At 57.9% G+C, this 109,780-nt stretch carries 119 protein-coding genes and 8 pseudogenes (1 of these 127 cut by a window edge); 38 read left to right on the top strand and 89 right to left on the bottom strand.

Annotation, left to right across the window (positions count from 1 at the left end; translation table 11 throughout):
- Positions 1-587: pseudogene (locus tag M0R89_RS22245) on the bottom strand (MFS transporter); it reaches 722 nt to the left of the window's first position.
- A 256-nt stretch (positions 588-843) separates the two neighbouring features.
- Between M0R89_RS22245 and M0R89_RS22240 the strand changes: the two are divergent.
- On the top strand, positions 844-1,821 hold the full coding sequence (locus tag M0R89_RS22240; RefSeq protein WP_248652742.1) for an IS1595 family transposase: 978 nt from the start codon (positions 844-846) through the stop codon (positions 1,819-1,821).
- Positions 1,822-1,884: 63 nt separating this feature from the next.
- Here the strand turns inward: M0R89_RS22240 and M0R89_RS22235 are convergent, their stop codons facing one another.
- Positions 1,885-2,100: a DUF8129 domain-containing protein gene (locus M0R89_RS22235; RefSeq protein WP_248653008.1), complete on the bottom strand. Its 216-nt coding sequence runs from the start codon at positions 2,098-2,100 to the stop codon at positions 1,885-1,887.
- Between the two features lie 132 nt (positions 2,101-2,232).
- Here M0R89_RS22235 and M0R89_RS22230 point away from each other — a divergent pair, with 132 nt between their 5' ends.
- Positions 2,233-2,439, top strand: a complete 207-nt coding sequence (locus tag M0R89_RS22230) for a heavy-metal-associated domain-containing protein (protein WP_248653007.1) — start codon at positions 2,233-2,235, stop codon at positions 2,437-2,439.
- A 7-nt stretch (positions 2,440-2,446) separates the two neighbouring features.
- Here the strand turns inward: M0R89_RS22230 and M0R89_RS22225 are convergent, their stop codons facing one another.
- Positions 2,447-4,711 (bottom strand): heavy metal translocating P-type ATPase, encoded by a 2,265-nt coding sequence (locus M0R89_RS22225; RefSeq protein WP_248653006.1) that lies wholly within the window; start codon positions 4,709-4,711, stop codon positions 2,447-2,449.
- A gap of 131 nt (positions 4,712-4,842) precedes the next feature.
- Between M0R89_RS22225 and M0R89_RS22220 the strand changes: the two genes are divergently transcribed.
- Positions 4,843-5,397, top strand: a complete 555-nt coding sequence (locus M0R89_RS22220; RefSeq protein WP_248653005.1) for an ArsR/SmtB family transcription factor — start codon at positions 4,843-4,845, stop codon at positions 5,395-5,397.
- 58 nt (positions 5,398-5,455) lie between these two features.
- Here M0R89_RS22220 and lpdA read toward each other — a convergent pair whose 3' ends face one another.
- Positions 5,456-6,841: a dihydrolipoyl dehydrogenase gene (lpdA, locus tag M0R89_RS22215; RefSeq protein WP_248653004.1), complete on the bottom strand. Its 1,386-nt coding sequence runs from the start codon at positions 6,839-6,841 to the stop codon at positions 5,456-5,458.
- A 127-nt stretch (positions 6,842-6,968) separates the two neighbouring features.
- A complete protein-coding gene (gene merA, locus M0R89_RS22210; protein WP_248653003.1) occupies positions 6,969-8,426 on the bottom strand; it encodes a mercury(II) reductase in 1,458 nt (485 codons plus the stop codon).
- Positions 8,427-8,544: 118 nt separating this feature from the next.
- Here merA and M0R89_RS22205 point away from each other — a divergent pair, with 118 nt between their 5' ends.
- The 4 genes from M0R89_RS22205 (at position 8,545) to M0R89_RS22185 (ending at position 11,143) form a co-directional block, all read left to right on the top strand.
- Positions 8,545-8,910, top strand: a complete 366-nt coding sequence (locus tag M0R89_RS22205) for an ArsR/SmtB family transcription factor (protein ID WP_248653002.1) — start codon at positions 8,545-8,547, stop codon at positions 8,908-8,910.
- Positions 8,900-9,136, top strand: coding sequence for a hypothetical protein (locus tag M0R89_RS22200; RefSeq protein WP_248653001.1), 237 nt, complete (start codon positions 8,900-8,902; stop codon positions 9,134-9,136). Before M0R89_RS22205 ends, M0R89_RS22200 begins: the two co-directional genes overlap by 11 nt.
- Before the next feature lie 566 nt (positions 9,137-9,702).
- Positions 9,703-10,680 carry a hypothetical protein gene (locus M0R89_RS22190; RefSeq protein ID WP_248652999.1) on the top strand — a complete coding sequence of 326 codons (978 nt, stop codon included), beginning with the start codon at positions 9,703-9,705 and terminating at the stop codon, positions 10,678-10,680.
- Positions 10,658-11,143, top strand: coding sequence for a DUF8172 family protein (locus M0R89_RS22185; protein ID WP_248652998.1), 486 nt, complete (start codon positions 10,658-10,660; stop codon positions 11,141-11,143). Before M0R89_RS22190 ends, M0R89_RS22185 begins: the two co-directional genes overlap by 23 nt.
- Positions 11,144-11,533: 390 nt before the next feature.
- Here the strand turns inward: M0R89_RS22185 and M0R89_RS22180 are convergent, their stop codons facing one another.
- Entirely contained in the window at positions 11,534-11,923 is a 390-nt protein-coding gene (locus M0R89_RS22180; protein ID WP_248652997.1) for an arsenate-mycothiol transferase ArsC, read from the bottom strand.
- 569 nt (positions 11,924-12,492) lie between these two features.
- Here M0R89_RS22180 and M0R89_RS22175 point away from each other — a divergent pair.
- Complete coding sequence (locus M0R89_RS22175; RefSeq protein WP_248652996.1) at positions 12,493-12,708, top strand: hypothetical protein; 216 nt, start codon at positions 12,493-12,495, stop codon at positions 12,706-12,708.
- 68 nt (positions 12,709-12,776) lie between these two features.
- Positions 12,777-13,628 (top strand): IS5 family transposase, encoded by an 852-nt coding sequence (locus M0R89_RS22170; RefSeq protein WP_248652995.1) that lies wholly within the window; start codon positions 12,777-12,779, stop codon positions 13,626-13,628.
- Positions 13,629-13,872: 244 nt separating this feature from the next.
- On the opposite strand, the gene M0R89_RS22165 is transcribed toward M0R89_RS22170, so the two are convergent.
- Positions 13,873-14,208 (bottom strand): HalOD1 output domain-containing protein, encoded by a 336-nt coding sequence (locus M0R89_RS22165; protein ID WP_248652994.1) that lies wholly within the window; start codon positions 14,206-14,208, stop codon positions 13,873-13,875.
- 10 nt (positions 14,209-14,218) lie between these two features.
- Complete coding sequence (locus M0R89_RS22160) at positions 14,219-14,668, bottom strand: DUF7344 domain-containing protein (protein WP_248652993.1); 450 nt, start codon at positions 14,666-14,668, stop codon at positions 14,219-14,221.
- Between the two features lie 425 nt (positions 14,669-15,093).
- On the opposite strand from M0R89_RS22160, the gene M0R89_RS22155 reads away from it, so the two are divergent.
- Positions 15,094-15,471: a hypothetical protein gene (locus M0R89_RS22155; protein WP_248652992.1), complete on the top strand. Its 378-nt coding sequence runs from the start codon at positions 15,094-15,096 to the stop codon at positions 15,469-15,471.
- Between the two features lie 327 nt (positions 15,472-15,798).
- On the opposite strand, the pseudogene M0R89_RS22150 reads toward M0R89_RS22155, so the two are convergent.
- The 3 genes and pseudogenes from M0R89_RS22150 to M0R89_RS22140 form a co-directional block, all read right to left on the bottom strand.
- Positions 15,799-15,924 (bottom strand): annotated as a pseudogene (locus M0R89_RS22150) (RNA polymerase subunit sigma-70); the annotation flags it as partial.
- Positions 15,907-16,194 (bottom strand): annotated as a pseudogene (locus M0R89_RS22145) (BREX system ATP-binding domain-containing protein); the annotation flags it as partial. The pseudogenes M0R89_RS22145 and M0R89_RS22150, both read right to left, overlap by 18 nt.
- Positions 16,195-16,352: 158 nt before the next feature.
- Positions 16,353-17,768, bottom strand: coding sequence for an ATP-binding protein (locus M0R89_RS22140; protein WP_248652991.1), 1,416 nt, complete (start codon positions 17,766-17,768; stop codon positions 16,353-16,355).
- 233 nt (positions 17,769-18,001) lie between these two features.
- On the opposite strand from M0R89_RS22140, the pseudogene M0R89_RS22135 reads away from it, so the two are divergent.
- Positions 18,002-19,266 (top strand): annotated as a pseudogene (locus M0R89_RS22135) (RNA-guided endonuclease InsQ/TnpB family protein).
- Between the two features lie 71 nt (positions 19,267-19,337).
- Here the strand turns inward: M0R89_RS22135 and M0R89_RS22130 are convergent.
- The 5 genes and pseudogenes from M0R89_RS22130 to M0R89_RS22115 all read right to left on the bottom strand — a co-directional run bounded on the left by M0R89_RS22130 (position 19,338) and on the right by M0R89_RS22115 (position 22,515).
- Positions 19,338-19,559 carry a DUF8129 domain-containing protein gene (locus M0R89_RS22130; protein WP_248652990.1) on the bottom strand — a complete coding sequence of 74 codons (222 nt, stop codon included), beginning with the start codon at positions 19,557-19,559 and terminating at the stop codon, positions 19,338-19,340.
- A 71-nt stretch (positions 19,560-19,630) separates the two neighbouring features.
- Positions 19,631-20,302, bottom strand: coding sequence for a helix-turn-helix domain-containing protein (locus M0R89_RS22125; RefSeq protein ID WP_248652989.1), 672 nt, complete (start codon positions 20,300-20,302; stop codon positions 19,631-19,633).
- A gap of 40 nt (positions 20,303-20,342) precedes the next feature.
- Positions 20,343-20,516: pseudogene (locus tag M0R89_RS23595) on the bottom strand (DUF7389 domain-containing protein); the annotation flags it as partial.
- A gap of 15 nt (positions 20,517-20,531) precedes the next feature.
- Positions 20,532-21,848 (bottom strand): RNA-guided endonuclease InsQ/TnpB family protein, encoded by a 1,317-nt coding sequence (locus tag M0R89_RS22120; RefSeq protein ID WP_248652988.1) that lies wholly within the window; start codon positions 21,846-21,848, stop codon positions 20,532-20,534.
- 262 nt (positions 21,849-22,110) lie between these two features.
- Positions 22,111-22,515 (bottom strand): DUF6166 domain-containing protein, encoded by a 405-nt coding sequence (locus tag M0R89_RS22115; protein ID WP_248652987.1) that lies wholly within the window; start codon positions 22,513-22,515, stop codon positions 22,111-22,113.
- 122 nt (positions 22,516-22,637) lie between these two features.
- Here M0R89_RS22115 and M0R89_RS22110 point away from each other — a divergent pair, with 122 nt between their 5' ends.
- Complete coding sequence (locus tag M0R89_RS22110; RefSeq protein WP_248653139.1) at positions 22,638-24,002, top strand: restriction endonuclease; 1,365 nt, start codon at positions 22,638-22,640, stop codon at positions 24,000-24,002.
- Between the two features lie 13 nt (positions 24,003-24,015).
- Here the strand turns inward: M0R89_RS22110 and M0R89_RS22105 are convergent, their stop codons facing one another.
- Positions 24,016-24,588, bottom strand: coding sequence for a hypothetical protein (locus M0R89_RS22105; protein WP_248652986.1), 573 nt, complete (start codon positions 24,586-24,588; stop codon positions 24,016-24,018).
- A gap of 328 nt (positions 24,589-24,916) precedes the next feature.
- On the opposite strand from M0R89_RS22105, the gene M0R89_RS22100 reads away from it, so the two are divergent.
- Positions 24,917-25,657, top strand: a complete 741-nt coding sequence (locus M0R89_RS22100; RefSeq protein WP_248653136.1) for a hypothetical protein — start codon at positions 24,917-24,919, stop codon at positions 25,655-25,657.
- A gap of 22 nt (positions 25,658-25,679) precedes the next feature.
- On the opposite strand, the gene M0R89_RS22095 is transcribed toward M0R89_RS22100, so the two are convergent.
- The 5 genes and pseudogenes from M0R89_RS22095 to M0R89_RS22075 form a co-directional block, all read right to left on the bottom strand.
- A complete protein-coding gene (locus M0R89_RS22095; RefSeq protein WP_248653135.1) occupies positions 25,680-26,075 on the bottom strand; it encodes a DUF7567 family protein in 396 nt (131 codons plus the stop codon).
- 69 nt (positions 26,076-26,144) lie between these two features.
- Positions 26,145-26,510 (bottom strand): DUF7568 family protein, encoded by a 366-nt coding sequence (locus M0R89_RS22090; protein WP_248653134.1) that lies wholly within the window; start codon positions 26,508-26,510, stop codon positions 26,145-26,147.
- A gap of 3 nt (positions 26,511-26,513) precedes the next feature.
- On the bottom strand, positions 26,514-27,005 hold the full coding sequence (locus M0R89_RS22085; RefSeq protein WP_248653133.1) for a DUF7995 family protein: 492 nt from the start codon (positions 27,003-27,005) through the stop codon (positions 26,514-26,516).
- Positions 27,006-27,109: 104 nt separating this feature from the next.
- Positions 27,110-27,526, bottom strand: coding sequence for a DUF8025 family protein (locus tag M0R89_RS22080; protein ID WP_248653132.1), 417 nt, complete (start codon positions 27,524-27,526; stop codon positions 27,110-27,112).
- Positions 27,527-27,600: 74 nt separating this feature from the next.
- Positions 27,601-27,966 (bottom strand): annotated as a pseudogene (locus M0R89_RS22075) (DUF6735 family protein); the annotation flags it as partial.
- Here M0R89_RS22075 and M0R89_RS22070 point away from each other — a divergent pair.
- Positions 27,964-29,160 (top strand): RNA-guided endonuclease InsQ/TnpB family protein, encoded by a 1,197-nt coding sequence (locus M0R89_RS22070; RefSeq protein WP_248653131.1) that lies wholly within the window; start codon positions 27,964-27,966, stop codon positions 29,158-29,160. The pseudogene M0R89_RS22075 and the gene M0R89_RS22070 sit on opposite strands and share 3 nt — an antisense overlap.
- A 228-nt stretch (positions 29,161-29,388) precedes the next feature.
- On the opposite strand, the gene M0R89_RS22065 is transcribed toward M0R89_RS22070, so the two are convergent.
- The 11 genes from M0R89_RS22065 to M0R89_RS22025 all read right to left on the bottom strand — a co-directional run bounded on the left by M0R89_RS22065 (position 29,389) and on the right by M0R89_RS22025 (position 36,753).
- Entirely contained in the window at positions 29,389-29,589 is a 201-nt protein-coding gene (locus tag M0R89_RS22065) for a hypothetical protein (protein ID WP_248653130.1), read from the bottom strand.
- Positions 29,582-29,911: a HalOD1 output domain-containing protein gene (locus M0R89_RS23510; protein WP_368408909.1), complete on the bottom strand. Its 330-nt coding sequence runs from the start codon at positions 29,909-29,911 to the stop codon at positions 29,582-29,584. The genes M0R89_RS22065 and M0R89_RS23510 overlap by 8 nt, the downstream gene beginning before the upstream one ends.
- Positions 29,912-30,151: 240 nt before the next feature.
- Entirely contained in the window at positions 30,152-30,796 is a 645-nt protein-coding gene (locus M0R89_RS22060) for a helix-turn-helix domain-containing protein (protein WP_248653129.1), read from the bottom strand.
- Between the two features lie 67 nt (positions 30,797-30,863).
- On the bottom strand, positions 30,864-31,730 hold the full coding sequence (locus M0R89_RS22055) for a HalOD1 output domain-containing protein (protein ID WP_248653128.1): 867 nt from the start codon (positions 31,728-31,730) through the stop codon (positions 30,864-30,866).
- Between the two features lie 165 nt (positions 31,731-31,895).
- Positions 31,896-32,405 carry an Lrp/AsnC family transcriptional regulator gene (locus M0R89_RS22050; RefSeq protein WP_248653127.1) on the bottom strand — a complete coding sequence of 170 codons (510 nt, stop codon included), beginning with the start codon at positions 32,403-32,405 and terminating at the stop codon, positions 31,896-31,898.
- Between the two features lie 57 nt (positions 32,406-32,462).
- A complete protein-coding gene (locus tag M0R89_RS23590; protein WP_438267702.1) occupies positions 32,463-32,708 on the bottom strand; it encodes a DUF7344 domain-containing protein in 246 nt (81 codons plus the stop codon).
- Positions 32,709-32,764: 56 nt separating this feature from the next.
- Complete coding sequence (locus M0R89_RS22045; protein ID WP_248653126.1) at positions 32,765-33,127, bottom strand: DUF7344 domain-containing protein; 363 nt, start codon at positions 33,125-33,127, stop codon at positions 32,765-32,767.
- A 480-nt stretch (positions 33,128-33,607) separates the two neighbouring features.
- Positions 33,608-33,775: an Lrp/AsnC family transcriptional regulator gene (locus tag M0R89_RS22040; RefSeq protein ID WP_248653125.1), complete on the bottom strand. Its 168-nt coding sequence runs from the start codon at positions 33,773-33,775 to the stop codon at positions 33,608-33,610.
- Between the two features lie 370 nt (positions 33,776-34,145).
- Complete coding sequence (locus tag M0R89_RS22035; protein WP_368408908.1) at positions 34,146-35,417, bottom strand: RNA-guided endonuclease InsQ/TnpB family protein; 1,272 nt, start codon at positions 35,415-35,417, stop codon at positions 34,146-34,148.
- 154 nt (positions 35,418-35,571) lie between these two features.
- On the bottom strand, positions 35,572-35,760 hold the full coding sequence (locus tag M0R89_RS22030; protein ID WP_248653123.1) for a DUF8012 family protein: 189 nt from the start codon (positions 35,758-35,760) through the stop codon (positions 35,572-35,574).
- A 111-nt stretch (positions 35,761-35,871) separates the two neighbouring features.
- On the bottom strand, positions 35,872-36,753 hold the full coding sequence (locus M0R89_RS22025) for a biosurfactant protein 1 (protein ID WP_248653122.1): 882 nt from the start codon (positions 36,751-36,753) through the stop codon (positions 35,872-35,874).
- Positions 36,754-36,888: 135 nt separating this feature from the next.
- On the opposite strand from M0R89_RS22025, the gene M0R89_RS22020 reads away from it, so the two are divergent.
- Positions 36,889-37,440: a DUF7342 family protein gene (locus M0R89_RS22020; protein WP_248653121.1), complete on the top strand. Its 552-nt coding sequence runs from the start codon at positions 36,889-36,891 to the stop codon at positions 37,438-37,440.
- A gap of 7 nt (positions 37,441-37,447) precedes the next feature.
- Here M0R89_RS22020 and M0R89_RS22015 read toward each other — a convergent pair whose 3' ends face one another.
- From M0R89_RS22015 to M0R89_RS22005, 3 genes are read right to left on the bottom strand one after another with little or no spacing between them, the layout of a single operon-like run.
- On the bottom strand, positions 37,448-37,903 hold the full coding sequence (locus M0R89_RS22015; RefSeq protein WP_248653120.1) for a toxin-antitoxin system TumE family protein: 456 nt from the start codon (positions 37,901-37,903) through the stop codon (positions 37,448-37,450).
- Positions 37,900-38,412, bottom strand: a complete 513-nt coding sequence (locus M0R89_RS22010) for a winged helix-turn-helix domain-containing protein (protein WP_248653119.1) — start codon at positions 38,410-38,412, stop codon at positions 37,900-37,902. The genes M0R89_RS22015 and M0R89_RS22010 overlap by 4 nt, the downstream gene beginning before the upstream one ends.
- Positions 38,413-38,456: 44 nt before the next feature.
- Positions 38,457-39,416 (bottom strand): transcription initiation factor IIB, encoded by a 960-nt coding sequence (locus tag M0R89_RS22005; protein WP_248653118.1) that lies wholly within the window; start codon positions 39,414-39,416, stop codon positions 38,457-38,459.
- 221 nt (positions 39,417-39,637) lie between these two features.
- Between M0R89_RS22005 and M0R89_RS22000 the strand changes: the two genes are divergently transcribed.
- Positions 39,638-40,069 carry a group I intron-associated PD-(D/E)XK endonuclease gene (locus tag M0R89_RS22000; protein WP_248653117.1) on the top strand — a complete coding sequence of 144 codons (432 nt, stop codon included), beginning with the start codon at positions 39,638-39,640 and terminating at the stop codon, positions 40,067-40,069.
- Positions 40,070-40,204: 135 nt separating this feature from the next.
- Here M0R89_RS22000 and M0R89_RS21995 read toward each other — a convergent pair whose 3' ends face one another.
- The 3 genes from M0R89_RS21995 to M0R89_RS21985 all read right to left on the bottom strand — a co-directional run bounded on the left by M0R89_RS21995 (position 40,205) and on the right by M0R89_RS21985 (position 44,078).
- Positions 40,205-41,101, bottom strand: coding sequence for a DNA-binding protein (locus tag M0R89_RS21995; RefSeq protein ID WP_248653116.1), 897 nt, complete (start codon positions 41,099-41,101; stop codon positions 40,205-40,207).
- 683 nt (positions 41,102-41,784) lie between these two features.
- The gene (locus M0R89_RS21990; protein WP_248653115.1) at positions 41,785-43,692 is read right to left on the bottom strand and encodes a PAS domain S-box protein; all 1,908 of its coding nucleotides are present in this window, start codon (positions 43,690-43,692) and stop codon (positions 41,785-41,787) included.
- 125 nt (positions 43,693-43,817) lie between these two features.
- Positions 43,818-44,078 (bottom strand): HalOD1 output domain-containing protein, encoded by a 261-nt coding sequence (locus tag M0R89_RS21985; RefSeq protein WP_248653114.1) that lies wholly within the window; start codon positions 44,076-44,078, stop codon positions 43,818-43,820.
- A 121-nt stretch (positions 44,079-44,199) separates the two neighbouring features.
- Here M0R89_RS21985 and M0R89_RS21980 point away from each other — a divergent pair, with 121 nt between their 5' ends.
- On the top strand, positions 44,200-44,460 hold the full coding sequence (locus tag M0R89_RS21980) for a winged helix-turn-helix domain-containing protein (protein WP_248653113.1): 261 nt from the start codon (positions 44,200-44,202) through the stop codon (positions 44,458-44,460).
- A gap of 87 nt (positions 44,461-44,547) precedes the next feature.
- Here M0R89_RS21980 and M0R89_RS21975 read toward each other — a convergent pair whose 3' ends face one another.
- The 22 genes from M0R89_RS21975 to M0R89_RS21875 all read right to left on the bottom strand — a co-directional run bounded on the left by M0R89_RS21975 (position 44,548) and on the right by M0R89_RS21875 (position 65,314).
- Positions 44,548-44,718 (bottom strand): hypothetical protein, encoded by a 171-nt coding sequence (locus M0R89_RS21975; protein ID WP_248653112.1) that lies wholly within the window; start codon positions 44,716-44,718, stop codon positions 44,548-44,550.
- 40 nt (positions 44,719-44,758) lie between these two features.
- Positions 44,759-44,929, bottom strand: coding sequence for a DUF8150 family protein (locus tag M0R89_RS23655; RefSeq protein WP_497007472.1), 171 nt, complete (start codon positions 44,927-44,929; stop codon positions 44,759-44,761).
- 37 nt (positions 44,930-44,966) lie between these two features.
- Positions 44,967-45,578 carry a hypothetical protein gene (locus M0R89_RS21970; RefSeq protein ID WP_248653111.1) on the bottom strand — a complete coding sequence of 204 codons (612 nt, stop codon included), beginning with the start codon at positions 45,576-45,578 and terminating at the stop codon, positions 44,967-44,969.
- Between the two features lie 69 nt (positions 45,579-45,647).
- Positions 45,648-46,226 (bottom strand): DUF7437 domain-containing protein, encoded by a 579-nt coding sequence (locus tag M0R89_RS21965; RefSeq protein WP_248653110.1) that lies wholly within the window; start codon positions 46,224-46,226, stop codon positions 45,648-45,650.
- Positions 46,227-46,275: 49 nt separating this feature from the next.
- Positions 46,276-46,611, bottom strand: coding sequence for a DUF7558 family protein (locus M0R89_RS21960; RefSeq protein WP_248653109.1), 336 nt, complete (start codon positions 46,609-46,611; stop codon positions 46,276-46,278).
- Complete coding sequence (locus M0R89_RS21955) at positions 46,611-46,901, bottom strand: DUF8069 family protein (protein ID WP_248653108.1); 291 nt, start codon at positions 46,899-46,901, stop codon at positions 46,611-46,613. The genes M0R89_RS21960 and M0R89_RS21955 overlap by 1 nt, the downstream gene beginning before the upstream one ends.
- Before the next feature lie 78 nt (positions 46,902-46,979).
- Positions 46,980-47,414 (bottom strand): toxin-antitoxin system TumE family protein, encoded by a 435-nt coding sequence (locus M0R89_RS21950; RefSeq protein WP_248653107.1) that lies wholly within the window; start codon positions 47,412-47,414, stop codon positions 46,980-46,982.
- 8 nt (positions 47,415-47,422) lie between these two features.
- On the bottom strand, positions 47,423-47,956 hold the full coding sequence (locus M0R89_RS21945) for a DUF7342 family protein (RefSeq protein ID WP_248653106.1): 534 nt from the start codon (positions 47,954-47,956) through the stop codon (positions 47,423-47,425).
- Between the two features lie 212 nt (positions 47,957-48,168).
- Complete coding sequence (locus M0R89_RS21940) at positions 48,169-49,437, bottom strand: phage NrS-1 polymerase family protein (RefSeq protein WP_248653138.1); 1,269 nt, start codon at positions 49,435-49,437, stop codon at positions 48,169-48,171.
- A 388-nt stretch (positions 49,438-49,825) separates the two neighbouring features.
- Complete coding sequence (locus M0R89_RS21935) at positions 49,826-54,121, bottom strand: type IV secretory system conjugative DNA transfer family protein (RefSeq protein WP_248653105.1); 4,296 nt, start codon at positions 54,119-54,121, stop codon at positions 49,826-49,828.
- Positions 54,114-56,321, bottom strand: coding sequence for a VirB4 family type IV secretion system protein (locus M0R89_RS21930; RefSeq protein WP_248653104.1), 2,208 nt, complete (start codon positions 56,319-56,321; stop codon positions 54,114-54,116). Before M0R89_RS21930 ends, M0R89_RS21935 begins: the two co-directional genes overlap by 8 nt.
- Complete coding sequence (locus M0R89_RS21925) at positions 56,314-57,435, bottom strand: TraC-like domain-containing protein (protein WP_248653103.1); 1,122 nt, start codon at positions 57,433-57,435, stop codon at positions 56,314-56,316. The genes M0R89_RS21930 and M0R89_RS21925 overlap by 8 nt, the downstream gene beginning before the upstream one ends.
- A 2-nt stretch (positions 57,436-57,437) precedes the next feature.
- On the bottom strand, positions 57,438-58,553 hold the full coding sequence (locus M0R89_RS21920) for a TrbL/VirB6 family protein (protein ID WP_248653102.1): 1,116 nt from the start codon (positions 58,551-58,553) through the stop codon (positions 57,438-57,440).
- 2 nt (positions 58,554-58,555) lie between these two features.
- Complete coding sequence (locus tag M0R89_RS21915) at positions 58,556-59,392, bottom strand: hypothetical protein (RefSeq protein ID WP_248653101.1); 837 nt, start codon at positions 59,390-59,392, stop codon at positions 58,556-58,558.
- 3 nt (positions 59,393-59,395) lie between these two features.
- Complete coding sequence (locus M0R89_RS21910; RefSeq protein ID WP_248653100.1) at positions 59,396-61,132, bottom strand: DUF8186 domain-containing protein; 1,737 nt, start codon at positions 61,130-61,132, stop codon at positions 59,396-59,398.
- A 28-nt stretch (positions 61,133-61,160) separates the two neighbouring features.
- The gene (locus M0R89_RS21905) at positions 61,161-61,583 is read right to left on the bottom strand and encodes a DUF7985 family protein (RefSeq protein ID WP_248653099.1); all 423 of its coding nucleotides are present in this window, start codon (positions 61,581-61,583) and stop codon (positions 61,161-61,163) included.
- Positions 61,584-61,589: 6 nt separating this feature from the next.
- Positions 61,590-61,838 (bottom strand): hypothetical protein, encoded by a 249-nt coding sequence (locus tag M0R89_RS21900; RefSeq protein ID WP_049987855.1) that lies wholly within the window; start codon positions 61,836-61,838, stop codon positions 61,590-61,592.
- Between the two features lie 203 nt (positions 61,839-62,041).
- Positions 62,042-62,224: an exodeoxyribonuclease VII small subunit gene (gene xseB / locus M0R89_RS21895; RefSeq protein ID WP_248653098.1), complete on the bottom strand. Its 183-nt coding sequence runs from the start codon at positions 62,222-62,224 to the stop codon at positions 62,042-62,044.
- Between the two features lie 2 nt (positions 62,225-62,226).
- A complete protein-coding gene (gene xseA, locus M0R89_RS21890) occupies positions 62,227-63,279 on the bottom strand; it encodes an exodeoxyribonuclease VII large subunit (protein WP_248653097.1) in 1,053 nt (350 codons plus the stop codon).
- A gap of 73 nt (positions 63,280-63,352) precedes the next feature.
- Positions 63,353-63,520: a DUF1931 domain-containing protein gene (locus M0R89_RS21885; protein WP_248653096.1), complete on the bottom strand. Its 168-nt coding sequence runs from the start codon at positions 63,518-63,520 to the stop codon at positions 63,353-63,355.
- Positions 63,521-63,571: 51 nt separating this feature from the next.
- A complete protein-coding gene (locus M0R89_RS21880; protein WP_248653095.1) occupies positions 63,572-64,774 on the bottom strand; it encodes a cation:proton antiporter in 1,203 nt (400 codons plus the stop codon).
- Between the two features lie 63 nt (positions 64,775-64,837).
- Positions 64,838-65,314: a cation:proton antiporter regulatory subunit gene (locus M0R89_RS21875; protein WP_248653094.1), complete on the bottom strand. Its 477-nt coding sequence runs from the start codon at positions 65,312-65,314 to the stop codon at positions 64,838-64,840.
- Between the two features lie 300 nt (positions 65,315-65,614).
- Between M0R89_RS21875 and M0R89_RS21870 the strand changes: the two genes are divergently transcribed.
- The 7 genes from M0R89_RS21870 to M0R89_RS21840 all read left to right on the top strand — a co-directional run bounded on the left by M0R89_RS21870 (position 65,615) and on the right by M0R89_RS21840 (position 74,193).
- Positions 65,615-66,013, top strand: coding sequence for a universal stress protein (locus tag M0R89_RS21870; protein ID WP_248653093.1), 399 nt, complete (start codon positions 65,615-65,617; stop codon positions 66,011-66,013).
- Positions 66,014-66,069: 56 nt separating this feature from the next.
- Entirely contained in the window at positions 66,070-67,242 is a 1,173-nt protein-coding gene (locus M0R89_RS21865; RefSeq protein ID WP_248653092.1) for an NAD-binding protein, read from the top strand.
- Positions 67,243-67,357: 115 nt separating this feature from the next.
- Complete coding sequence (locus M0R89_RS21860) at positions 67,358-67,759, top strand: hypothetical protein (RefSeq protein ID WP_248653091.1); 402 nt, start codon at positions 67,358-67,360, stop codon at positions 67,757-67,759.
- 470 nt (positions 67,760-68,229) lie between these two features.
- Positions 68,230-70,683, top strand: a complete 2,454-nt coding sequence (locus M0R89_RS21855) for an amino acid permease (RefSeq protein ID WP_248653090.1) — start codon at positions 68,230-68,232, stop codon at positions 70,681-70,683.
- Positions 70,684-71,247: a diadenylate cyclase gene (locus M0R89_RS21850; protein ID WP_248653089.1), complete on the top strand. Its 564-nt coding sequence runs from the start codon at positions 70,684-70,686 to the stop codon at positions 71,245-71,247.
- 115 nt (positions 71,248-71,362) lie between these two features.
- The gene (trkA, locus tag M0R89_RS21845; RefSeq protein ID WP_248653088.1) at positions 71,363-72,700 is read left to right on the top strand and encodes a Trk system potassium transporter TrkA; all 1,338 of its coding nucleotides are present in this window, start codon (positions 71,363-71,365) and stop codon (positions 72,698-72,700) included.
- The gene (locus M0R89_RS21840) at positions 72,697-74,193 is read left to right on the top strand and encodes a TrkH family potassium uptake protein (RefSeq protein ID WP_248653087.1); all 1,497 of its coding nucleotides are present in this window, start codon (positions 72,697-72,699) and stop codon (positions 74,191-74,193) included. The genes trkA and M0R89_RS21840 overlap by 4 nt, the downstream gene beginning before the upstream one ends.
- Before the next feature lie 19 nt (positions 74,194-74,212).
- On the opposite strand, the gene M0R89_RS21835 is transcribed toward M0R89_RS21840, so the two are convergent.
- The 3 genes from M0R89_RS21835 to M0R89_RS21825 all read right to left on the bottom strand — a co-directional run bounded on the left by M0R89_RS21835 (position 74,213) and on the right by M0R89_RS21825 (position 76,348).
- Positions 74,213-74,548, bottom strand: coding sequence for a hypothetical protein (locus tag M0R89_RS21835; protein WP_248653086.1), 336 nt, complete (start codon positions 74,546-74,548; stop codon positions 74,213-74,215).
- A gap of 85 nt (positions 74,549-74,633) precedes the next feature.
- The gene (locus tag M0R89_RS21830; protein ID WP_248653085.1) at positions 74,634-75,842 is read right to left on the bottom strand and encodes a cation:proton antiporter; all 1,209 of its coding nucleotides are present in this window, start codon (positions 75,840-75,842) and stop codon (positions 74,634-74,636) included.
- A gap of 2 nt (positions 75,843-75,844) precedes the next feature.
- Positions 75,845-76,348 (bottom strand): cation:proton antiporter regulatory subunit, encoded by a 504-nt coding sequence (locus tag M0R89_RS21825; RefSeq protein ID WP_248653084.1) that lies wholly within the window; start codon positions 76,346-76,348, stop codon positions 75,845-75,847.
- A gap of 696 nt (positions 76,349-77,044) precedes the next feature.
- Here M0R89_RS21825 and M0R89_RS21820 point away from each other — a divergent pair.
- From M0R89_RS21820 to M0R89_RS21805, 4 genes are all read left to right on the top strand, one after another.
- A complete protein-coding gene (locus tag M0R89_RS21820; RefSeq protein WP_248653083.1) occupies positions 77,045-78,070 on the top strand; it encodes a lysylphosphatidylglycerol synthase transmembrane domain-containing protein in 1,026 nt (341 codons plus the stop codon).
- A gap of 182 nt (positions 78,071-78,252) precedes the next feature.
- Positions 78,253-79,077: a CPBP family intramembrane glutamic endopeptidase gene (locus M0R89_RS21815; RefSeq protein WP_248653082.1), complete on the top strand. Its 825-nt coding sequence runs from the start codon at positions 78,253-78,255 to the stop codon at positions 79,075-79,077.
- 100 nt (positions 79,078-79,177) lie between these two features.
- On the top strand, positions 79,178-79,897 hold the full coding sequence (locus tag M0R89_RS21810; RefSeq protein WP_248653081.1) for a universal stress protein: 720 nt from the start codon (positions 79,178-79,180) through the stop codon (positions 79,895-79,897).
- 33 nt (positions 79,898-79,930) lie between these two features.
- Positions 79,931-82,162 carry an amino acid permease gene (locus M0R89_RS21805; protein ID WP_248653080.1) on the top strand — a complete coding sequence of 744 codons (2,232 nt, stop codon included), beginning with the start codon at positions 79,931-79,933 and terminating at the stop codon, positions 82,160-82,162.
- Positions 82,163-82,217: 55 nt separating this feature from the next.
- Here M0R89_RS21805 and M0R89_RS21800 read toward each other — a convergent pair whose 3' ends face one another.
- The 7 genes from M0R89_RS21800 to M0R89_RS21770 all read right to left on the bottom strand — a co-directional run bounded on the left by M0R89_RS21800 (position 82,218) and on the right by M0R89_RS21770 (position 88,388).
- Entirely contained in the window at positions 82,218-83,486 is a 1,269-nt protein-coding gene (locus M0R89_RS21800) for a site-specific integrase (RefSeq protein WP_248653079.1), read from the bottom strand.
- A gap of 9 nt (positions 83,487-83,495) precedes the next feature.
- Entirely contained in the window at positions 83,496-84,101 is a 606-nt protein-coding gene (locus M0R89_RS21795) for a hypothetical protein (protein WP_248653078.1), read from the bottom strand.
- Positions 84,102-84,413 carry a DUF8065 family protein gene (locus M0R89_RS21790; RefSeq protein ID WP_248653077.1) on the bottom strand — a complete coding sequence of 104 codons (312 nt, stop codon included), beginning with the start codon at positions 84,411-84,413 and terminating at the stop codon, positions 84,102-84,104.
- A gap of 128 nt (positions 84,414-84,541) precedes the next feature.
- Positions 84,542-85,069, bottom strand: coding sequence for a DUF7342 family protein (locus M0R89_RS21785; protein WP_248653076.1), 528 nt, complete (start codon positions 85,067-85,069; stop codon positions 84,542-84,544).
- A 70-nt stretch (positions 85,070-85,139) separates the two neighbouring features.
- Entirely contained in the window at positions 85,140-85,667 is a 528-nt protein-coding gene (locus M0R89_RS21780; RefSeq protein ID WP_248653075.1) for a PIN domain-containing protein, read from the bottom strand.
- Positions 85,664-86,200: a DUF7437 domain-containing protein gene (locus tag M0R89_RS21775; RefSeq protein ID WP_248653074.1), complete on the bottom strand. Its 537-nt coding sequence runs from the start codon at positions 86,198-86,200 to the stop codon at positions 85,664-85,666. The genes M0R89_RS21780 and M0R89_RS21775 overlap by 4 nt, the downstream gene beginning before the upstream one ends.
- 511 nt (positions 86,201-86,711) lie before the next feature.
- A complete protein-coding gene (locus M0R89_RS21770; RefSeq protein ID WP_248653073.1) occupies positions 86,712-88,388 on the bottom strand; it encodes a transposase in 1,677 nt (558 codons plus the stop codon).
- Between the two features lie 306 nt (positions 88,389-88,694).
- Here M0R89_RS21770 and M0R89_RS21765 point away from each other — a divergent pair, with 306 nt between their 5' ends.
- Positions 88,695-89,021 carry a Fic/DOC family N-terminal domain-containing protein gene (locus tag M0R89_RS21765; RefSeq protein WP_328518205.1) on the top strand — a complete coding sequence of 109 codons (327 nt, stop codon included), beginning with the start codon at positions 88,695-88,697 and terminating at the stop codon, positions 89,019-89,021.
- A gap of 674 nt (positions 89,022-89,695) precedes the next feature.
- Here M0R89_RS21765 and M0R89_RS21760 read toward each other — a convergent pair.
- The 3 genes and pseudogenes from M0R89_RS21760 to M0R89_RS21750 form a co-directional block, all read right to left on the bottom strand.
- Positions 89,696-90,376: a hypothetical protein gene (locus M0R89_RS21760; protein WP_248653072.1), complete on the bottom strand. Its 681-nt coding sequence runs from the start codon at positions 90,374-90,376 to the stop codon at positions 89,696-89,698.
- A 1-nt stretch (position 90,377) separates the two neighbouring features.
- Positions 90,378-91,061, bottom strand: a complete 684-nt coding sequence (locus M0R89_RS21755; RefSeq protein ID WP_248653071.1) for a hypothetical protein — start codon at positions 91,059-91,061, stop codon at positions 90,378-90,380.
- Positions 91,062-91,210: 149 nt separating this feature from the next.
- Positions 91,211-91,526 (bottom strand): annotated as a pseudogene (locus tag M0R89_RS21750) (transposase); the annotation flags it as partial.
- Between the two features lie 48 nt (positions 91,527-91,574).
- On the opposite strand from M0R89_RS21750, the gene M0R89_RS21745 reads away from it, so the two are divergent.
- Entirely contained in the window at positions 91,575-91,784 is a 210-nt protein-coding gene (locus M0R89_RS21745; RefSeq protein ID WP_248653070.1) for a hypothetical protein, read from the top strand.
- 343 nt (positions 91,785-92,127) lie between these two features.
- Here M0R89_RS21745 and M0R89_RS21740 read toward each other — a convergent pair whose 3' ends face one another.
- The 7 genes and pseudogenes from M0R89_RS21740 to M0R89_RS21710 all read right to left on the bottom strand — a co-directional run bounded on the left by M0R89_RS21740 (position 92,128) and on the right by M0R89_RS21710 (position 98,816).
- Positions 92,128-93,807 (bottom strand): transposase, encoded by a 1,680-nt coding sequence (locus M0R89_RS21740; protein ID WP_248653069.1) that lies wholly within the window; start codon positions 93,805-93,807, stop codon positions 92,128-92,130.
- 141 nt (positions 93,808-93,948) lie between these two features.
- Positions 93,949-94,944, bottom strand: a complete 996-nt coding sequence (locus M0R89_RS21735) for a phosphate uptake regulator PhoU (RefSeq protein WP_248653068.1) — start codon at positions 94,942-94,944, stop codon at positions 93,949-93,951.
- 2 nt (positions 94,945-94,946) lie between these two features.
- A pseudogene (locus M0R89_RS21730) lies at positions 94,947-95,066 on the bottom strand (PhoU domain-containing protein); the annotation flags it as partial.
- A gap of 24 nt (positions 95,067-95,090) precedes the next feature.
- A complete protein-coding gene (locus M0R89_RS21725) occupies positions 95,091-95,537 on the bottom strand; it encodes a hypothetical protein (RefSeq protein WP_248653067.1) in 447 nt (148 codons plus the stop codon).
- 2 nt (positions 95,538-95,539) lie between these two features.
- A complete protein-coding gene (locus M0R89_RS21720) occupies positions 95,540-96,331 on the bottom strand; it encodes an energy-coupling factor transporter transmembrane component T family protein (protein WP_248653066.1) in 792 nt (263 codons plus the stop codon).
- The gene (locus M0R89_RS21715; protein ID WP_248653065.1) at positions 96,328-98,148 is read right to left on the bottom strand and encodes an ABC transporter ATP-binding protein; all 1,821 of its coding nucleotides are present in this window, start codon (positions 98,146-98,148) and stop codon (positions 96,328-96,330) included. Before M0R89_RS21715 ends, M0R89_RS21720 begins: the two co-directional genes overlap by 4 nt.
- Before the next feature lie 74 nt (positions 98,149-98,222).
- Positions 98,223-98,816, bottom strand: a complete 594-nt coding sequence (locus M0R89_RS21710) for a hypothetical protein (protein WP_248653064.1) — start codon at positions 98,814-98,816, stop codon at positions 98,223-98,225.
- A gap of 254 nt (positions 98,817-99,070) precedes the next feature.
- On the opposite strand from M0R89_RS21710, the gene M0R89_RS21705 reads away from it, so the two are divergent.
- Together M0R89_RS21705 and M0R89_RS21700 are read left to right on the top strand one after the other, a co-directional pair.
- Positions 99,071-99,208: a hypothetical protein gene (locus M0R89_RS21705; protein WP_248653063.1), complete on the top strand. Its 138-nt coding sequence runs from the start codon at positions 99,071-99,073 to the stop codon at positions 99,206-99,208.
- 170 nt (positions 99,209-99,378) lie between these two features.
- On the top strand, positions 99,379-100,035 hold the full coding sequence (locus M0R89_RS21700; protein WP_248653062.1) for a helix-turn-helix domain-containing protein: 657 nt from the start codon (positions 99,379-99,381) through the stop codon (positions 100,033-100,035).
- Between the two features lie 16 nt (positions 100,036-100,051).
- On the opposite strand, the gene M0R89_RS21695 is transcribed toward M0R89_RS21700, so the two are convergent.
- The 4 genes from M0R89_RS21695 to M0R89_RS21680 are packed head-to-tail and all read right to left on the bottom strand — an operon-like array spanning position 100,052 to position 102,544.
- Entirely contained in the window at positions 100,052-100,507 is a 456-nt protein-coding gene (locus tag M0R89_RS21695; protein WP_248653061.1) for a low molecular weight phosphatase family protein, read from the bottom strand.
- Positions 100,504-100,974: an arsenate-mycothiol transferase ArsC gene (locus M0R89_RS21690; RefSeq protein ID WP_248653060.1), complete on the bottom strand. Its 471-nt coding sequence runs from the start codon at positions 100,972-100,974 to the stop codon at positions 100,504-100,506. The genes M0R89_RS21695 and M0R89_RS21690 overlap by 4 nt, the downstream gene beginning before the upstream one ends.
- A gap of 15 nt (positions 100,975-100,989) precedes the next feature.
- Positions 100,990-102,153, bottom strand: coding sequence for an ACR3 family arsenite efflux transporter (gene arsB, locus M0R89_RS21685; protein WP_248653059.1), 1,164 nt, complete (start codon positions 102,151-102,153; stop codon positions 100,990-100,992).
- Positions 102,146-102,544 carry an ArsR/SmtB family transcription factor gene (locus M0R89_RS21680; RefSeq protein ID WP_248653058.1) on the bottom strand — a complete coding sequence of 133 codons (399 nt, stop codon included), beginning with the start codon at positions 102,542-102,544 and terminating at the stop codon, positions 102,146-102,148. The genes arsB and M0R89_RS21680 overlap by 8 nt, the downstream gene beginning before the upstream one ends.
- A 244-nt stretch (positions 102,545-102,788) precedes the next feature.
- Here M0R89_RS21680 and arsD point away from each other — a divergent pair, with 244 nt between their 5' ends.
- From arsD to M0R89_RS21650, 6 genes are all read left to right on the top strand, one after another.
- A complete protein-coding gene (gene arsD / locus M0R89_RS21675) occupies positions 102,789-103,118 on the top strand; it encodes an arsenite efflux transporter metallochaperone ArsD (RefSeq protein WP_248653057.1) in 330 nt (109 codons plus the stop codon).
- A gap of 3 nt (positions 103,119-103,121) precedes the next feature.
- Complete coding sequence (gene arsA, locus M0R89_RS21670) at positions 103,122-105,047, top strand: arsenical pump-driving ATPase (RefSeq protein WP_248653056.1); 1,926 nt, start codon at positions 103,122-103,124, stop codon at positions 105,045-105,047.
- Positions 105,044-105,412, top strand: coding sequence for a halo-CC-star protein HcsL (gene hcsL, locus M0R89_RS21665; RefSeq protein ID WP_248653055.1), 369 nt, complete (start codon positions 105,044-105,046; stop codon positions 105,410-105,412). Before arsA ends, hcsL begins: the two co-directional genes overlap by 4 nt.
- A complete protein-coding gene (gene hcsS / locus M0R89_RS21660) occupies positions 105,403-105,591 on the top strand; it encodes a halo-CC-star protein HcsS (protein ID WP_248653054.1) in 189 nt (62 codons plus the stop codon). Before hcsL ends, hcsS begins: the two co-directional genes overlap by 10 nt.
- 162 nt (positions 105,592-105,753) lie before the next feature.
- Positions 105,754-106,059, top strand: coding sequence for a SelT/SelW/SelH family protein (locus tag M0R89_RS21655; protein WP_248653053.1), 306 nt, complete (start codon positions 105,754-105,756; stop codon positions 106,057-106,059).
- 350 nt (positions 106,060-106,409) lie between these two features.
- The gene (locus M0R89_RS21650) at positions 106,410-106,787 is read left to right on the top strand and encodes a winged helix-turn-helix transcriptional regulator (RefSeq protein ID WP_248653052.1); all 378 of its coding nucleotides are present in this window, start codon (positions 106,410-106,412) and stop codon (positions 106,785-106,787) included.
- A 110-nt stretch (positions 106,788-106,897) separates the two neighbouring features.
- On the opposite strand, the gene M0R89_RS21645 is transcribed toward M0R89_RS21650, so the two are convergent.
- The 4 genes from M0R89_RS21645 to M0R89_RS21630 form a co-directional block, all read right to left on the bottom strand.
- Positions 106,898-107,743: an arsenite methyltransferase gene (locus M0R89_RS21645; protein ID WP_248653051.1), complete on the bottom strand. Its 846-nt coding sequence runs from the start codon at positions 107,741-107,743 to the stop codon at positions 106,898-106,900.
- Positions 107,736-108,095 (bottom strand): ArsR/SmtB family transcription factor, encoded by a 360-nt coding sequence (locus tag M0R89_RS21640; RefSeq protein ID WP_136718286.1) that lies wholly within the window; start codon positions 108,093-108,095, stop codon positions 107,736-107,738. The genes M0R89_RS21645 and M0R89_RS21640 overlap by 8 nt, the downstream gene beginning before the upstream one ends.
- 251 nt (positions 108,096-108,346) lie before the next feature.
- Positions 108,347-108,754: a DUF8160 family protein gene (locus M0R89_RS21635; protein WP_248653050.1), complete on the bottom strand. Its 408-nt coding sequence runs from the start codon at positions 108,752-108,754 to the stop codon at positions 108,347-108,349.
- Entirely contained in the window at positions 108,751-109,569 is an 819-nt protein-coding gene (locus tag M0R89_RS21630; protein WP_095637937.1) for a ParA family protein, read from the bottom strand. The genes M0R89_RS21635 and M0R89_RS21630 overlap by 4 nt, the downstream gene beginning before the upstream one ends.
- Positions 109,570-109,780 lie beyond the last annotated feature (211 nt).

Raw genomic sequence — 109,780 nt, 5'->3', positions numbered from 1 at the left:
TCCGCGTCGTGACGGTCGGCGTACTGGCGGTTCTTCGGCAGTGAGAGCAGGGTAATGAAGCCGAGGCTGTTGAACGCGACCGCGGCGACGAAGGGGTAGGTGGGTTCCAGCCCGTACAGCAGGCCTCCCACGACCATCGAGACTGCTGCGGTCCAGTTCTGCACCGCGTCGCCCCGCCCCCGGAGATGGCTGAATTGCCCAGTGTCGAGGCGTTCGTCGAGGGTATCGTACAGCCACGCGTCCATGCTCCCCGAGCGGAACGTCAGCGCCACCGCCCACAACGCGTAGAGGAACATGTACCAGAGGAACCCCTTTGCGAGGACGAAGCCCGCCAGCGACCCGACGGTGAACAGCACACTGAGGAGGAGGCTCGCGCGCCGCCCCAGCCGGTCACCGACGTAGCCTGTCGGCACCTCGCCGACGACTGACAGCACTGAGTACAGCGCCGACAGCGCCCCGACCTGCGTGAACGTCAAGGACCGTAGGAGAAACAATGTGAAGATAGGCGTGATGAACCCGACCGACAGCGTGGCCCGGTAGAGGTAGTATCGGCGCACCAGCGCACGGTCGGACGGAGGGCCGAACATATCTGACCTGTCGCTCTACGACGACTAAAACGCTCGCTGGAGCCAATTTTTGTTTGGAGATTGATACGCAGGAGCTACTTACCGAGTCCGAACCCTCTGTTTCGAGATTAGAATTGAATGAAGAAACCTCGTCCTATCTACTACTTAACCAACAAACCGAAAGCAAGCCGTCCCTCTGTTGGTTAATTATTGGCGCTCTTATGTAGAACTACGGAAAGACCCTGTAGTTACACTGAGCCAGCCATAATCTGGGAGTATGTCTTCTGCTCAGCCGGCGTTCGGCGCGATGTTTCGAGAGCTGATCGAGTTGGGCATCGTCGAGATCGACACCGAGCCGCTCGATGCGGCCATCGAGCGGCGACTCAAGGAATTCTGGGAGAATACGTCCTGTCCACGGTGCGGGCACAGCTCCGTTCAAACGTGGTCGCATCTCGACCGCGTGTGGTGCCGTGACTGCAACTTCAAGCCGGTCTACACCTACGGAACGCCATTTCATGAGAAGCACCTCACCTGCGGCGAGGTACTTCTCGCATTCACGCTCTACGCCGATACATTGCTCAGTATCAACCAGATCGCGCCCTTCCTCGGGCGAGCCTACAAAACCGTTCACACGGCGATTCGGGAGGCGGAAGCCGCGATCCATCGCGGCTTCCCCGTCGTCTGGGGCCTCCTCGACCAGACCATCGCTGGACCGACGCAAGTCGACGAATCTGGCACAGTCTGCTCGGGCTACAAGGGACAAGAGCCGCCGCGAAGCAGTCGTTCTCGCGGCGGTTCGTCCCAAACTGGCCGCTCACGCTGGCGGGGCCGCCACGGTGATCAGCTGACGCTCGTCGCGGCGTGCCGCGACTCGCTTCGCGTGATCCGCGGCCAGCTCGGCATCGACTTCAGCGGTGATCTGGAACCAGTGATTCAGGAGGCTGAAGACCTCTCCCAGCCACTAGGAGAGGTTTGGACAGACGGACTCCAAGCCTACAGAGAGATGGAGCGTGACCACCGAACAGTCGTACACAAAGAGAGATACGTATCCCCCGACGGCGTCCACATTAACCAGGCTGAGTGCCTCTTTTCGCTTGTTCAACCGTGGCTGCGGAAGTTCCGCGGCCTGTCCAAGCAGGGCTTGGAACAGGCCGCTCACACGTTCGGCCTTATTCGGTCGCTAAACCTTGCCGGCGCATCCGTCGATATCATCATCGACTGCCTTGTTATGGGGGCGTTCCGCAGTTCTACATAAGAGCGGTCTCTATTAACCAACAATCGGTGAAATCACTCGCATATTGTTGGTTAAGGACAGAGCTTACCCCTCATCTTCACGCAGCTCTTCGGCCTTCCACTTGAGCCGGCGCAGAATCTGCGTTCGATTCTGGTGGGCGTTCTCGTAGGCAACGCACTCCTGGAGGGTTTCCATATCCGGAATCGTCGCGATACCGGCCTTGATCAGGCGCGTGTTCGGTGCTTCCAGACGCTTCTCTGGAGGGAATTCGTCACTCTCTTTGTCGTCAGTGGTCCCCATCTCGAAGAGCCTCCACCCCTATGGGGCCGACATAAACAACTCTCCGGACGATACCGTCCCATCTCTAATGGAGATAAAACCGATACAACGGTTACCGTAATGGTCATCCCACGCGAGTGTTTACAGGCACGTATGGACCGAAAGACGATTTCCGTCACCGGGATGTCGTGCAACGGATGCGAACAGAACGTGGAGACCGCCCTGCGAAACCTCGATGGTGTGAATCGGGTCGAGGCCGACCACGAAGCTGACACGGTCGACGTGGTCCTTGAGGAGGGGGCCTCCAACGACGACGTGAACGCGGCAATCGAACAGGCTGGCTACGACGTGGTGGCTTAATCGCCCGTCACTCGACCATCTCCACGCTCGCGTCCGTGCGTTCGTCGAGGGCGAATTCCGTGTTGACACCCTCGCCGGAGAGGAGTTGACCAGCGAAGCTGTTGGCGAGGACGGCCGAGACGGATAACACCATCGTAAGCATCGCGAACACCGGATGAACGAGTCCCGTGGTCGCGGCGGCGACGCCGACGCCGTTGAACGCGAAGGCTGTCACGAGATTCTGGCGAGTCTTCCGATAGCTCTCGTTCCCGATTTCGTAGGCGTCCATCACGCCACCGAGCCGATCGCCCATCAGGACGATATCCGCCGACTCAATGGCAATATCGGTCCCGGCGCCGATGGCAATCCCGATATCCGCCTGCGTGAGTGCGGGGGCGTCGTTGATGCCGTCGCCGACCATCGCCACCCGGTGGCCGGCTTCCTGCAGGCGACCGATCTCTTCGCGTTTCTCGTCGGGCAGAACGTCGGCCATGACGCGATCGATGCCGACCTCCTCGGCGACCGCGTTCGCGGTGCGCTCGTTGTCCCCGGTAATCATCACGGGCGTGATACCGGCGTCGCGCATCCGCTGAACAGTCTCGGTGGCATCGGCTTTGATTTCGTCGCCGATGCCGATCAGGCCGATTAGGTCACCGTCACGAACAATCCCCGAGACAGTGAGGCCGCGGCCCTGGAGTCGCTCGATGTCGTCGCGCCCATTCGATAGGTCGATTCCCTCGTCACTGAACCAGCCCGGTTTGCCGACCAGCACGTCGTCGTTGCCAACGGTTGCCCGGACGCCCTTGCCGGTCACGGAGTCGAAGGCATCGGGGTCAGCGTAGTCGACATCTTGCTTGTCAGCGAACTCGAGGATCGCATCGGCGAGAGGATGCTCGGAGAACGCCTCCGCGCTGGCCGCCGTCGCGAGCACATCACCCTCGTCGACGTTGAGACCAACGATCTCACTGACGGCGGGTTCGCCGACCGTGATGGTGCCGGTCTTGTCCAACACGATGTGGTCGACGTCCGGGAAGATCTGGAACGCGTCGCCGGAGCGCATCAGGATGCCGCGGTTCGCGGCCTTCCCACCGCCCCGGATGAGGGCCAGGGGAGTCGCCATCCCGAGCGCACAAGGATAGCCCAGCACGAGAACGGCCAGCGCTGCGAACGCCCCGCGCTGGACATTGGGGCCTGCACCCCACGCAAGCGGTGCGACCACCCAGAAGAGGAACGACAACCCGGCAATAGTCAGGACACCTGGGACGAAGTACTTGAGCACGCGGTCGGCGAGCTGAATGATGCCGGGTTTCATCGCCCGCGCTTCCTCGATCTCGCGAGCCACTTGGTTGAGGAACGCGTCCTCACCGGTCGCGGTCACCTCGACGAGGAGCGTGCCGGTCTCGTTGACGCTGCCGCCGATCACCTCGTCGCCTTCGGCCTTCTCCTCGGGGATGGACTCACCGGTGGCAACCGACTCGTCGACTGTGGATTTACCCTCGACGACCTCGCCGTCGACGGGGATGTTCTCGCCGGGCTTGACCCGGACGCGATCACCGATGTCGAGGTCGTCGACAGGGACCTCCTCGACATCACCGTCATCACTGACGCGGCGTGCCGTGTCGGGCTGGAGGTCGAGAAGGCCTTGGACGGCTTGGGAAGCGCGCGTGCGGACGATGAGGCTGGTGTACTCCGAAAGGATGTGATAGGTGGTGATGAACACGGAGACGGCGAAGAAGTGGACGGTCGGGAAGCCAGGGAACACGAACAGGCCGAGAAGCCCACCAAGTAACCCTGCGAACCCGCCCGCTTCCAGGAGAACGTGCTGGTTGAAGATCCCCCGACGCAAGCTCTGGTAAGCTTTCTCTTTGATGTATCGTCCAGGGCCGAACATCGTCCCGAGCGCCAGCCCCAGCGTCACCAGATCCATCGCGAGAGATGACGACTCGAAGCGTCCCATCACGAGAATCATCCACCCCATCAGGGCAGCGACAACGATAGATGCGCCGCCTGCGAGGAGGAGGCGGCGCTTCCCGTCGGCGAGTTCAGCCTGCTGTTGCTCGTATCGCTTCGCTTTGTCCGGGTCGCGGATGGTATAGCCCAGGTCCCGAAGCGTATCCTTCACTTCGACCTCGCTCAGAAGGTCGTCGTCGTATTGGACGAGAACCTCCTCATGGGCGAGACTCACGTCGACGTCCTCGACGCCGTCGGTCCGACTGTAGGCCTTCTTGATGCTCTCGGCACAGAACGAACAGGACATCCCTCCGACGTTGAATTGTTCTTGTGTCGTTCCCATCGTGGTCACTAGTTACCGAGCAATGCGGATAACCGTTACGACGAGAGTTATAGCGGTATCGAATCACTAATACTGCTATCGAGAGAGTGGCGTTACTCTTACTGTCGTCGTCCGCTTACATGGTCACAAGAATGGCGCTCCTCGAATCCGATGTGCCGATCCGCGAAGTTGTGACGACGGACCCGGAGAAAGCGAAGGCGCTGGAGAACGACGTCCGGGCGAAGATCCTCGACATGCTCGCTGCTGAGGAAATGACGATCGAGGAGATTCACGACGAGTTGCATCGTCGCAGCGAAAAAAAGGCGGAAACGACGGTGCGCCACCACGTGAACGTCCTGAAGGACGCCGGGATGGTGGAGATTGCACGGCTCGAGGAAGCTGGTGGTGGGACACGGAAGTACTACAAGTCGAATACGCGGGTCTTCTCGTACGACCTTCCAGAAAGTAGTGGAGAGCAACTTGCTTCGGCGCAGGACACGGCTCGTGAAGAGCTAGCTGCGCTGATCGAGACCCTCGCCGAGCAACACGGCGACGAGGTCGAGGCCGTAGCCAAGGAGATGAAGCCGTGTGAATACTGCGAAACCCAGCACTACGAGGAGTTCGTCGTTCGGGAACTGCTCAATCGCGCGCTCATCGACCTGAGCGAAACCGGGGAGCTCGACGGTCTCTTATCGACAGCCGAGTGAGCGATTTCGGGGCGAAATATCGCCTGCTCTGAGATATGGTGACTTTCTTCAAGACGCGTTACGACGGCTTATGAGCACCACCAGCAGCGGAGTTGATGATCTCTGGGAGCGTGGGGTGGATGTGCATCGTCTCGGCGATCTGTTCGGCGGTCGCGCCGAGTTCGATGGCGAGGACGAGTTCGTGGACGATTTCAGCACCCTGTTCGCCCACGACGTGCGCTCCGAGTAGTTCATCCGTGTCGGCATCCGTGACGAGTTTGACGAATCCCTCGGTCTCACCGAGTGCCTTCGGCTTGCCCTGGTCGGCGAAGTCCTGACGGCCGATGCCCACCTCGTACCCTTTGTCACATGCTTCCTGTTCGGTTAACCCGACGTGGCCGACCTGCGGGTCGGTGAACACCGCCCACGGGACGGTTCGGCCCTCGGTGCTGATCTCCTCGTCCTTCGCGAGGTGGCGGTACAGCAGGTCCGCATCGTCGCGAGCGGAGTGAGTGAACATCGGCGAGCCGCTCACGTCGCCGATGGCGTAGACGCCGTCGGCGGTCGTCTCAAAGCGGTCGTCGGTTGCGACGAACCCGCGCTCGTCGGTTTCGACACCCGCCTCGTTGAGCCCGATTCCAGTTGTGTTCGGCTGACGCCCCGCGGCGAGCAAGACTTCCGATGCCGGCGTCTTGACGGGTCCGTCCGGCCCGTCGGCCTCGACCACAATGTCGTCACCGTCCGGCACGAGCGTCGTCACGGATGTCTCGGTATGAACGGTGATCTCCTCGTCGGTGAACACGTCTTCGATCACGGTGCTTACGTCCGGTTCCTCACGAGGAAGGAGCCGGTCACCGCGCTGGAAGATGGTAACGTCTGCTCCGAACCGACTGTACATTTGCGCGTACTCGGCGCCGACGTAGCCGCCGCCGATCACGACCAGCGACTCCGGAACCTCGTCGAGAAACAGCATGTCGGTGCTGTCGAGCACTTCGACCTCGTCGAGGCCGTCGATCGGTGGTCGCAGCGGGCGGGCACCCGTGTTGATGACGATCCGGTCGGCCGTGAGTGTCCGGTCTCCAACGCGGAGTTCGTGGGCCGATTCGAAGACACCGTGTTCCTCCAGGAGGTCGATGTTCTCGTTCTCGTCGACGTTGTCGTAGGCACCCTTGCGGATGCTTTCGACGATATCGTCTTTCCGCTGGACGATGGTGTCCATGTCGGCAGTAATCTCGCCGTCGATATTGATGCCGAACTCTTCACTGCGGCGGGCGAGATTCGCGACTTCCGCACTTCGTAGCATTGTCTTCGTGGGGATACAGCCGCGATTCAGACAGGTTCCGCCGAGGAGGTCCTCCTCAACGAGGGCCGTTTTCATTCCGGAGTACGCACTCTTCATCGCGACCGGGAGGCCGGCCATCCCGCCTCCCAGGACGAGCAGGTCGTAGTCGTGCTCGTTACTCATCGGTGAACCCCTCGTTCTGAGTGGTGTAGCCACCGGCTGTTCGTTCTTCGTTGGTGGGTTTCCGTGCGGGAATCATCGTAGTCTCGAGTTCGGTCATAAGTTGGATAGTGTTGGTGGAATGGCGGTTCTATTCGACACAGCAGCTCATCGTCGAGGTGTCCCGGCGGAACGCCTGGCAGGCGTGTTTGAACGCCTCGCTGAACGTGGGGAATGGGTGGACAGTGTCGATGATGCCGTCGACGGTCAGGCCGAACTTCACGGCGAGCGTCGCTTCCATGATCATGTCGGCGGCACGTGGACCAACCATGTGGACGCCGACGATCTCGTCGGTCTCGTGGTGTTTGACGACCTGGACGAGGCCGTCAATGTTCTTGACGGCTTTCGCCCGCGGGACGTCCGCCATCTGGATAGTGCGGCACGAACAGGTCCCGTGCTCGGTCATGTACTCCAGTTCGGTCGTCCCGACCGCAGCGACTTCGGGATCGGTGAACACGACTGCCGGAACCGCACTGTAGTCGATGCTGACGCCCTCGTTGCCGAACGCGTTCTTGACGGCGTGGTTGCCTTCCTTGGCGGCGACCGTCTCCAGTTCAGGCTCACCGATCACATCGCCGGCGGCGTACACGTCCGGGTTCGTCGTTTGGAACTGCTCGTCGACGTGGATCGTGCCGTCGTCGTTCGTTTCGACCCCCACCGTCTCCAGGCCGATGCCCTCGCTATTCGGCTGGACGCCGGCCGCGACGAACAGCGCGTCGCCGGTAACTGTCTGCTCGGTGCCGTCGACGGTTGTTTCGACGGCGACGCCTGATTGCATCGCTTCGGCTCCACCGTCGCCAGCCGGTGCGCGAACGCGCTGGAAGTCGTTGCCGGTGATTACTTCGATGCCTTGGTCCTCGAACGCACGCTGCATCTCGCGACCGAGTTGCCCTTCCATCCCCGAGAGAACGCGGTCGGAGCGCTGGAGGATGGTCACGTCGACACCGACGCGGTGGAGGATCTGGCCCCACTCCAACGCGATGTAACCGCCACCGAGCATCACGATACTCTCGGGGAGGTTCCGTTCCTCGAGGATGGTTTCACTCGTGTAGTAGTAGACGTCGTTGAGGCCGTCGATGGGTGGCGCCCACGGTGAACTGCCGGTCGCAACGAGTGCCTTCTCCCCGGTGATCCGGGCGCCCTCGTCGGCGCCGTCGACGACCTCGATGGTCGTGTCGTCGACCAGCTGGCCGTAGCCCTCGTAGATGTCGGTCTCGAAGTGCTCGGCGACGTCGACGTAGTTTTCCTGCCGGAACCGTTCAACGAGTTCGTCGGTGCCGTCCAGCGCGGCTTCCCAGTCGACGGTCGGTTCGCCGTCGCTGTACTGGACCGCCTTGAATGGGTTCTCCTGTGGAGTGGCTGCCTGGTCGCCTACCGCGAGCAGATGCTTGCTGGGGACACAGCCGACGTTCACGCAGGTGCCGCCGAGCGGTAACCCTGTATTCACCATAGCCGTCGAGAGTCCTCGGCCACTTGCTTCGGTGATGGCAGCGAACGCGGCTGTCCCACCGCCGAGAATCACGAGATCATAATCAGGCAACACAGACATTCTAATACTCGTTGTGTCGTTTGAGCCTTTAATGTTCTTCTCTCAACGCTCACAATAGCCGTTCCGTGTCCTCTATTTTCCGGAAGGACTATAATCAAATGAGAGTTTGGTTATTGTAATGAGCATCAATCTCCTCCAATCGAACGACGACGTAAACGAGGCGCGTGCAAACATCTTCAGCGCGCTGGGGGATCCGACCAGACTCCGCATTTTCCAGACACTCGTTGAGTCAGACGAACCGCTCAACGTCAGCGAACTGTGCGACCGCACCGGGCTCGGGACGAATCTGGTTTCGCATCACCTCCAGTGTCTGAAGAACTGCCAGCTCGTCGATGCGGAACGCGACGGCCGCAAGAAGTACTATGAGGTGAGCCGGCCAGAAGCCGTCGAGATGCTCTCACTGGCCGATGATTGTATTCGCCAGAATATCGAGAGTGTTCTCGGGTGCGAAGTCGTTACCGAGGCAGAAACCGATGAGCGGTGACGCTGATTCGTGGCTCCCGTATGCGGGGGTCGGTGGCCTCGTCGCGTGCTGTCTCGGCCTCGAACTGCTCGGTGGGGCGGTGGTGCTCGGTGGCCTTGCGGCCACAATCGGCCTCTCGACCGGGCTGACGTATCTAGCGGTTGTCGGCCTGGGCGGGTTGGTCGCGCTGGGACTCGCCGCCGGCTATCACCACATCGGGGAGGTGAACGATGGGCTTCTCGGCTGATGGGTCGCCGTGGGGGCTCCTCGGACTAGCGGGCGCACTCAGTCTCTGTTGTATCGGTACTGCGGCCCTCGCAGGCGGGGCCGCAGTCGCCGGTGGGACAGCTGCTGGCGCGACTGCTGTCAGCGGTCCCGCAAGTGGACTCGGTGGTATCCTCGTGACTGCACTCGTCACTGCGCTGCCGCTAGTCGTCATCGGCCTAGTTCTCCGCCGGAGAGAGCGACAATGACGGGACGGGACGTGTCAGGTCTGTGGAGACGGTTCTGCTGGTGGATGCTGCCCTCCAGAACGCGTGGGGGTAACACAATGTTCCATATGAGTTGGTTCGGCTTCCAGATAGACGCCACCATATTCACCCTATATCAATGACTCCGCAACAGCAGATTGTTCGTTCGGATAGCCATGATGAGCGTACAGCACGGTGGATGGATCATTGTCTCCTGATTCGGGGGCTGGTCTTCGCCGGCGCATTGCTGTTCGTGCAACCGGTAGCAGCCCATAGCGGCAGTACCCACGCCAGTACCCCACACTGGGCGTTTTTAGTGCTGATCCTGGGTGGGGGTGTGGGTATGGGAGGTAGTGCGTATCTCGGGCAACGGGTGTGGAGTGACCATCCAAAACAGACTCTCAGCGGGGTGCTGATTGGGCTCGGAGTTGCGCTATTCGGGACGATTGCCATCATCCAAATCCAAATCGAACCCGTCGGGACCACCCCAACGCTCCACGCGTGGTATCCCCCACTCGCCGTGGGCATGACTGGGTTACTCATGTCGGGGAGCCTGTTGCTCGGCCTCTGGCGGTGGCCAACTCGCCCCGAATACAGTGTACTCGGACTGGCACTCGGTATCTGGGTGGGGTATCCAAACCTGATGCCGAACAGCGGGTACACGAACCCGGTTGGCTATCTGCTCGTGGTCGTCGTCCCGCTTCTCGTTGGTTACATCCTGTGGATGGATATCTGGCCAGTCGTTCGGAGTGACGCAGTTAACGGGCTCTCCGGGCGGGTGGGTGGACTCGTCGCAGCGATGTTCGGCGTGTTCTTCCTGTTCTCCGCGGGGTTGTTCACCGTGAATCCAGAGCAGGGGGTAAACGGCCCGACGACCGCGTTCCTCACGACGGCGAGCTTTGCGAATCCGCTGGTTGTCTGGCCTGCCGTCGAATTCTACGTTCCTTCGATCCCACTCGCGGGAGCAATGTCCGTGGGAACCGCACTACTCATCGGCACGCTAGTCGGGCTCATCGGGCTGAATGCATCGTTGATGACGGCGGTCTGGCAACGTAGCTTGGAACTGTCGTCGTCGGGTGGAATCCTCGGTGGCCTCGCCACGACGGGCGCAACGGCCTGTTGCTGCTGTGGACCTGCGGTGTATGCGGTCGCGAGCGTGTTCTTCGGCGTCTCGGCGAGTCCACTCTACTGGGCCTTCATCAATCCGGCATCGCCGCTCGGGGCGCTCTTTTTCGCGACTGCCGTCCTCCTCCTCCTCTGGAGTGGCAGTCGATTTGCGATCCGACTTACTGAATCTGATGTGTACAGTAGATTCACGTGAATACATATCTGAAGAAGAGGATTTCAACAGAGCCAGCCATAACCATCGAACCGCTGTTGCGCTGATTCAGTTCTACCTCCGGCGCCTGAATCCGGACTTCGCCATGCCGGAGACCTCCATAGAGACCGACTCAAATTCCTACGACTGGCGAGAATGGGTGAATGAGTACATCAACGAATCGAAACGGCTGTTGACTGTTCGGCGGAAAAACGTCCTCTTCAAACATCTGCATAGCTTCGGTGCGAGAACGCTTGAACGAAAACACGCAGTCGAAATCGACTTGACTGAATACGAGCTGGATATGTACCCGAGTGAGGCGAAAGTCGTCTACGCGGAGAAGCACGAGGATCTCTGGGTAACGTTCGTTGAGGAGGCTGTCGAACGTGCTGGCTATCCGGAGCTTATAGAGACGCAAGGACTCTCGAAAGCAGAATTCGCGAAAAAGATCCGGGATCTCGACTAAGTGGCTCTATTAGTCTTGGAGCGTGGCGACTGTTCGGCCCGTTTCCTCGGCCTCCTCGCTGCGCGACATATTGTACGTCGCGAGCGCTTCGTCAACCGTCTGGTCAAGATTCATTGGTCAACCAAATTATGGCTCTTCTACCGTATAAACGCTTGCATAGCTCTAGAGAACATAGATTGGTGCCTTTCCCAGGCTCCTGGTCAACCTGTTCATAGTCGATACTAAGCGTATTGGCTCTGTTGAAATCCTCTTCTTCAGATATATTCTCGCCTGAAACAGCCGGTCGATGAGAGCTGCGAATATGCCACTACATTCTTCGAGACTCGGTAGAGATACTCCCATACGATTCGTCGTTCTGTATCCGAATCAGAATCCCACGTTAAGTGCGTCTCAATTCTCAATCTCATCGAATAGGTGAGCGACTCGTTGTTCAATTTCATCACGTTGCTCCCTCGTCTCAGATGCATTTAGTGACCAAACACGATGTTCACCGTTCCACTCATTGGGTCGGAATTGATCGACGGAACAACCCATCGTCACGATGTAATTTGCATCCATACCGTCCTCTGCGGTAATTCTGCGTGGAGAGTGGTCGCTAATAGTAATTCCTTTCTCTTGGAGTGCCTCGATGACTTCATCATGGACACTCTCAGCGGGGTCAGTTCCTCCTGTGACGATGTCAATTTGGAATCCACGACGGTCACGCTCTCGTTCCGCGAACGCTGTCGCCATCTGGCTCCGACCCGCGTTTCCGACGCAGGCGAATGCGATCTTTGTCATTATATTCTTATTCGTCTTCTCACGACTACAAGCTTCTGCCCCTGCGCAGGTAGTAGAAATCAGACGGTATAACCGGGCACAGACGCAACTCCTGACCAAATGGCTCTGTTGAAATCCTATCCTTCAGACATATCTCGTCTAAATCAGCCGGTCGAGGAAGACTGCAAATATAGCGTACCCTTGTGAACCATGCAGTGTGATTATCCGTCTTTGCCACGTAGGGCTAATAATGAATACATCTGGACCAACAACGAAGGAAGAACTCAGTCACACTCTGGATGAAGCTATCCTACAGGCACATGAAAACGGTGTTGAGATAGAGAGTGGTGCGTATCCGCTTTATCATGATGACCCCGATATTCCAGACGTGGAAATCATGTTCTTCCTACTACAATCGTAGCACACCCGAATTAATTTCTATCAGCTCATGCTGTGCTGTTGAGTGGTTGTATTGGTCGATTTTGTGCGAATGAGCGACTATTTGACTGTATCTCAGTTAATCAAAAGTATGGGTGAGAGTAAGATTCGCAAGCATTTATCAGTGCATACGGCCTCTCTATGTTAAGCCAATGACTTCACACAACAGATCCAATGATCTATTCCGAGACGACCCTGTTTCTGCCGACGAAGACGTAGCGAAACTCCGCCTCGAACTCAGAGACTACTCCCTTGAGCAATTAGAGGATATTGGGTTAGTCAGTTGGAACAGAGAGGACAATGTAGTTCGTAAAGGTCCTTACTTCGGTGAAAAGTATTCGTGTGAAGAAAAGAACCAAGACGGCTGATACTTGGTTCCTCTCGCCTTGTTGAAACCCTTGCTGACAAACACGACAGGTGAGTAGATAGAGAGGAGATGGATGCTCTCCCGAAGTCACGGCTTCTTCGATTCGTTGAACGGGCTATGGTAGTGGCTCGTCGTGCTGTGGCACGGTTTTCGAGTCGCTATTCACGGAAGCGGTTCACGCTCCGACAACACGTTGTCCTCCTCTGTCTCAAAGTGAAGAAGACGACCACGTACCGCGACCTCGTTGACGAACTCATCGAGATGCCCCGCATCCGTGACGCCCTCGATCTCGATTCGATCCCTGCACCATCGACACTCTGCAAAGCTTTCGACCGCTTGGAGATGGCTGTCTGGCGAGTGTTACTGAATATCTCGCTTGCTGACTTGCCACTGAACGGTGTCACCAGCATCGATGCGTCCGGGTTTGAGCGAGCGCATGCCTCAACTCACTACACGAAGCGAACGAACCTCACCATTCGGCAGTTGAAGACAACGCTGTTGGTTGATACAGCGACCAACGCCGTTCTCGATATTCACGTAACGACGACACGAAAACTCGATACACAGATTGCGCCACAGGTGGTGAAACGGAACGCAGCATCCATCGCAATCCTGGCTGGTGACAAGGGATATGATGACCAGACGCTCCGGCAGGTCACCTGGAATCACGATATTCGACCACTCATCAAGCATCGTGAGTTCACCTCACTCCACAAGGCATGGAATGCACGGTTGGACAGCGATCTCTACCGAAGGCGGAACATGAACGAGACAGTCAACGCGGCGATCAAACAGAAATTCGGAGCATTCGTCCGGTCACGCCGCTGGTGGAAGCAGTTCCGCGAACTCGTTATCAAGTGCCTCGTTCACAATCTGGAGCGAAGCCTCGATGTTTCACACGAGGACGGCGGATGTCCGTGATTCCGAGACGAAAGGACTGCTGAATATAGCGCGTGTCTCGCGCGGAATCCTTGCCGGAAAAAGATCGGTTGCACCGGCCAGTAACGATGAGATGTCGGCCGTTCGGCACAGGCCTAGTGCTGACCGCGCGAGCATCCGCAAGCGAAGCCAACGAGGAACGACGACGAGTAAAAGATTGCCTCGCAAACACCGTGGCCGGCCGAGTATCCGGCGTGTGAGGACGCAGTGGCTCCGAAGTGACGTTCTACGAGTGGTCTGCTTCGGTCGGCTCGTACACCCGTATCCATCCGTCGCTCTGGACTTTCACGAGGTAGTCGGAGTACTGAAACTCGACAGTCCCTACGCCCTGCCGAGAATCCCCGGCTCCGTTCGGCCCGAAGAACGCCTTTTCGATCGCTGGTACGTCCACGGAGTCGTACAGCGGTGGCGATTTCACCTCGCTCAGAGAGACGCCGTCGGCCTCTGCGATGGCGTAGATGATTGCGGTCGTGAGTTCCCCCTGGCCATTGTGTTCGTATTGCCGCTGTGCTACCTGCGTCCCGTGCGTATTGGCACTGCTGGTCAGGTCGTCTTCTGCCATCGTACTCTCGTCAGCCCTCTTGCTCATCCATGTCACTCTGGGCGTGCGTTTCCTGCTCCGAGTCGAGGCTGGCACCTATCCCTTTAAGGGCGGTCAACACTTGGTCGGCGTGTCTGGCGGTCGTGATCGTCTCGGTTGCTTCATCGAACGTAATCACGCCTTCGTCAACCAGTTTCGGGACGTGGGCGTGGTATAGCGAGGCGTACACCTCTTCACGCTGGTCTTCTGTTACGGTGTGTTCAGGAACGTCGTTCTCCCACGCGGCGATTTTCGTCGCCAAGTCAGTCAGCGACCATTCGGTGTCTTCGAGAAGCGTGTAGCATAGGTAGCGCCGTCGGGAGTGCGCCAATACCTCGTACACCGGCTCTATCTCCAAAATGTCCAGCGGCGGCAGTTGCGTTTCCGGTGACGCGGAGGCATCGGATGTTACTACCTCGTCGGAGTCGGGTTCACCTGCCATGACAGAGAGAGAGAAGACTAGAGAATATAATAATTCCGCCTATACCCGTCGGGACGGGGGTTTTCAATGCTGAATACGGCCGATTTGCGTTTTCATACTCTCCATTTATTGACCGCTCGAATGAGTCGCCATTCCCGACGTTCTCGACTAGTGATGTCACCGGGGCGTCTGAGGACGCGGCAGAATTGGGTGGCCAGATTGAGGCAAATCATCACACGGTGCAAAGTAGCACGGGTATATTCGTTTCTGGCGCAATGATGAGGGACGGAACCCCGACTGCACACTATTCGTTCGTGCTCCGATCATGAAGGGGCCGTTTGAGCCGGGATACCGGACGAACAGACAGTCTCCTCGTTCTCCTCGCGTGGCTGGCGCGCGGGACGCATCACACAGTACGCTCGTTCCGCAACAGCCACCACCCACCAATGCCCGCATTCGACCGCGAATTCCATGCAGATAAATGGTCGCAGACACTCATCGACTACCTAGCGGACGCCGACGACAGAACTGCATCGCTTGATGCCTTTATCGAGCACATCATCGACCAAGAGACGGATGCAGTCACACCCGACAAAGTGACCGTCACCTACGAAGTAGTAAACGCGTGTCCCCCGACGCTCGCCGAGAACGGAGTCGTCACGTTCGACGAACGACCGAGAGAATCAACTACCGACCACCAGCAGCGTCATAACCTTGCCTATCCGCTTCCAAGCGGTTCCCTCGCAGTTCGTGTGAAGCGATACCGACCCACTGCTGGTCTACGCTCTTCGTCAGCACGGGTTCAGAGAACTATCACCGATTGAGGGTTTCAACAAGGCCATCCGTCTCTAACCCTTGTTCAATTAGTTCGCGGTAGGCTCGCGGATGGCGGATACCATTCTCACGAGCGTACTCTTTGACCCGCTCGTGCAGGTCGCCACCGCGCTCCATATCTATCTCAGTTCGCACAAGAATTTGTACGTTTTTGGCACACTAAATACTTACGTTGGGCATTCAGTCTGGTAACAGCCACGGAAAGTGTGACACGGGAATTACACGATTCTCTCCCTCCCTGTTCGCTCCTCGGTTCCGACAGAGCGTCAGAACACTCGTCACTCACGGGGAGGCCGGAATTCTCTCACTGTATCAAGATAGTCCTCTGGGTCGCGAGCGACCTGGTAGCCACCGCGGGTCCAGACGTAGACCGCATCGATGCCAGTGTATGCATACTCCATCCCCGCGAACTGCGGGAGAACATACGCCTCCTCAGAGAATGGCTCTATCCCTTCATTATCAGCAGAAGACACTCTCTCTTGATCTAGATAATCACGCACCAACTCATAGGGGTTCTCACTTGTGAGGGGTTTCAGAGCAACTTCTTCCCCAATTCGCTCACTGAACGCGTGGTACTCACTCATCACGTCTTGCCATACCTCGGGAGCACAACCAAACAGCATGCATAGTCCCGAACTGTTCTGATCCATCAGGTGCCGAATGCTGTTGAGTGTTGCCTGTTCATCCTTTGGTGAGAGTCGCGTTGCGGACTTGCTCGTCGACGGGGAGCTCGGCGCTCTCGAGAGTGATCGTTATTCGACACGCTGACGTCTTGTTGGTTTCTTTCATTTGGTTCGCCTCTGGGGGTACGTTTGATTCCCCTGCACCCCTTTGGGGGAGAAAAACTATCCCCAGCTGTTACCCTCCGGCGTTAATGGGTGGTTCCACTCTCGAGAATGGCAACGATATCGGAGAGATCGAATAGCCGGAGATCATCACGCTCGTCTGCAGCTTCCTCGACGGAGCGTTTGAACCCGGAGCGGCTGAACAAGGCGAATTCATACGTCGGCTCACCACCTCCGGTGGGTGTCCAATCGATTTGCTCCACGTCGTCTTCGAGGTCCGCGAGCACGTCATAGCCGAGGGGGGTGTTGGTAAATTTCGCTTCGCCAGCGATCAGCGTTGACTCGTCAGTTGGTGCGACGACATCTACTTCCTGGCCCTTGTACCACCACTGGCTTGGCACCTGTGTGAGCTGGTAGTCTGCATAGAGCGCCGGCACTGCCTGGTGACAGAGCGATTCGAACGTTTCGCTGACGAAGTCGGGCAATTCCGGTTCGATGAGATCTGCATAGGCGTTCTCGCCGTAGAGTTCATACTGTCCCTCGCGGCCGTAGAGATACCGGAAGTAAAACCGGAATACGGGATCTCGAATCTTGTATCGAGTCCGCTTGCTGCGCGCCGGATCGGCGAGTGCCGGATGATGTTTCTCGATGATCTGGAGGGTTTCCAGCCGGTCGAAGTAGTACGACGTGTTGGTGCTCTCGATGCCGGCTCCCTGGGCGATCTCGTTTCGACTGCGGTTCCCGCTGGCCATCGACTCCAGAACCGAAAAATACGTGTTCACCTCGTTGAGCTCCATCTGGAGGACGGTTTCGGGCTCGTCGTGGAGTGGGCCATCCGGGTCGCACAGCAGCCGCGTGATGTTCTCTCCGAAGCTCTGTGATGGATCGAGCGGGCTGAGATATCGGGGTGTACCGCCGAAGACGCCATAGACGAACACCCGTTCTTCGGGATCGTACGTCGGCACGAACTCTTGGATGGAGCGAAACGGCAGCTGGGTGAGTTCGAGGCGGCCATTCGGTGTCTGGGATATCCGTCCGTAGAGTGGCGCACCGCCATCGAGGACGTGGGTATGGATCATGCCGATTGCAGAGCCTGTGAGTACGAGCGTCGCCTGACTCTCTTCGACAGCTGTATCCCACAGATGTTGAATGACAGAGGGAAGTCCCCCGTTCGATTCGATGAGGTACGGGAATTCGTCGATAACGATGATGGCGTCTCTGTCGGTGAGATACGTTAAGAGCGGTTCCCACTCCTCTTTGACGGCCGTGATGTCGGGATAGGTCGACGCTGCGGCCTCGACGAACCGCCTGAGCTGTGTCGTCGCTGTTCCTTGGACTGCCTGATAGTACACGGCTTCGTCGCGGTCGGCAATCGATTGGCGGACGAGTTCGCTCTTGCCGATCTGGCGCCGCCCATAGATGATTGCGAGTTCTGCAGTGCCACTCTCATAGAGGGTCTGCAACCGATCGAGTTCATCGATACGATTGACGAACTGGTCCATACTCCCAGTCGTTGTGGGAGATACATATGTGCTCCGAAGTTAGGAATCAGACTATAATAGTCTGAACTATAATATTCTAATCCCTAATACGGTGGGTCAATCATTCGATCCTTCATATACAGGTGGTCAAGGCAGAGAGCCTCGGGGCTTGAACCCGAGGGTGAATGCCGGCAACGCCTGACCTATCAACACTAATCTATACCTTTACAACACCTGGGTCCGTCGATTAAGGTATGGAGAAGTCGCTCACGAAGACACTCGTCTTCCAACTCCAACCCAAGAAAGAGCGACTTCTCTCCGACGCGTACCACGAAGCCCGATGGGTGTACAACCAGGCCATTCAATTAGCGAAAGATGGGGTGGACTGGGACGACATCTCGCCACGTCTTGAAGACGAAGCTGACCTTGTAAAGAACACCACCCAACGCATCATCGCCAAGGCATTTGATGCACTTCAGCAGTTCTACGACCGCGACGACTACAATATGCCCAGTCACGAGAAAACTGGACCGTACCCGTTGCGGATGAACTTCACTGAAGGCTACACCCTCACACTCAAAGACAGCGAGATACACTACCGTATTAGTGCTAAGCCGTACAACCCGGTGGACGGCACGCTTCGTGGCGCACCCGATACCCTCGAACTCCTCAAACAAGCCCTCGAAAGTGACGAATGGCGAGTCGGAACCGCTGAAGCGATGGCTCGTAACGGCAACCACGAACTCCACGTCAACGTCACCCATCTCAAAGCTACAGTTCAAGACAAACACGACGCTCAAACCGTCGTGGGAGTGGACATCAACGAGGACTGTATAGCACTCGCTGCGCTCCACGAAGACGACATCATTGACTCCGTGGTCATTGATACCCGGAAATCAAGCAAGAGCGCCACCGATACTTCACGATGCGGAAACGAATGCAGAACGCGGGGCAGACAGCGTTTGACTGCGTGTTCGAGGACAAGGAAGAACGATACATTCACGACCAACTTCACCAAGTATCCCGACGAACCGTGGAGTGGGTTCAGCACTTCGAGTCGCCGCTTGTTGTGTTTGAAGACCTCAAGCACATGCGAGACTCGATTGACTACGGCACTCGGATGAACCGTCGGTTGCACTCGTTGCCGTTTCACAAACTCCGTTCCTTCGTTGCGTACAAAGCGGCGTTCGAAGGGATTCCGAGCGATGACATCGACCCGGCTTACACCAGTCAAGCGTGTTCTTTTACGGGGTGTGAGCATACGGCTCGGTCGAATCGTCGGAAGAAGCGGTTCAATTGCAAAGCGTGTGGTCGGCAAGACCACGCTGACCGGAACGCGGCAGTGAATATCGCGAAGAAAGGATTGGAGGAACTGAATCGAAATGTGCCTGTTCTCAACAGCCTTCCCGTTGTTCGGAAGGTGCGACGGCAGGCATCGGGGGCCGTGGACGCCCCGACCGTGACCCACCCGACTGTTCGAGGCTATCAGGCCGATGGTCGCGTGGGAGTGTCCGACTAACCCACGGGAAGCCTCGGGCTTGACCCCGAGGCAGTTCACTAAGGCTCCGACAGACATCCCCGAATGTTCCGTTAGTCGTCCTGTGAGCGGATTTTGCTGGCCCGCTGTTCAAGTCGGCGGAGGATCTGGATGCGCTGCTGATTCGCGTTCTCGTAGGCGACGCAGGCTCGGAGTGTCTCCATGTTATGAATAGTCGCGATACCAGCGTTGATGAGTCGGGTGTTTGGTGGTTCGAGACGCTGTTCCGGTGTGAGACCGTCTGGTTCGACGGATAGATTCGATGAGTCGCTCATTTTGTTCGCCTCTGCCCTCTCAAGGCGACAAAAACAGCTGCTAGGCCACTCCCGGTCGAAGAAATTCCTTGTCAGAACTCTACGTTAGTTGGACGGTAGTTCGCGTCAGTGTCGACGCTGTCGTACATGCGGCCGAGCATGTCGAGTGCTGACTGGAAGTGCGCGTAGTGCTCGTTTGCGAACGCCACGGTTTCTTTGAGTGGGATGACGGGCCGTCCGTCGACCATCTCGGCCTCGATCTGTGGCCGCGGCTCGAAGATCACCTGTATCGAACCATCGAGGTCGTCAGCGGACTGACGCTCCTCTGCAGTCGGGATCCTGAACCGGTCGAAGAATGCCACCCAGGCGTCGAGGTCGGACTCCTGGACGGCGATGAACAGCGGATAATCCCCCGGGTCGCGAGCAACCTGGTAGCCACCGCGAGTCCAGACATAGACCGCATCGATGCCGGTATAAGCATACTCCATCCCCGCGAATTGCGGGAGGACGTACGCCTCTGAGATCGACGGTGGCGAGGTGTCTGCTGCCGCCTTCAGGAACTCGAGACCGGCGTCTCGGATTGTCTGATCGACGAGATGGAGTCCATCGTCGTACGCGACGTATCCCGCCTCCTCGAGGCGATGCACGACGCGACGGATCGTCTCCCGATTCTCGTCGGTCTTCCGTGCGACGCCTGAGATGGAATCGCCCGGGTCAAGCGCGAGGATGACCTTGAGTTCCTTCTCACCGCACACTTCGTACATTCTATGGTTACACAATTCTGTGCAATAGTCAAAAGAAGTACTATTCGTGTGGGTCGGCTGGCTGGATCTGGCGAGTGTCCTCAGCGAGGTCGTGGATATACTCTCGGAGGGTTTCCATATCCTCGCGGGCGTCTTCAAGCGTCTTACCCTTCACTTTGGCCGTAATCTTGTCTTGGTCGCGGGTGCCAGTACCGCGAGTGAGTTTGACGGTGAGTCAGTAACCCACGACCTAAGCCGTGGGCTTGTCAGTGGACTCCCCTTCTGACTCTGTAATAGAGTAGGCATGGAACTCGCCATTCAGGTTCAACGTCCCTGACGTCAGCGCACACTGACAGGGTGCGCCTCCACTCGAAGACGTCTGCCCCGAGTGGAGTCGCTTCATCAGTTTCCAAGCAATGTTCTTACTCGCGTTATAATCCGCGTTCAGTTCGTACGCGCACTTCTGACACGCGAACTGGTGCTTCGACCGTCGATTAGTCTCGTGGGTAAACCCACACGATGAACACCGCTGAGACGTGTACGCCGGACTCACCTGCTCAACCTCGATGCCAAACATCTTTGCTTTGTATTCGACGTATTGGTGCAGACGACGGAACGCCCACGCGTGGAATCGCTTCGCACCAGCCATCCGCTTGCGAATATCTGTCAAGTTCTCGAACGCGATATGTGTACAGCCGCGGTCACGAGCTTCTTCGAGGATCTGAGTCGAAGCCTGATGCAATTTGTCTTGCATCCAGCGATGTTCGCGGTCGTTCATCGACTGAATCGCCAGGTGCGCCGATCGCGTCCCCGTCCGTTGCATCGAACCGCGAGTCTTCTCGAACTCTCGGCGTCGATGATTCATCTCGTTGGCGTTTCCGATGAATGCGCCCGTTGAAGTTACCGCGAGCGAGCCGTCCACGTTCAGGTCCACGCCAAGGACTGTTCGGTGCTTGGCGTCCTCAGGACGCGACACGTTCTGATGAACGTCGGAAGAAGGAGTTGTAGACTGTTCTTGCTCGTCGTGTTCGACTCGGCGCATCCGCGCATGGAGATAAAACGACTCTGAATGGCGGTCGTACTGCAACGTGGACATTCGAAACTCGTAGTCCTCGTTCAGTAGATACTCGCCAATCGGTGTTCCATCTGGATTGTTAGGAATCACGTAGTCGCACTCAACACGACCGTTCACCGTTGAAAGGGAGACGTGGTCGCGGTGGAACGTCGCAGAGCGTTTGTCATAGACGACGCTCCACGCATCGAAGTGTGGTTGACTCGTGTTCTCACCTTTTTTGAGGCGAGCGACACCGCTTTTCGTGGCCTCGATCGCGCGTCGAATCCCCTTCTGTACGAGGTTCGCGGTCAACTTCGTCTCGCCACGGAGTCGTTCGTAGAGGGCTTTCTCAGCTTTCTGTTTTGAGGTTATACAGTAATCGTCCGGGTGTCTCCACGCCCACTTTGCTGTAGTGTTCGCACAGTGGAGGAACTGGTCTTTGGTTTGATGGAGGTCCTCGCACCGTTTGTCGGGGACGTCGAGTTTGACTTGGACAGTGCGAATCACCTCCATCCGTGGTTCACATATTAGACTAATTTTTATAATAACTTGGATTAAAAATGGGGAGTTGACCTGCGACCGCTCTTGGTTTGTGGAGAGGGTTGTCGGATTTCTATCACGGCTAAAGCCGTTGGCTTCCTCCTTGGAGTTCTGTGAGACGCCGACATCGCTTCGCTCGACGTACTCGGTTGGTGCCTGACGCTCACTCTGCGGCGATTCTGCGCTCGTACGAGGTTGCTGGGTGTGTTCTGACATTGATAGGTCTCTGTGATCGTTAGTTGACGGACGGTGCGACTGGATCGTCGACTATCTCACGAAGGGTTGTATCTATCTCGTGTCCGGTGAGTCGCCAGCAGTTGTCGGGTTCTGTACACTCTAGCTGGCTCACCACTTCGGTCTTGAACGCCTTGTACTCCGCCAGTGCCACCTCCTCATTGTCAGTGTAATCGAGCAGGAGGGCGAGTGCGAGTTGCGCCGGCCCACTCCCACCATATCCCCATTCAAAGCCCGAAGGACTGTGATTCGCCAGCTCGAGACTCCGATCTGGCGTGAGCTGTTCTTGGTCCGATTGCTTCTCGACGATGGTGCGGCCTCGACGACGGTAACCGACGTAGATGACGTCGGGATCAGCCGAGGTCCGTGACTGTACGCGCGAACGTGGGTCGCTGATTCCACTCATAGGTTGGTTCGCGGGAGGCTCGTTTGATCACCCCCGCACCCCTCTCGGGGGTTCAAAAACAGGGCGGGGCTGCGTTCGGCAACGTATTTGACAGTTGCAACGTACTGTCCAGGTATATCGGAATGGCTGTACTGGACGATCTCTCAGGGTTTGAGTTCGAGGACGTGATAGAGGACGTCTTCCGAAATCTCGGGTACGAGAACGTCCGTCAGGCCGAGCGAACCGCCGACGAGGGGCGGGACGTCATCATGGAGGAGGTCGTCGACGGCACCCGGTGCGCGATCATCGTGGAGTGCAAGCACACGGGGACGGTCGGGCGACCAGTCGTCCAGAAGCTCCACTCGGCGATCGCGACCTTCGACTTCGACGGCCCGAAACGCGGGATGGTCGTCACGACCGGCCGGTTTACGAACCCTGCTCAGGAGTACGCCGGCCGCCTCCAGCAGAACGACGACCCACATCTAATCGAGCTGCTCGATGGCGAGGATCTCCGGGAGATCGCCGACGAGATCGGCCTCGACCTCTACAACGGTCGCATCGAGATTCTCTGTGACGAGACGCTCCGCCCGTACGATCCGGCCGCCGATGTCGACGCGCCAGTCACGGAGGCGTTCCGCGACATCGAGAACATCGAGGCCGCCGACCTCCCAGACCCACACTCATCGGTGACGTTCCGCCCGGTGGTCGCGGTCACCGCGGACACGAACGCGGTCTTCGAGACGTCGGTGGGCGTCATCCACCGGATCAACGACCGGACGCGATTCGTTGCCCACGCCGAACGCGGGCAGCCGAAGGTCGTCGACGAAGACGCCGCAACGCTGGTCACCGAGAACCTTCACGCGACGGTCGACCTCGATACCGAGCAGTTCGCGGAGGTGTTCGATGACGTCGAGGAGCGCCGGTTCGGGCAGACCCAAACGGAGTACAAGGAGTGGGCCGTCGAGCGGCTCCAGCAGCATCACACGACGACGGTCACCTACACCGGCGACAACAACGTCACGTACAACAAGACCTGTGAGCCGAACCGCTCGGACATCTCCGTTCAGTCGATCGAACCGGTGTATCTCCCCGAGGTTCGCCAGACGACCGAACTCCAGGCGTACACCTACCCCTACGAGTATTACGCGGCAGGCCCCTCGCGAGTAACCGCCGAGGACGGCATCCATCGCTGCGTCCACTGTGACACGAGCGGCGGCGACGAGACGTACACGTACTGTCCGAACTGCGGGGCCATCGCCTGCTCCAGTCACATCAGAACGGAGCGGCTGGAAGGTGAGCCGGTCTGTACGGGCTGTGCAGTCACCGAGCGGTTCGCTTTGAAGACGAAGTACTTCTACGACGAACAGAATCTCGAGGCGTTCCGCGAGGAGTACGCCGAGATGCCGCTCCACGAAAAGGCGATGGAGAACAAGTGGCTGGCCGGGGGGAGCGTGGTCGCGACGATTCTGCTCGTCGTCGGCCTACTCGTCATCGGCGGCATCATCTGAGCGGGCTAAGCGTTCACGCCGGCTCAGCGACCAGCTCTTCGAGCGCGTGCTCAAGCGGGCCGTGGAACTGCCAGCTGGCCCGCTCGAAGGCTTCCTCGCTCGGGCCATCCCACCGGGGGAACGCGGAATGACCACTCACCTTGACCGTCCACTCGGACGGCTCCTCGAACGGGTTCCGGGTCGGGAGTTCGACGACGTAGAGGTACTCCTCGTCGCCGTGGATGCCGTCGGCTGGGTTCTCGACGCCGTGTCCGAGCAGGAACATCGGCTGGTCGAGGTGCTCCATATTGTCCGGCTCGAGGAGTTCCGAGGGTTGGTCAGCGTGGATGCTCCGATCACGCCCTTCGTCCACGTAGAGGGTCATCGTCGAGAGCGTGTCGAGGAACAGGAACTGGGCAGCGGCGTACGCAGGCCCGCGCTCTGTTCGTGTCTCGTCGAGCAACTCTTTCAGCTGGACAAGGTCACGGAGGACGCTATCGGGATATCCGTCCGAGTGGCGGTAGATTTGTGCGATGCGGTCGGTATCGGACTGTTCGCCTGCGGTCTCACTCCGTTGGATGAATCGGAGTTGACTTCGTGTCGACATCGATCACCGCCGACGCGGGTGCGCCGGCACCCATCGCCGGCGCAGAAACAACCTCTCCTGAATCGAGGGAGTCGCTGGAATCTCGACGAAGGGTTGTCACTGGATAACTTAAACCCGGTTAAAAATGGATTCCGAAATTCGCAAGGCTGCAGTCGGGTGGGGTCCTTGCTCGGAAACTGATGCTGTTCCAGCCCAAAGGTATGGGTATGTCATCGGAGTCTGAGAGAGCTCACCGCTCCCCGATCCAGATGAGGTTGCCAGTCGGGCCGAACGGCAGCGTAGTCTGTACGAGGAGGCCGCCGAGAATCCAGACCGGGTGGTGCCAGCGATGTTCATCGAGGACTGCGCCCGGTGCGAAGCGCTCGCCGATAAGCGGCGTCGTGAGGGCTTCTATAAACACTTCTATCGGACACTCCCCGATCGAGAGACGGCGGAGCTGTCTAGCGACGATCTCCCTGAAGAGATTCAGTCCGCTGCGCCCGTCCATCGTGCAATCGATGATACGACTCTCGAGGACGAGAGCGCCGACGTGGCCTCCGTCTCGGAGCTGTGGGAGCAGATCGGTACTGGTGAGCACCCGGGCAAGCTGTGTCAAGCTCCGCTGGTTCACTATATCGACCGTGAGGATTGCTATATCCACGCAGAACCAACGCGGGTCGGCTTCAGCTATGGCCTCCCCGTATTCGTGTACAAACGCCGGCAATCGGACAACCACTACGGAGTCTTCTTCTCGAGTGAGAAGGCGTATCTGTGGCTCTGTGGGTGGATTCTTCACGCAAACGGATTCTTCGACCTGAAAGAGTTCATCCCATCACTCTACTTCTTGAAGGCCTCGGACCCATCCACAGTTGCTCCTGAGCTGGTGTCCAAAACAGAAGATCTCGTGTTTCGTAACGGATTCCCCGGCGTAGACGCGCCCGAAATCACCGACCTTCCGGACGGGGTCAATCTGTACCAATTCCCGTACAGCAAGGACACGTATGCGGATCAGTTTGCTCGGTGGCGTCGTCTCTACTTCGACGAGCGAACCCCTCGTGGGTGCGGAGACTGCGACGTGTGTCGGGCGTAAATTCACCGCCCTAACGCGCGCTCTACGCCAGGTGCGACACCTCTGATGGTTCCTCGACGTCGTCGAACTCTGCACGCTCCACAGGTTCCCAGTCCTCACCCGGCTCTGGACTCCACCAGTCGACCTTGTAGGCGCCCGGTGCGCCGAGAATCTTCACTCGTGCCGACCCATCAGGCAGGTCGCGACGTAGCTTCTCGTCGACGTGGAGGTTCCAGGTCGTGGTTGAATCGAAGCAGGCGAGCACGGCCTCCTCGTAGCCGCGTGTTTCTCGGGATTCTTGGAGTTCAACCTGGGTGTTGCAGTTCTTGCAGAACACCCCCTCGAAGGGGATGTGAGTGAAGACCTCCTGCCCGCAGACGGGGCACCAGAGGAACTCGAACAGTGCCTCACTGTGTCGGTCAAGTACTTCGAGACTCATTGGTTGACTAACCCGGCCGTCCCGGGCCACCACCTCGTGCCCGGCCGAAAAACAGCGCCCAGCTCTCACTCACCGTTCAGCGCCGTAGACGATGCGTGAGGGGGCTTCGTACCCACAGTCGGGACAGTCGTACCACCGCTGGACCTTCGCCCCGTCTGCTGCCTTCTCGCCGACGCGAACGTCGTCGTTCGGACACTCCGGACAGCTGAGGTCCGGAGCGGGCCGCTCCCGGAGCTCGTCACGGAACGACTTCGCGTCCTTCGTCTCATACCCCCGCGACCAGACCGGGTAGCCGTCGACGAGAATCACTCCGCGCCATTTGTACCGGTAGGAGTCCGGGGCTCGATGTAGGACGGCTCGCGCACTGGTCTCGGTGTTCCGATACGCGAGTGTCGGCGAGCGGCTTTCGCGTCGCCAGTTGGTGATACGGGGCATTATTCAGAAATGGACGTCAGCGGGCACGATCCAGAGCCCTTCACTTTCTTCGAGTAGTCGATCCAGCTGTCCACGGTGGCGAATGCCGGTTCCGTGTTCGGTGTACAGGAAGATCGTCGGGCCGTCGTACGCACCGACCTTTTGGAAGGCGTGTCGGGCGAGGTCCTCGTCGCGCATGATATCCTCGTCGGAGAGCTCCTCGATGGCCTCTTTCACTCTATCGAGATTACGCTCGAATTCCTCCTTCGTCGCCTCCCAGCCACGCTCGAGCAGGTCTTCGCCGTCATCAGAGTCGACGGGGGCTGCAGTCGGGAGCTCACCCCATCGCGCCTTCCCCGCAACGGACGTGTCCTCCTCGTCGAACGTGACGTAGTAGTCGAAGACGGCGCCGGCGTGTGGGTCCGCGCCGACCAGGCGGTCGAACACCGACTTTCCGGTGGCCAGCGCGTCGTCGTGCGTCGATGCCTCTACGAGGGCGTAAATCACCATGTGCATTTCGAACACCTCGAAACGCCGACGCACCAGGTGTCGTTGGTCGCTCCAGATGCGCCGGCACCCATCGCCGGCGCTCAAAAAACTCTCCTCGTGACGGCGGATTCTCAGGATTCGTCCGCTCGTTCGACAGTGATGGTCAGGTCGCCCGACGCGTAGTCAGCCTCGAAGTCGACCGCGAACGCCTCCGCCTCGTAGGCGGCGTGGTAGGCGTGGTGGCGTTCGAGCGAGCCTGTCGCCTTGAAGTGGAAGAACGCGGCCGCCGTGTAGGGCTTGCTCTGTGTTTCGACCTGTGACTCGACGGAAGCGGGAAGCGCGATCTGGGGCGTCTCCGTGTCGATACTGGCAGCGAACTCCTTCGCTTCCTCGACGGTTGCTTGCGAATGTGCCGGTGTCTTGCCGGTGAGCACGTTCACCGGGGTTTCCGTCTCGTCGGTGAACAGGACGTCTTCGTACGTGTACGTCCCGAGGATCGCCTCGGGATCCAACTCGCAGTCGTGAAACGGGTCGTCGTGTGTGGTCATCGGATCACGAGCCTACGGCGGGGCTCACCCATTCCTGCCCCTGAAAAACAGCAGCGGCCACGAAGCAGACCGAACTAGGAGTGGTTCAGGCTTGCCTTCTCGAAGGGAGATTCTCCAGTCGGAATGAGCAGCTCCTGTCGGTCCCCGACCCGCTCAGCGAGCTTCCGTTTTAGGTACTGTCTCGCCGTCGACGGCGTGAAGACGCCCTTGTCGATCATGTCGCCGACGACGTCTTTGCGGGCCGCGAACTGTCCCTGCAGGTGGCTATCGCCGACCGGCTCGCCGTCGTACCAACGCACCGTCGCGAGCGCGCCGTTCCCGACCGTCTCTCCCTGTTCGACTGTCTCCGAATCGTACTGTAGCCCAAACCACAGCGTCCGATAGGCGGTCACCTCGAACGTCGTCGACACCACGAAGAACGCCTCGTGGTGGAGGTAGTGGCGAGCGAGGCGTGGCGACACATCGACATCCTCCGCCAGATTCGTAACCATGCCGTCCGAGACTACTATCAAACAGCCTCCGGTCAGCGACCATCTGACTACGACCAGCACGACAGGCTCACAGAATGGACAGACCGCTGGCCGACGTTTGCGGACCCATCACAACATGCCGCACAACAGGCCATCAGCCAGATTCACGACGACATAGAAACGCTACAAGAGCGCCGCGATGAAGGCTACAACACTGGGCGGTTGAACTGGCAAGGAACTGGTGAATTCCGGTCGGTGTCGTACAATCAACCCCGTCGCTGGAACGTGGATCACAACACGGGCGACGACCGACTCGTGCGATTCCGACTCGAAAAGATTGGCTGGTTCAAACTCCGAGCAGAACGCGCAGTACCACCAGCAGAGGCCATTGACGAAGTAGTCCTCAAAAAAGAGCCAACCGGTGAGTGGTTCGTCTCACTCGTAACAACCGTGGAGGACACACCAGAGAAACCGCCACTAAGTGAGATTGAACCCGGAAACTGTGTTGGAATTGATCTCGGCATCACCAGCTACATCCACACATCCGAGAATCTGTCTGTGGATACGCTGGAGTTGTCCGATGAGTACGACCGCTACGCACGCGAACAGCGAAAACTTGCTCGGAAAAAACACGGCTCTGCCAAATGGGAGAACCAACGGCAGAACGTTGCCAAAGCGAAACGTGAAATTAAGCGCAAGGTGCTGGACTACCAGCACAAACTCACGACGTGGGTTGTCACAAAGTACGATGTTGTGGCTGTCGAAGACTTGGATGTGAAGCCGATGCTGGAGACCAGCCAGAATGCTAAAAACAAACAAGACGCCGCATGGACGAGGTTTCTTGACCTGCTGGAGTACAAAGCCGACCTGCACGGCACGCATATTGTTTTAGTCGAGCCAGAAGGGACGACAAAAGAGTGCGCAGTTTGTGGTGTCGAAACAGTCAAACCAATCTGGGTGCGCGAGCACTCGTGTCCAGCGTGCGGGCATACCGAAGACCGTGATCTCAACGCGACAAAGAATATTCTCAGTCGAGGACTTCAACAGATAGGAGCGGGACGCTCCGAATCAACGCCTGTGCAGACTGCGCTCCCTACGTTCACACCTCAGCGAGAGGTTGTGGATGCAAAGCGCGTCGTTGAAGCAGGAAGCCCCGGGGCTTGATCCACGGGGTGGGTTCACTGTCCGTCTGTGCGTTCGTACGCAACGAGTGCGCGGTGTCCCATTGAGCAATCACCTCACGGGGCGACCGCGACTGGATCGCCCCGCACCCCTCCCGGGGGACGAACAACTCTACCAGTAGTTGCTAGCGAGGCTTCTTTATTCGGGATGAGTACTGAAATTGGGGCGGCTAAATCGGTAAGTGGAGGGAACAAGGTATCGGATCCCGGGCTATTCCTTGAGGGGCCGTCCTCTGTCAAAGCGAGGTCCTTTCACCACCACATTAGCCTCTTTATCCCATTTGACTAGCCCATCCTCCACTAACTCTTCTACAGACTTGTGGCTCATCTGAAGGCGGAGCTTTGCTACATCTTCATCGGCAGAGGAAAGATTATCATGCAAACCGTCTACTGGTGGTGCTTGGTCAGTCATCACATGAGTCACCTGTAGCTGGCGATTTTCCAGTAGACGACAATGGTTGAATTGTGATGCACCCGTAATCACTTATTGTGACTTCATATCCGTGGAATGCAAACGTCACGTGGAGATCGCCCTCCGTAGTTCGTCGTGGGGACGCGAGAGCATTGAGGGCATCCGGGTCAACCGTTGCGCAAAGGGGAGAGTCCATCTCTGTCGGCTCCGTATCGGAGACTGCTGCGACTGCGCTTACGACAGCAATGCTTGGCGGGTCTTGGTCAGCGCCGTAGAAGGCACGGTACGTGTTCTCCTCCGGATAGTATTCAAGTAACTCAATCTCGCCGTTGCCCCGATCAGGGACGTACGACTCTACTGGCGGTGGTGACGACCGGTCAGTGCTTAGAAAATCAGCCGGCGAATTTTTTTTTCTCGTTAGTCATCGTCATCCTTCGATATTTCCCCCACGTGTATGACTCCATCTCCTTCATATACAGTAGCCTATTTAAGTAATCGTGGAGCGCGTTAGCTTCCAGCAGAGTAAGACGATAGCTCACCCCCCCTCAGCGATGAGAGGAGGTCACGTGTAGTCTTCCATGAGAACCCGTTCGATGAGTCGTCGATTGCCTCGTTGGATGCGGGAGCCGAGTGCCTGTTGGGAAATCCCGAGTTCCTCGGCGATTTCCTGCAGCGTTGTTTCACGTGGCGAGTTGAAATACCCCCGTTCATACGCGAGTCGAAGCGCTTCACGTTGCGTCTCAGTGAGATTCAGTTTGGCGTCCAGAGGGCGAAGCGCATGCAGTTCTGTCAGGGCCACCGGGACGCCGTGATCGTGACAGTACTCTTTAAACTCCGCGATGGAGTCTCTGCTTTCCCCCCGGAGTTCAAATGTCCAGCCCTCAACCGTTCCAATCGCTGACAGTAAGATGACTTCTGGAGCGATAAGCGCATCAAGCACACTATCGTAGTCAGGCACCCACTCGCAACGCATGAGATATTCACCATCGGCATGATCGACTTCCCGAATATCTCGTACTCCCGGGTGTTCGGAGAACTGCTTGACGATATTCTCACTCTCTGTTCCTCGCACCCAAAAATACGGGACAACGCCGTTTGCATCTGGAATAACACGTTCTAACTGGACCGTTACATCAGGAAGCTCAGTGAACACGGTACCAAGGGCGAACTCCTGCGCAGGTAGGGTGAACTCAGCGACAGTAGACATTTATCTCCCCTTCTCCCTTCGAATTACGCCACTCATTGACCGTAGCTACCCTCAGTATCGGGGACCATCATTCGTCGGATGATACCCCTGATAACCATTCATCCGGCAGTTCATCTTGGTGATCGTACATCAGCCGGAGCAGCGGGGCGATCTCCTCCCAATTCGGTCCCTTCGAAAGTTCACCCGATTCACGATCCCACTCGATGAACCCCATGTCGGCGAGCTTGGGAAGGTGGACGTGCTGCAAGCTGACCGGGGTGACATCAAGGTCCTCGGTTGTTTCTCCCTGCTTCAGAAGCCTTAATGGATTCAAGTCGTCGTCATCCTGTGGATTTGTCTCGAACATAGCGAGCAGTAACTGTCTCCGATATCGGTTAGAGAGTGCTTCGAACGCTCGACTACTGTGAAGCTCTTTGCTCATGAACCGCCCTCCAGATATCCGTCCGGCATGCTGGCTCCAGTCAAGGCGACTGATGTCTGCTGAAGGGGATCTGGGGTCGAATATCGCTTCGAATGCATCGGGGTCAATAGAATCATGTAAGGGCGGCATCTCGGTCGGCTCGACACCGTTCACCGCTGCGATAGCTTGAATGACTGCGTAGGACGGGGATTCGTCCCTGTCGAGGGGGACCTTGTATGCTGTCCTACTGCTTTCCGGTGGTTGAATCCGGAATTCCCCACCAGTGTCTACGGTCACGTTGTGTTCGTGGTACACAAAACTAAACTGAAGGGAACGCCGGGATCGCCGGACGAGTGCGTCAAAGACGATTGGGTCCACAATGGATTCCATTGACTCCAGCTTGTCCGGCTCCGTACCGGTCATTTCCGAGAGTGAGGATACAACAGCGTCACTTGCCGGTTCGGACGTTGGATCGAATGTGGCATGATACCGTCCCCTCGCAGAAGTCTTCCCGATGTTTCCGTCTTTACTCATACCTTCGCCAAGGCCCCTCTGCCAGTTATACCTTATTTGACTATATTCTGATATGCGGACAAAACCACAAAATAAGTGGAATAGATTGTGCCTGTGGGCGATAGTGGGAAACAATTTAGCAATAAATTTTGTCTGAGTTGCTATATCCGCAACCGGCGTTGGTAGTCACTCGTCTTCACTATCCAGATCCTGTCGGGTCATCTCATCCGCCGCCTCCGAGAAATAGAAGTGGTTGAACGGTTGTGTTCTCCGCTGTTTCATGATCTCCGAACTTTCGACTGAGACGCCGAGTTCGTGGATCGCGTCTGTGATGCGGACGATGTCGCTCGTATCTCGTCCCACGACCTCGACCTGGATATTTCGCTTTCCAGTGAGCGTCTCAGTAACATCAATGGCTCCATGAATTTCCAGCAGTTGTTCCACGATCTCGCTTCGCTTTGTCGGCGGTGCGGTGATGACGAACAGCACGCGAAGCGAGAGATTGGCCGCCTCGTAATCGAGTTCTGGACGGTACCCTTTGATGATGTTATCGTTTTCGAGACGCTCTATGCGATTGCGGATGGTGCTGGCTGAGACGCCCGTCTTGTCAGAGATCTCCTGAGACGTGGTGTTTCGGGCGTCCAACTGGAGCATGTAGAGAATACCGCGATCAACGTTGTCGAGTTCACGTGGCATGGGTGGAGTACGTGCAGACACTACAAATTTTCTGTGAACTGGCGTCTTCGCCCCGACCTATCGTGAGCCAAGTCTTGGTAACTGTCCGTCGTAGGCCACACGAATCCGGTCGCGTTCGTCCATCGTCCTTTGGAGCGCTGATCGGATGGCTTCGGTTCGAGACTTGTATCGGACGGTCTTGGTTTCGGAATCGTATTCGATCCAGCCAGCCGTCGCCAATTTCGGAAGGTGGCTGTGGTGGAACTCGGACCTGACAGCATTGGGGTCGGCGGAACTGCCGGGACGTGTCGCTACCTCCGGCATCAATGACACGGTACTCTACCCCACGGTGTAAACCGATCCATCGGACGGCGACGTGATCAGGGCCAGTCAGCGGGAAGTTCGTCGGGATGGTTCCGCATGAGCTTCACGAGCGGAGCGACCTCGTCGAAGTTCGGGCCACGCGTGATCGCCCCGGTCTCGCGGTCCCATTCAATGTACTCGGCTGCTTCGAGTTTCGGGAGATGGACGTGGAACAACTGCGTGGTGAACATCTCCAGATCCTCGTCGGCGGCTTGGAGGTGTTCGGGACTGAGCTCGTCTTCGTCGCGCGGGTTAGCCTCGACGAGGGTCGTCAGGATGCGACGGCGGTATGGGTGACTGAGGATGTCGAAGGCCCGGTCGAGCTCTGTTTTGCTCGGCTGTCGTGATTCTCCGACACGTGAGGTAAGGTGGTCTGTCATGGGATGTAGTGGATGGGTGTGAGTCTGGTGCCCTCTCCTTCTGGTTCTATGGAGTTGTGGAATACACAAAAACATTACTCGTAACATAACTGGTGGGTGGTGAAATCCGCAAAATACCGTGATTGAGCTGCGGTTTTTGCATACCACACGCTGTCGAGTCAGTTGTCTGTTGGGTTCGTCCAGGGTCAGTACTCGAACTCCCCCCCATGGGCGAACCTGATGGCTGGTGATAATCTCCGAGGATTCGACCTGGAATCCCAATGTTGAGAGCTCATTGGAAATCTTGGTGAGGTCTCGTGTGTCCATTGCCACCACCTCTACGTGGAGATTGCGAGCTCCCGTGAGCATCTCTTTGACATCTACAACGCCGTGGGCGTCGAGCGCTTTCGTCGTCATTTCGGCGCGTTCCTCGGCCGGTGCCGTACAGACGAAGAGGACGTGCAGCGGGAAGTTAGCGCGTTTATAGTTGATCTTCGGGTATTACCCTTTGATCACACCGGCTTCCTCCAAATTGCTGATGCGATTGCGCACCGTGCTAGCCGCCACCTCGACGTTCGATGGGATCTCGTCGATGGTGGTGTTCCTGGCGTCGCGTTGTAGCGCAAAGAGAATCCCACGGTCAACTTCGTCCAGTGCAAAGTCGCTCATACCACGTGTGAGGGGGCCGTGTCACATAATCCCCGCCGAAAATCGAGTGATGATCGGATGGGCCACCCATGACCATGGAGCTGACCGATGTGCGCTGTGCATTCAGTACGACTCTCTGAAGCTCTGCGTAGATTGTCAAATCCTCTGGCGGTCAATACACAATCTGTACTGACCGACTGTTTCAGCTCTCATTATGGATAAAGAAACCGTATCGGCAACTACTGCTACTCGTCAATTGGGTCGGGGGAACTGAGGTCCGCGTGGAGGACTTCGCCGTGGCGAACGACGTACTGTTTTGTCAGTATGGGAAAGCGGCACTTGGTCAACCGACTCTGGGTCAAGCCCTGAGACTTGTCAGTGGACTCCCGCTCTATCCGCGCAAGGCGGAAGGCGTGTACTCACCGTTCACGTTCAGCGTCCCTGACTTGAGGGCCAGTTGACTGGTGGCCCATCCACCGCGAGACTTTTGCCCGCAATGGATATACCCGCAGTATCGGTTTGCAATGTTCTTCGCCGCGTTGTAATCAGCGTTCACTTCATACCTACATGACTGGCACTCAAACTGCTTGTCGTCGCGATTATCCTTGTGGGTACATCCACAATGTGAGCAACGTTGACTCGTGTACGCTGGGTTCACGAAGTCTACGAACAACTCAGTGGACTCAACCTTGTACTCAACGAGTTCCACGAACTTCGCGTAGGCCCATTGCTGGAACTTGCTGCCGTTCGCAATGCTCTCGCGGATGTGGGTAAGATCCTCGAAAATAATCCCGTCTACATCCGCATCACCGGCTTCTTCGATGAGGTCGTTGGCACGGTTGTGGAGCCAGTCCAATGACCACTCGCTGAACTGACTACCAATGGACTGAATCGTGAGAACGGCCGACCGAGTACCCGTCTGTTGTAGGCAGGCACGGCGTTGATCGTACTGGTCGCGTTTGTGGGTGAGGAAGTCTGCACTGCCGATGGACTCGGCTGTGGAGGTGACGGCGAACGCGCCAGTCACGTTTAGGTCCACGCCGAGAACCACTCCGTTCTCGGGGGCATCATCACGTGACTCGCTTTCTTGGCGTTCCGCTCCGTCACTCCCATAGTCGGGATTTTTCAGCGTGACGTGCAGGTAGAACGTATCCTCGTTTTCGTCGTATTGGAGCGTGGCCCTTGACACATTCCAGTTGTCACTCTCGTAGTAGCGTCCGAATGGCGTGTCCTCTCGCTCATTTTCAGGTGGGAGAACGTATTCGGCAGAGACTCTGCCGTTTGGGGTGGAGAGCGTGGCATGGTCGTCGTTGAACGTCGCGGAGCGTTTATCGTACACGATGCTCCAAGAGTCGAATTTGGGTTGGCTGGTCTTCTCGCCCTGCTTCAATTTCTCGACGCCGCCCGTGACGGCTTCGATAGCGCGACGAATACCTTTCTGAACGAGATTTGCGGTGAGGTCGGTTTCCTCCCGCAACTCGTCGTACAGAGGCTCTTCGGCCCTGCTCTTGCTGGTGATACAGTAATCGTCGTACCGCCACGCCCATTCGCTCATTCGGTTAGCGCAGTGGAGGAATTGAGTCTTGGTCTGATGTAAGTCGCCACGACGTTCTCCGGGTACGTCGAGTTTAATTCGTACCGTGCGTCGTGGAGCGTCGTTCATCAGTGATTCACCTTTGTTGTTACTCTTCGGAAATATGGAATTGTTCAGTGAGGTGGGTCATCTGTTGTCCTCGGGTATCTCTACCCCGCACCCCTTTTGGGGGGCAATAAACAGCTCAGGAGCGAAACATCGGAACTCCGCGTTGTAACGCCATTCAGGACTCGACCTGTGTATCGGCGTTCCCGCTGTGTTGCAGGTGAGAGAGCAGACTCACGTTCTGGAGGAGTGTCCTCGCTGCCTCGATTCGCTCTTGATCTGCGTCGTCGAGTCCGGTAGTCTCGATGCGGTTGAGATTGGTGAGTGAGCGGTGCAGTCGATATCCGGGTGTGTTGCGTGGGTCCATCTGAAGCGCCTCGCCGATTCACGGCGCAGAGAAACATCTCTGGCTGCGGGTAGCTGTGGGACTGAGTGTGTCTATTAACCAACACTGAGAATACTCTAGCCATTTTGTTGGTTAAGACGGGCAGTGCGTCGATGTACTGGGTCCATAGCGAGCCGAGCCACACACCCGACACTCCCAGATCGGTTGCCCCGTCCACGCTTCATCCGGGACCGACTCGTGGGTCTTGAACCGATGGTCGGTCGCCTGTCCACAGTTTTGACAGTCGAGTTCCTGCGTTGTCGGTACCGACGACTCCTGCCGATCAGCCCCAGCTTCGCCGGCGGATTCGGTCAGCGCTATCGCTGGAACCAGCCACGCCGCGTCGTCGGTGTCGTCGAGGACCGCGTCGCGGATGCCGTCCCCACGCTGGTCGTAGAGCCGTGTCCGGGCCTGCTCCTGACGCTCCGATGCTCCCTGCCCGTGCCACCCAGTCCGGTCACGGGCGGCACTGAGAAGCCGCTCTCCCTCCTCTGACGACACCTGTACCGCGTCGGGAAGTGAGGGCCATTGTTCGGCCAGCTGGCGCGCCGGCGCCTCGTCAAGGTCGTAGATGAGCGTGTAGTCGTCGACGGCCGGCTCCGCCTCTTTGGCGGAGAGGAGGTTCGCCGCCGCGCCGCCCTTCGCGACGGCGCCGTAGAACGTGGTCGACTCGACGACCAGGTGGACGATGCCGAGGACCGTCGTCGACGCTGACTCGTCCGTGCCAGTCGGGTCACCACCGAGATGGTTGGCGAGACAGAACCGGCATTTCGTCTGGTCGTCTGGGACTGACGCCCCACAGGACCGGCACTCGCCGTCGGTTACCGTCGGCGCATCAGGGTAACCACCAGAGCCCGTCGCGACGCGTTGCCGTCGGGGGTCACCTTCACACCCGCCGTTGACCTTCTCGTCCGGAATGTGGGACGCCTCGCCAGTCGGCCGCAGTTCCTCAAAGTCAGAATATTTGTAGTGCATCGGTTGGCTCATAGCTTCTGTCGGTCTCGCATTTCAATGTCCGGACGACTATGCTCGTAACATACTCTTGATTATACAAGAGTGTACAAACATATACGCGAATACGGCACGACCCTGTTGCAAGAGGTGCTAAGCATGTCGGAATCCCCACGGAATGGCGTCCAGTCGTGGACTGAGTCGATGAGCGCTCGCGACCGTATTCGAGCGGTCGTCGAGACGCTCCGCGAACCGTGGTCGGTCAACTGGATCAGCGAGCAGGCCGACGCCGCTTGGAGTACGACCAACGATGAACTCCAGGATGTCGTCGACCAGGGCCAGCTGCGCCGCGTCGAGGCCAGCGAGACCACGCGCTATCAGCCGGACTACACGCGACTGCTCTTCGAGGAAATCCGCACGCTCATCGACGAAAACACCCGCGAGGAGCTCCGCAACGAATTGGCCGCGATTACCGAGGAGATCGAGGAGTGGCAGGCGACCTACGACGTCGAGACGTGGGAAGAGATCGAACAGTCGCTCGCCGACGGTGACCTTGCAAGTGCGGAGCTCCACGAGCGCCGTGAGGTGATCACGCGGTGGGAGGAGAATCTGGAAGACCGTCGCCTCATCAAGCACGCGTTGGCGCTCTACTCGGATGTCGAAGCCGCTCGTGAGCAGATGATGGACGTGGCTGACCGCGCCATCCGCTAATCCCGTCTCACGGCGGGTTTGAGGCGCTATTCAGCTGCTCTATGTCGTTATCCTCGTACGCTGCCCGCCACATCGCATGAACTGCACGCGTCACGAGTGACACCTCGGTCACGTCGATACAGGACGATTCGGCGTCCGTTGTTGCGGCTTCAGGCGGCCGGTGGAAATGGATTTCGGGAGAGTGTGTATTTGGGTGGCGATCGAAGCGCCAATTGACGTCGTCGCTATCGACGTAATGGAACGAGTACATCCCCCATTCGCTCCATTGGATATCGAGTCGAGCGTTCTCGGCGTTGCCAAGCCCGTCGCTGAGACTGATCTGCAGTTCCGTGGGGGCGACGACGTCGTCGTACGCTGTTTCGTCTACAAGCGGTTCGAGTTCGAGCCAGAGGTCACGAATCCGCTGGAGTGCCGGAAGATAGATTGGTCCGAACTCGCCGGCGCGGTCGTCGTCGTCGCTCATACAGCGAGCTGGTGGCTGGCCTCGTCGTAGGCGAGTGCTGCTTGGGCAACGGCGAGATTCTGCCGCGTCGTTCGCCACGCGGTGAGATCGTCCCAGCCCGCTGTCTCGTCGGCGTCGAGTTGCTGGGCGAGTTCCTCGGGTGAGACCACATCGTAACGATCCTCGTAGCGCCGGATCTCAGCCTTCATCTCCTGGATGCTGTCGAGCAACTCTGGCCGATTGACTTCCTCACGCAGCTCACGGATCCGGGACATCAAAACCCGGTCGCTATTGCGCTTATACAGCGTTGTTTGGCCGTCCTGTTCCGTCTCGGCGAACCCGGTGTTCACGAGCGTCTTGCAGTGGCGACGCGCCGTCGGCTCGCTCACGAGCGCTCGATCGGCGATCTCGGCGGCCGATTGCCCATCGTGGGTCTGTTCGACGATTTCGTACACCCGCTCGAACGGCGTGGTATCGTCTTTCCACTCCGCTTTGACTTGCTCGTTGACGTCGTCCCACGTCTCGGTCATACTGGGGTCTACACGGTCGAGAAACAAATAGTTTCCTGAGAAAATTATCTAACGGCCGTATTTGTACAGGGGCGTTGTCGGGCTACTTGTTCCTCTAGTGTCTGGTGATGCGTCCGGACAGTTGTTGGCGTGACGTTCCCGGACTCGGCGACGTCACTTTGCGTCAGCCATCGGCCTTCTTCGCGACCGGCCTTGTAGAGACAAGCCGCTGCGAACCCAGCCGGATGGACACCCGTTGTGACGCCGTGCTCCTCGGCCTGCTCCGCGAGCGTTCGGGCCCGTTGACGGATCTTGTCCGGACACTCGAGGTCCGAGGCGAGTCGCGGCACGAACATACTGGGGGAGACGGGCTCGGCAGGGAGCCCCAACTCTTCGTTCAGCACCTTGTACGCATTCGTGACTCGCGACTCCGCGACGCGGGCCATCTCACTGACCTCGCCTACCAACCGCGAGAGGCCGTTGCACCGGCAGGCTCCGTACACGCTGGCCGCGGCGATGGCCTCGATGGACCTGCCACGAAGCAGATCCTCGTTCTGGGCGCTCCGGAAGAGCTGACACGCCTGGTCATGAACCGAATCGGAGAGGCCGAGGGCACTTGCTAAGCGGCGCACCTCGCCCAAGCCGTGTGCGAGATTCCGTTCCGCTTTCGATCGCCAGCGACCTCGGGTCTGCTCACGGCGCATCCGGGCGAGTCGCCGTCGCTTCTGTCCGGAGAGTTCGTTCCCGTTCGCGTCGGTGCCGTAACCGATTTCCGTCGACAGGCCGCGATCGTGGCGAGCCGCAGTAAGTGGGGCGCCGGTTCGTTCGCACTCCTCGTCGTCGTACGCCCGCCACTCCGGCCCGTGATCGATACGCTGCTCGTTGATGACCAGCCCACAGTCCTCGCAGACTGTTTCGACCGCGTTCGTGGTGACCCGGCCGTCGCACTCGGGACACTGGTTCGCACTTGATTCCGTTCGGACGTCTTCGTCGAATCCGCTTTCGTAGATGTCTCTGGTTGCCATCGTTCTCACCGTGTTCAGGGAACTCGCCAGTTCGGCGCGCCCCTCACCTATCGAGGGGTCAATAAACGCTATCGAGTACGAATATGGATTCAGCTGGATTGTGGCTCAGACGACAGTACTTGAGTTACTGCGGTGTCCCTCATCTCGATAGAGTTGGACACTCCTCGAAGTGGGGACTAATTAGACGTACTTTTCTGTAGTAGTACTGCCAGTAGGTTAGTATGGATTTGGAACGAGGTTGGCGGGGTGATGCATCAGAAGCCTTAGTCGCCGCAGACATTCTTCGAAATGGGTATGGCGTAGCTTATCCCCATGGTCATGAGCAGAAGTACGACCTGATAACCGACGTTGAGTGGGGGCTGTTACGAGTTCAGGTAAAGACGGCGAGCGATTATGATAAATACCGTTACGAGTTGGAAATCTCTCCAGAGCGGTACCCCGATGGTACCGTTGATATATTCGCTGGTGCCATCCACGAAGAGGGTACGGCAATATACGTCCCTGCTCACGAAATGGGAAAGACGCAACGTGTGAATTTCAATCCGCCAGAGGAAATGCCCAGTGATTGGCATCGGGAACAGGCGAACCTGCCCGGAGATTTCTCTATAGATGAGGCTCTCCTTAAAATTCGAGAGGTGACCGACTCTCAGTGACATGCGTATCTGATAAACGGGTGGTTGTCGAGGTTGTGGCTGCGCGCGCAGCGAAGCGAGCACGGAGCGGAGGGTGGGGAGGTGGGGCTTGGGTCGGTCCGGCACGTAGCAAAAAAAGAGAGCTGCGACGACTGGCTATTCCCACCACCGACCGCGCTCGGGGAAATGCACGGTGCTCCACCCGGTCAGAGCCACGGAGACGCGCCCGTTGTACCAGTTCTTCGCCGCGCCGTGAATGCGAACGAGCTCGCCCTCTTCGATCCAGGGTTGGTCACTCGCGACCCACGACGTTAGCTTCGTTTTCCCACTGTCGTCCTCGATGAGTCCGACTTGTTGAATGGCCGGCGAGTCGCTCTCCCAAAGCACCGTCATACGACCTTCGATGCTCACCTCTTTGCGATTGACGTCCTCGAGCATCCCGATCGGAACTACCTGTCCCGGCGCCGTCTGCAACTCCTTGAACACCCCGACGACTGCACTCGTCAGGTCTTTCCCACTGACTACGGCTTCACCCAGCCGCCGACCAATCGCTGCTCGCGACCAGCCATCCAGCTTCTCGGCCAGCCGCATCGACTGCTTGTTCACCGCCGCCAACTGCCCCTGCCTGAGTTCTGCACGAGGATCGTTTCTCTCCGGGTCTGCCCAGGGGTCCACGCTCGCTGCCCGCTTCTGGAACTCTGCACGCCGCTCAGCACTCCGCTTCGCTGCGATGTCTCGCGTCCGCTTCTCCCGCCCTTCTTGCGTCCCCATCTCCGCCTTGGCACTGATGCGCTCTAGTTCAGCCTCCCGAGCCCGAATGCGCTCTTCCTGTTCGAGGGTCGCACCGTAGATCCGCTCTTCACTGGTGTCGACCATCCCATCCGGGTGGTTTGCATCGACCTTTGCCTGCACCTCCATCTGCACCGTCGCCTGGAACTCTGGGGTCTCATCGACGACCTCGAAGCCCTCTTCATCGACCGCCACTTCATCCGCTTTTTCGAATGCCTGTTCATCGACCGAAACTACTTGACTGGTAACGTTCTTACTTGACATTGGTCTCACCAAGACCTGAAGGCGCTCACGCGCCCGACACCGCGATGCTGCAACATCGCGGTTCTTCGACGACAACGCCCGACAGAACCATCTACGCGCTCTCGCTCGCGCCTTCGTGAGCGCCCCCTGGGGCGCGAGCGAGAGCGCCAAAGGAAGGTCACCCAACCAGAACCGCGCGCCGACCCGCCCGGAGCAAGCGTCCAGCGGGATATGCTCGCTCGTGTCCGGCCCGATGCGCGGGACCGTGTCCAGGGCGACTGTCGGGAGCACGGCGAGCCCGCGGGGTGGCTCGCCGCGCGCAGCGGCACCAAGCGCTGGAACGCGAAAGCCCGCAAGGGGCGCAACCGACGGGGATACCCGCTGGCGTCGAGACCAGATTTATTTTAGCCCGGAACGGGCGCGGGCGGTGTGGAGAGCGCCCGCACGCCCGGAATGGTCGGTCGCAAGCGACGCGGAGGGCGGCAGCGGCGAGCGGGGCGTGCCGTAACAAAGAACCTGTTCAACCGGGCTCGACGCTCGGTGACCCAGCCGACATCCTGGTGGACTCAGAAAGGGCGAGGTCGTCTCGGTCGTCCCCCGACTCCGCAAGCACCACAGGCACGAGGAGCGCAGTGTGGGTCGCGGGATGCCGAGCGGCCGAGGGCCTTCAGATCCCTTCCTCACGCTTTCGATGCCGAACTGAATCAAACGTCTGAGATTTCGAAGCGGGCGCCCCCATCGCGACCGGCTGTGACGTCGATCTTCCACCCGTGGGCCTCGACGATTCGTTTGACGATTGCGAGCCCGAATCCGGTGCCGTCCTGGTTGGTCGTGTACCCGCTCTCGAAGATGTCGTCTCGTTCGTCCTCCGGAATACCGGGGCCAGTATCTTCGATGTAGAAGCCGTCGTCGAGGGAGCCAACCCGAATTGTGACCCCGTCGCTGCCATGTTCGATCGCGTTCCGGTACAGGTTCTCGAACACCTGGATGAGTCGACTGTGATCCGCGTCGATCTGGACGCTCGACTCGACCTCGAGCGAGGCAGATTCAGTTGCGACGTTGTTCCAGGCTTGGTTAGCGAGTGTGCGAAGCGCGACCGGCTGTGTCTCACCGACGGCATCGCCTTCGCGAGCGAGTGTCAACATATCCTCGATGAGCCGCTCCATCCGATCGAGCGCGCGGTCGATGGCCTCGACGTGGTCTATCTCGCCAGTCATCTGTATGAGCTCTAACCGACCTTGGGCGACGTTCAATGGATTCCGGAGGTCGTGCGAGAGGATGCTGGCGAACTCTTCGAGCCGGTCGCGTTCGCGTCGAATGGTCGCCTCGGCCTCAATGCGTTGGAGGGCTGTCGTCACATGCGTCGCGAGCATCTCGGCGACCTCTTCATCACGGTCGGAGAACGCTGCTGGCTCGTAGGCAAACGCTTGCACGACCCCATACTCCCCGAGAGGAATGCTTAACAGCGCCCGTGGCTCCGCAGGATCCGCGTCCGGCAGTGATCCCCCGTCCTGAAGCGGGGACTGTGCTGCCGAGCGCGTATCCGTCAGATCGTCGAGTCGGAGCACCTCACCCGACTGGTAGCTCTGCCCCGCGTATCCGAGGGTTGCGGATACGGGCTGACACTCCTCGAGGGACTCGTGGTCCGAACTGACGACCGGCACAAGCTGGTCGCCGTCCGCGATCGCCACGCGGGCGACAGCGGCCGGGAAGACGTCAACGACCCCGTCTGCAGTGCGTTGATACACCTGTTCTGTGGATGCTGCCCTGGTGATCTCGGTTGCAACCTCGTGTAACTGTGTGACTTTCGACGTGTGGTCACGGAGCTGCTGCTCGGCTGCTTTTCGGTCGGAGATGTCCTGAATGACGCCGGTGAAGAGGTGATCGTCGGCCACGACGTATTCGCCGAAACTGATTTCGACGGGAAATTCCGCGCCGTCGGCTCGCATCCCGGTCAATTCGAGACCGTCCCAGTCGACAGTTCGGTTCTCCTCAGAGAGATATTGAGACAGCCCCTCGAGATGTGCCTCACGGAACCGGGCGGGCATCAGCGTGGTCAACGGTTCACCGACGAGGTCCGTGGTGGGATAGCCGAAGAGGGCTTCGGTCGCATCGTTCGCGTACCGAATCGTACTCGTCTCATCGACCGAGATGACCGCGAACGACGAGTTCTCTGTGAGCGCTCGGAAGCGGTTCTCCGACAGTTCGAGTTGGTTTTCCCGCGCTTGCAGTCCCGTCGCATAGTAACCGAGAAGCACACCGGCGGCCATGAAGATGCCAGCGCCATTGAGATTCAACACGACCGGTTCACCGGCTGGGACCTGTTCCAGCGAGATGATGAAGACGAACCAGAGGTTGACGGCCACGCCGACGATGGCGCCGCCCAGCGTCCACTTCGAAAGTTGTCTGATACGGGCCACTGGTGACGTTCTGGTGAGCCATATCCCGCCGACGATGAGCCCGATGCCGACGACGAACGGGGCCGCTACCTCAATGAAGTCGATAAGGGGATCGTCGGTGTCTGTCGCGGCTCGGGCGAGTGTGAGCAGGAGAAGCCCAAATCCAAGAATGGTGACCGACCATTGACTTACTGTCCGAGACCAATCCCTCATCTGGAATATGTAGCAGATTCTAGATTCATAATTTGCCTGATTGAGGAACGGACGTGATTCCACGCCTCACACCAGATACAACCGGAATCGGAGGGACCGGCAGCCGGCGGTTCATAGACGGCATGCTATTGGTCTTTTTCGTACCCACCCTCGGGATCGATGATTTTGACACCATCCCCTGTAACTGTGAGCTGAATCCCCTCGACGGTGAACTGGACAGCGATATCCTCATCAGACGAAGCAACCAACTGTTCGAGCGCCTCGACGTCAACGTAATCGTGGAGCTGGTAGGCGTCGTCCTCGAGCCCACATGTCTCCAGCGTCTCAATAATCTCGACGAGAAGGTCATTCGATCCGCCCGAACTGTCCGATGGAGGGGAATGCATCTGAACGCTCGAGGGTTAGGGTGGCAGGCGTATAAAACGTAAGGAGTCAACTGTAGAAGCGATACGCTTTGTTACTTGACTTAGCGCGTGTGGGATAGCGTCGGCGCAACCAGAAGCGATTATGCGCTTTGACGCCGACTGGATGTCTCGTGCCGATGACCGCATTCTGGAGCATCTCGCTGAGGCTGGCCCTGATACACCCAAGGAAATGGCTGATAGCGACCGTGTCCGCTTCTCTCGCCAGCACATCAACGCCCGGTGCAAGACGCTAGTCACCTACGGTCTCCTCGTCCACCTCGGCAACGGCATCTATGATATTACTCGTCAAGGAGAGCAGTATCTCGCTGGCGAGCTTGACGTTCGTGACCTCGAGGCTGCATGACCTCCGCTAGTGACGACTCGAAATCCAAAAAACGCTAGTCGCTAGTTTCGAACGAGTCCGCCCACGGAATTCTGGAAGCAGGAGAGCTTACTCGTCTTCGAGTGCTGCGTAGATCTCCGCGTGGCGATGTCCGTCGAGCTTCCCCATCTCGAGGGCGATCTCGCGGCGTTCGGCGTCGCTCTCGGCTGCATGATACCGCTCGTAGAGCTTGCGAACTTCGTCGTCGCCTGACCCTGCTGGAGTAGTATTTGAGGTCATTGCTGTCGCAGTGCTCTCTAGGGAGCGTCTCGGTGAACAGTCACCGGTCGCGCAGCCGATCTCGAGCGGCTGCAAACCGAACTGGATCCGTGTCGCCAGCAGCGGCCATATCGTTTGCCGACTGGAGCTGCGAGTCGATAAGCCGATTCTGCTGGCGTGACCAGTCGCTATCGTCGTGCGTCCGCACGTACTCGGCCCACCGCTTGATCATCGCTCGCCGCTGCTCCGTGTTCCGGCGATGATCGTCCTCAAACTCCTGTGAGTTCAGCATAGTAGTCCTCAACTCCAAGCTCTTTGACGTACGTTTCGAGCTGCTCCGTGTTAAATCGTTCCTCGAAGGTCAAGTACAGGTGAAGTGCATCTTCGAAATCCTTCCCGCTGAGGCTGTCAGCAGCTTGCGCGAGTCGGAGTTTGTATGCAATTTGGAGTTCAAGCGGACTGATATCGATCTGCCCCTCGTCGAACATAACCGTGAGGGGGTTCGAGAGTGCCTCCCGTTCCACGTCGTTTGAGACGAACCATGTCTCGAAGTTCGGGTACATCTCTCCGTCCTCGGCGATCCGGATCCGGCTGCCCTCGCTCAACATCGAATACATCTCATTAAGCGGCATCGCCATCCCCCAGTACCCGTGATTTTTGAGTTCAGTAACCAACTGCTCAGTCTCGGTTTCAGACAGCGACTCCAGAATGACGTCGATGTCCTCTGTCGATCGAGATCGCCCAGTGAGGATCGCGACGTACCCACTAACGATGGCGTAGTCAACCTTGCAGGCGTCGAGAATTCGTGTGAACTCGAGTACGTCTTTATCGAGTTTTGAAAGCTCCCGTGAAACCGTGAGCGTATGGTCACTGAGTTCCATCAGTTTCCTCCAAGGAACCACGATAAACTAAGCACTGCGTCAGTTGTGTCGGGACGCCCGTTTCGATGCTCATTCGTTGACTCCTTCTTGGGTGTCGTGACTTACGTCCGCTCCGGTCTCGTAGTGCTCGTGGACCACGGGTCGGAGCGCCTGGAGGATCATCTCTGCAGCCAGCGGCGAGATGTCCAGATCCTCTGCCATTAGCCGGTGGGTCACCTCGCCGCGTTCGCGGGCGACGGCGTAGGTGAGCGCGGTCGTGAGGCCGGCGACGCCGTGGCGGTCGATGTAGGTGTCGATGTCGGCGTTCGTCTCGCGGCGGCCGACGGCGTGGATGAGCGCCGGCGTAATCGTGTACTCGCGGTCGCCGGCGGCCGCGGTCACGGTCAGGTCGATCTCACGAGCGGCGTACCGCCGGGGTTGCTCGTCGTGGGTAACCCCGACGACGCCGGCGTCGACGAGCCGATTGACGTAGCTGTAAGCCGTCCCCTGGGCGAGCTCGAGGTCGTCTATCACGTCCTGGACGGTCGCTTCCCCCTCCCGAGTGAGGTACGCGTACAACTGGGCAAGCTGTGGCTCTTCCAGCAGGTCTGCGACCGAGAGGAAGTCGCGGACGATGTCGCCGTCGGCCCGGTTTGAGGTGCGTGACACGGGTCGTTCTTGATTACAGTTTACAGCGAACCAGTAAAGCGTGTTTGGGTCACTCCGCCGGCGTCGTGACGAGGTGCTCCTCGAGATCGCGCGTCCAGTACGTCGCAAGCCCGCCTGGACTACAGTGCTCGCACAGTTGCAACGGCCCTTCGAGGTGTCCGAGTTCCACGCGGAACCGTGTCAGCGCTGCGAGCGCGTCGACGACCAGCCCACAGCTGTCGCAGGCGAAGTGATCGCGTTCGTCGGGATCCGGCCGCGTCTGGATGGCGCAGTCGACACAGATCGGGTGGGAGACTCGCTCATCCTGGCCCCAGGTGTGCGCCTCACCAGTCTCGGTGCCGGGCGGGGCGTCGCAGAACGCACACCCTGTGAGCGTCTGCTGCATCACTCGGCCTCCTCATCGGCGTCGCGGCCGGCCGTCCAGCCTCGATGGAAGACGGCCAGCTGCATCGTTGAGTTGAACGCGGTGCCGCTCGGCTCGTGAACGAGGACGCTGTCCTCGGGAACTGGAGTGACGAGGTCCGCGTCGACGAGATCGTCGACCAGGCTACGGGCCATCGTGTCGTCGATGTCCGCCGTATCGACCCTGGCGGCGTCGCGGTCCTGGGCGAGCAACTCTTTCTCGAACTGTTCGTAGTCGGCACTCGTGTCGTCGTTCGGATCGGGATCAGCCATAGTGAGTCACGCCGCGCACGCTGTCGCGCGCTGCACGCCTTTCGGCGCCGATAAACACTCCACGCGAGACCGTAGCCCTTACTCGCTCCAGAGAGTCACGATCCGGTCTTCGATCTCATCGAGGACGAGCGCAACGACGTCACGATGGTCGTCTGGCCACGATGCGTCCTCGCCGGGTGTCGGGTCGGTGGGCGGGGGATGGAAGTGGTCGCGCGTATTGTGGGGGTTCGGATGCCGATCCCATCGGCATTCCCAGGTGTGCTCCGAATGTACCTCTCGATAGTGGAGTTTGAAGTCGTCGTTCGTGTACCAACTGACCGTCAACTGCGCCTCGTCGACGGCTGCCGGGTAGTACGACGGGGTAAAGACGACGTGGAGTTCTAGATGGCCGCTGGCGTCCGTGACGGTCGCTCGGGAGACCTGCCTCGTCGCTTCGAGCCGCGTCTGGAGGAACTCGAGGATGGGGCGATCGATGGGGGCAGGGCTCCCGCCATCGCCTGTCGGTGGCACCATCGAGCGGGCTACCCGGACGCCTGTTCGCGCTCGCCACCCGTGCGTTGCTGGCGTGCGCGTTCGTAGCGGTCACGCTCCTCGAGGGCGGTCGCCCAGTCGCCGAGGTCGCCGTACACGTCGTCGATGGTCCGCTCGTTGCTGCCCTCCGCGGCGGCGACGGCGTCGACTGCGGCCGGTGACGCGGCGTCGTACGCCTCCTCATACTCGGTGATGCGCGTCGTGAGTTCACGAACGCGATCCTGCAGGTCCTCGACGGAATGGTCGGCCGCGAGCTGGTTGATGCGTCGCCACTCAAAATACGCGTCATTGCGCTCGTAGGTGGCCGGATGGCCATCGTGCCGGGTGACGATCCCCAAGTCGTCGAACCACCCCAGATACTTCCGGGCGGTCTTGGGGTCACAGTCGGCGCTGTCGGCGATCGCGCTTGCCGTCGTCGGCTCGCGGGTTTGCAGGATGGTGCCGTAGATGCGTTGTTCGACGTCATCGCTGCTGAACGGCTCCTCGAAGGGGGGCGGGCCATCGGCGGCGTCTGTCTCGGACATACTCGGAATTGCAGGGCGAAGGATATAGTTCTTACTTCGAGGAATAGTTTCCTAAACCACAGTATCCTGCGGTAGCCCCGATTTTGCGGCGAGATTGAGCGTAGTTAACCAACGGACAGCGCGATATTCCAAGTCTGTTGGTTAATCCTTCTCGACTCGCAGAACCAGAACTCTCGAGGGAGGGCTTCTCGGATGGCGGTAAAGCGGCGCTACTACTCGGACCGACCACCGAAGAATCGACTCAACAGAGAGGCTGGCTCTGAGTCATCACCGGTCTCGCCCGCAGTACCGGGTTCTTCTTCGTGGGGCTGCTCAGTCTCCCGGTCACGGGCATCGAGTTCGTCGGTGAGCCGCTCGACCTCTGCTTCGAGAGTCTCGATCCGCTCAGTCTTCTGTTCGAGTGTTGCCTCGAGTTCGTCGACCCGATTGGTCAACAAGCGGTTTTTCTCAGCCAGATACGCACGACTCCGGTCTGCGTCGTCAGGCGTCCCGCCAGTTGTGACCCCGTCTGGTGGGCCATGAGGATCTGTGGCGTCGTCGCCGGCGTCCGGGTCGTAGAACTCCGGCGTTGTCGCAATCGCTCGCTCAATGGTCTTCTCGCCGTACGTCGACCCGTCAGCGTAGTGGACCTCGTCCCACTTCTCCCGAACCAATCCTGACTGGCGGAACAGGTGATCCATCTGCGTATGGTCGCCGCCGGTCCAGAACGCCAGCAAACAGCACAGCGCCATGTCGGCCTCGGACTGACTGTCGTAGCCGACCGTATTTCCGTTCCAGAGCCGCTCGAACTTCTCGCCGTTCGATGCGTTTCGCGCTTTCTCGAGGAGGTCCTCGTCTTCAAGGTCGACGTCAACGACGGCGTCGACCGTATCGGTCGTCGGTGACCGGTCGTCAGTGCCATCACGCTGCTCGGATTCGGATGCTGGGTCTCGCTCGGTGTCCTGGACGTACTCTCGGTGAATCGCTGTGAGCGCGTCCTGCCGGCGTGCAACGCGAGTGGGTGTCCGCTCGACGTGGTCGCCAGTGACGGTGAAAAAGCGTGCTGTGTCGTACAGTTCTACGCTCCCGCGCCGGTTCCGGCCGTCCGGAAGCTCTCCCCTGATGAGGACGTGATAGCCGGTGCCGGACGGCGATATCTCCGTATAGGAGTCGAGTCGCTCGATGATGTCCAGCGCTGCGTCGTCGACGTCGTCTGTTTCGGGATCGCGGCAGTCATCCAGATCGACGCCGACGATGGAGTCGTCGTCAGTAAACACGAACCCGACGCCATCGGCGTGCTCCGTCTCGCTGTAGTCAAGTGCTGCCTCGAAACTCGCCCAGGTCTCTGACTCTGTTGCTGACGCGAACCCCCCAGCCCCTGGCGTCACCGGAATCTTCGTCGGTTTGCCGTCTCGCTCTGCTTCCCGCCAGCACACCCACTGCTCGCGGTCGCGTAACGTCTCCGGAATCGCCTCCGGCTCGTCGATCATAGGTTCACTCATCCTCACGTAGCACCTTGCATGGCTCTCACTGGCTGTGAGCCAGCACAGAACTCACTCAGCTGTACGTCGCGATCCAATCCCTTGGTCCCAACGGGGACCCCCCGTTCTATACTAGTTGGTTTTTGCCGTAACAGATCACCCAACTCCGCGAAATCCTGGGTTTGAGGCTCCCGATACGTGCATACGGCAAAATATCTCCAGAATGCTTGTGTTACGGCATTTCGGCTGATTGCCGTAACAACTCGCCGTTTGCTTATTTCGGTGCTGCGGAGACGATATGCCTCGATATTTCCGTAATGCGAGAGGAATTTCATATTATGAAAACTCAAATTTGCATTTACGATATATTTGGCGCTGAGTGTGGATTGCATTGTATTCACCTCCAGATCTATTCTGATTTGAGTGCAAGCCCCTCGTAGTATCGAACAGAGTCGCCGTTCTCACTGTCTGTGTTCCGCTCGAACGTGACATAGTTCCCGAGGCGACGACCGAACCAAGGTTTGCTATCTGTATCAATTCCGTGAGCTTCAGCCCACTGCTCGTAGATATCGTAGACATCTCCGGCGGCTACTCTGCTTTGCGGGTCTTCAACGAGGTGTGTCTCTGCGAATCGCTCAACCACCGCCTCTGGATCATCAGCAATATCGTCAATCGATGGCTGAGGTGCCTGCTGGATATGGTCAGCCTGTTCTCCTGTCGTTTCTTCGCACTCACTTGTGGTGACGGTATCGAGTAAGGTGTCCATCGAGTACGTACCGTCGGTATCGTACACGACCGGGTCACCTTCCTCAGGGAGAATGACGATAGCGTACGACGTGGGGCTATAATCAGGTGTCTGGAGTTCGGCTTCGGGGACGAATGGCTTCTTGACACGCACCCAGTCGTCCTCGAACGCCGATTTCGTCTCGTAGATGTGTTGCTCACCGTGCTCGTATACGACGTACTCGTCGGCAGCGTGATCGTAGCTGTAGATGGCTGGAACACGATCTTTCGAGAGTTTTCCAAGCGACGGGAGGCGGATGTGTTCTGTCCCGCTGGCATCCCGAAGGACGATCTCTTCGCCATCACGTTGCCAGATGTTCTGGGTCCCGTTCTCGTCGTCGGTCGCCGGTCGCACGGCCGTTACTCCACCTTCTTCGGTTGCCCCGCCGTTGAACGTGAGATTCGAGTCAGTCGTGTAGAACCGAGTCTCACCATTCTGAAGGGTACGAACGGGTGGTGTGAGAATGCCGTCAACGCGCTTGGCCCACTCCGTTTCGTCGTTTCCTGGTCGAACGACAAACAGGGGGATATCCCCTGATGCTTGGGCTTTCCGGAGGTTCGTGAGTACCTTCGCGGGATTCTCGGGTGTTGTCGTTTCGACTTCGATAGCGAATCGGTCGTCAACGTCGGGGTGGCTCGCCCTCGCGTCAGGTTTCTCGCTGCCATCCTGTGCGAGAATCGAGACGGTAAAACCGAGTGCAGTGAGTTCTTCTTCGATCTGGCGGAGTGCTGCGTCGTGGGCACTCCCACCAGCGGCCTGCACGCCACCAGTATCGGGCGTAGCGACCTCCGCTCCGGCTTCAGTGAGCCGGATGCGGAGCTCGTCGGCGTCGATATCGACGGTCGTATCGAGGTATCGTGATCGTTCTCGGATGTCCGCGAGTGCATCATACGATGGCGGCTCGGCGTCGACGTCGTCGAAGAGCCGTCTGAGTTCGTCGTCAACTGCTTCGACAGCCACCCAGCCGTTCTCTTCACGGCAGCCCTCTCGAAGCTGGAGACTCCGAACCACCTTCGCAATCGCGATGTCCAGATCGTCACTCCCGATATCGAGCACCTCGTGTCCGTCGGTAGGTGGTCTCGTTGTTGAGGCGTCTGTTGCAGCCGGCACGCCGTGTTCGTTACTGATGTGCTCGTGCATCGAGGAGAGCGTCTCAGTGAACTCTTCCTCTTCACGCTCAGTGAGCGGGCATTCACTCTCGGGGTGCCCCGGTGGAATCGAGAGTGGTTCGAGACTGAACGGATACGGCCCCGTTTCACCGAACGTCGGGCTTGGCAGGCTAGCGATCCACTCTCCGCGCGGTAACGAACGAATCCGATTGGCGAAATCCGCGGGGTCCATTTCTTCGTGGGCCATCGCTCGCGCCAGCTCCCGGTCGACGTTGATTTTCCCGATAAGCGAACTGCCGATGTTGTTCAGGGCGTTCAGGTAGATTTTCCGCCCACCTTCGGCCTCCATCTGTTCGGGGAACTGCATCGACAGGCCGACAGAGAGGCGAAAGCCCCGCCCTTTCTCGAGGAGATCGTTCATGATGTCGGAGACCACGACCGACGCTGCCTCGTCGACGAGCAAGTTCACGACGTAGTCGTCCGGGTGCTCGGAGAGCGCCTGTTTGCGATCTTTGAGGGCTGCATCGAGATTGGTCAGGATCACACCGGTCATAATCCGGGCGGCGTCGTCGCGGAGGTCGCCCAGGTCGAAGAGGATGACCGTATCCTCGTCGAGGACATCCCGAAAGTCGAACTGGTTCTCGGTATTATTGAAGATCTGCCGCAGGTGCGTATCCTGTGAAATGTACGCAAGGCGGTTTCCGACACCGCCCATCACGTTCGCGAAGGTGTTCGAATCTAACTGGAGCTGCCGTCGAATCGTCCGAGTGACTTCCTCATCGCTCGACCGTGGGGCATCGCCGATGTTCTCGTTCGGTGGCCCGGCCTCCCAGAGCTGGTCGACGACGTGTTCTAGCTGTCGGTGGGCGAAGTAGTCCGTCGACGCTCGGTACAGCCCGTTCTCACGCCCGTATTCCTCGTCGAACAGTGTTTTGATGAGTGTCTTGATGAGAGTCGGGGCCACAGTCGCTCGCTCGTAGCGGTCGGTCCCCATCACGAGCTTCAAAATCTCTTCGTAGTGGTCGGCCTTCCGTTGGACGGCGTCTTCGCGGCGCCGTCCGCTCTCCATCGACGGTTCGAGATCGAAAAACGAGAACCCGGGGAGTACGTCCGGGATCGGGAAGTGGACGACGTTCTCTTCGAGGTCGGTCATTCCGAACCGACGCGCGTGAGCCCGCATATAATTCTGGGCCATGTCGTCGTTCTTCGGGATGATGAGGATCGTCGGTCCCTCGGTGTTGTCGTACAGCGACAGCATGTCGTTGATGAGGGCTTTCGACTTCCCAGAGCCGGTTGTTCCGAACCGGCCGTAATGAGTGGGCAGCAGTCCGGGTGGAATGTGTGTCGGCACGTCTTCGGCCTCGCCGTTGTCGTTGAGGGCGTACCCGATTGCCATCCCGTCTCGGAACTCGCTCATGAGGTCCTGGTGGGGACGGGGCAACGGATTCCGACTCTGCTGTTCCGCACGCGTTCCACGTGTCCCCTCGACAGTAAGCTGTTCCGAGGAGGGTACGAGTACGAAGTTCGCGAGTTCTCGGCCACTCAGGACGAACTCCGGTCGGGTCTTCCCACGGCCGGTCGTGATCTCACGATCCAAGAGTCGGTGGAGTGCGGATCGTGCGTGCTGTTCTTTCTTGGCCTGCCGCAAGCCGTTGTCGCGCAACCGTTCAGCCTCCACCTCGTAGTACGGCCCGTCAAGCGGGTCGAATACCGGGACAAGTGATTGCATTCGCTCATCGAGTTCACCGCGACCGTCGTCACCGGATGGAATCCCGATTGCTCGGATGTTCGCGGTGAACGACCGCTTCGGATTTTTCGCCTCGATTGCCGCGACACGTTTTGCAACCGCGTCGCTCAGCTGGTTTCTGTCCCGGCTCTCCGACTGATCGTTGAGTTCGAAGAGGGAGTCAATAATCTCCTGGGCGAGTGTGTCTCGACCGTCGATGACGTCCTCCTTGCGAAGATCGGCATCGGACTGCCAGCTCTCGCGTCGTTGGAAGACGACTTGGAACGCTACTGGTGCTGTCGCCTCCATCAGGTGGTCGACAAGCGACGCGAGCGCACCCCCTGGCTGATCGACCGCGGGGAGTTCTGCTTCGTCGTCGGCAGTAAATGGTGAGAGTGACGTCATCCAGTCCTGCTTCCGAGTTGCCGACCCTTGCCACCGCACGCCGAGTGGGGAGACGGTCTCGATCGCTGGCCGCGCGAGTATCGTCCCCTTCGATGTTACCGTTGGTTTGGCAAGCGTCGTGAGTGGCTCATCCTCGGGAATCGCATCTGGTGGGGCGAGTTCGAGGACAGTATCTTCGATTTCGATGAAGTGGTCGGCAGACTGATCGCCGACCGTTCCTCCATCCGCGACTGATTCGGCGTCCCCTGACCCCGCTTGACTGTTGTCGTCAGTGCCACTCTCGTATTGCTCGTCAGGGCCGAACTCGTACGTGAGCTCGCCTGACTCATAGTGCTCGACGAATGTCTCGCGGTCGAATTCGACAGGCTGTACGAGTCGGGATGCGATGTCGATCTCGGAACGCTCGATGTCGAACGTCTCTGGATAGATCGACCGGAGTCGTTTCTCAAGGGTATCCAGATGGTCGTCGGCACCGTAGTAGAATTCGACGGGGTCGTCTGCACCCTCGCTGAGCGCGAGGAATTCGAATCGTAGCGGTGTTTCGCTATGTAGAGGATTGAGTTTGTCAACTAGCCCTGCTGAGTCCGCTGAGGTCAGTTTGTGAAGACTTTCCAGTGCCTGCGGTAGACGCTCCGGATTGAGGCGTTCGGAGGTTGGCGTCACGCGAAGGTACTCACGCATCGTCGTCACCTCCCTCTGAGCCACCATCAGTCTCTGTTGGCGTCCGCTCAGGTGGAAGTTGTCCGTTGTCGGTCGTTCGGCTTTCAATGTCGTCCTGGAACGCCTGAACGTCCGCGTCCACAGCAATCTCGCCAGTACCGGGGAGCGAGGATCGCCGTTGCTCGGTTGGCTCGAAGTCGATAACCTCCTTCTCCTTGGGCATCGCTTTGACCTGGATGCCGCGCCACTCGCCGTCGACGCCGACCAGTGCCTCGGAGAAGCCCGCATCTTCGTTTCCGGGGACGGCATCTTGGACGAACCGCATCTGCGCGTAGTTCAGCCCGAACTCGTCGGCCCACTCTTCGTCCATCCCGTCGAGTCGATGGAACTGCTTGACCGCACACTGGTCGAGGATCGCTTCGGACTCAGCGTGCTCGAAGAACTCATCGACGGTCTGCGTGACCAGCCGAATCGAGAGATCGTGGTGGCGGTGGTGCCGGAACACCGTTTCGAGGAACGCCAAACTCGCGGCATCCTGCATAATGTAGCGTGCCTCGTCGATGTAGAACACGACCTCCTTGTCTGAGACCTTCGCCCGCTCGTACACCAGCGAGATCAACAGCTGCATCGTCAGCGCCGTGCTGCTGTCGACGCTGCCCTCCTGCTGGGCGAGATCGAGGTAAATGACCTTCTCGTCCCGGATGTCGAAGTCCGACGCCTGACCGAGATTGGCGTGGCGACCGTCGTCCTCGAAGGGGCGAAGCTGATCGAGCAACCACGTCGCGTCGTCCTTGATCTTCCCTGCCTCCTCGTCGGATCGGACGACGAACTCCTCGGGCTCGTCGACCATATCCTCGAAGACGTCCATCATGTCCCGGATGGTTGGACTCGGGTTGTCGTGCGTAGAGATGTCGTCGGTGATGCCCTTGCGCTGGTAGGCACGTTTGAGGGCGAGTTCGAGCGTGGTGCGGCGGTCACCCAGCGAGATGCCGCGGAGCGCGAAGAAGTTCGTGAGGAAGCTCATCGCGTCGTCGAGCTTCTCGTTGAACGGGCTCGCGTCCTCGCCCATCGCCCGCTGGACGTGTTCGGGTGTCTCTCGAATTTCCAGCGGATTCAGCCCGAGCGTCCCACCGACGGTGATGCGTTTGGCGTCGAGCGCCTCTGAGACGCCGGCCCAGTTGTTCAGGGGTTCGAGGATGATGCCGATGCGGTCCTTGCTCTGCTCGATGGAGCGGATGAAGTTTTGTTTGGAGCTGAACGACTTTCCGGAGCCCGTGTCGCCGACGGTGAACATCGCGTAGCCGTTGTCCCGGGCGAACGGGTCGATGACGACGGGGCTCTGGTTGTCCTTGTGAACCCCGAACTCGACGCCGCCCTCCTCGAGGATAGTCGCGTTATGCGGCGACGCGAGCAGTGCGCCAACGGCTCCACCGAGGGCGATGGATTCGCGACCGAACTCGTTGTCGCCAATGGGTGCGGCGGACTGGAGGGCAAGGTCCTGGCGACAGATCGCTGTCTTCGGCGTGAGGTTCGCTGGATCATCGCGGAGCGCACTCTTGACCTTCTGGACGGAGTCCCTGAGGTCGTCCTTGTCGTCAGCGCGAACCGTGACGAACATCCCCTGGTCGAAGACGTTCGCGCCGTTCTCGACGGCCTTGTACGTCGCTGCGGCATCGTTGGCGCGCTCTTGGAGATAGGCGCTCCGGATACTCTGTTCGAGGTCAGCGTCGACCTGAAGGTCGTCAGCGATGTCCTGCAGTTCGTTCCGGGCTCGCTCCTGATTTTTCGGCGTGATGTGCGCTGTGAGGTCGAACTCGACATCGGTCAGCTCGAAGAGGTCGCTCAGATACCCGTCGTTGGGGTAGTCGGCATAGTTAGCGATATACAGCGTCGTCGTCCACTGCTCGCCGACCCGTGCGGCTCGCGTTTCCCACTCGACAGCTCCGGGCGCGGTGACGGTCTTGTGCGACTCGGAGATATCATCGAGGAGTTGGCGTTCGGCCTCGCCTTCTTTGAGTGTCTCCTCGTCGAGGACATCCGTAAAGTCCACGTCTGGTTCATCATCCGCAGTGAAGCGGTCCCAGAGATGTTTGCTGCCGACACCGAGAACGAGGCCCACCAGGAGTGCAAGTACTGCACCCTCTGCTGGTGTCAGGTTCTGGAGCCACCCGGCGACGGGGCCAAGCGCGCCACCACCTGTCTGGAGGATCACGTTACGCATCGTGTGGGTCCTCCCGGCGCGAGTGGCCGATAATCGATTGGTCGCGAACGACACGCTCCGCCTCGTCGTAGTCGTGTTCGCGGCCGTTCCAGAAGTCCATATTCAGGACAAACAGCTCAACCGTGCTGAGCCGGCGTGCGGACCACCCCGACGCCTGCTGGATGAACTCGGAGCGAACGTCGTTGACGCGACTGTCGAGTTTCTCGAACATCTGGGCACGGCGCTCGACGTCGGTGAGGTCCTCGCGGCGGGTGACGAACGGGTTGAACAGGAACCCGATGACCGGGAACTGGGTCAGCTTCTCGGCGGGGGTGCCCTCGTCGCGGAAGCGGTCGTACACCTCTATCGGGCTGACTTCAACGCCGATGTAGTACCGAACCTGCTGGATGCCCCGGTCACGCATCTCCTTCGGACGTGTCTCCCGGTATTCTTCGAGGAGTTCCCGGAAGATCTGGTTTTCCGTGACGTCTTCGTCAGTGAGTCGATCCTCGATGGTCTCGGTGATCTGCTCCACCGGAAATGAACGGGTTGTGGCGTGAAGTTTGAGCTTCGAGTCCAGCTCTTTGTTGGCGAACTCTTCGCCTGCCTCCTGGAGCTGCGCCCAGTCGTCGGACATCGCGAAGTCCATGTTGGCTGGATCGATTTCGATGAACGCCTCCATCGCGCCGTCCTCACGCTGGATGGCACCAGCGCCTGGCCACGCTCGCTTGATGTTCGTGAGGTCCTGCGTTCGCTCGTCCGGCTTGAACGGCGTGTAGTTCGCGAGTCCACCCTCGTTCCGCTCTGACTCGTTGGTACTCGTGTCGGCTTCGGCGGGCGCACTGAACGTGACCTGAGGCCGCTTGAGGTACCGATAGACGTCTTTGGTCCACGTCCAGGCGTTCAGGTGGGTTGGTGAGACGTAGATGACGGCGACGCCAAAGCCAAGCCCGCCAGCGACGAACGGGAGGGCAAGCGACTCGATCCCGGTGAGGCCAGCGATAAACAGCCCAATAATGGGGAAGGCGATGAGCATGCCGACGTCCCCTTCCTCGATATTGAGATACGGGATGCGACTCTCCTCGCCGAACTGATCCATGATGCGCCGTGCGGCTGCGTCTTGATCTGCTGACATTGTTAGTGGATTCCTCGATCAAACTCCATTCCACGGTCGTCACTCGCCGATTCCGTTGTTGCTCCACCTGGGTCATTCTCCGTTCGGCGATACGACGGCGTACCACCATCGTCTCCTCCATGCCCACCGCGGGCAGCTGCTTTTTGCGCGACGGCGTGGCCGGCGGCGGCTTTTGGCCCCCATCGAGCGGCAGTCGTCGCGACGCCGGAGCCAGCGAGGTATCCACCGGCGGCGACACCGCCGACGAGTGCTGCGCCTTTCGTCGCACCGCCGACGACTTTGGCCGTCAATGGCGTCGCGTATTTGAACGTCTTCCACGTGATGTAGAGGGCAACAAGTGGGAGCGATGCGGCGACGAGGTATTTGAGGAACGCTGTTCCTGGCGTGAGTGTCCCACCGGAGTAGATCAAGTCGTATCCCTTGAGGATCATCGCGGCCGGGAGCGGGAGGACAGCCAACGGGACAAACCGTTTGCAGAACCCCATCGCGATATCGGATACGACCGGAATGTTTCCGTAGGCCAGTGCAATAGCGATCGGCATTCCGTACAGGTAGACATAAATCAGAATTATCCGGATGTAGAACAGCGCCTCCAGAGCCCACATTGAGATTCCACCAATCACGGCGAACAATAGCCCCAATCCGGGATTTGTAATGGCTGTTCCCAAGAACTGAAGCATTGCCGAGGCTACGGAGGAAAGCTCCGGCATCAGTGCAATGGTGAAGCCGTCGACGAGGTAGAGCGCGAGAGTTCCAACCCAATACCACGTAATGATTAGAAAGGCTCCGACCCAGGCCGTCTTCTTCGTTTTTCGGGCTTCGTAGGCACTTCCAATATTGAAGATCCGAACAGTGTGACGCCCCTGAACGCTCATTACGAGGAGCAAAAGGGCGATCAGCATAATTTCGCCGCCGATGAGAGCATCGTGAATCGCTGGCCAGGGTGCATTGGTTGGTTCACCGAAGACAAAGGCTCCATTCGTCTCTGGAGTCGGGGTTCCGAACATTCCCTCAGTCAAAGTCTCATACCCCGATCTGAGACCGTTCATAAACAGTCCGATGAACCAATCAACGACGCCCTTGATACCCTCAAGGACGACGTCAATGAGATCAACCATCGTCAGGCCTCCGTGATCGTGGCCTCACAGTCAGTCATCTCGTCAGATCCGGAGTACTGGACGTCGTAGGTACTCGTGACTCGATTTCCACTGACTCGGGTCTCGACGACAACCGTAAACTGGCCACTGTTACCGTCTGGGGAACACCCCATTCCGTCCTCACTCTCTGAACCGAACGGGAACGAATTACTGAACAGGTCGATTGTCTCGCCAGGGGAGACTACGACCTGATCAGCTTCGTATATCCCACTACCTCTGGGATTCTCAATTGGATTGGGAACGTCTCCCGAGAAAACCAGTTCAGTTATCGCTTCCGGGCCACTCCCTGTGTTCTCTACCGTGACGAAAGCCTCGCCATTCTTGATCCGGTCCGTCTCGCTCTCGCCATAGACTTCGTCCCACGGCTTATCTGGATTATTTCGATAGAGTCCAACATCCTGTATCTGAATCTCTGGACGGAGTTCAGTCGTGGTCTCAACTACTGTCTCCTCACCCTTCAACGCGAGTACGCGGTACTCACCAGACGCATACGCGGTGCCGATCTCGAACGAGACCTGTTGAGCACCCGCAGCTACGTCACGCTTCCCGAATAGCTCGCCGTTCGGTTGGATGAGGTTGACTTGGTCGACGTCGGCCTCTTCGGAGAGTTCGACGACGAGTGTTGTCCCCTCGACAGTAATACGCGTGAGTGGGCCGTTTCCATCTGGAGAGGTCGTTCCGTCACTAGGCGTCCCAGAACCGCCATTGTCGTTCAGACAACCAGCGACGCTTACGAGCGCAGCACCTGCGACTGTTCGGAGGGCGGTTCGCCGACTGATGTGTGGGTGGTTTCTAGTCATGGACTATGGGTTCCGTTGGAAGATGTCTTCTGGACCAAGCATTCGGAGGAGCCGCTTGCCTGCGTAGAACATCACAATAAACGGGATGAGCTGCCAGCCGACCTCGAGAATGAACGCGAACCAACCGGCAATGGTGCCGAGCGGATGCCACCGAGCAGTTGCCGTCGCACTCACATACGCGGGGTTGTGCCCGAGCCACGAGCCTGGGTGGTACCGAGCCGTGTAGATGCCCGGCTCGTCGATCGTCACGATCGTTACCCCGGAGGCGTTGGTCTCGACGCGTTGCTCCGCGATGGTGATGTAGCCGTTGCGAGTGTTCCCGCCGATTGGATATCGTCGGTCGGGATCGCTGAGCACGATTGGGGCGCCGGTATCGTTGTCCCGGAGTTCGATGCGGAGTGTGGCCTGGCTTTCGTTCTGCCGGAGAACCTCAACAGTCAGATTACTGCGCCGGAGCTGCCGCTCAGAGCCAGCATCAGGTGCCACAATCGAGGCATTCACACCCCGTACGATCCCCGCAACTTGGAGCGCGTCGCGGTCGACTGTCTCGGCACGAACTGCGACGCCGTACGTCGTCGTGTACGACTGGTTGACGATGTCGATGTTGATGTTCTCGCCGATAGTTCCGTCCGGAGACGGTCGGTCAGTGCCCCAGGTGTCGATAATCTCTGGGCCATCGCGAACTGGTTCAGCCCTCGGGCCGATTCGCGACGGGAACGCGTGAACATAGACTGGAATCGCATCCGACTCGACGGTGGCGCTGTCGGTCCGGTTCGACCGGACGAGCGTGTCCCAGTTGGTGTTGCGGGCCGTGTAAAACCGCCAGACGCCACGCACTCGTGCGCTTCCATTCTCCGTGAGCGTGTACCCCTGCCACGGGCGGGACTGGAAGATAGCCACACCAGCGTCGCCATTGGGATACTCGGCGTAGTAGGGATACGCCGAGAGGTCGTAGATCTCGACGGCGATCGAATCGGAAACGTTGCGTGATTCCGTCCGATAGGTGACGTCGACGTCCGTCTGATTGCCGTGGTTAGTTCGGGTGGTCTTCTTTAGACGGACGCTGATCTCCGCTTCGAGCGTGAGATTCGCGCTCCAGTCATCTTCGATCCGGTAATCGAGAGCGGGCGTATGGGTCCCGTCCTGCGTCGCGATGGTCTCCCCGTTCTTCTTCAACCGGACTTCTTCGATCTCGTGCTCCGTGAGAGACCACGAGATAGTCGTGTTGCCGGAGGAACTCCCGTTGGGCACGCGAACCCGGTAATCAACGAATCCGCGCATCGTCCCATTCGGCGCGATGTACAACGGTGTCCCTCCGGACTCCAGGTGTCCTCGGGTAGAGGGTTGGACCGCGAAGATGGTGGCGTGGGCATCCTCGATGAAGACACCGTCCTCAAGGTCCGCGTGCTGCGGATGCATGGAAGTATCTGCTCCGCCAGCGTCGAGGTCCTCGAAGTCGTTCCGCGTCCACGTTGCCGCAGTCTCCGGCGGCCGTTTGAACGTGATATCCGTCCCGTTTGCTACTTGATGGACAGCGGAACGGTCCTCGCCGTATCGCTGCTGGTACTCCTCCTGGCTGATGTAGTTGTCCGCGTCGCGAGACCACAGCGTCGCTGATTCATTCGCAGTGAGTCCATTCCCCTCCGTACCTGGCCGTGGCGGGCTTGCAGTAACGAGACCCGTGACTAGGCCCGTCACGAACAGGGCGGCCATTAGCACGGAGAGCTCTCGTTGTTTCATGGGGGCTTGCGACGGGGGCGGTAGTCGCCTACCAGGGGGCGAGGTCGACGCACTGCGCCAGCGGGAGGTTCATCATCGACCCGGCAACGGTGTAGAGTGGTCCAAGGGCGACGAGGACGACCGTAGACTTCATCGCCGACCGCTTGTGACGCTTGAGCCCCTTCTTTTGGTCGGGCGTGATCGTGAACATCTCGATGAGGGAGTCGGCCTGCCACACGACCGCGAGGCCGACAATACCCAGCGCCGTGGTAAGCTGGAAGAAGCCCTCGATCATGCTGGGGAGGTTGTCTGCGCTACAGACGGCGTTCGTCTGTGCGGCGGCGGGTTCCACAGCGAACAGGCTCAGGACGACGACGATGAACACAGCTTGCCTGGGAAGCCTACTCGATGCTGTCGGCTGACTTTCGGCGCGATTCGGGGCCGTCTCGGAGGGCGTATTGTCCTGTGACATAGCGGGTTACTCCTCTGCGTCGTCGACGAGTGCTTTCAGATCAGCGTAGCGGTTGGTCTCGTCGACGATCTCGTCTTTCGTGTAGCCCTGTTCGCGGGCCCGTTCGAAGAGATCTCGAAGCTCGTCAGGGTCGACGTCGCGAAGCTCCATCTCGTCTCGGAGGGCGCGCCGATAGAGGGCGGAACCGTTGATATGGCTGTTCCACGTCAGATACAGATCATCGATGTCTTCGATGGTGACTGCCCGTGTGATCATATGTGCGGGGTGGGTATGCACCGGTTGAGCCCCGGTCCATGGTGGTGCGATAGCTAGAAGATCGGTATATGCTTTCTGGCTACCAACTGGCGCAAAATTCTAAAGTAAATTATAATCGGAGAGCTCGTTCACCTTGCAAGGAAACTATTAACCAACAATGGGGTTAGCTGCGGTTGACTGTTGGTTAAGGTTGGTATGGCACTCTATTCGAGTTCCACGACGTCTCCACGCCCGTTGTCGAGGATTTCTCGCACCTCGGCCAAGAACTCTTGACCTTCCTCGTGGAGCCTTGTGCCTTCATCGAGGTCACACTCGTCCGCATCGAGCTGCTCAATGATTTCCTCGACACGGCTCAGCCGATCGTGGATCTCTTGGTCGTTTGCCACGCTCAGATCACCCCCAGCCACAGTCCGGTAATGACCAACAACAGCAACAGCAGCACAGCGATTGCGGCCTTGTAGTAGATCGGCGGAACCCCCTCAGGTGCGGCCGCCTCGTCGACTGCTTCGACGAGTTCCTGTTCGTGTTCGTGCTCCTGCTGGAAAGTTTCGTACGCAGCCTCGAGTTGCTGCTCCAGCGGTTCGACCTCACTCGCAAGGAACTCCTCGCGAGAACTCACGATATACTCGCCGGCGGCCGTCGGCGTGATCGTCGCGACATCCGCCACCTGATCAGCGATTAGCTGGTCATCAGTGTGCCCAATTGCGGTGATGATCGGCGTGTTCGCGGTGAAGATCGCCTCCGCGACCCGCTCGGTGTTGAAGGCTTGGAGGTTCGAATCACTCCCGCCGCCGCGACCGACGATGATCGCGTCGACGTCCTCGGAGCGGTCGAGGTGGTGGATGCCGTTCGCGATGGACGTCGGCGCCTCCGATCCCTGGACAGTCGCGTCCTTCACCAGGATATCGGCGGTGGGGTCCTGCTCGTGGATCGCGTTCTGGATGTCGTACTGGGCGTCCCCCCGGAGAGAAGTGACGACGCCGACCCGCTCCGGGAACGCCGGTGGTTGTTGTTTCTGCTCGTCGTCGAACCAGCCACGCTCTTCGAGTTCGCTTCGCAGTCGCTCGACTGCGGCCGCCTGGTCGCCGTCGCCGACGACGATCACTTCCCACGGTTTGAGGTCGATTTTCCCACCTTCGACCCAGTAGTCGATATCGCCCTCGAGGATGACCTCGGTGCCGTCTTCGAGCTCGGCGTCCATATCCCGGTAGCGGTTCGCCCAAATCATACAGGGGAGTTCAGCGTCGCCGTCGGTGAGCGTGAAGTAGAGCGCCGTACTGTTCTGGTGGAGGTCAGTGACTTCGCCAATACCGCGGACACCGTTGAGGGCAGGCATCTCCTCGACGATAGATGCAATCCGGTCGTTCAGCTGTGACACGGTGAGGACCTCTCTCGCATCGGGTTCGACCGCCTGCCGTTCGGTTTCCGGTGCGTCCGCCATCTCCGTCTACTAACTCTTGCCAGGAACCTCAAAAAGCTACGTTCGAGTGATGGGTCGGCTGTGTTACGCAGGCCTACAGGTCGCGGGGCTGAACCGTCTTCCGATCGTTGGCCTCAGCACGCTCTGCGGCGTCGTCGAGCAGTTCGGCGACCTCTTCGTTGAGGCCGTCGTAGAAATCTGCCGACACGTTGTGCTTCGACAGTGCATCCTTCACAGCTGCTTTGACGATCAGGTCAGACATTCCATCCTGGAGTTATCTTGTTCAGCATATAAACGTTGAAGAACTACGGTGTTACTGACGAAAGAGGGAGCGTATAAGTGTTGTCGAAAGGCGATCGGCGTTCCGCATCAGTACCGTCCCTATGATACTCGTTAGGAGAACGTACCCAACGGTGAACGCCGGGATCGTCTCTCGAAGCGCAGAGGTGGTACCTGCTGTTACGAGGAACGCAGCGATGACGAGCGAGAACTCGCCGCGGGGCGCTAATGCACACCCAACCCGTACTGACCGATGACGATCCAATCCGTACGCCCGTCCAGCGAAGAACCCACTTACGAGCTGTCCGCTTGTGGTAACAACGACTGCGACGAGAACGAATCCAAGTGTTGCCATCAACAATGCCGGGTTCGTCTGTAATCCGATCACGAAAAAGAACATCGCGGCGAAGAGATCCCGAGTGGGCGCGATGAGCCGTTCAATTCTATCTGTGTGTCTCGTTCGGCCGAAAGCAGTCCCAACGAGAAACGCAGCAACAGCTTCACTGACCCCCACCATGAGCCCGGCACCGGCGACAATAGCTCCAACACCGAGGACACCGATGACGAAGATTTCGGTTGAGCCCACGCCGAAGAGCCGTTCGAGGATTCCTGCTCCGTAATACGCTGCGCCAAGCAGGAGGAGCAGAAACAGTATCGATTGACCGATGGAGAGAACAACGGTTGATGCATCCGTGCCACCAACTAAGAACACAGAGAGAAGAGCGAATCCGAGAGCAGTCAGGATATCCTCGATAACAATAACACCGAGAATCGCCTGACTCTCCGGATCTACGATCCACCCGAGATCGATGAGCGATTTCGCGATGATGACCGTCGAAGAGTTGAAGACGATCAGGGCGATGAACCCTGCTTCTAGCCAGGTAAACCCGAATGCGAGCCCGAGAGCGATACCGAGTGGGAGACTAATCCCGATATCGACGGCACCGGCACGCAGGAATCTAATGCGGTTCGTGAAGAGCTGTTCGAGGCTCAGTTCGAGGCCCACGAAAAACAGAAGCAAGACGACACCCAGGTCAGCCAGCAGTCTCACGATATCTGGACTGTCTATGAGAGTCAACGAGATACCGCCGAGCGACGGTGCGTATGGACCAATGAGAATTCCGACGATGATGTACGCAGGAATAACAGACTGCTTGTATCGAAGTGCCAGCGCTCCTGCCCCCGCGAGCAACAGGAGGAGGACACCGGCCGTAAAGAGAAGATTGAACTCGACCACAGTGGGCTACCTGACTTCGGGAGAGATGAAAGGCGTTGTCTCTCTTGCCGGCTCGCTCGACAGCTACGCTGTTAGGAGTTCATCGAGGGCGTCGTATGCCTCATCAGTCCCGACCACAACGAGCATATCTCCGGCCTGAATGTCGGTGTCCGGGTCTGGATTCGATATTGTCCGGTCACCGCGCTGGATTGCGAGAATCGAGACTCCTGTGCGACTTCGGAGCTGTGTCTGGCGAATGGGCTGATTTGCAATTGGCGATGTTTGCCCGACTTCGATCCACTTGATGCGAGCATCTTCAAAGGCGTCCTCGAGGCCTTCCCCGACCGGATGGAAATATGTCCCATCGAATATCTCCGCGATTTTTCGGGCCTGTGACTCGGTCGCTTCGAACAGTTGCTCACTGTCACCATCGGCGTCTTCTCGCCAGTAGGTCTCCCGACGGCCGTTGTTATGCACCACGATGACGAACTCACCACCGGTCGGGAACGATAGAGTATAGCGACGACCGACGCCTGGAAGCTGGGTTTCGAAGACCTTCATTGAGCGGGTATTCGCAGGAGATACATATTGGCCTTCGGGTCAGTGATACGAGCACTTTTCTCGCATCTATCCGAACCACCGAGTGTGTATGGGTACTCGCCGAACACCGCCGACTATCTGCCCGGACTGTGGGGCCGAGGATTCGTACCGGCCACGGTATACAACGGGAGGAGGCTGGCGGGTCTCACACTATCGATGTCTCCGCTGTGGTCGAGAATTCTATCCCCATCGTGAGTAGTCGATATCTCAGTCAGGAAGGCACCTCCATAGTTTTGCCGTCGCTCTGCTAAGTGAGGAGCTATGAACGTCCTCATCCCGGTCCGTTTCCCTCTTACCGACCGGAACAAGCGTGCGCTGGAACGTGCACTCTCGCTTATCGATGACGATCCCATGGCGTTGGTGACAGTCCTGCATCTGAATTCGTATCCGGACGATGAACGCGTGACTCGTCGTGATCTCAGGACTGTCGTTGAGCGTGAGTATGGAGACGTTCGGGCTGACTACATTACTCGTGATGGCTTTCTCATTGAAGAGGCAGTCCTGGAAGAAGCGAGTCGTGAAGAGATTACCCACGTAGTCATTAGCGAAGCGCGCCGCAGGAAGTGGGTCGATTCACTGCTCGAACTGCTTGATGTCAGTGTGGATATCGAGAGCTATCTCCGAGCGAATTTGGATATCGAACTCGTCGTGGTACCCTGAGTAACGCCATCGAGTTTAGTCTTTAAATTACGTCTCTGCATATCAGTCAGTACTTCATGTCCCTGTACTCGCGGTGGAGTCAGTACGGAGCTCGGCTTACAGTTATACTCACACTCGCGGTAGCGCTCCTCTCAGTCCTCACAGGTATCGCAAATATCGGAGCACAGAGTGTCGTTGGGCCACTTGCAGAGTTCATCCCACCAGCGATTCAACGCACTGCGGGGTTTACGGGCGCGCTCACTGGTTTTCTCATTCTCATCAGTGCGTTCGGGCTGCGTCGAGGGCTCCGTGTTGCTTGGTACTCGACTGTCGTACTGCTTCCGATCACCGCGCTCCAGGGATTGATGCAGTCCAGTCCCCTGTCGTTCCCGCTAATTGTCCTCTCACTCCTCGCTCTTCCAAATGTTCTGGCGAACCGACGTCACTTCGACCGCGAACTCTCGTTTTCGATATCACAACTGACGGCTTTGGCCGCGATTGTCGGTGCACAGATCTACGGGACGGTCGGGACCTATGCACTCCGAGACGAATTTGCAAATATCACCACGCTGGTTGATGCGTTCTACTACACGCTGGTGACTGCCAGCACCGTCGGGTACGGGGATGCTGCACCGACGACCCAGAGTGCCCGCCTCTTCGGGATGTCGGTTATCGTGATCGGGACCACGAGCTTCGCACTCGCACTCGGGACGGTCCTAGGCCCTGCAATTGAAGCCCGTCTATCCCGTGCACTCGGACGAATGACGGACTCACAGCTCGAACTCCTCAGCAATCACATCCTCATTCTCGGATATGGCGACCTCACCGAGGCAATCCTCGAGGAGTTCTCGCAGGATATTCGAGACGGAACCGAGATTCTCGTGATAACGCCAGACAGCGATAACGCACAACACCTCGCTGAGCGGGATTTCAACGTGCTGACTGGCGACCCCAGCGATGAGGAAACCCTTCGGAAAGCGCATATCGAGGAAGCTCGAGCGATACTCGTCGCGACGAACAACGATGCTGAAGACGCGCTCTCCGTCCTTACCGCGCGAGATTTGAACACCGAGGGTTACATTGTTGCTGCAGCGACGAACCGTGAGAATATCGGGAAGCTAAAACGGGCAGGGGCAGACACCGTCATCAGTCCGCAGAGTATTGCGGGCGAAATCCTCGTCCGATCGGCGTTGAATCGGCAGAGTATGGACGAGATGGACGAGTTAACGACAGAGTTTCTCGACGAATAGCACAATCCTGTCCAAGATACATACGGACCGCTCATCGATACTCTTGTTCGATGTTACAAGCTGTTTTAAACACGGGATGTGAATTCGGTCTCGATAAGCGGAGTCTCAACCAGATATGGAACCGCCCCGGTCAAGAGTCGTTGAGATCGCAACCCTCCTCGAGAGATATCTCGCGCTCTCCGTCTATATCGGCGTTCGAGGAATGATATTTTTTGGGAGCTGGTTTATTCTGTATACCATTATTGGACTATTTGTAAAAATGTCTGGGTGGTTCGACCCACCGTATCCTCCATTATCACTGGAATCTGACCCATTCTTCGTCATCGGAGGCGCAATTGTGGGGTTATTCGTCGTTCAGAGTGCTGGTTCGTTCTTGCTGTATCATTTCCTCGTTGGGGTCGAGGACGAGAAGTCAGAGTTCGCAGTCCTGATGGGATTCATCAGTCTTGGATTCGGTGGCGCACTGCTTCGAGTGACCCTCCCTCCTGCGCTTCGAATGGTCTCAAGCATAGTATAATCCGGAATTAATTCGTATCCTCACCAATTGACGGTGAGGACCTGACTGGTATCAGACCACAACGTCTTTTCTCGGAGAAGTCGGAGGACCTACCAGTCATCTAATTGGACAGCCAAACTGTATTGGACTCCTGGCTTGAGCACTATGTTGGGACTCAAGAACGATTCCGTATGCTGCTCGGCAACGATGAGTGCTCTCTTCGCGGGTCAACCGAGGTGGGAACCCAATTCTCCAGTTCCTTTGCATACCAGGCCAGTGATCCTATCTCGTTCTGAGCCGTAGGAGTTGTTGAACTCTGTCACTCTCTGACACTTCATGCGTCTGGGACTTACGGAGATTCTCATAGGGCCATCCGACTTGATCACAGTATCGCCAGTCGCGTTGTCGGGGTATTGTCGCGTGGACTCTCGTTCTGGTCGCCGTAGGATGCAGTATTTACTTATTTATAACTGGCATACAGCCACGCTAGTATGGCCGATGATTCAATTTCGTCTTCTACTCAGGCAGGGGGTGGGCAAAGCGTAACCGAAGAACTCAATCCGGAAATCGGGCTCCTCGGCGCGCTGGCGATCGGCGTGGGGACGATGATTGCCGCTGGCATTTTCGTTCTGTCCGGCCTCGCCGTCGAAAAGGTCGGTGCCGTCGCTATCCTCTCGTTTCTTATCGCTGCGATAGTCGCCGCGTTCACCGCCGCCGCCTACGCCGAATTCTCCTCCATCTACCAGGAGAGTGGGGGCGGATACATGTACACCGCTAACACCTTCGACAACAATCTCACCTACATCATGGGATGGACGATGATTCTCGGCTATCCCGCGAGCGCCGCCTTCTACCTCGCTGCGTTCTCTGACTGGTTCTACCGGTTCATCTATCCCGCTCTGAGCATCCCCGAGGCAATTCCGTTCTGGGTCCCGGGAATCGTCATTCTCTCTTTGCTTGTGCTCGTCAATATGCGCGGCACAGAGGAATCCAACCAGTTCCAGATCATCGTCACCGGCCTGAAGGTCGCGCTGTTGCTGTTGTTTCTCTACGGTGGATTACAGGCGCTGGATCCGGCGGTCATCCAACAGTCAGTCACAGAGAACATTAGCGAGTTCGCCAACATCGGCCTGACCAGTGCCCTCGTGTTCATCACGTTCTTCGGCTTCTCCGCGATCGCCACCAACGCCGAGGAAATCAAAGACCCTGGTGACACTATCCCGAAAGCGATCTATCTCAGCATGGGGATTGTGACGGTCATCTACACGCTGGTCGTGCTGGTGATCGTCATCGCCGTCAACAGTGATGCCTTCGTTCAATTCCTCGCAGCGAATGTTGATCTCGGTGGCGTGGACGCCGCCGAATACATCGCTACCCATGGAGAGGTATCGATGGGGTACGCGGCTCGGTTCTTCCTCGGATTGCCCTACAACGCCGGGTTCTACGTGATTATCGTCGGGGCACTGTTCTCGATGCTGTCGGCTGCAAATGCGACGATCATGGCCGGGTCGCGCGTGAAACTGGCAATGAGTCGCCGGAACCACCTGCCACGAAGCCTCGAGGCGATTCATCCGAACTGGGGGACGCCGTACAAGACGGTGCTCATGACTGGGGGACTCATCTTCCTGTATATCTTCGTGTTCGCGGTGTTGTTCGGTGAGACCGGTGGCTCCCGCCCGCTGTTCGGTATACACCTCGGGATCGAGGGGCTCGCACAGTTCGCTAATTTCCTGTTGATCACTGGTCTCACGGTCGTCAACGTCGCGTTAGTCGTCAACCGTCGCAAGTATCCTGACATCAACCGTGGCTTCCGGGTCCCGCTGGTCCCGATCATCCCGGCGATTGCCGTCCTCGCTAACCTCGTGCTCATCGGAACCATCGTCACCGATACGGTCGGACAGTACGCCGTCGCACTCGGGGTTCTAGCGGAGGTTATCGGCGTGGGAATCTGGTTCGCCTGGAAGAGTCGGACACCGTCAGTCGAACAACTCGAGGAGGAGACACCGACGGCTGTCGCCGAATATACGGCTCCTGGTAACGGCTATCAGATTGTCGTCCCGATTGCGAATCCACGGAATGCACCCCAGTTAATGCGAACTGCGACGACACTCGCCAATGAAAACGACGGCGAAGTGCTCGTCATGAGTGCGGTCACTGTTCCCAACCAGACGCCGCTCTCGCGTGGACGTGAACGGACCGGCGAGAAGCGTGCCGTCCTCGACCAAGCGATGGATATCGCCGAGGAGGAGGGAGTTCCCGTCAGCGGGACGATCAGGATTGGCCACCACGCCGCCGACGCCATCATCAACACGGTCGCCCAGCACGGCAGCGACGCCGTCCTCGTCGGATGGGGTGGCGACCGGTCGAGCGATAGTGACGTCGTACTCGGCTCTGTCGTCGATCGTGTTGTCGCCGAAGCCGACTGTGACGTCTTCGTCGAGCGGATCGGGATAGAAGCCGACGGCGATCTCGATTCGATCCTGTTACCGACGGCGGGTGGCCCACACGCCGAACTGGCAGCCGAAACGGCCGCCGCGCTCGCCCGCGGAACTGGCGCGACAGTGACGTCCGCCTACGTCATCGACCCCGACGCGTCCGACGCGGAATACGAGCGGGCACGCTCGTTGCTCGCTTCGGCGACCGAGGCGTTCGAAACCGGTGGAGCATTCGAGACAACCCTCCTAGAAGGAGAAGACGTGGTGGCGACCTTGGTTGAGGCGAGTGCAGATCACGACCTCACCATCATCGGCGCGACGCGGGAAGGCGCGTTCCAGCGGTTCCTGTTCGGCACGATTCCGGAAACGGTCGCCATGCGAGCGTCTAACACGGTCATCATGGCCAAGCGGAACCTAGACGTGCGGTCGCGACTTCAACAGTCGATCGACATATTACGCGAGCGTCTGACTGGGCAGTCAAACACGATGGAGCAAGGTGGGGAGGAATAAATGTCCGAGCCGGATGCGGATCCGTTGCGCGTAGAGTACACGACAGTTGGTGAACTCATTGACTTCATCATATATGCGATCGAGGATATTAGTCTCGAATTCGAGAGGTGGGGCGAAGAGCACGTTCGGGGACCGGGGTTGTACTTCGTGGTCGTGGCAGGGGTGCATTCTGGCGCGTATGCGGACCCACTGGGCGAGAACGTCTGGCCGACCGAGACCTGTCGGGTCGTCACGGAGAATCTCGACGGATTCGTCCAGGCAGCGCGAACGGTCGGCCATTCACGTGACGGCGCGGTTGTCGTCAGTACGGACGGAACTATCCAAGAGCAGATGGTCCGGATCAAAAGTCCGAATTCCGACGAAGCGGAGGCGGCAGAAACGATTGAGTATGCTGACTGGATGGGAACGAAGCACTTGAGCGCAATCGAGGTGTCTGTCCGTGAAGAAGTGGTCGCGGCTGTGACGCTCAGTGAGGAAGACGGTCGCATGACACTCTTTGAGGATGGGGATTACAACGATTATCAGCGCGATGAGTTAGGTGGTGAGTGGCGTCCTTCGGGTTGATTCAGACTCTTCAAGAACATCCTTCCTTAGAAGATTCGACCCGGAATGTCGAGAACGACTTTTTTGTAGGGTTCGCCCTTTAGTCACGTCTAATGAGTACATTGAGGGAGAACCAATGCGTGTAATCGTAGTTGGGGCTGGTGAAGTCGGTTCCAATATCGCAGTCAGTCTCGCCGAGAGCCACGACGTCATCGTTATCGATGTTGACCCCGAGAAAGTTGATGAACTTACCTATTCGAACGACATCTTAGCGATAGAGGGGGACGGGACCTCGCTGGAGACACTCGAAAACGCTGGCATCGCCGAAGCAGACATGCTCATCGCCAGTACAGACGACGATGAGACGAACCTCGTCACCTGTGGAACCGCGAAAACAGTTGGTGGCGTCTTTACTATTGCCAGGACTCGAAATACGAACTTCTTCAAGACTTGGACAAAGTCGGAGGATGCATTCGGCGTCGACTTCATGGTCTCGACGAATCTCCTCACGGCGAATGATATCGTCCGCGTCGTCGGGCTCCCAGCAGCAATCGACGTCGACCCGTTCGCTGGCGGACTCGTCCAGATGGCCGAGTTCGAGGTGACAGCAGAAAGTGAAATCGCGGGACAGACCGTCGAAGAGGCGGATAAATTCGAGGCGCTCACGTTCGCTGCACTTGTTCAGGATGGCGACGTCGTAATCGCTCGTGGGCAGACGCGTATCGAAGCTGGGAACAGGGTGATCGTCATCGGCAGTCCAGAGAGTGTCCAATCCTTTTCGAGAACGGTTGCCTCACCTGAATCTTCAGATGAGGCCCGCAATATTGTCGTCGTTGGTGGGAGCGACATCGGATATCACACGGCTAAGCTACTCGAAGAGCGTGGTATCGAACCTCGTCTAATCGAACAAGATGCGGACCGTGGTCGGGAACTCGCCGAAGACCTCCCCGGAACAATCGTGTTGGAACACGATGCGACAGATACAGATTTCCTCGTCGGGGAACAGATCGATCGAGCGGACGCAGTCATCGCAGCGACCGACAGCGACGAAAAGAACCTCCTCGTCTCGCTGCTCGCACAGAACATTGGAGTTCAACGAACAGTCGCCGTTGTCGAGGAAGGGCAATACGCCGGCTTATTTGAGGCGATCGGGATCGACGTCGCAATCAATCCACGTGAAGCGACTGCAGAGGAGATCATCCGCTTTACACAGAAGGGCCAGGTCGAAAACCTCTCACTTATCGAAGATCGTCAAGCTGAGGTGCTGGAGATCGAGGTCGACGAGGAAAGCGTCCTCACCGGTCGACCGATCCGCGAGTGCGTTACCGAACTCCCATCCGACGTCGTCATTGGAGCGGTCACTCGCGATCAGGAGTTCATCGTTCCCCGCGGCGAAACCGTCATCGAACCCGGCGATCACGTCGTTCTCTTTGTGGCTACAGATGTCCTTTCTCCTGTTATGGATCTCGTATGAGGATTCGCGTCGATTGGCGGGTTAGCTGCCGACTGGTTGGAACGATTCTCAAGTGGCTGTGGGTGCCATTACTCTTCCCACTCGGTATCGCTCTCTACGACGGAACGGCACTGCTCCCGTTCGTCCTCCCGATATTGGGCACGGTACTCCTAGGATTCGGTCTCGAACAGCTAACCGACGAGCGTGACCTCCGTGCCCGGGAGGCGTTCCTGATGGTCTCGCTGACGTGGCTGAGCATAGCTCTCGTCGGTGCCGTCCCATTTCTGCTGGCTGGTGAAGGCACTCTTGCAGAACCTGTGAACGCGCTCTTCGAGAGTATGAGCGGCATCACGACTACCGGCGCGACGGTCATCGTGAATTTCGACCGCCACTCGCGGGCCATCCTCATGTGGCGAGCGGTTCTTCAGTGGCTCGGTGGGCTCGGAATCCTCGTGCTAGCGACGGCGGTCCTCTCCCAGTTATCCGTCGGTGGGGCGCAGCTCATGGAGACCGAAAGCCAGACCCAAGACGTCAACAAACTCACTCCCAAAATTTCGGAAACGGCTGCTCTTCTCTGGAAGCTCTATATCGGCCTGACCGGGCTCCAGGTGGCGGTTCTCTACGGGCTTCACTTGGTTGGATATGCACCGGAGATGACGTTGTACGATGCGATTGCGCACGCATTCACGACGATCGCGACGAGTGGCTTTTCACCCCGGGGGGACAGCATTGCTGCCTTCTCTCCTGCTGTGCAGTGGGTGATTATTCCGTTCATGGCAATCGGTGCAACCAGTTTCGTGTTACTCTACTTCGTCTTCCAAGGGAACTTCGACCGGCTCCGGAACAGCGACGAGTTTCGGTTCTACGTCGCGATCCTCGGGTTCTTTTCCCTCGGTGTTGGCGGGATGCTGTTCGCGAACGGCGGGCCATACACGAGCCTCGAAGAGATCGCTCGACACGCTATCTTCCAGGTTGTCTCAATCGTCACAACCACTGGCTACGCGAGCACGGACTTCAACCTCTGGTCGGCGGGACCCAAACACCTCCTGTTCGTCTGTATGTTCATCGGTGGAATGGCTGGCAGTACGACCTGTTCGATCAAGACGCTGCGCTGGTTGGTCGTCGTGAAGGCGTTTCGGCGCGACCTGTTTACGGCAGCTAGTCCAAGTGCGATTCGCCCAGTCCGACTGAGCGGATCCGTCATCGACGAAGAGACGATTCGGGATATCTATGCGTACACCCTCGTGAGTCTCGTGTTTTTCATCCTGGCGACGATTTTCGTCGTGCTCGACGCTTCTCGGGTACAATTAACGGTTTCTGAGTTTGAGGCGATGAGTGCTGCAGCAGCAACGTTCTTCAATATCGGACCGGCCTTCGGTATCGCAGGCCCACTCGAAAGCTACGAGCCGTTCCCGCGGTCGACGAAGCTCGTTATGACGTTCCTCATGTGGGTTGGACGGATCGAAATCATTCCGGTGCTGGTGCTATTGACGCCGTCCTACTGGCAATCGTGAAAAGCGTGGAGAAGCGGTACTAGTCCAGCTGCTTTCCACATCGAGGGCACAGACGGACTGAAGAGAGGATTGGATGGAGAAACTTGACTTGAAACTCGAAGCCACAGTTCTCACACTCGTAGACGGGTGGTTCTCGAATCCAGATCGTCCGGTTTGGTTCGGGCTCTTTTTTCCGGACTTTGTCTTCGCCGACGAGCTTGTTCAGAAACGACCAAATGAGACCTTTCGATGTCTCGAGGCGGCGTGCTAACTCATCCGTAGTGTATGGTTCGAGCGGGTCCATAGTCTCATAGACATCCTCAGGGGAGAGCTCATCCCCATTCGACGACTCGCTATCGGGATTCGGGTCAGGCATGATGAGGGATAGTACGGGTACCTACGCGTCGCATACGGCTTTCGAGCTTAAATAGGGTCGGAATGCCCTTCAAGATATCCCGGCTTCACTCGGGTGTTGACTTTCGCAGTCTCAGTGGAACACGGTCCAGAATCGGATCCGAGTTCTGGATCAGAACAGTCCCCAAGATGCTCATCAGCAAGACGTAACCAACCGTAAATGCGGGAATTACGGATCCGAGTGCCCCAGTGCCAACACTGGCAGCAAGTGTAGCGATCACGAGAGAAAACTCACCTCGTGGCACCATCCCAAAACCGACACGGGCCGAACGTATTCGATCCAATCCGTAGACTTGACCGGACAGTGTGCCACTCACCAGCTTTCCAGCAGTCGTGACGAGAATGGCTGCAAGGAGCAACCAGACGACGTTGGCGAGTAATGTAATGTCTGTCGTGAGCCCGATCGAGAAGAAGAACACAGCAGCAAAGAAGTCACGGGCAGGTGCGACGACGTCCTCGATCCGTTCGGTATGGTCGGTTCCGCTGAACGCTGTCCCGACGAAGAACGCAGCGACAGCTTCACTGAGTCCAGCGGTGAGAGCTGCACCGGCTATGAGTGTCGTGATCCCCAGAACCCGAAGCAGGAATAGTTCATCTGAATCCGCGTCGAACGCTCGCTCCACGTACTCCGAGCCGTACCACGCAACGACGGTGAGGACACCGAGAAACGCAAACGCCGACCCCACAGACATCGCAGCATCCAGAGCTGTCCCCTCACCCAGTGCGACCGCCGATAGTAGTGCTAAGTAGATGGCGATGAGAATATCTTCAAAGACGAGTGTGCCCAAGATCGGGCTACTCTCCGGGTTCGCAACCCAGCCGTTATCGATGAGTGACTTCGTGATCACGGCACTCGAGGAAATGTAGACGATCCCCGCGATGAAGAACGTCTCCAAGAGCGTGTAGCCGAAGACGACACCAAGAGTCAGGCCGAGACCGAAGTTGATGAGGAAGTCGATACTCCCGATTTTCGCGATGCGTTTCCGATCGGCCAGCAGCTGAGAGACGCTGAACTCGAGACCAAGGAAGAACAACAGGAATATGATACCGAGTTCAGCGAGTACATCGATAAACTCCCGATGTTCGACGAGGGTGAGTGAGATTCCGCCAATTGAGGACGGCTCATTCGGTCCGATGAGGATCCCGATGATGATGTATGCTGGGATTACGGACAGGCCGATGCGGTTGGCCAAAGCACCTGCGAGCGCGATACCAGTCAGTGCGATGCCGATCTCGACAAGCAACAGTTCCGCCATTCTTAGGCCTGCGAAGTATCGGTAGATCCGGTTTCGACAAGTTCGGAGAACGCCTGTTGCTCGTCCCGGCTCCCGAGCGTGACGAGGATATCATCAGCCTCGATAGTCGTATCGGGCATCGGATTCGCTATCGTCTTTTCGGCCCGCTGAATTGCAATAATTGATACGCCGGTCTGCTCCCGAATATTGGCCGCCCGGAGGGTCTGTCCCACTAATGGTGATGATGAATCGATATCGACCCACTCGATGATCGCTTCGCCCAAGGGCACTTGGATTTCGTCCATTTCGATGGGCTGAAAGTGTGCTCCCTCAAGGATAGAGCCAAGCTGGCGCGCTCGCTTACCAGTAAGACTGAACAACTTCTGGCTGTCTTGGTTTTCTCCAGGACGGCGATAGACCTCACGCTTCCCATCGTGGTGAATGAGTACAATTAGTCGTTCCTCACCATCCAGTTCGAGTTCGAATTTATGACCGACCCCTGGAACTTCGGTTTCATAGATCGTCATACGTTATCGCGGGAGGCCGAGTATGATAAATGACGTGCGTTGAAGCAATTTCCGGCGAGTTGCTACTCAACGTCGCTCCTGGCGGCTTTATGTCCAGCCGAGAAATAGTCTTCTAGAGCGCTTATGGAGGAAGTGACCGACAAAAACTCTACGAGTACACGACTGAGATAATCGTCGAGGTCATGGGCATCGATAATCGTGGTGAGTTCGCTATTGCCACCTATCAGTTTACGTTTGAAGAGAGAAGTGGATGGTTCAAGCAAAAGGCGAACTTGACATCCTCCATGAGCCTCACGTCGAAAGGGCTCTGGAAGAAGCCGGCTATTCATTCAAACGGTCGAAGTGAGCACAGTTTCAGATTACACTAGTGGGACCTAAGAATGGAAGCGACGAAGCAAAAAGTTCATAGCCTTTTTGAAGAAGGTGTCGGTATGGAAAAACTCCGAGTGATGGTTCGGAGATTGAGTGACATCTCATTACTCTCCAGTCCAGACTTTGAATGTCCGAACTGCGAAACTACGGTTAAGTCACAATACGAAGAGTGTCCATCCTGTGGCCGACAGTTGCTCTAACTCCGAACATCTGTTATATATTGATGAGATGTTTAATTCTATGTTTTTGCAGGGAAGCGAAATACCAGTTCCGTTCTGGAAATGAGCTCAGTCAAAGTTGTATTTGGATTACAGGGGTGGGCTCATGAACCGGAATCAAGTACGCGCGACTGCACTCGGATTTCTTGGCGTGTTTGTCGTCTTTGGTATATTGGCATATCTTGTCGGCGCAGAAGGATTCATTCAGGAACTTGCTGACGCTAATCGTCGTATCGTTGCACTTATCCTCCTAGTTACACTCGGATGGCTCGCTGCGTGGGGAATTGGTCTTCGGACAGTCCTGGCGGTGATGGACATCGAGATCTCGTTCATACGATCGTTTTTCATTCTCAACGGAGCAATGTTCTCGAACAACATCACCCCATTTGGGCAAGCAGGTGGTGAACCGGTGACCGCACTGCTTATCTCAAAAGTAACTGACTCGGAATACGAGCAAGGGCTAGCAGCTATCGCAAGCGTAGATACCCTCAACTTCATTCCATCGGTGACGTTCGCTCTGATCGGTGCCGGATATTACGCCACCAAAATGTCGTTCGGGCGGCGCCTGCAATTCCTCGTCGCTGGTATCATCATCCTTGCTATAGTTGCCCCCGCCGTCGGATATCTTTCGTGGCGAAGGCGAACTCGGGTACAGTCGTGGATCGTTCGAATTCTCACTCCAGGTCTCAAACGGCTAGGTGGGATTCTCCCGCGGATGCAATCCCCCACACGACAGGCTATCCGCTCTCGGGTCAGGCATTTTGTCGCCGCTATAGAACGCGTGGCGGGGGATCGTCGGGGAATTATTGTTGCACTCGCTGCCTCGACGGCTGGCTGGGTCCTCCAGATGGTCGCGCTCTGGTTAGCCTTTCTGGCGATCGGTTCTCCGATCCCGTTCTCCGTCCTGTTATTCGTGATCCCAGTTGGGGCTCTCGCTGCGATCACGCCGCTTCCAGGTGGCGCTGGTGGCATAGAGGTAGTACTCGTCGGCGTGCTTACTACCCTTCCTGAACTGGCGATTGGAGGGGGTACCGCCTTCGCCGCTGTCGCTATTTTTCGGGGAGCAGTTTACTGGGTTCCTGTGACTATCGGTGGCGTAGTAATGGGAATCGTAGGCGTTGACGCTGTTTGATACACATTCGTTGTTTCAAAGAACGTCTGCAACCATACCATGGATTAATACTCTACAGCCCAACCACCGGACAAGGATCCAGAGTGCACTCGTACCTCCGCGAATATCTCCGGCGTCTTCGCTTAGTCGTATGGAACAAGCGAGAGCAGCGACCTCGGGCGTTTCTTCGGATATATATCTTCTTGATAGCCTACACCATTATCTTCATCTCGATTCCGGTCCTCGTAGCGCCATCTGGTGACAGCCTCTTCCGGTCTGCTTTGCTTCGCACGATACTCACAGTCTGTGTGATTGGGCTCCTGTTTGGGGCAGCAACCTACATCGACAAACGCCCCATTCGCTCGTTTGGACTCGAGATTGACGGGCGGTGGGGGGTTGACGCACTCGTCGGCCTCATAATTGGAGGCGCAATCCCAACAGTAGCAACTGTACTCGGATTGGTTGGTGGCTGGATGACAGTTAGTGGAGTGGAGTACACTCCAACAGCCACCTATCTCCGAGATCTCGGCTTTGCTATCGTTATTACAGTGGGTATCGCGATTGTTGAAGAACTCGTTTTTCGAGGGTACGTACTCTCGAACGCCATCGAGGGGCTTAACTTTCGATGGCTGTCCCAGCCCGTAAGGGTCGGTACTGCATTGGGGTTGTCCGCCCTTCTATTCGCACTCACGCATCCAGCACCTGAACTCGTCAATGGTCTCCATTTCCTGTGTGCCGGTCTTTTGCTGGGCCTCGCATACCTCTGTTCGGGACAGCTCGCCCTCCCAATCGGCATCCACGCTGGCTTCAATTTCGTCTCTGCGTACGTCTTTCCGACAGCTGCTGATCCATCAGTAGCCGTGCTCTCGTTGACCGTCCACGGGCCCTCCTGGCTCACCGGGCAGACGGGATTTATACCGTTGGTACTCCAGTTCCCGGCGGCACTTGCGATCATAGGATACATTTGGTGGCAAACTGGCGATTTCGGTATCAGCCCAACGGTTAAATCCAGAAATCTCGAGGGGTGACCGCTCTACATGTGCGCTTGAATGCTGTCTCAAAGACGGTTAGATCGGAGCCCCTCGACACGAGGTATAAAACGACACGTCTGGAAAAGGTAGTATACCCATGCCCCTCACCGGTGACTCGACGATTCTCGTTCCGGTCGACGTCTCCGTCGCAGAACCACCTGATCAGGAGGTTTTAGAACTACTTCGACCGGTTAACCTCGTGGTACTCGGTTACTATCCGGTCCCAAAACAGACCGCCCCAGCTCATCTCAAGGAAGACCACGAATCCGACGCCTCAGAGCGATTGGACGACCTCGTTAGACAGTTTGACAGTACTGAACACGACGTCGAGGGCGTCCTCGTCTTCACGAAGGACCGTCAGGATTCCATCGACCGGGTCGCAGATCAACACGACTGCGACGCGGTCTTTGTCCCCGGTGAAGCCGGACCCGTCGAACGGATACTCGTTCCCCTTCGAGGAGACGTGAACCTAGAGCGAATCATCTCACTCGTCGGCGATCTCGTCCGAGCGAGTGATGCGACTGTCACCTTGTTTCATTCTGTTGAGGAGGGGACCGATCCGAGTCAAGGAGAGTTTGTTCTCCGGGGTGCAGCTGACCGGCTATCGGAGGAGGGAATCGATCGCGACCGGCTCGACTGGGAACTTTCCGGAGCCGAGGATCCGAAGTCAGCGATTATCGACATCGCTGCGGAGCACGATCTGATCATTCTTGGGGAAACAGAACCATCACTTCGAGGCCGGATTCTGGGAACTGTTCTCACTCCGATCCTCGATGGAACCGAGAAACCTGCGATCGTCGTTCGAGACATCAATTAGACTCTTCATGACAACTATTTCTGAGCGACCAGCATGACCGACGACAGCGGCGGGGAACTAGAGCGGAATATCGGGTTCCTCGAGGCGATGACACTAGGCGGTGGTACGATGATTGGAGCGGGAATTTTCATCCTACCAGGAATCGCAGCCGAAGGTGCCGGCCCCGCGAGTTCGATCTCCTTCATACTCGCTGGCTTCGTCGCGTTGCTCGCGGCCCTGTCGCTCTCCGAGCTGGCGACAGGAATGCCCATTGCCGGCGGAAGCTACCATTACGTGAATCGTGCTCTCGGTGGACTGTTCGGAAGCATCGTCGGATGGGGAATGTGGAGTGGCCTCATGTTCGCCAGCGCGTTCTATATGATCGGATTCGGCCAATACCTCGTCGAGCCGATTCCATTTCTCGATGGCCGACTGTTCATTGTCCTTCTGGGACTCGCGGGACTGGCCCTGATTGTCGGGGTGAATTACTACGGGACAGAGGAGTCGAGCCAGCTACAAAACGTGATGATTGGGACGGAAACCGTAGTCGTCCTGGCGTACGTGGCTCTCGGTCTGTTCTTTATCGACCCGTCCAATCTCGAGCCGTTTGCTCCCACGGGACCGAGTGGGATTATCGCCACGACTGGCGTCGTTTTCGTCTCATTTCTCGGCTTCGAGATCATCGCGACTGTCGCAGGGGAAGTCAAAGATCCCAGCCGGAACATCCCGCTGACGATGATTCTCTCGGTCGTCCTCGTCACGATCCTCTACGCATTAGTGATGCTTGTCAGTACCGGGGTCATCCGATACGAAGCACTTGGTGACTCACTCGTTCCGGTTTCGGATGTCGCAGTCGTGTTTATGGGCTCAATCGGAGTTGTGGCAATCGTCGCCGCTGCAGCCATCGCAGCGATTTCCAGTTCGAACTCTTCGATTCTCGCAGCGGCCCGAGTGAACTTCGCGATGGGGCGCGATGAGTTGATGAGCAACTGGCTGAACGTCACCCACGACAGATTCGGTACCCCACACCGGGCGATCATCGCAACCGGTGCCGTCACGGCGTTACTGATTGCTGCCGGGCTCAATATCGAGACGATCGTCGCGCTCTTGGCCGAGGTTGCGAGTTTCAGCTTCCTCGTCTCGTATTCGATGGTCCACGTCGCCCTTGTCGTCTTCCGTCGGGCCGATCCCGAAGACTACGATCCGTCGTTCAAGATTCCCGATGTATTGTATCCGGCAGTACCGATCCTCGGGGTGGTACTCTCGCTCGTCGTCATCTCACAGATGGCGTCGGTCATCATCCTCCTCGGATTAGGAATCGTCGGAGTCGGTGTGGGCTGGTACTTCATCTACGTCAAGGAGCACGCCATCGACAGAGGCCTCATCGACGATGCAATCTCGCCGACAGTAGATGGATACACGGTCGTTGTTCCAGTCGTGAATCCCGAGACACAGCAGGACCTCCTCCGACTGGCAGCGGCAACTGCACACGCACATACCGACGAAGAGACGCCAGAACTCGTGGCAGTGAACGTTCTCCAGGTTGCCGACCCGTCACCACAACAGAACATCGAAGCCGAGCGCCTCGACCACCAGCACGACCTCCTCGAAGCGGCACGGGATATCGCAGCGGAGATGGACGTGAATCTGCGGACGGTGGCGATGACCGGACAGCGCGTCGACGAGACGATTCTTGAGGCGATTCTCGAAGAGGACGCCGATCAAGTGCTGCTCGGCTGGAAGGGAACGCTCACTCGACTGGGGCACGTGTTCGGCCCGAATCTCGACTCCGTCGTCGAGAGGGCACCATGTGAAGTCACTCTCGTTACGCTCCACGACGAGACGATCGGTACCACCGTGGCCCTGGCAGGTCCGGGGCCCCACTCGCCGGTTGCTGCACGGCGGGCTGCTGAGTTTGCGACCGTCGACGGGAGCGTCCCGACACTAGTGAACGTTCAGCCAGAAAGAGAACCGGAATCCGCTGCTGTCGAACGAGGGGAAGCAGTGATCGAAGACGTTGCACACCAAGCAGGACTCGATCCAGAGGAGTATGAGAGTGAGGTCATCGTTGCCGATGATATCGAAGCCACGATCCTCGAGACCGTTAATCACTACAATACGATCTGTGTCGGGCTGTCCGAACGGAGCGAAGCGTCTCGGATTATGTTTGGAACGATCGCAGAACGCATCAGTCAGGAGGCAACGAGCAACGTTGGCATCGTTCGCGGTCCCCTCGAAGTCGACGAGCCAGCTACGCGTCCTCTAGAGGAACAGCTATCGAAATGACCAGTGCGGAGTCCCCCCTAACGGTGAACACACCTCTCCGGACAACAGCAAAACGTTATCCCGGGGATGCACCTGTTCCCAGATAGTCGTCAATTTCGGAAAGTGCCTCAGTCGCAACATCACCGAGTTCCCCAGCCTCGATATGCGAATACCGTTCGCGAACCATCTCCTCGGAGTTGTCCAAGTACCGGGCAGCGACAGTGTACCCGAACGCCCGAACGAGGACCTCTCCCATCCCACGTCGACCGCCGTGAGGGGCGAGATAGTCGTGTTTCGGATGGTCGATGTCGATCTCTGCGGCCTCTGAGAGTCGCTGGAGAATCGACCGTGCGCCGTCCGTCGTGATCGACGGCGGTCGCACGTCCTCATCGAGCGCCAATAAGAGGTCACGAGCGAACTCGCTACGTCTATCGTCGATTGTATCCGGGTGTTTCCCTCGGTCGGCCAGCTCGTCCTGTACGAGCGTCGCAAGCGTCCGCTGGTCGAACGTCGAAAACACCGGCCAGCGGTCCGTCGGCGGGTCCATCAGCTTGCGGTAGCTCCGCAGGGGCGAGATCACCGGGTCGGGGAGACTGGCGGCGTCCCACTGCTGTTTCTTCCGGTAGACGTCCATACTCCCGTCGTCGAGGGAGAGGTCCTCCCAGCGGACGCCGCGCCGGCGCGGATCGTTTGGGTCTCGAAGGAGTTCCCCGACCCGAACGGCGGTGTACGCGAGAACGAACACCAGCGCCCGGTCACGAGCCGCCTTCAGCGCCGCGTAGCGCGCTCGCTGTTTGTCGAGGGGGTCAGTATCCTCCGAGAGGGTCGTGTACGCCTCGACGGCGTCGCGGGCCCGTTCGTCGACGTGGCGGGTGAAGGCGTGGCGCTGCTCGGACGTCCAGGCCTGCTGGTCGCCGGGCTTGCGGCCGTCGTCTTCGGGAAGTGGAGCCATCGCACTCGCCCGCTGAGCGTAGTGGGCCTCGAGGTAACCCTCGTTGACGCACCAGCCACACCACGCAGAGATATAGCGGTAATAGGTTTGTACGGTATTCTGCTTGAGCCCGCGATCACCGGCGAGGTGCCGGGCGTACTCCCGGAAGACGCGTTCGTCGAGGTCCTCAAAGGTGGGTTTGCGGTCGACGTCGTCGGTAGTGATACCGGTCCAGTCGTCGTCACCGCGGTCGCCGGCGGCCCACTCGGCGAACCGCTCGAGCTCGCGCGCCGCGTTGCGTCGGTAGTTCCCGCCATCGCCACCCCGGCCTTTCCCCTTGTCCTGCAGGTAGCGCTCGAAGCTGTCGTCGAGCGGTGTCGAACCATCGCGTGTCGATGAGGTGTTCTGATTCATACGGTTTCGTCACGGGAGCAGGTGGTCGTCCAGAATATCACTACAATCAATCGGGATCGCCTCCCACGCAGCTTTCACGGCGTTGTATCCGGTCCAGCCCTCACGTTCCAACATCTCGCCGCACGCTTCGCAGAACTCGCGACGCGAAATTAGCTCGTTGTCGTAAAGAATGTAGAACAAAAACGGCGGTGTCACGACACGGATATCTTCGTCTTGGTCGTCGACAGCACGACGAATCGAGCGCCGGCCCGCCGCGTCCATCAAGATGACGTAGTCAACGGCCCCCGGGTTCTGTAGCACTTCCTGTCGGAGCGATTCCTCGCCGGCGTCCGCTCCGTGGGGACGGGGGACGCTCGTCACCTGGGTGAGCGGTGTTTCGTTATCCTCGAGCGCATCGAGCGCGGTACGGCTCCCGTAATGAAGCCGGTACGGACGGCTTCCCTCTGGCGCTGTCTCGCGTGTGTTCTCGACGTGTCGCTTGAGTTCCTGTTTGCAAACGTTTGTCGTCGTGAGGCCGATTTGGTCGGTTATCTCGGTCCACAAGGGGCTGTTCGCGACGGCAATCAGCGCGTCCGTATCGACCAAGATCGGATACCGAGTGTCGTCACTTGCCATTTAGACGAGATAGTCACTAGTGTCATCCTTGGCAGCCTCACGGAAATCGCCAATGTCCTCTTCGAGCAGGTCGAACTCTTCACCGAGGAGCACGCGAGCAGCGTCCTCCGAGAGGTCGCCCGCTGAATAGCGTTCGTAAATCGCGATCTTGTCGTCGTCCGTCATCGCTCGCCGAAGCATCTGAGTGAGCCCTTCGCGTGCGAGTTCACTAATGTTGATTCCGCCCAGATGGACGGAATCGAGTTCGTTCGCCGCCTCTTTGAGCGGCCCAGCACGGAATTTGATCGTATCGTCAAGCGATTCCTGGCTCATGATACGAATTACGCGGGGCAGAGTGATAAGTTGTTCCCCCATGTGTGAACACGTGGGTGGGTGGCGAGCTTCTATCGAGCGTAGAGGTTCGCGTTCGGATCACCACCTGGATGTGGGACCGACATCCGTTAGCTGTTGGCCTCGGCAGGCTCTGTCGTCGGAGCGAGGAAGTCCCATTCGCGGATGGCGAAGCCAACGATCTGGATACGCCGCTGAAGGTGCTCCCACTCGCGGGCGATCTCACGGCGCCGGTCTTCCTCGTCGGAGTCAAGGGACTCGTCGGCGAGCGTTCCACGAAGCTGGTTCGGTGACTCGACGCCGAATTCGTCCTCCCAGTCGCGAATCTGCGTCTTCATATCGGCGAGACGGTCCGTGAGCTCCTCGACAGTGTGCCCGCTGTCTCGGAGGCGCATCGCCTCCTGCATCGCTTGGCGGCGGTAATCAGGGTAATACGTCGTGTGAGTGCCGCTTTCGTCACGATGGAGGATCCCATCGTCGACGAGGCGTTCGAGGACGCGTTTGGTTGGTTCGTGTGACCAGCCCGCTTCGGAGGCGATCCAGTTGGCCGTCCGCGGCTCCGACAGCTGCCGGGCGACCATCCGCACGCGGTCTTCGCCCGTAGTCTGTTGATTCCGTAGTCCAGTATCTTCTGTCATATCCTACTATCAACGCGATTTCTTAATATAGGTTGAGATGGATAGTTCTATATCGACATCAGGGGATGGGTCACCGAAATTCGTTGGCGGTGATCGTCTCGAGATACTCGACGCTGACGTACCGGAATTCGATTCGGTCGCTGAAGCCGTGTTGAGGGAGGAGCGTCTCGGCCGCGCGTCCAGCCGGTTTGTCCGTCGTTAGGAGAACAACGTGGTCTGCCTCCCCAGTGTCGAGTACTTGAGCAGCAAGCCCAACGAGTGCCGTGTCCGCTTTCTCGGTGACATCCTCGTCGCGGTCGGTCTCGTTGGCGATGAATCGGCGCGCTTCGTCCATCACTGTCGAGACGAGTGGATTGGTGTAGTCGAGCTCGTCGGCGACGACGATCCACCCCTCCTCGAATCCATCGGGATAGGGAATGTTCCCCGAGGGATACTCGTCCGCTGCAGGATCGCCCCCGAGCTCTTCGTAGACGCGCTGCGGGATACGCAATGAGACACCGGCCTGTCGGAGTGCCCGACGAAGCCGTTGAAATTTGTCCTTGTCCGGGCCACCACACCGTACAAAGACGCCGGTATCGGCGATATAGACCGTCGTCATGCAGCCGCGTCGGCGTACTCGGTCGCAACCGGTTCCAGCGCCTGGAGGATGATCTCGGCCTCAAGCGGTGAGAGGTCAAGCTCCCGGGCCGCAATCCGATGGTTGACCGTGCCGTCGACGTACTCGTAGGCGTACTCGAGGGCGACAGCAAGGCTGTCGAGGCCATGACGCTCGATGTAGACGTCGACGTCCTCGTCCTCCTCTCGGCGGGCGACGGCTGCAATAAGGGCCGGCGTGATCGTTTGGGTCTCGCCGTCCGTCGAGAGCGTGAGTGCAATCGACTCGGCGTCGTATTTATACGGTCGCTGATCACGGGTTTTCTCCACTAAGCCAGCTGTTTCGAGGTTCTGCACGTAGTCGTAGGTGGTCCCTTGTGGGATATCGAGCTCGTCGACGATCTCGGAAACGGTGACGGGGCCGTGCTGCAAGATGTAGGCGTACAGCCGAGCGAGTGCCGGCGTCTCGAGAAGGTCGACGACCGTCTGCAGCTGCTGAATAGGTGGTCGACCTGACCGGGGCGGCGAGTGCGCCATCTCGATTACGAATTATAGATAATTCGTGATAAGACTTCCGGCGATGGATCGGAACTCGCAACCAGTCCAATACCCGCAGAGAGACAGCCGCTTGCTGCGGCTCAACCCCGGGGGAAGCGGCGTCGTGAGGCGGTTGCAGCATTCGTGCTTCACCGACGGCGGCGGGGTACTTCAAACTGGTCGTGATTACCAGTGTAATCAGGACCACCGGTGACAGAAGTCTCATAACCATTTTTCCTATGATAGAAGGGTTCTATCCCCCGAAATTCGGATTTGGCCAACGGTATAAATCATATGCCGCTATACCAAAGCCGCGACCGGTGAAGTTGAGACTACAGCGGGTTTAGCGGGGCTGTAATGCGTGGTTTCGGACGGATCAGTGAGACAAGACAGCTTCAGATCGGCTCTCAACCACACCACCTTATCGAATTTGTAACTAGTTCAGGAATTTTCCTCTCTGCTCCATAGTGTCGCCACTCACGACTCGACTATCTCAGCAAATAGCCGCGGTCTATCCGATTCCAGTCTCCTTCTTCAACAGCGTTAGCGTATTGTCCGCCGTCACGAGTGGCGAATGTTCGTACTCACCGGTCAATTCGACCTGCACCAGCGCATCGACTGCCCGCCAGATCGAATACAGCAGACACGCGAACGCGAAATAGAAGAACCGGAGTCCGAAATCCTTCGAGGTCGTCGCCGCCATGAATCGCTTGATCGACCGATACCCACTCTCGATCTCCCAGCGATACGCATACTCGGTGAGGAAACTCCCGCCATGATTCGACATAAACACTGAGTACTGCCGGTGATCATCGTGCTCAGCGTTCTCTTTGCGCCGGTAGATCAGCGTCGTCTCGTGCCACTCGTTATTCCCGAGATGGAGTTTGCGGTCCGCTTCGTATCGATCATCATCCCGCTGGAGGAGTCGCTTCGCCTGAGCTCTCTCGCTCGTCTGCATTCGTTTCGGCACGACGTATGAGAGTCCGCGCTGGCTAATCATTTCCAAAACATGCTGGCTATCGAACTCCCTATCCATCAGCACGTTATCGACATGGACCAATTCCTCGGCGGAGTTGAGAAGGTCCTCGACGATCTCCTTGCGTGACTCACCTCGTCGAACAGGGCGAGCATCCAACACGATCGGGATGGCGTTGCCGACCAGCTGGACAGTGGCCCACTGGTAAGCGTACTCATCGGTCTTCTCCTTCGTCCCTATAATTTCGTCTTCGTGTCCCGTTCGATCACCGGTGAAGGAATCCGCTTCGGTGATGTCGATCGCGATGATCCCGGCCCGGAAGAACTGCTCTGTCTCCGAGACTTCTCCTAACAACCGATCTACCGCCTGTCGGTACATCTCGCGAGTCTGTTCGATTGAGAGGTCACGGATGTGCTCGCGATGGACGTGCCCCAGCGGTGTCCGCTCACGCATCGACTCGTAGACGAAACTGCGAGCGCCTTCATTGACAGCCAGCCGCTCACGAAGCCCGAGATACGTCTGTAAGTCCCAGTAGGCGTTCTCATGAATCTCACAACCGTCGCCACGATTCAGTGAGAACGCGGGGAATACGACGCGGCTGATGTGGTCCGTGATCGGTGCCGCTTCGTCGAGGACAGTTCGATTGTCTGGGTCCGATTCGTCCTCTTTGCCACCTCGAGATGGAAGGTGTCTTTCTGGCTTGCGCGGAACGGTGACACCCGCGTTCTGGGCTTTGATGAGGATGGTCCGCGCAGCTGTCTCGACTGTACTGCGAAGCTCGGCAGTGAACCGGTTGTGCCAGCTGCGCCACAGCGTTGATTGGTTCGGTACTGTCTCCAGATCCAGTTGGTCGCAGAGTGCTGGACGACGCTCAAGGTACTCAATTAGTGCGGTTTCGTGCTCCCATCCGTGGCATTCTTTCAGAACGAAGACGCGAAAGAGCGTGTCCATCTCGTAGCGAGTCGCCCCCACATAGCGGTCGTGCGCGGCGAATACGAAATACGCCAGAGGGAGTGAGCAGACGAAGTTCTCAACCGATACATGGCGGTCGTGCCTAAACCACGTCTGTGAGACCGTCCGGATATCGGACTCCAACCCGGCAAGCGTGCTTCGATCGTATACTGGCGTGGCATCGTATACTGGCCACTCGACGTGCGTTCGTTGGGCAATCCGTCGAAAGACAGTTCGTCGCGACTCACGAATTGCAACCACTACGGGACGTTGAACACGACTCTCTCAAAAACGCCACTCTCTGGTAGTAGTTGCAATGGTGCAATCCGCCTCTGCGCTATTTTGATTTAGGATCAAAATGCCAATAATGGATCGTGTTTTGTACGGCTACTACCAGTAATGGATCGAGACGACTTCGAAGAGACGGCACCCGGTGAAATCGTTCCGATTACGACCCCAAAGGGAACGTATTCGGCGTTCAAACCTGGATCCGTTACCGCCCACAACTAGCACTGACCAACTGATGCCCGTTAGCGAGGGCGACGCAAGCTAAGCCGGCTCCACGGCATTGGCCCTCGCATCGGGTCAAGAGAGATCCTCATTGAACCGTTCATTCGGAAGGAGACACTGGAAGCGTCCCAGATCGAAGGCACTCATGTGACCCTCTCAGATATCTACGCGTATGAAGCAGGACAGGAGACGTTCATCGACGAGGACAGACGACAGGGTACCCAGGAGATCATAAACTACTTGCACGCCCTGACACACAGCCGAGATGCGATAACGGCAGGTAAGACTGTCACCGTCGAGTTGTTGTGTGAGATGCTTCACCGATTGCTCTCGGGGTACGCGGGGACGAAGCAAACCCTATTGTCTCGACACTGTTCCTACTGAAACAGCCACCAAGTCGGTATCTGATATAATGGTGTTGTTGACTCAGCTACTCTTTGAGCCTAAGGGATAATTTTACCTCTCGGCACTCAATAATCTCACTATGAATCGCCGTGCCCTCCTCTCTTCTTTTGGTGCAATAAGCGTTGCAAGTGTCGCAGGATGTCTCTCGACACTCAATTCACCTACAGCTGGATCTCCAACAGCGACAAAACAAAAGGAAACAGATGGTCTGTCAGCGACCGTCACGAGTGTCTCATACGATGGGACGGCCGGAGAAAATGAGGAGAGTGTGTCTCAGTCCGGCGACTGCACGGCTCAGAGCGCAACGCTCAGTGGGTGGTTCTCGACGAGTAGTTGTCGGACAGTGGCTATTCGGGCGCTCCAATACAACAGCACCGAGCGGTACGCAGAACTGGTCTTGTATCCCCGTTGGACCAACTCAGACCCCCCCGAGAGTGTTGACTGCGCTGGTGCCTCGTATCAGTATCAAGTCGAACTAACGGCACAAAATCATCTTCCAACAGACATTAAGATCGTCTACCAGCGTCCCGACGAACGAGCGGCGACTGAGTTTACTGTGCAGATCATTGAGTGCTCATAAGCGGAACGCAGACAGTCTGTCTCTACCGAACTCAAATATAGAACACAGATTAGAGATTATTACTTTCTATACGTTAGTGTACACCGTTATTGTAGGCATGCTCTCTAGAATAGTTCATTCCTTCAACCGTACAGTAGGTAATATCGTAAGTCACACCATCAGTATTCTTATCGCGGTTGCAGTCTCCCTTAGACTCGTAATTTTCGCTACTATCACCGTATGAGGCGACCATTGGTGTTGCATTATCATATGAACCCTCATCAGCATCCTGGCCGAGTGAGTGATCATCCCCTGGAAGCTTGAGACAACTGTCCAGCAGGAAGGAATGTAATGCCTCTTGAATTGCCACGGCTCCCAGCATGTCACCGGAGTACCAGTCGGTACTGACGAATGCCTCAGTCCGACCCTCCCATGCCCCTTCTGAATCAGCGAAGGCATCGGAACAGTTTGTCACCCAGAGGAACTGTCCATCGGTGAACCCATTATTATCCAACCACGTCGTCGCGGAACTTTCCATATTGGAACAATTTAAAGAGTGGTCAGTTTCATACTTTTCTATTACATAACCTGGTATGTCCATACCATAGGCACTTCCTGTCTCGTCCATAATTTGATCCAGTGCGTTGAGAACCGCCTGATATACCGTATCAAGCTCACTTGTGCTGGGGACCTTTGCCTTCATTACCTTAATCCGCATTGTGTGATCTTTGTTCGTGTCACCCCGCGAACTTCCTCCAGTTTTTGTGTATGACATTTTATTTCACCTTGTGAATCTCAAGCGAGCCGTGGTTGCGAACTGTAATAACCGGTGTGACAGTGTGCTGTTCTATACTCTTTTTTGGATAGGTGTCAGAGCTCCTCTCCGGGCGGATTTTTACCACAACCTCGCGTTCTGGAAGATTGCGTGATGTCTCCCTCCCAACAGGAACTTCGATAGACTGAGGCCCAGTAAACCGAACAGTGTCACCGACAAACTGAGCTTTGAACTGCGGAGGAGTGAACGGTCGCTTCGTCAGAACACCACGGAGTGGACGAAGGTCCTCAGTCCGATCAGTTACCAAGTACTGCATTTTCTGATGGCCATCGAAGTTGGCCTCCAAATGTTGGTTACTTGTTGCGACAGCTTCTTCGGCTGCCTTTACTTCTGATACAAGACCTGAGCGGGCAAATTGGTTAAAAACGATTTTCTGCTCCTCCAAGTTCACTGAGAAACCTTTCGGATTGTCAATCTCAACTACAGACCGTTGTACGACATCCGGACTAGCTGAGTTCACCGTGTAATCAAGCACTGCCTCCACGAACTGCACAGAATTGCCTATCGTCGTAGTGGCAGCGTTTGCGTTGCTAACACCGGCAAACCCAAGCCCAGTAACTCCGATGCCTTGTAGAACTCTACGTCGTGTTGATTCGTCAGTGGACAAATTTGTTTCTTGAGTCATTTTTGGCTGCAAATCAACATCAAACCCTTTGCATGAATACTTTTGTATGGATGCAATATTGTAAAATATATTCAGCTATTGGGATAAATACCCACGCTGAACGAGTGTCTAATAACTGGTAATGAAACGAGAGTGCGATAAAGCTCTTCTCACACCGTGATGGTCGTGTTTCCCGGGTTGTCTCCGTGGGTAGTTGGTGATAGCAACGACGAGGCGAAGACACAGAGCGAGGAACACGTGCGCTCGTACGTGGACGCGGCATCGGGCATGGGTGCGCCCGAGGCCGCAGTCCTTCATTGATTCGTTAGCTCTTTCAACTCCTGTATGACGATTGTACGTCTCGTCTAGCGTCGATTGCTTCATCTGAATGTCTTCGCTGTGTTCCTCGATTTAGTCTTCGACCCTGTACTCGATATCGAGCGTATCGTCGGTGTTTCGTGCGTTGTTCGGAGCGACTGGGACGACCATTCTGTTGGTCACGTACGTCAACGGGACAGTTCAGGGCGTCAGTGCATGAAGAACTCGTATGACAACGGTATCAACGCCGATGGCGGTGTATTAGAAACACAGGCCTTTTTGAGGACGAATGTTATTAGAACTGCCATTTATCAGGATACCAACACTGATAGACAGCTCGAGGAGGGGATTGATGCACCCTGTCTTGTCGATGACGAGGTTGTGCAAGCCAGCCCGACACGGGTGAACTTCAGCCATTTCGATTGATCAGTGAGACTATCGATGGGACTACAATCGATTCGTAGTATGTTCCTATCAGCCGTTACAAAAGAAATAGACTGCAATAAGGGTCGAAACCATACCACCCCATGAGACTATGCTCTATGCATTGAGACGACCGACCTCAACTACTGCGCGACCGTGGAAGTTGAGACTACAGCGGGTTTAGCGGGGCTGTGATGCGTGGTTTTGGCTGGTTCAGTGATCGGGAACTGGCTCAGATTGCTCTCCAAACGGCCATTCATATTGGAAATACAACTACATACACGAATTTCGGCGGCTTCCGACAGTGTTGCCACTCAGACGCCGCGCTAACACGGGTAAAACCTCTCTATCCGATTCCCGTTTCCTTCTTCACCAGAGTCAGCGTGTTATCGGCCGTCACAATTGGCGAGTGCTCGTACTCATCGGTCAACTCAACCTGTACCAGCAGGTCCACCGCTCGCCAAATCGAGTATAGCAGACAGGCGAACGCGAAGTAGAAGAACCGCAGCCCGAAATCCTTCGACGTCGTCGCCGCCATGAATCGCTTTATCGACTTGTAGCCACTCTCGATTTCCCACCGGTAGCCGTACTCCGTGAGGTGCCCAGTCCCTCTATTCGTCATGAACACCGAATACTGCCGATGGTCATCGTGCTCGGAGCCCTCTTTCCGACGGTAGACCAGCGTCGTCTCGTGCCATTCGTTCTTCCCGAGATGGAGCTTCCGGTCGGTTTCGTGTCGGTCCTGACCACGTTGGAGCAACCGCTTGGCCTGGGCTTTCTCGCTGGTCTGCATCCGCTTCGGGACGACGTACGACAGTCCGCGCTGGCTGATCATCTCCAAGACGTGCTGGCTATCGAACTCCCGGTCCATCAGCACGTTATCGACGTGAATCAGGTCCTCAGCGGGGTCGAGCAGGTCCACAACGATCTCCTGTCGTGACTCGCCTTTCCGTACCGGGCGGGCATCAAGGACGAGTGGGACAGCGTTGCCGACCAGCTGGACGGTCGCCCACTGATAGGCGTACTCATCGTTCTTCTCTTTCGTCCCGATTATTTCGTCTTCGTGGCCAGTGCGGTCGCCCGTGAAGGGATCATTCTCGGTGATGTCGATGGCGACGATGCCTGCGCGGAAGAACTCCCCCGTCTCTGCGAGCTCGTCGGTGAGTTGTCGAACCGCTTGTCGATACATCTCGCGGATTTGATCGATAGAGAGATCACGAATCTGGTCGCGATGACCGTGTCCGAGTGGTGTTCGCTTCCGTGTCGACTCGTGAATGAAGCTCCGAGCGCCCTCGTTGGCGGCCAAGTTCTCACGGAGTCCCAAGTAGGTCTGTAAGCCCCAGTAGGCGTTCTCGGGAATCTCACAGTCCTCGCCACGATTGAGCGAGAACGCGGGGAACACGACGCGACTGACGTGCTTGGTAATCGTGCCGGTCTTGTCGAGGATGGCTTGGTCGTAAGGGTCCGAGTCAGTAGCGTCGTGGCTTCGATCCGGGAGATTTCGTTCTGGTTCGCGTGGCACGGCTACATCCACGTTCTGCGCTTTGATGAGAATCGTTCGAGCCGCTTTCTGGACCGTCTCGCGAAGGGCATCAGTGAAACGCATATGCCAACTACGCCAGAGTGTTGATTGGTCGGGGAGTGTCTCTAGATCAAGACTCTCACAGAGTTCGGGCTGGTTTTCGAGGTACTCAAGGAGTGCTGTCTCGTGCTCCCACCCGTGGAGTTCCTTCAGGACGAACACGCGAAAGAGAGTGTCCATCTCGTAGCGAGTCGGCCCCGCGTAGCAGTCGTATGCGTCGAATTTGAAATATGCTAAGGGGAGTGCGCAGACGAACTTCTCAACCGACTCGTGGCGGTCGTGTTTGAACCAGGTCTGGGAGATTGTCCGAATATCTGATTCTAGACCGTCAAGCGAGCTTCGCTCGTACAGGGGCGTCGCGTCGTATACCGGCCACTCCACATGTGATTGCCGAGCAATTCGTCGAAAGACATCTCGTCGTGACTTATAAGTTGGTGAATTCATCTGTTACAACGCATACGTCAACTTCGCGCAAAGAGCTCATTCGAGGATTCCCACTAGAAAATAAATCGTCAGAAGTGCACCTACAATATGCTGAGGAAGTTACGAAATATACGGTAGATGTCTCTTTTTAGATGTACATCACTAGTCCCGGAGCGATATCCGAAGGGCGATTTCAGCAATATTCCCGCCATACTCCGCTGTGCGAATTATGCTATCAAGAACACGGGTCAAAACGTAGGCCTCTTCTGGAGGACGATCAGGTAATGAACGGTCTAAGTTCCTCGCTGCTTGGACGACGTGCTCACAGTCCTCGAGCGCCGAGTGTGCCATCCCTGTCGTCTCTGCATTTATGACAGCACCAGAAGCATCTTCGACGATCTGACGAGCATTCTCACCAATCGCTCTCGATTCGGTCACTAACTCCTCGGAGACGGTATACTCGGTCCGTTGGACACACCGCGCAATCTTGGCTGCATGATCCGCTATTCGTTCTAATTGGCGTGCCGTGACGTAGTATTCGAACAGCTGTGGCCGAGTAATTCCAAGCTGATCGAGTTCTGCCAAATCCAGTAGCGACCGGTTGAAATGGCGTGTAATGAGGTGAAAGATACGATCAGCTTCGTCATCCCGGGTGATGATGTGTTCAGATTCAGTCGACTCTCCTGCAAAGAAATCCAATGCGGCCTGGTACATCGACAGCGTGATGTACTGTAACTGAATGGTAGACTGACGGATCGAGACGTCGCTGGCATCCAACAACCCCTGCACGGTTACGTGGTGAGTCGATTCTTCGGTGATCTCAACACCCGTGAGACCGCGAGTACAGGTGTCGATCGCTCGTCGCTGTGCGGACGACAATCCCTCCGAATTGCGAAGCTGTATCTTCTTGAAGCCTGCCGAATACGCGGCTACTAGCATCCGTTCGGCAACTTCCGGAGCAGTATCGTCCAGTTCGATGTCGGTTGTCGCGAGTTCACTGTGTTCTTTCTCGTTCCAGCGAACCACGAGGGAACCGTCACGATGTGTGTAAAGATAGGCAGTATTGCCCGCCTCGATATCGTGGTCGTTCGCCCACTGAACAGGGATGGAGACAGTGTATGTGCCGCCACCAACTTGTTGGATTTTTCTGGTTTCCATCGTCAGTAGATCAGTTCCGGATTACTGTCGACGAGGTATAGGGTCCTGGCGGCGATATTGACGCCGTGGTCGGCGACTCGTTCGAGGTCTCGAATCGTGAGCAGTAACCGTGAGACGTCGTCCTTCCATGAGCGTGTCGTCCGTTACTAGTCTGTCTGTACCGCACTCTCGGGGAGGTACTTCGATTGTGCTGCCATATGGAGCAATCCGAAGCCAACGCCGGCAACCGCCAGCGACCAGAAGTACGCCCCGTCACCGGGACCGTATCGGGTATGCGCAAAGTTCGCCAGCAGTGCGACGACGGTGACTGCGAGCAGCGTCCACGTTGCTGACAGTGTTAGATGGTCTCGTGACGGGATCGACAGTGAGCGGTAGTGGACGACCTTCCCGGCAGTGTTGAGGGCGAAGGCGACAGCGATGAGACCGACTCCACCCCACACGACCAAGGCGATGTCGACGAGGTGACCGAGTGCGAGCCACGCGAGTCCACCGAACAGGAGGACTCGGCTTCGCCCCTCGGCCGTACTCGGGTTGACGTTCACGATTGAACCACCGCCGGTCGATTGCGAGACGGGTTCTGTATTGTCGGTCATAGTTAGGGAGTCGGTGAGGGAAGGATGGGAACCGTGAGGAATCCGAAATTCACCGCGACGGTGCCACCGAGGACGAGCACTCCGGTTCCGAACAGGAGGACGTCACCGGCGTCGAACTTCAGGTCGTGACGGAGCTCGCGGTCCCCACGGGAGAACGAGTAACCCCGCATCTGCAGGACGGACATCATCGTGTTCGACCGCTGGAGGACCGACATAAACATCGGGACCGCCAGACTGGGCATATTGCGGGCGAATTTGATCGGGTTCTTCGTCTCGATACCGAGCCCCTTCACTTTCATCCCGTCCATAATCCGGAAGAGGTCGCTAATGGTGACGTAGAACAGCAGGAAGACATACTCGAGTGTGAAACAGGCGAGTTCCGGAACGCCTAGGCCACGGAGCCCGTCGGTGATCTCGGTCAACTCCATCGTGGTGAACAGACTCGCACTGATCAACAGGGCGGCCTGCCATGAGAACGCGAGTTTCAGTCCGAAATCGAAGTCACCGCCAAACGCGCTTCCGCCGGTCACCATCCGCTCTATTGCCGGGAACGCGAGGATACCGATTACGTTGGTGACCTGCAGCGCGAGGAGGGCCCCGATCCAGAGCGGTGGCACTCTCGCAACGATGACCAACCCAAGACCGACGACCACCATCGCCAGCATCCACTCCCACGTCGGCGCAAGGTACATGTACAGGAGCATCAGCACGAAGACGCCGAGCTTCGCCCGTGGATCGCGCCGGTGGAACCAGGTGTCACGGTCGTTGTAGATGACCGGTACGCGTCGCTTCATCCCGACACCTCCAGTTGGGGCACGAACGCCGCGACAAACTCGTCGGCGGTGAGCGCCTCGATACCGACCCGCCGTGCGAGTCTGGCAGCCCGGGGCGGACGCATGTGGTGACTCGATAACCACTCCCAGTTGTCAGGGCCGAACACCTCGTGGGTCGGCCCCTGCATCGCCACCTGTCCCTCATGGAGAACGGTAACTGTGTCGGCGACCTCACAGACGAAATCCATGTCGTGGTCGATGACGACGACGCCTTTCCCTTGCTGGCGCAGTCGCTCGATGGCACGGGTCATGTGCCTGCGGGCGGTCCCGTCGACCCCCGCGACGGGTTCGTCGAGGACCAGCACGTCCGGGTCGGGGGCGAGCGCGGTCGCCACAGTCACCTGTCGGCGGACGCCGCGGGGCAGGAACATCGGGTCCTCTTGCATGATGTCCTCGGAGAGGCCGACGAGATCACACACCTCCGCGACTCGCTCTTCGATGAACGCCTCGTCGTAACGTTCGCGTTTCGAGAGTCCGAGGAAGCCGGTCCGCTCGTACCGGCGCTTCTCCAGCGGGAAGCGGATCTCCTTCTCGACAGTCTGCTCCGAAAGCTGTTCGTCCGGATTCTGGAGGGTGATACCGACGGACTCCGCGATGTCGCGAGCTGTCCGACCGTCTGTCGATTTACCGTCGACGAGCATCGTGCCGTCGTCAGGCTTGAACAGCCCGACGAGGAGCTTGCTGAACGTGGTCTTCCCGGCACCGTTCCCGCCGATGATCGCGTGAACCTCACCCCCCCGAACGGAGAACGCCACGTCCTCGACGGCAACTGCGTTCGAACCGTATTCGTATCGCACGTCCTCTGCGCGCAGTAGTGGATCTCCAAGGTCAGAGACGGTCTCCCCTTCGACTTCACCGTCATGCCCAATTCCGTCCGTACTGAGGAGAGATTTTCCGAAATCCGAAGACGTCATGTCAGCTTCTTCCGCGTCAGCGCCCCGTACATGACCAACCGGTTCGGACTGGTTTGATGACGTATCCGTATCTAGCGCGTCGAGGAACTCCCCGGGCGTGAGGGGTGATTTGGACAGCCCTACCTTCCGCGCGATGCGAACACAGACGGGCGGAGCCACTCCTATGTTTTCGAGGAGGTCAGCGTCCCGTAGGAGGTCGTCAGCGGGGCCAAACGCGGCCTGTTCACTGTCGTTGAGGACGAGCAGTTTGTCGGCGATGCCGACCAGCGCATCGGGATCGTTGTCGGTGACGACGAGGGTCTTGTCACCCTTGAGCGACGCGATGAGGTTCGCGACTTCGTCCTGGCCTGCTGGGTCGAGCATATCCGTGGCCGTGTCGAAGATCATCACGTCGGGGTCGATCGCGAGAGCGGCGGCGATGGCGAGCCGCTGTTGCTGTCCTCCCGAGAGCTCCCACGAGAACTTCGTCTCCTCAATACCGTCCAGTCGGACGTCGTCGAGCAACTCACGGGCGCGTTTGATCGCCTCCCTGCGGGGTATGCCACGATTCACGAGCGGGGCGATGACCTCGTCGATGACGCGAACCTGCGTGAGCTGGGCGGAGTAATCCTCGAACACCATCGCCACCTGGTTGTCCGTTGCCTCGCGGGGGTCCCGACCAGCGATCGTAAGGGTGCCGTCGGTACTCCCGCCAGTGTTCTGCGGCGCGAAACTCGCGAGCGCCATCGCGAGCGTCGTCTTCCCCGCTTCGACCGGCCCGACGACGCCCAGGACTTCTCCCTCGTCGACCTTGAAGGAAAGGCGGTCAAGCGCGGTCGTGTCTTGCGTCGGATACTGGAACGTGAACTCCTCAGCTCGTATCATCGATCCTCTCGTTACCACCTGATGTTTGGTATCTATCCATGCGTGTGAATATGGAAATGAGGGACGAAAGACCGTTAGTCGGCCTGCTGTGCCGCCGGAGCAAGCACGCGCTCCATCCGGCCACGGAGTGCGCCGACGATCGGGATTAGCGGAATCGCACCGAGTATAATTCCGTGCGTAACAGTGTTACCCGCGAGTGCCGTCAGGTACACAGACGTCGCATCGCCGGAAATGATGATGAGGCTCAACCCCTCGATGGCGAACTGGATGAATGCCCCGAGCACCGCACCGATGGCGAGCTTGACCTTGTTGCTCGGGTCCTTCATGAAGTAGCCAGCGACAGTGAATCCGACAATATATCCGGTCCACCCGAACGGCTCGTCCGGTTCAATACCCTCGAAGAAGTCGAGGATACCCTCCGCGATGGTTGCCCCGACGGCCGCGGCGATGGTCGGCGTCCCCCACGGGACGAATACGATTACCGTGTACACCACGAAGAACGCTTTCCAGTCGATGTCCGGTGGGATTTCGCCGAGGCCCTCCCCAATCGCCAGTGCCCCCGCGAACAGTACGGCCGTGAGCCCCGCGATGACCACGAGGTTCGTCAGATCGACGTCGGTCGTGAAGGAGGATGATTTCCCCCGTTCAGAGGCTGTAGCCTGTGACATCATATGGGATTCAGATTTAGTATTTAAAGAAGGCTGCTATGAGGTGTACGGTCGAGTACTAACGAATGTGGAGGGGACCCAATCCACCATTACTATCCCGAGTGGTATATGGTAGTATTTAGACCACATATCGAACGCTCCCTTGCCCCGGTAACGAGATACCGACCGTGGTGTCGACCCAGCTATTTGGCCCAAGAGGACGAGTCTGGATAATCCACAACACGCTCTTTACAGAGTGGTGTATAGCCGTACATATGATACCAGAGTTCGTGATATCGGCGGTCCTCGGGATCGTCGTCTTCGGGGGCCTCGCATTCCACGATGTGATTGTCGATCGTATCGCAACTGTAAACCGAGACTACGAATTGGCCGATTTTGAAGATATGAATTGACCGGTTCATAACGGTTCGGCGCAGACACTTACTTCTGTCACACGTACACGTTTTCAAGAAACGTGGCGATGGGGCCCATATAGAGCCGTACATTCGCCTATGGCACTCACAGTTGTCATAATTGGTAAGAGATAGAGGGGTACGGGCTCAGTCTTCACATGATGCCCACTGTGGCAGAATTCACCAGTCAATCCGCTCAGTTTCCCATTGGAAACGTGTTTGCTGAGTACCCAATGGTGGACGTTGAGATAGAACAGCTGAAACAGAGCGATACATCCATTAGCATCTATTTCTGGTTGAGTACGCGGTCAAATTCACCAGCGGCATCTGAATTATCAGATCATGACGTTTTCCACTCTGTAGAACTGCTTGATTCACTCGACGAAGAGTCTCTCTACACCGCACGCTTGCACAACGACCATGAGAGTATCTGTGTCGGAATCACGAAGGCAGCTGTCGAGCTCGAATCGGCACAGTCAACTCCAAACAAGTGGACGTTTCGACTTCGAGCCGAATCAGCTGAACAGCTCTCCACATTTCAAGCGTACTGCCAAGAGAACGATTTCGGTGTTCGGTTGACCCGGTTCCCGACCCAACTCCAGATTTTCAATTCGCAGGAGTACAATCTCACAGACAAGCAGCACGAAGCATTAGCACTCGCGTATACGGAGGGCTATTTTGAGACACCTCGGAAAATCACTCTAGAGGAACTCGGCGAGTTATTAGGGATTACACAGCAGGCTGTGATAGCGAGACTACGGTACGGAGAAAAGAACATCCTCGAAAATACAATCGTCCATTCAGTGAACTCAGAGTCTAACCCATAGTATCTACTCTATCGAATTATGACGTTGCAGCTTCGGTGGCTTCAATTTCATCGAATAGACTACGAACCCGCTGTTCGATTTCATCGCGGATGTCGCGCACCCGATCAGGATCCTGTCCGTCAGGGTCCTCCAGCGCCCAATCACGGATATCGACGTCGTCACCGACTTCGCCGACGTCGAGTGTCGAGCAGCCCATCGTGGCAACGTAGTCGCAGGAGCGCAGTTCGTCCAGCGTGATCTCTCGTGGCGTCCGCTCGGAGAGATCGAACCCCGCCTCTTCCATCACGTTGACGACTTCGTCGTGCACGTGGTCGGCCGGATGCGTCCCTCCGGTAAGGATTTCGACGCGGTCTTCAAGTCCACGTCGCTCCCGTTCACGCTCCGCAAATGCCGTGGACATTTGGGAGCGGCCAGCATTCTGGACGCACATAAAGGCGATTCGAATCGGATCGGTGTCGCTGTGTTCAGTCATTGTATCTGGTGTGTGTGGTTTCTTCGTTCCGCTTCGGTCGGCAGGTCGGCAATTAGTTCGATAACCCGCTGTTCGATCTCTGTACTGATCGCCCATACAGACTCCACGTCAGCATCCGCCGGATCGATGAACCCCCAGTCACGAACGACCACTCCCACTGGAAGGTCATCGACCGACAACGAACACCCCATCAAGGCGACGACATCACACCCCTTGAGGGTCTCGCGGGAGATCTGTGTCGGTGTCCGCGTCGACAGGTCATAGCCTTTCTCCCGCATTACGTCGATTACGGCCGGATAGATCTCCTCTGCTGGGTCCGTCCCACCGCTGAGGATCTCGATATCCGTTCGGTCCTGGATCTGAACTTGGGTTTCAGCGATGGCGGCCGCGATCTGACTTCGACCCGCGTTTTCCACGCAGACGAACGCGAGGCGAAGGGAATCGACGGAGTTTGTCTGGGGAATCATTGGATTGTTTGGGGCTCAATCATCCTCAGGAGTGGGTTCTGAACCAGTTGGGGTGAGCTGTCCGGTCGTGGCGCCACGCCAGTCGAACTTTCGCTGGAAGTACAGCGCGACGTTGACCAGCGCGAGCAGGACGGGAACTTCGATGAGTGGGCCGACGACGGTGGCGAACGCGACGCCGGAGCCAACACCGAACACCGCCACGGCGACGGCGATGGCGAGCTCGAAGTTGTTCGACGCCGCCGTGAAGCCGATCGCCGTCGTCGTCGAGTAGTCTGCGCCGATGCCCCGCCCCATCCCGAAGCTCACCAGGAACATCACGACGAAGTAGATCGTCAGCGGCACCGCAATCAAGAGGACGTCGCCCGGCGAGGCGACGATGGCGCCGCCCTGCGTGGCGAACATCACGATGACGGTGAACAGCAACGCAATGAGCGTCAGCGGATCGATCTTCGGGATGAACTCATCATCGTACCAGGCTTCGCTCTTGACGCGAGTTCCGACATACCGGGTCAGGAAGCCGCCCGCGAACGGAATCCCCAGGAAGATGACGATCGCCTCAAACACCTGCATCGGCGAGATGTCGAAGGTCGTGATCCCGGCCACAAGTGACTCCATGCCGAGCAGCGGCGGGAGGAACAGTGCGAAGAACCAGACGTACACGCCGTAGGTGACGATCTGGAAGAGGCTGTTGAACGCGACGAGGCCGGTGACGTACTCGGTCGAGCCTTCGGCGAGTTCGTTCCAGACCAGAACCATCGCGATACACCGAGCCATCCCGATGAACACGAGCCCGAGGAAGTACTCGGGGCGTGCCGGCAGACCGGGAACGAGGCCGCTGAAGAAGAATACGGCGAGCCCGAACATGAGCGTCGGGCCAATCAGCCAGTTCTGGATGAGACTCAATCCGAGTACCCGCCAGTTGCTGAAGACGGTCCGAAGTTGCGAGTAATCGGCCTTCGCCAGTGGCGGGTACATCATCAGGATAAGCCCGATCTCGACGAGGTGGAAGTCCTGAATCGGTTGGGTTACTGATGGGGCGACGAATCCCAGCCCGACGCCGATCGCCATCGCACCGAAGATCCAGACGGTGAGGTACTTGTCGAGGAAGTCCATCGACCGTGGGTCGCCACAGCTCTCACAGTCGCAATTGGGACCGTGGTCGTGTTCGACGTTACTCATCTGCCACGCTTCCCTCAAGAACGGTAACAAGCGCAACAGCTCGATTGGTAGCCCGATACTTCTTCCAGCGCCCGTCCTTCCAACCCTCGACAAGGTCTGCGTCGACGAGTGCCGAGAGGGCATGGCTGAGACCGCTCTCGGTCACGTCAACGACGGCGTTCAGCTCGCAGACGCAGAGTTCCTCTTGGGCTGCAACGAGGACGCGCACGAGCGTGTAGCGCGTCTCGTTGGACAGCGCCGACAAGACGTCGAGTTCGGCCTCCGCCTGTGCCGTCCCGAGTCCGGCCTCAAGCGTGGAGAGTTCGTCGAGACGGCGCTCGACATCCTCGCTGCGGCACTCCCCGAGTTCGTCATCGAGATACCGCTGTAATCGTTCGGTCGCTTGTGCCATCAGCAATCACTTGACCACTCTCTCAATTAACTATTGCGGAATATTCCTAGCAGAAGATTAACTCACATACTCTATTGGGTCGTTAATGGGAGTCGTTAGTGGGGCGAGTACTCGTGGGTGAGCGAACCAAAGTGTTTATGCTGATGTCTGAACAGAGTTTTAATTGAATCGTTGGTAAACTAGATGCGGTGGTTTGTGACCACGACTCTACCGGCAGCCGGAACGGTAACCGAGGAAACCACATATGATAGAACTCACACTGTACGAAGAGGCGATGTGCTGCTCCACAGGCGTCTGTGGCCCCGATCCCGACGACGAACTCGTCGAGGTCAGTGCCGCACTTGATCAACTCGAAGAGGAATTCGATCTCGAGGTGTCGAGGGCGAATATGCAACACGACATCGACCGATTCCTCGAGACCGAGGCGATCGCCGATCTCGTCGACGAACACGGTCCCTCGATCCTCCCCATTACGGTCCTCGACGACGAGATACTCGCCAAATCGGCGTACCTCTCCTACGACGAGCTCGCGGGCGAGATCCGCGAGCAACAGAACACGCCCCAGGAGGCTTAACCGATGAGTACGGACACTACGCCACGAGAGCTCGTCGAACCGAGCAGTGACGACACAGAATTCGTCTTCTTCAGCGGGAAGGGCGGCGTCGGCAAGAGCACCGTCAGTTGTGCGACTGCGACGTGGCTCGCCGATAACGACTACGAGACGCTACTCGTGACGACTGACCCTGCACCGAACCTCTCGGACATCTTCGGCCAGCAGATCGGCCACGAAGTGACTGAAATCGAAGGCATCGAGAACCTCTCTGCCATCGAGATCGACCCGGACACGGCGGCCGAAGAGTACCGCCAGGAGACCATCGAACCGATGCGCCAGCTGCTCGACGACGAGGAGATCGAGACTGTCGAAGAGCAACTCAACAGTCCTTGCGTCGACGAGATCGCAGCCTTCGACAATTTCGTCGACTTCATGGACAGCCCAGAGTACGACGTGGTGGTTTTTGACACCGCGCCGACCGGACACACCATCCGGCTCATGGAACTGCCCTCCGACTGGAACGCCGAACTCGAGAAGGGCGGCTCGACCTGTATCGGCCCCGCGGCCTCGATGGAGGACAGGAAAGACCAGTACGAGCGAGCCATCGACACGCTCCAGGACACCGAGCGGACGACCTTCGGGTTCGTCGGCAAGCCCGAGGACTCCTCGCTCGACGAGATCGAACGCAGTGCCGCCGACCTCGGCGACCTCGGTATCGAGTCTCAGCTGCTCGTCGTCAACGGCTACCTCCCCGAGTCGGTCTGTGAAGACCCCTTCTTCGAGGGGAAACGCGAGGACGAACAGGCGGCCATCGAACGCGCGGAAACCGAGTTCAACGCCGACGCGATGGCAACCTATCCCCTCCAGCCTGGCGAAATCGCCGGCCTCGACCTGCTGTCGGACGTCGCGGGCGTCATCTACGACGGCGAGAACGCTATCGTCGACGTCGGCTCGGCGACCGACGTCGAGACCGACCAGTCGGTCGACGTCGATGCGCTGGCCGACCCAGAGTCGGTCGCCGACCGAGTGACGCCGGGCGACGACACGCGGTACCTGTTCTTCACCGGGAAGGGCGGCGTCGGCAAGAGCACCATCGCCGCGGCGTCGGCGACGAAGCTCGCGGAGGCGGGCTACGAGACGCTCGTCGTGACCACGGACCCGGCAGCCCACCTCGAGGACATCTTCGGTGAGCCGGTCGGCCACGAACCGACGTCGGTGAGCCAGGCGAACCTCGACGCGGCCCGCATCGACCAGGAGAAGGCCCTCGAAGAGTACCGCACGCAGGTCCTCGACCACGTCACTGAGATGTACGAGGACAAGGAGGACACCCAGATCGATGTCGACACCGCGATCGCGAACGTCGAGGAGGAACTGGAGTCGCCGTGTGCCGAGGAGATGGCGGCGCTCGAGAAGTTCGTGAGCTACTTCGAGGAAGACGGCTACGACGTGGTGGTCTTCGACACCGCGCCGACGGGGCACACGCTCCGCCTGCTGGAGTTGCCCTCCGACTGGAAGGGATTTATGGACCTCGGCTCGCTGACGAAGGGTGCCGCCCCAGCGAAGGGCGACCAGTACGACGAGGTCATCGAGACGATGCAAGACCCTGAACGGAGTTCGTTCGCGTTCGTCATGTATCCTGAGTACACGCCCATGATGGAGGCGTACCGCGCGGCCGAGGACCTCGAAGACCAGGTCGGTATCGAGACAGCGTTCGTCGTCGCGAACTACCTGCTCCCCGAGGAATACGGCGACAACGCGTTCTTCGCGAACCGGCGGGCACAGCAGGAGAACTACCTCGATGAGATCAAGGACCGCTTTGAGACGCCAATGATGCTCGCACCACTGCGCCGGGACGAGCCAGTCGGACTCGAGGAACTGAGCTCGTTCGGCGACGAGATCACTGGCTTGTCAGCTCTCCCGAAGAAGGAACCGGAGGTGACGATCTCATGAGTAAAGTTCGCTCGGACGAGGAGCCAGTCGAAGCGTCGTTCCAGACGTTCGTCGAAATGCTCACCGATTCCGAAACCTATCAGGAGTTCACGGCAGCCAGCCGAGCCCTCGAGAACGACTCGGAAGCGACGGCACTCCTCGAGGAGTACCGGGAAAAACAGCAACGGATGCAACGCGATGGATACGATCAGTCGCTGCTGAGCGAGCTGCGAGAGCTCAAATCGGAGATGGCGGACAACGAGACCATCCAGCGACACAAGGACGCACAGGAGACGCTCGTCGATCTGCTCCAGGAGACGAACGACGCGATCAGTGAGCAGATCGGCCGCAAGTTCGCCCGGTCAACTGGAGGTGGGTGCTGTTGAGCGCGACCGACGAGGAAGTACTGGCCGCTGCCGAAGCGTTCGGCGAGGAACTGGCAGAGAGTCAGCCTGACGGAGCGTCATCTGAGTTCGAGACGATGCTCAAAGAGTACAACGACGCGATTAGCGAAGCGACTGGCCTGAACTACGGGAGCGTCTGTAGTACCGACGACTGCTGCTGACTATTCCCATGTAGAGGCCGGTACTCGTCCGGCGCTTGTATGCGGATATATATTCTTCGTGATAGCACATTCGACGGGTGGTTTCAGCGCTGAAAGGTACTTCGTACCAGGGTACTGGCATCTTATGGGGGCCGTCCACGTAGTGGTTCCTGTGATACTCCGATGACAAGCGTCGAAGTCGAATACTGTGACCCGTGTGGCTTCATCGACCGCGCAACGGAAACGCAGACACAGATTCTGGAGTCGTGTGGCGAAACAGTGGACGGCGTCGAACTGGTCCCCGGCGAGGACGGCATCTTCGAAGTTCGAGTCGACGACGTTGTCGTCTTCGACGTCGACGAGATCGAGTACGACCTCACGACAATTATGGAGGGTGTGTGTGGGCAACTCTCTGACTGTGACTGTGATCCCCGCGAACTCGTCGACGAGGTTCCCGATTCGAATGATTGCAGTCCTGGGTGTTGTTGAGTTCGCTCTATACAGATGAGCAAGACTCGTGTCGATGATTTCGACCAAGCTATTTGTCGAGGAACCCACCCGGACGTCGAGACAGCGTGCCCACATCTCGTGGCCGGCCAGGACGGAACGGGTCGTGCAGTTGTTGATAGACTCGCTCGGCTCGAGACGAAAGCACTCGAAGCCGCGACTGGTGCCAAGCAATTCAAGTGCGAACATTGTGGCTGTCCACTCGCGAACCTGGAGGGAATGAATCTCGCTCCTGATGAGTGTCCCCGCCTACAGATTCACGACGGGTGAGCGCGACAGCTGACAGAGGCCACTGACGATACTTTCGAGTGTTTGCACGCCCATTAGCGGGTATGAAGACGACCGACGTGTCTGATTGGCAGCAGTCGTGGCACCAACTGCGAGAGATTCTCGGCTCGAAGTGGGCGTTTCACGCCTTGCGGTTGCTTTCGGATCGACAATACGGGTTCAACGAGATGCAGCGCTCCATCGACGGCGTGACGGCGACGATGCTCTCACGACGACTGAAAGAGCTACAGTGTCACGGCTTCGTCGAGAAGCACGTCGAAGCGACGACGCCGCCCTCGACGACGTACGAACTGACCGAGAATGGGGACGCATTCGTCGAACTCCTCGAAGAGATGGAAGGAATGATTGGTCTTGCGGAGTGCTCCGACGGAAGCGAGTGTGCAACCACGGACGAGTCGTCGAAATGTGCGACAGTTCAGTAGTTCAATATCGAGATCAGACGGTTCTCGATCGGTTTGATGATTCGTAGGGGTTCGGTTAATTCGCCTGCAAGAATGCTTGAGTAGTCGAACCCAGCAGTACTCGAAGTGAGTCAGACGTCGCGAGGTGGTCTCCGGGCCTCGATGGTTGCAGATACGAGGTAGTCACCGAGGTCCCGGTTCGCATCCCAGTCACTGATGAACTCGGTACTCTCGTCCTTGGGCTCTATCTCGATTGCTTCGAAGCCGGCACTGTCGAGCATCGCTCCGAGGGCGTCGACCGTTGAGGCCCCAGCGACGCAGCCAGTCAGCGAGTCCGGATCCATCTTAACATCGTCCGGGAACGGCACGGTTTGGACGACGTCTGAAATGGCGAGGCGGCCGCCGGGCTTGAGGACCCGGTAGGCGTCATCAAACACGCGCTGTTTTTCCGGGGCGAGATTGACGACGCAGTTCGAGATGACGACGTCGACGGTTGCGTCAGCAACGGGGAGATGACTAATCTCGCCGAGACGAAACTCGACGTTGTCGGCGTCGTTCTTCGTCACGTTCTCTCTCGCTTTTGAGACCATCTCCGGGGTCATGTCGACACCGATGACGTGTCCGTCCGGGTCAACCTCCTGTGCAGCGAGGAAGCAGTCGAAGCCCGCACCGGAGCCAAGGTCGAGCACTATCTCGCCGGGCGTCATCTCGGCGAACGCTTTCGGGTTTCCACACCCGAGGCCGAGGTCCGCACCGTCGGCGACCGACGCGACGTCGTCCGCGTCGTAGCCGAGGCGTTCGCTCCCGGTCGCGTCCGTGTCGCCGTCACAGCACCCACCGTCGTCGGTGACATCGATGCCGACATCGCCACAGCAGTCTTGGTCATCCGAAGCGATAGTCCCGTAGCGTTCGCGCACCATCTGACGAGTCTCCTCGGGATCGGGGTCACCGGTCGCTGTCTCAGTATCGTTACTCATAGGTTCCTCGCAGGTCGTCGAGCGTTTCGAGGAGGGCTGAGGTCGTTTCAGTCGTTTCGTAGTACCGCCAAGACCCCTCCTTGCGGCGCGTGACCAATTGTGCGGTGTACAAGCGAGAGAGTGCTTGGCTGACGGCACTTTGACTGACGCCGACTGCGGCTTCGAGATCACAGACGCAGACGCCGTCGTCGGCGTTCGCGATTCGGCGAAGCAGCTCGTATCGCGTGTCGTTCCCCATCGCGGTCAGCACTTGGAGATCCGTCGCCATCGTATCTGAGTCAACATCACCGGGCGGTGCACAGCAGGGAGCAGTCCCTTCCGCGGTTCCGTCAACGATCGCGTCCTCTACCATATCAGGTTCAGCTTATACAAGCAAATACTAATATGTTTTCCTCGACGGAACCATTCGCAACTGTAGAATCATCTTAGACCCTCGGTGTAGCCTCAACACCACCGATTTGAATCCCGAATCAGTGCGCTAGAAAGACGAGTACATCGACGAAACTGTCTGAAGTAAAATCCACGTTCGGGATTATGTGTGCTGAATGCGTATGCATTGAGAGCTCCAGTCTCAACTTCTGTCAGTCCTCGTTCTGCGCGAGGTCATTCGTCTCCGAGTTCCGAAAGCCGAGCCTGAATTTCCCCAGAATCCGCATCAGAGAGTGCCTCAACACCGAACTGGACGAGTAGCGGGTAGAAGTGTCGGTTCTTCTTGAACTCGTCCTGCCCCGCCTTGCGGAGCTTCAGCTGGGACTCGAGGTAGGTATCCTCCATCTCGTCGAGGATATCGTCGGGAATGTAGATCGTCCGCCCATTCCACTCGTCCTTGATGTTCGTCTTCGTTTTGCTCGTTTCTTTCGTTTCACTCGTTGAAGTCGATTCGGTCGTTTCGGTCGATGAACTGGTTTCCACCGTTTCACTCACCTCACTCGTTTCGCTGGAATCGACCTCATCGTCCTCCTCTTCGTAGTTGCCCTCGATGCCGGAAGCATCACCCCAGCCGTCGGTCATGCTTCCACCTCCTCAGGTGCGGTCTTCTCAAACGTCTCGTCGAACAGGTCGGCGATCTCGTTGAACAGGTCGCGTGCATCCTCGACGCGCTGGTTCTCCTTGCCGAAGCCGAAGACGGACACACCCTCGCCAATCGACTGAGAGAGGTCGGTCCGCTTCGGGATCTCGAACACTGGGAGGGAGTACGCCGACTTGATCTCCTCGATAGTGTCACGGTGCTCGGCGTTCTGCTCGACACGGTTACAGACGATGGCGAGCCGATTGATGTCTCCGTACGCCTGTTCGAGGGAACTCAGCTGCTTCGCGAAAATCTGGAGGCTGTTGGCGTTTAGCTTCTCGGGAATGACGGGGATGACGACGTTGCCGGTCGCGACCAGGGCGTTGTCGGTGAGGACGTTCAGGGATGGCGGCGTGTCGACAATGATGTAGTCGTAGTCCTTGTCGAGCTCGTCGAGAGTCATCTCCAACCGCTCGCGACTCTTCGGCGCCTCAAGCAGGGTCTGGATGTTCTTGTTGTTCGCGAGCTTCTCGCTGGCGGGGAGGATGTCGAATTCCTCGTGCTCGACGATGATGTCGTTCACCGACTCCATCTGGTCGAAGTCGAGGACGTCGAACAGCGTCGTACGGTCGGTGTCGTAGTACAGATCGTTGTAGCCAAGCGAGCAGGTGAGCCCCCCGTGGTAGTCGATATCGACCAGGAGGACATCGTGACCTCGGGCGGCGAGTGCGCCGCCAGTATGAATGACGTCGGTTGTCTTCCCCGCGCCTCCCTTCTGATTCGCCACCGTGATTCGTGCGGTATTGGTGTCGGTCATTATCTTCGTTTCTCTCGTTGTGTTCGTTTCGTTCGTTTTGGTCGTTCTGTTCGTTTGGTTCGGTGAGGGTGTTTCACTCGGTGAGAGGAATACTACGATGTTAAAACCAATTGTTCGTTTCGCTCGTTGAGGCAAACACTATCGTTGCCATCAATGCATTCGTTCTATTCGTTACGTTCGTTTCACTCGTTCTGTTCATCGAGTACAAGCC

It is taken from the genome of Halorussus limi (assembly GCF_023238205.1).
Lineage (GTDB): Archaea > Halobacteriota > Halobacteria > Halobacteriales > Haladaptataceae > Halorussus > Halorussus limi.
This window is presented reverse-complemented; position numbering and strand designations above follow the sequence as displayed.

Excerpts from the sequence above, each read along its gene's own strand:
- M0R89_RS21690 (WP_248653060.1), bottom strand. The coding sequence starts at position 100,974 with ATGATTCCCCAGACAAACTCCGTCGATTCCCTTCGCCTCGCGTTCGTC.
- M0R89_RS21910 (WP_248653100.1), bottom strand. The coding sequence starts at position 61,132 with ATGAAACAACGAGAGCTCTCCGTGCTAATGGCCGCCCTGTTCGTGACG.
- M0R89_RS21855 (WP_248653090.1), top strand. The coding sequence starts at position 68,230 with ATGGCCGATGATTCAATTTCGTCTTCTACTCAGGCAGGGGGTGGGCAA.
- M0R89_RS21885 (WP_248653096.1), bottom strand. The coding sequence starts at position 63,520 with ATGTCTGACCTGATCGTCAAAGCAGCTGTGAAGGATGCACTGTCGAAG.
- M0R89_RS22010 (WP_248653119.1), bottom strand. The coding sequence starts at position 38,412 with ATGACCGAGACGTGGGACGACGTCAACGAGCAAGTCAAAGCGGAGTGG.
- M0R89_RS21930 (WP_248653104.1), bottom strand. The coding sequence starts at position 56,321 with ATGCGTAACGTGATCCTCCAGACAGGTGGTGGCGCGCTTGGCCCCGTC.
- M0R89_RS22155 (WP_248652992.1), top strand. The coding sequence starts at position 15,094 with ATGCCCGCATTCGACCGCGAATTCCATGCAGATAAATGGTCGCAGACA.
- M0R89_RS21740 (WP_248653069.1), bottom strand. The coding sequence starts at position 93,807 with ATGAATTCACCAACTTATAAGTCACGACGAGATGTCTTTCGACGAATT.
- M0R89_RS21905 (WP_248653099.1), bottom strand. The coding sequence starts at position 61,583 with ATGTCACAGGACAATACGCCCTCCGAGACGGCCCCGAATCGCGCCGAA.
- M0R89_RS21925 (WP_248653103.1), bottom strand. The coding sequence starts at position 57,435 with ATGTCAGCAGATCAAGACGCAGCCGCACGGCGCATCATGGATCAGTTC.
- lpdA (WP_248653004.1), bottom strand. The coding sequence starts at position 6,841 with ATGAGTAACGAGCACGACTACGACCTGCTCGTCCTGGGAGGCGGGATG.
- M0R89_RS21655 (WP_248653053.1), top strand. The coding sequence starts at position 105,754 with ATGACAAGCGTCGAAGTCGAATACTGTGACCCGTGTGGCTTCATCGAC.
- M0R89_RS21970 (WP_248653111.1), bottom strand. The coding sequence starts at position 45,578 with ATGGAACTCAGTGACCATACGCTCACGGTTTCACGGGAGCTTTCAAAA.
- M0R89_RS22065 (WP_248653130.1), bottom strand. The coding sequence starts at position 29,589 with ATGACTGACCAAGCACCACCAGTAGACGGTTTGCATGATAATCTTTCC.
- M0R89_RS21720 (WP_248653066.1), bottom strand. The coding sequence starts at position 96,331 with ATGAAGCGACGCGTACCGGTCATCTACAACGACCGTGACACCTGGTTC.
- M0R89_RS21935 (WP_248653105.1), bottom strand. The coding sequence starts at position 54,121 with ATGCGTGAGTACCTTCGCGTGACGCCAACCTCCGAACGCCTCAATCCG.
- M0R89_RS22080 (WP_248653132.1), bottom strand. The coding sequence starts at position 27,526 with ATGACCACACACGACGACCCGTTTCACGACTGCGAGTTGGATCCCGAG.
- M0R89_RS21745 (WP_248653070.1), top strand. The coding sequence starts at position 91,575 with ATGAAGAACTCGTATGACAACGGTATCAACGCCGATGGCGGTGTATTA.
- M0R89_RS23655 (WP_497007472.1), bottom strand. The coding sequence starts at position 44,929 with ATGATCAAGCGGTGGGCCGAGTACGTGCGGACGCACGACGATAGCGAC.
- trkA (WP_248653088.1), top strand. The coding sequence starts at position 71,363 with ATGCGTGTAATCGTAGTTGGGGCTGGTGAAGTCGGTTCCAATATCGCA.
- M0R89_RS21810 (WP_248653081.1), top strand. The coding sequence starts at position 79,178 with ATGCCCCTCACCGGTGACTCGACGATTCTCGTTCCGGTCGACGTCTCC.
- M0R89_RS22220 (WP_248653005.1), top strand. The coding sequence starts at position 4,843 with ATGGCGCTCCTCGAATCCGATGTGCCGATCCGCGAAGTTGTGACGACG.
- M0R89_RS21780 (WP_248653075.1), bottom strand. The coding sequence starts at position 85,667 with ATGACGACGGTCTATATCGCCGATACCGGCGTCTTTGTACGGTGTGGT.
- M0R89_RS22165 (WP_248652994.1), bottom strand. The coding sequence starts at position 14,208 with ATGGCAGAAGACGACCTGACCAGCAGTGCCAATACGCACGGGACGCAG.
- M0R89_RS21645 (WP_248653051.1), bottom strand. The coding sequence starts at position 107,743 with ATGAGTAACGATACTGAGACAGCGACCGGTGACCCCGATCCCGAGGAG.
- M0R89_RS22090 (WP_248653134.1), bottom strand. The coding sequence starts at position 26,510 with ATGCCCCGTATCACCAACTGGCGACGCGAAAGCCGCTCGCCGACACTC.
- M0R89_RS21715 (WP_248653065.1), bottom strand. The coding sequence starts at position 98,148 with ATGATACGAGCTGAGGAGTTCACGTTCCAGTATCCGACGCAAGACACG.
- M0R89_RS21630 (WP_095637937.1), bottom strand. The coding sequence starts at position 109,569 with ATGACCGACACCAATACCGCACGAATCACGGTGGCGAATCAGAAGGGA.
- hcsL (WP_248653055.1), top strand. The coding sequence starts at position 105,044 with ATGAGTAAAGTTCGCTCGGACGAGGAGCCAGTCGAAGCGTCGTTCCAG.
- M0R89_RS21735 (WP_248653068.1), bottom strand. The coding sequence starts at position 94,944 with ATGGAAACCAGAAAAATCCAACAAGTTGGTGGCGGCACATACACTGTC.
- M0R89_RS22105 (WP_248652986.1), bottom strand. The coding sequence starts at position 24,588 with ATGTCGACACGAAGTCAACTCCGATTCATCCAACGGAGTGAGACCGCA.
- xseA (WP_248653097.1), bottom strand. The coding sequence starts at position 63,279 with ATGGCGGACGCACCGGAAACCGAACGGCAGGCGGTCGAACCCGATGCG.
- M0R89_RS21860 (WP_248653091.1), top strand. The coding sequence starts at position 67,358 with ATGGAACCGCCCCGGTCAAGAGTCGTTGAGATCGCAACCCTCCTCGAG.
- M0R89_RS22180 (WP_248652997.1), bottom strand. The coding sequence starts at position 11,923 with ATGACAAAGATCGCATTCGCCTGCGTCGGAAACGCGGGTCGGAGCCAG.
- M0R89_RS21875 (WP_248653094.1), bottom strand. The coding sequence starts at position 65,314 with ATGAAGGTCTTCGAAACCCAGCTTCCAGGCGTCGGTCGTCGCTATACT.
- M0R89_RS22050 (WP_248653127.1), bottom strand. The coding sequence starts at position 32,405 with ATGCCACGTGAACTCGACAACGTTGATCGCGGTATTCTCTACATGCTC.
- M0R89_RS21725 (WP_248653067.1), bottom strand. The coding sequence starts at position 95,537 with ATGACCGACAATACAGAACCCGTCTCGCAATCGACCGGCGGTGGTTCA.
- M0R89_RS21830 (WP_248653085.1), bottom strand. The coding sequence starts at position 75,842 with ATGGCGGAACTGTTGCTTGTCGAGATCGGCATCGCACTGACTGGTATC.
- M0R89_RS21835 (WP_248653086.1), bottom strand. The coding sequence starts at position 74,548 with ATGCCTGACCCGAATCCCGATAGCGAGTCGTCGAATGGGGATGAGCTC.
- arsA (WP_248653056.1), top strand. The coding sequence starts at position 103,122 with ATGAGTACGGACACTACGCCACGAGAGCTCGTCGAACCGAGCAGTGAC.
- M0R89_RS22130 (WP_248652990.1), bottom strand. The coding sequence starts at position 19,559 with ATGAGCGACTCATCGAATCTATCCGTCGAACCAGACGGTCTCACACCG.
- M0R89_RS22240 (WP_248652742.1), top strand. The coding sequence starts at position 844 with ATGTCTTCTGCTCAGCCGGCGTTCGGCGCGATGTTTCGAGAGCTGATC.
- M0R89_RS21820 (WP_248653083.1), top strand. The coding sequence starts at position 77,045 with ATGAACCGGAATCAAGTACGCGCGACTGCACTCGGATTTCTTGGCGTG.
- M0R89_RS21955 (WP_248653108.1), bottom strand. The coding sequence starts at position 46,901 with ATGGCTGATCCCGATCCGAACGACGACACGAGTGCCGACTACGAACAG.
- merA (WP_248653003.1), bottom strand. The coding sequence starts at position 8,426 with ATGTCTGTGTTGCCTGATTATGATCTCGTGATTCTCGGCGGTGGGACA.
- M0R89_RS21915 (WP_248653101.1), bottom strand. The coding sequence starts at position 59,392 with ATGACTAGAAACCACCCACACATCAGTCGGCGAACCGCCCTCCGAACA.
- M0R89_RS22005 (WP_248653118.1), bottom strand. The coding sequence starts at position 39,416 with ATGGCAACCAGAGACATCTACGAAAGCGGATTCGACGAAGACGTCCGA.
- M0R89_RS22045 (WP_248653126.1), bottom strand. The coding sequence starts at position 33,127 with ATGACAGACCACCTTACCTCACGTGTCGGAGAATCACGACAGCCGAGC.
- M0R89_RS22055 (WP_248653128.1), bottom strand. The coding sequence starts at position 31,730 with ATGAGTAAAGACGGAAACATCGGGAAGACTTCTGCGAGGGGACGGTAT.
- M0R89_RS21680 (WP_248653058.1), bottom strand. The coding sequence starts at position 102,544 with ATGGCACAAGCGACCGAACGATTACAGCGGTATCTCGATGACGAACTC.
- M0R89_RS21775 (WP_248653074.1), bottom strand. The coding sequence starts at position 86,200 with ATGGCGCACTCGCCGCCCCGGTCAGGTCGACCACCTATTCAGCAGCTG.
- M0R89_RS22120 (WP_248652988.1), bottom strand. The coding sequence starts at position 21,848 with ATGGAGGTGATTCGCACTGTCCAAGTCAAACTCGACGTCCCCGACAAA.
- M0R89_RS21785 (WP_248653076.1), bottom strand. The coding sequence starts at position 85,069 with ATGACAGAAGATACTGGACTACGGAATCAACAGACTACGGGCGAAGAC.
- M0R89_RS21710 (WP_248653064.1), bottom strand. The coding sequence starts at position 98,816 with ATGTCACAGGCTACAGCCTCTGAACGGGGGAAATCATCCTCCTTCACG.
- M0R89_RS21705 (WP_248653063.1), top strand. The coding sequence starts at position 99,071 with ATGATACCAGAGTTCGTGATATCGGCGGTCCTCGGGATCGTCGTCTTC.
- M0R89_RS22115 (WP_248652987.1), bottom strand. The coding sequence starts at position 22,515 with ATGAGTGGAATCAGCGACCCACGTTCGCGCGTACAGTCACGGACCTCG.
- M0R89_RS22140 (WP_248652991.1), bottom strand. The coding sequence starts at position 17,768 with ATGGACCAGTTCGTCAATCGTATCGATGAACTCGATCGGTTGCAGACC.
- M0R89_RS22100 (WP_248653136.1), top strand. The coding sequence starts at position 24,917 with ATGTTCATCGAGGACTGCGCCCGGTGCGAAGCGCTCGCCGATAAGCGG.
- M0R89_RS21635 (WP_248653050.1), bottom strand. The coding sequence starts at position 108,754 with ATGACCGACGGCTGGGGTGATGCTTCCGGCATCGAGGGCAACTACGAA.
- M0R89_RS21640 (WP_136718286.1), bottom strand. The coding sequence starts at position 108,095 with ATGGTAGAGGACGCGATCGTTGACGGAACCGCGGAAGGGACTGCTCCC.
- arsB (WP_248653059.1), bottom strand. The coding sequence starts at position 102,153 with ATGAGTAACGTCGAACACGACCACGGTCCCAATTGCGACTGTGAGAGC.
- M0R89_RS21870 (WP_248653093.1), top strand. The coding sequence starts at position 65,615 with ATGAACGTCCTCATCCCGGTCCGTTTCCCTCTTACCGACCGGAACAAG.
- M0R89_RS22185 (WP_248652998.1), top strand. The coding sequence starts at position 10,658 with ATGTGTACAGTAGATTCACGTGAATACATATCTGAAGAAGAGGATTTC.
- M0R89_RS22015 (WP_248653120.1), bottom strand. The coding sequence starts at position 37,903 with ATGAGCGACGACGACGACCGCGCCGGCGAGTTCGGACCAATCTATCTT.
- M0R89_RS22125 (WP_248652989.1), bottom strand. The coding sequence starts at position 20,302 with ATGTACGAAGTGTGCGGTGAGAAGGAACTCAAGGTCATCCTCGCGCTT.
- M0R89_RS22230 (WP_248653007.1), top strand. The coding sequence starts at position 2,233 with ATGGACCGAAAGACGATTTCCGTCACCGGGATGTCGTGCAACGGATGC.
- M0R89_RS21650 (WP_248653052.1), top strand. The coding sequence starts at position 106,410 with ATGAAGACGACCGACGTGTCTGATTGGCAGCAGTCGTGGCACCAACTG.
- M0R89_RS22060 (WP_248653129.1), bottom strand. The coding sequence starts at position 30,796 with ATGTCTACTGTCGCTGAGTTCACCCTACCTGCGCAGGAGTTCGCCCTT.
- M0R89_RS21755 (WP_248653071.1), bottom strand. The coding sequence starts at position 91,061 with ATGACTCAAGAAACAAATTTGTCCACTGACGAATCAACACGACGTAGA.
- M0R89_RS21940 (WP_248653138.1), bottom strand. The coding sequence starts at position 49,437 with ATGAGTGAACCTATGATCGACGAGCCGGAGGCGATTCCGGAGACGTTA.
- M0R89_RS21950 (WP_248653107.1), bottom strand. The coding sequence starts at position 47,414 with ATGGTGCCACCGACAGGCGATGGCGGGAGCCCTGCCCCCATCGATCGC.
- M0R89_RS21800 (WP_248653079.1), bottom strand. The coding sequence starts at position 83,486 with ATGAATCAGAACACCTCATCGACACGCGATGGTTCGACACCGCTCGAC.
- M0R89_RS22025 (WP_248653122.1), bottom strand. The coding sequence starts at position 36,753 with ATGCACTACAAATATTCTGACTTTGAGGAACTGCGGCCGACTGGCGAG.
- M0R89_RS21920 (WP_248653102.1), bottom strand. The coding sequence starts at position 58,553 with ATGGTTGATCTCATTGACGTCGTCCTTGAGGGTATCAAGGGCGTCGTT.
- M0R89_RS21840 (WP_248653087.1), top strand. The coding sequence starts at position 72,697 with ATGAGGATTCGCGTCGATTGGCGGGTTAGCTGCCGACTGGTTGGAACG.
- M0R89_RS22030 (WP_248653123.1), bottom strand. The coding sequence starts at position 35,760 with ATGGACCCACGCAACACACCCGGATATCGACTGCACCGCTCACTCACC.
- M0R89_RS21850 (WP_248653089.1), top strand. The coding sequence starts at position 70,684 with ATGTCCGAGCCGGATGCGGATCCGTTGCGCGTAGAGTACACGACAGTT.
- M0R89_RS21945 (WP_248653106.1), bottom strand. The coding sequence starts at position 47,956 with ATGTCCGAGACAGACGCCGCCGATGGCCCGCCCCCCTTCGAGGAGCCG.
- M0R89_RS22085 (WP_248653133.1), bottom strand. The coding sequence starts at position 27,005 with ATGCACATGGTGATTTACGCCCTCGTAGAGGCATCGACGCACGACGAC.
- M0R89_RS21975 (WP_248653112.1), bottom strand. The coding sequence starts at position 44,718 with ATGACCTCAAATACTACTCCAGCAGGGTCAGGCGACGACGAAGTTCGC.
- M0R89_RS22020 (WP_248653121.1), top strand. The coding sequence starts at position 36,889 with ATGTCGGAATCCCCACGGAATGGCGTCCAGTCGTGGACTGAGTCGATG.
- M0R89_RS21695 (WP_248653061.1), bottom strand. The coding sequence starts at position 100,507 with ATGACTGAACACAGCGACACCGATCCGATTCGAATCGCCTTTATGTGC.
- M0R89_RS21865 (WP_248653092.1), top strand. The coding sequence starts at position 66,070 with ATGTCCCTGTACTCGCGGTGGAGTCAGTACGGAGCTCGGCTTACAGTT.
- M0R89_RS22035 (WP_368408908.1), bottom strand. The coding sequence starts at position 35,417 with ATGAACGACGCTCCACGACGCACGGTACGAATTAAACTCGACGTACCC.
- M0R89_RS21985 (WP_248653114.1), bottom strand. The coding sequence starts at position 44,078 with ATGCATTCCCCTCCATCGGACAGTTCGGGCGGATCGAATGACCTTCTC.
- M0R89_RS21960 (WP_248653109.1), bottom strand. The coding sequence starts at position 46,611 with ATGCAGCAGACGCTCACAGGGTGTGCGTTCTGCGACGCCCCGCCCGGC.
- M0R89_RS23590 (WP_438267702.1), bottom strand. The coding sequence starts at position 32,708 with ATGCCGGAGGTAGCGACACGTCCCGGCAGTTCCGCCGACCCCAATGCT.
- M0R89_RS22225 (WP_248653006.1), bottom strand. The coding sequence starts at position 4,711 with ATGGGAACGACACAAGAACAATTCAACGTCGGAGGGATGTCCTGTTCG.
- M0R89_RS22235 (WP_248653008.1), bottom strand. The coding sequence starts at position 2,100 with ATGGGGACCACTGACGACAAAGAGAGTGACGAATTCCCTCCAGAGAAG.
- M0R89_RS21760 (WP_248653072.1), bottom strand. The coding sequence starts at position 90,376 with ATGTCATACACAAAAACTGGAGGAAGTTCGCGGGGTGACACGAACAAA.
- arsD (WP_248653057.1), top strand. The coding sequence starts at position 102,789 with ATGATAGAACTCACACTGTACGAAGAGGCGATGTGCTGCTCCACAGGC.
- M0R89_RS21980 (WP_248653113.1), top strand. The coding sequence starts at position 44,200 with ATGCGCTTTGACGCCGACTGGATGTCTCGTGCCGATGACCGCATTCTG.
- M0R89_RS22205 (WP_248653002.1), top strand. The coding sequence starts at position 8,545 with ATGAGCATCAATCTCCTCCAATCGAACGACGACGTAAACGAGGCGCGT.
- M0R89_RS22160 (WP_248652993.1), bottom strand. The coding sequence starts at position 14,668 with ATGGCAGGTGAACCCGACTCCGACGAGGTAGTAACATCCGATGCCTCC.
- M0R89_RS22110 (WP_248653139.1), top strand. The coding sequence starts at position 22,638 with ATGGCTGTACTGGACGATCTCTCAGGGTTTGAGTTCGAGGACGTGATA.
- M0R89_RS21825 (WP_248653084.1), bottom strand. The coding sequence starts at position 76,348 with ATGACGATCTATGAAACCGAAGTTCCAGGGGTCGGTCATAAATTCGAA.
- M0R89_RS21990 (WP_248653115.1), bottom strand. The coding sequence starts at position 43,692 with ATGAGGGATTGGTCTCGGACAGTAAGTCAATGGTCGGTCACCATTCTT.
- M0R89_RS21900 (WP_049987855.1), bottom strand. The coding sequence starts at position 61,838 with ATGATCACACGGGCAGTCACCATCGAAGACATCGATGATCTGTATCTG.
- M0R89_RS22200 (WP_248653001.1), top strand. The coding sequence starts at position 8,900 with ATGAGCGGTGACGCTGATTCGTGGCTCCCGTATGCGGGGGTCGGTGGC.
- M0R89_RS21795 (WP_248653078.1), bottom strand. The coding sequence starts at position 84,101 with ATGGCAAGTGACGACACTCGGTATCCGATCTTGGTCGATACGGACGCG.
- M0R89_RS22170 (WP_248652995.1), top strand. The coding sequence starts at position 12,777 with ATGGATGCTCTCCCGAAGTCACGGCTTCTTCGATTCGTTGAACGGGCT.
- M0R89_RS22190 (WP_248652999.1), top strand. The coding sequence starts at position 9,703 with ATGGGAGGTAGTGCGTATCTCGGGCAACGGGTGTGGAGTGACCATCCA.
- M0R89_RS21995 (WP_248653116.1), bottom strand. The coding sequence starts at position 41,101 with ATGTCAAGTAAGAACGTTACCAGTCAAGTAGTTTCGGTCGATGAACAG.
- M0R89_RS22095 (WP_248653135.1), bottom strand. The coding sequence starts at position 26,075 with ATGAGTCTCGAAGTACTTGACCGACACAGTGAGGCACTGTTCGAGTTC.
- M0R89_RS21805 (WP_248653080.1), top strand. The coding sequence starts at position 79,931 with ATGACCGACGACAGCGGCGGGGAACTAGAGCGGAATATCGGGTTCCTC.
- M0R89_RS21790 (WP_248653077.1), bottom strand. The coding sequence starts at position 84,413 with ATGAGCCAGGAATCGCTTGACGATACGATCAAATTCCGTGCTGGGCCG.
- M0R89_RS22000 (WP_248653117.1), top strand. The coding sequence starts at position 39,638 with ATGGATTTGGAACGAGGTTGGCGGGGTGATGCATCAGAAGCCTTAGTC.
- M0R89_RS22040 (WP_248653125.1), bottom strand. The coding sequence starts at position 33,775 with ATGAGCGACTTTGCACTGGACGAAGTTGACCGTGGGATTCTCTTTGCG.
- M0R89_RS22175 (WP_248652996.1), top strand. The coding sequence starts at position 12,493 with ATGACTTCACACAACAGATCCAATGATCTATTCCGAGACGACCCTGTT.